Source organism: Klebsiella sp. 2-CIP_Kleb., assembly GCF_050378715.1.
Lineage (GTDB): Bacteria > Pseudomonadota > Gammaproteobacteria > Enterobacterales > Enterobacteriaceae > Klebsiella > Klebsiella quasipneumoniae.
Map to the genome: position 1 here is coordinate 111345 of NZ_JBNRLG010000004.1, position 115343 is coordinate 226687.

General features: G+C 59.1%; 86 protein-coding genes, 1 tRNA gene, 1 other RNA gene and 2 pseudogenes (2 of these 90 cut by a window edge). 53 read left to right on the forward strand and 37 right to left on the reverse strand.

The genetic code is table 11. The features are described from left to right. Positions 1–1461 carry the 5' portion of a PTS mannitol transporter subunit IICBA gene (gene mtlA / locus ACQUTP_RS15730; protein WP_096833886.1) on the reverse strand. Its footprint begins 447 nt before the window's first position, so 1461 of the gene's 1908 nt are visible here — the first part of the coding sequence; it begins with the start codon at positions 1459–1461; its stop codon lies off the left edge, out of view. Between the two features lie 538 nt (positions 1462–1999). Here mtlA and ACQUTP_RS15735 point away from each other — a divergent pair. From ACQUTP_RS15735 to selB, 5 genes are all read left to right on the forward strand, one after another. Further along, positions 2000–2368: a DUF3302 domain-containing protein gene (locus ACQUTP_RS15735; protein WP_004205035.1), complete on the forward strand. Its 369-nt coding sequence runs from the start codon at positions 2000–2002 to the stop codon at positions 2366–2368. A 3-nt stretch (positions 2369–2371) separates the two neighbouring features. Further along, positions 2372–3508 carry an HlyD family secretion protein gene (locus ACQUTP_RS15740; protein WP_096833887.1) on the forward strand — a complete coding sequence of 379 codons (1137 nt, stop codon included), beginning with the start codon at positions 2372–2374 and terminating at the stop codon, positions 3506–3508. 92 nt (positions 3509–3600) lie between these two features. Then, positions 3601–4209: a glutathione S-transferase gene (locus tag ACQUTP_RS15745; protein WP_004205033.1), complete on the forward strand. Its 609-nt coding sequence runs from the start codon at positions 3601–3603 to the stop codon at positions 4207–4209. 105 nt (positions 4210–4314) lie between these two features. Then, the gene (selA, locus tag ACQUTP_RS15750; RefSeq protein WP_004205032.1) at positions 4315–5703 is read left to right on the forward strand and encodes an L-seryl-tRNA(Sec) selenium transferase; all 1389 of its coding nucleotides are present in this window, start codon (positions 4315–4317) and stop codon (positions 5701–5703) included. Then, on the forward strand, positions 5700–7541 hold the full coding sequence (gene selB / locus ACQUTP_RS15755) for a selenocysteine-specific translation elongation factor (protein WP_096833888.1): 1842 nt from the start codon (positions 5700–5702) through the stop codon (positions 7539–7541). Before selA ends, selB begins: the two co-directional genes overlap by 4 nt. 74 nt (positions 7542–7615) lie before the next feature. On the opposite strand, the gene ACQUTP_RS15760 is transcribed toward selB, so the two are convergent. Beyond that, complete coding sequence (locus ACQUTP_RS15760) at positions 7616–9565, reverse strand: glycoside hydrolase family 127 protein (protein WP_049004407.1); 1950 nt, start codon at positions 9563–9565, stop codon at positions 7616–7618. 9 nt (positions 9566–9574) lie between these two features. After that, a complete protein-coding gene (locus tag ACQUTP_RS15765; RefSeq protein ID WP_096833890.1) occupies positions 9575–10975 on the reverse strand; it encodes an MFS transporter in 1401 nt (466 codons plus the stop codon). A 251-nt stretch (positions 10976–11226) separates the two neighbouring features. Here ACQUTP_RS15765 and ACQUTP_RS15770 point away from each other — a divergent pair, with 251 nt between their 5' ends. Together ACQUTP_RS15770 and ACQUTP_RS15775 are read left to right on the forward strand one after the other, a co-directional pair. Continuing rightward, complete coding sequence (locus ACQUTP_RS15770; RefSeq protein ID WP_096833891.1) at positions 11227–12042, forward strand: AraC family transcriptional regulator; 816 nt, start codon at positions 11227–11229, stop codon at positions 12040–12042. Between the two features lie 110 nt (positions 12043–12152). Further along, a complete protein-coding gene (locus ACQUTP_RS15775) occupies positions 12153–12638 on the forward strand; it encodes a 4Fe-4S dicluster domain-containing protein (RefSeq protein ID WP_053809874.1) in 486 nt (161 codons plus the stop codon). Positions 12639–12680: 42 nt separating this feature from the next. On the opposite strand, the gene avtA is transcribed toward ACQUTP_RS15775, so the two are convergent. Together avtA and ACQUTP_RS15785 are read right to left on the reverse strand one after the other, a co-directional pair. After that, complete coding sequence (gene avtA / locus ACQUTP_RS15780; RefSeq protein WP_004205026.1) at positions 12681–13937, reverse strand: valine--pyruvate transaminase; 1257 nt, start codon at positions 13935–13937, stop codon at positions 12681–12683. A gap of 167 nt (positions 13938–14104) precedes the next feature. Beyond that, positions 14105–16138 carry an alpha-amylase gene (locus ACQUTP_RS15785; RefSeq protein ID WP_048326032.1) on the reverse strand — a complete coding sequence of 678 codons (2034 nt, stop codon included), beginning with the start codon at positions 16136–16138 and terminating at the stop codon, positions 14105–14107. 313 nt (positions 16139–16451) lie between these two features. On the opposite strand from ACQUTP_RS15785, the gene ACQUTP_RS15790 reads away from it, so the two are divergent. After that, positions 16452–17270, forward strand: a complete 819-nt coding sequence (locus ACQUTP_RS15790; protein ID WP_017900030.1) for a protein bax — start codon at positions 16452–16454, stop codon at positions 17268–17270. Positions 17271–17331: 61 nt separating this feature from the next. Here the strand turns inward: ACQUTP_RS15790 and xylR are convergent, their stop codons facing one another. The 4 genes from xylR to xylF all read right to left on the reverse strand — a co-directional run bounded on the left by xylR (position 17332) and on the right by xylF (position 22503). After that, positions 17332–18510 (reverse strand): D-xylose utilization transcriptional activator XylR, encoded by a 1179-nt coding sequence (gene xylR, locus ACQUTP_RS15795; RefSeq protein WP_004205023.1) that lies wholly within the window; start codon positions 18508–18510, stop codon positions 17332–17334. Positions 18511–18743: 233 nt separating this feature from the next. Beyond that, positions 18744–19925, reverse strand: coding sequence for a xylose ABC transporter permease XylH (gene xylH, locus ACQUTP_RS15800; protein ID WP_017900029.1), 1182 nt, complete (start codon positions 19923–19925; stop codon positions 18744–18746). Further along, entirely contained in the window at positions 19903–21444 is a 1542-nt protein-coding gene (locus tag ACQUTP_RS15805) for a xylose ABC transporter ATP-binding protein (protein WP_017900028.1), read from the reverse strand. Before ACQUTP_RS15805 ends, xylH begins: the two co-directional genes overlap by 23 nt. A gap of 63 nt (positions 21445–21507) precedes the next feature. Next, positions 21508–22503 carry a D-xylose ABC transporter substrate-binding protein gene (gene xylF, locus ACQUTP_RS15810; protein WP_017900027.1) on the reverse strand — a complete coding sequence of 332 codons (996 nt, stop codon included), beginning with the start codon at positions 22501–22503 and terminating at the stop codon, positions 21508–21510. A 495-nt stretch (positions 22504–22998) separates the two neighbouring features. Between xylF and xylA the strand changes: the two genes are divergently transcribed. From xylA to yiaB, 3 genes are all read left to right on the forward strand, one after another. Then, the gene (xylA, locus tag ACQUTP_RS15815; protein ID WP_004205019.1) at positions 22999–24321 is read left to right on the forward strand and encodes a xylose isomerase; all 1323 of its coding nucleotides are present in this window, start codon (positions 22999–23001) and stop codon (positions 24319–24321) included. Positions 24322–24413: 92 nt separating this feature from the next. Further along, positions 24414–25868, forward strand: coding sequence for a xylulokinase (gene xylB, locus ACQUTP_RS15820; protein WP_065802746.1), 1455 nt, complete (start codon positions 24414–24416; stop codon positions 25866–25868). A 166-nt stretch (positions 25869–26034) separates the two neighbouring features. Then, positions 26035–26406: an inner membrane protein YiaB gene (gene yiaB, locus ACQUTP_RS15825; RefSeq protein ID WP_004205017.1), complete on the forward strand. Its 372-nt coding sequence runs from the start codon at positions 26035–26037 to the stop codon at positions 26404–26406. A 28-nt stretch (positions 26407–26434) separates the two neighbouring features. On the opposite strand, the gene ACQUTP_RS15830 is transcribed toward yiaB, so the two are convergent. Then, on the reverse strand, positions 26435–27430 hold the full coding sequence (locus ACQUTP_RS15830; protein WP_065903773.1) for an acyltransferase: 996 nt from the start codon (positions 27428–27430) through the stop codon (positions 26435–26437). A gap of 179 nt (positions 27431–27609) precedes the next feature. On the opposite strand from ACQUTP_RS15830, the gene ACQUTP_RS15835 reads away from it, so the two are divergent. From ACQUTP_RS15835 to ACQUTP_RS15855, 5 genes are all read left to right on the forward strand, one after another. Continuing rightward, positions 27610–27909 (forward strand): YsaB family lipoprotein, encoded by a 300-nt coding sequence (locus tag ACQUTP_RS15835; protein WP_025999219.1) that lies wholly within the window; start codon positions 27610–27612, stop codon positions 27907–27909. A gap of 127 nt (positions 27910–28036) precedes the next feature. Then, positions 28037–28948 (forward strand): glycine--tRNA ligase subunit alpha, encoded by a 912-nt coding sequence (glyQ, locus tag ACQUTP_RS15840; RefSeq protein ID WP_004205014.1) that lies wholly within the window; start codon positions 28037–28039, stop codon positions 28946–28948. A gap of 9 nt (positions 28949–28957) precedes the next feature. Next, positions 28958–31027, forward strand: coding sequence for a glycine--tRNA ligase subunit beta (glyS, locus tag ACQUTP_RS15845; RefSeq protein WP_096833892.1), 2070 nt, complete (start codon positions 28958–28960; stop codon positions 31025–31027). Positions 31028–31352: 325 nt separating this feature from the next. Further along, positions 31353–31505 (forward strand): type I toxin-antitoxin system toxin HokA, encoded by a 153-nt coding sequence (gene hokA, locus ACQUTP_RS15850; protein WP_004205012.1) that lies wholly within the window; start codon positions 31353–31355, stop codon positions 31503–31505. A 301-nt stretch (positions 31506–31806) separates the two neighbouring features. Next, positions 31807–33426, forward strand: coding sequence for an ATP-binding cassette domain-containing protein (locus ACQUTP_RS15855; protein ID WP_032456721.1), 1620 nt, complete (start codon positions 31807–31809; stop codon positions 33424–33426). Between the two features lie 98 nt (positions 33427–33524). Here the strand turns inward: ACQUTP_RS15855 and cspE are convergent, their stop codons facing one another. From cspE to ACQUTP_RS15870, 3 genes are all read right to left on the reverse strand, one after another. Next, positions 33525–33737, reverse strand: a complete 213-nt coding sequence (gene cspE / locus ACQUTP_RS15860) for a transcription antiterminator/RNA stability regulator CspE (RefSeq protein ID WP_000014594.1) — start codon at positions 33735–33737, stop codon at positions 33525–33527. 251 nt (positions 33738–33988) lie between these two features. Then, positions 33989–34279 (reverse strand): HTH-type transcriptional regulator, encoded by a 291-nt coding sequence (locus tag ACQUTP_RS15865; protein WP_004205010.1) that lies wholly within the window; start codon positions 34277–34279, stop codon positions 33989–33991. Between the two features lie 244 nt (positions 34280–34523). After that, on the reverse strand, positions 34524–35879 hold the full coding sequence (locus tag ACQUTP_RS15870) for an MFS transporter (RefSeq protein ID WP_136084768.1): 1356 nt from the start codon (positions 35877–35879) through the stop codon (positions 34524–34526). A gap of 440 nt (positions 35880–36319) precedes the next feature. Here ACQUTP_RS15870 and ACQUTP_RS15875 point away from each other — a divergent pair, with 440 nt between their 5' ends. Then, positions 36320–37030: a DUF3053 domain-containing protein gene (locus tag ACQUTP_RS15875; RefSeq protein ID WP_002921929.1), complete on the forward strand. Its 711-nt coding sequence runs from the start codon at positions 36320–36322 to the stop codon at positions 37028–37030. 108 nt (positions 37031–37138) lie between these two features. On the opposite strand, the gene ghrB is transcribed toward ACQUTP_RS15875, so the two are convergent. From ghrB to ACQUTP_RS15905, 6 genes are all read right to left on the reverse strand, one after another. After that, positions 37139–38110 carry a glyoxylate/hydroxypyruvate reductase GhrB gene (gene ghrB / locus ACQUTP_RS15880; protein ID WP_017900020.1) on the reverse strand — a complete coding sequence of 324 codons (972 nt, stop codon included), beginning with the start codon at positions 38108–38110 and terminating at the stop codon, positions 37139–37141. A 24-nt stretch (positions 38111–38134) separates the two neighbouring features. Beyond that, complete coding sequence (locus ACQUTP_RS15885; RefSeq protein ID WP_004205006.1) at positions 38135–39415, reverse strand: MFS transporter; 1281 nt, start codon at positions 39413–39415, stop codon at positions 38135–38137. Positions 39416–39519: 104 nt separating this feature from the next. Beyond that, on the reverse strand, positions 39520–40455 hold the full coding sequence (locus ACQUTP_RS15890) for a sugar kinase (protein WP_004205005.1): 936 nt from the start codon (positions 40453–40455) through the stop codon (positions 39520–39522). Positions 40456–40458: 3 nt separating this feature from the next. Continuing rightward, on the reverse strand, positions 40459–41208 hold the full coding sequence (locus ACQUTP_RS15895; protein ID WP_017900019.1) for a sugar phosphate isomerase/epimerase family protein: 750 nt from the start codon (positions 41206–41208) through the stop codon (positions 40459–40461). Positions 41209–41319: 111 nt separating this feature from the next. Then, positions 41320–42336 (reverse strand): LacI family DNA-binding transcriptional regulator, encoded by a 1017-nt coding sequence (locus ACQUTP_RS15900; protein ID WP_004205002.1) that lies wholly within the window; start codon positions 42334–42336, stop codon positions 41320–41322. A gap of 103 nt (positions 42337–42439) precedes the next feature. Further along, a complete protein-coding gene (locus tag ACQUTP_RS15905) occupies positions 42440–43102 on the reverse strand; it encodes an OmpA family lipoprotein (RefSeq protein ID WP_002921917.1) in 663 nt (220 codons plus the stop codon). Between the two features lie 166 nt (positions 43103–43268). On the opposite strand from ACQUTP_RS15905, the gene ACQUTP_RS15910 reads away from it, so the two are divergent. Further along, positions 43269–45599, forward strand: coding sequence for a molybdopterin guanine dinucleotide-containing S/N-oxide reductase (locus ACQUTP_RS15910; protein WP_285756155.1), 2331 nt, complete (start codon positions 43269–43271; stop codon positions 45597–45599). On the opposite strand, the gene ACQUTP_RS15915 is transcribed toward ACQUTP_RS15910, so the two are convergent. Both ACQUTP_RS15915 and tag read right to left on the reverse strand, forming a co-directional pair. Next, entirely contained in the window at positions 45568–46008 is a 441-nt protein-coding gene (locus ACQUTP_RS15915; RefSeq protein WP_004205000.1) for an N-acetyltransferase, read from the reverse strand. The two genes, ACQUTP_RS15910 and ACQUTP_RS15915, sit on opposite strands and share 32 nt — an antisense overlap. Further along, complete coding sequence (tag, locus tag ACQUTP_RS15920) at positions 45986–46567, reverse strand: DNA-3-methyladenine glycosylase I (RefSeq protein WP_049004415.1); 582 nt, start codon at positions 46565–46567, stop codon at positions 45986–45988. The genes ACQUTP_RS15915 and tag overlap by 23 nt, the downstream gene beginning before the upstream one ends. A gap of 206 nt (positions 46568–46773) precedes the next feature. Here tag and ACQUTP_RS15925 point away from each other — a divergent pair, with 206 nt between their 5' ends. The 18 genes and pseudogenes from ACQUTP_RS15925 (at position 46774) to ACQUTP_RS16010 (ending at position 69526) form a co-directional block, all read left to right on the forward strand. Then, positions 46774–47355, forward strand: a complete 582-nt coding sequence (locus ACQUTP_RS15925) for an autotransporter outer membrane beta-barrel domain-containing protein (protein WP_072140522.1) — start codon at positions 46774–46776, stop codon at positions 47353–47355. Positions 47356–47596: 241 nt separating this feature from the next. Further along, on the forward strand, positions 47597–48802 hold the full coding sequence (locus ACQUTP_RS15930; RefSeq protein ID WP_004204995.1) for an L-lactate MFS transporter: 1206 nt from the start codon (positions 47597–47599) through the stop codon (positions 48800–48802). A gap of 242 nt (positions 48803–49044) precedes the next feature. Continuing rightward, the gene (eptB, locus tag ACQUTP_RS15935) at positions 49045–50739 is read left to right on the forward strand and encodes a kdo(2)-lipid A phosphoethanolamine 7''-transferase (RefSeq protein ID WP_017900016.1); all 1695 of its coding nucleotides are present in this window, start codon (positions 49045–49047) and stop codon (positions 50737–50739) included. 91 nt (positions 50740–50830) lie between these two features. Next, a tRNA-Pro gene (locus ACQUTP_RS15940) sits at positions 50831–50907 on the forward strand. Positions 50908–50941: 34 nt separating this feature from the next. After that, positions 50942–51074: non-coding RNA, RtT sRNA (locus tag ACQUTP_RS15945), on the forward strand. Between the two features lie 828 nt (positions 51075–51902). Then, on the forward strand, positions 51903–53510 hold the full coding sequence (dppA, locus tag ACQUTP_RS15950) for a dipeptide ABC transporter periplasmic-binding protein DppA (protein ID WP_049004417.1): 1608 nt from the start codon (positions 51903–51905) through the stop codon (positions 53508–53510). A gap of 134 nt (positions 53511–53644) precedes the next feature. Continuing rightward, positions 53645–54664: a dipeptide ABC transporter permease DppB gene (gene dppB, locus ACQUTP_RS15955; RefSeq protein WP_080936135.1), complete on the forward strand. Its 1020-nt coding sequence runs from the start codon at positions 53645–53647 to the stop codon at positions 54662–54664. Positions 54665–54673: 9 nt separating this feature from the next. Further along, a complete protein-coding gene (dppC, locus tag ACQUTP_RS15960; RefSeq protein WP_004204988.1) occupies positions 54674–55576 on the forward strand; it encodes a dipeptide ABC transporter permease DppC in 903 nt (300 codons plus the stop codon). A gap of 10 nt (positions 55577–55586) precedes the next feature. Then, complete coding sequence (dppD, locus tag ACQUTP_RS15965) at positions 55587–56570, forward strand: dipeptide ABC transporter ATP-binding protein (RefSeq protein WP_043522501.1); 984 nt, start codon at positions 55587–55589, stop codon at positions 56568–56570. Then, entirely contained in the window at positions 56567–57580 is a 1014-nt protein-coding gene (gene dppF / locus ACQUTP_RS15970) for a dipeptide ABC transporter ATP-binding subunit DppF (RefSeq protein ID WP_023291307.1), read from the forward strand. The genes dppD and dppF overlap by 4 nt, the downstream gene beginning before the upstream one ends. Positions 57581–57598: 18 nt before the next feature. After that, positions 57599–57778 (forward strand): annotated as a pseudogene (locus tag ACQUTP_RS15975) (hypothetical protein). Positions 57779–58094: 316 nt separating this feature from the next. After that, positions 58095–58631, forward strand: a complete 537-nt coding sequence (locus tag ACQUTP_RS15980; protein WP_048326010.1) for a cellulose biosynthesis protein BcsO — start codon at positions 58095–58097, stop codon at positions 58629–58631. Between the two features lies 1 nt (position 58632). Beyond that, positions 58633–59425 (forward strand): annotated as a pseudogene (locus ACQUTP_RS15985) (cellulose synthase operon protein YhjQ/BcsQ). Positions 59426–59444: 19 nt separating this feature from the next. Continuing rightward, on the forward strand, positions 59445–61556 hold the full coding sequence (bcsA, locus tag ACQUTP_RS15990) for a UDP-forming cellulose synthase catalytic subunit (RefSeq protein ID WP_004204982.1): 2112 nt from the start codon (positions 59445–59447) through the stop codon (positions 61554–61556). Then, positions 61553–63988 carry a cellulose biosynthesis cyclic di-GMP-binding regulatory protein BcsB gene (gene bcsB, locus ACQUTP_RS15995; RefSeq protein WP_428902438.1) on the forward strand — a complete coding sequence of 812 codons (2436 nt, stop codon included), beginning with the start codon at positions 61553–61555 and terminating at the stop codon, positions 63986–63988. The genes bcsA (ACQUTP_RS15990) and bcsB (ACQUTP_RS15995) overlap by 4 nt, the downstream gene beginning before the upstream one ends. Beyond that, entirely contained in the window at positions 63985–68037 is a 4053-nt protein-coding gene (locus ACQUTP_RS16000; protein ID WP_064183532.1) for a cellulose biosynthesis protein BcsC, read from the forward strand. The genes bcsB (ACQUTP_RS15995) and ACQUTP_RS16000 overlap by 4 nt, the downstream gene beginning before the upstream one ends. Beyond that, positions 68037–68513: a cellulose biosynthesis protein BcsD gene (gene bcsD / locus ACQUTP_RS16005; protein ID WP_004204979.1), complete on the forward strand. Its 477-nt coding sequence runs from the start codon at positions 68037–68039 to the stop codon at positions 68511–68513. Before ACQUTP_RS16000 ends, bcsD begins: the two co-directional genes overlap by 1 nt. An 11-nt stretch (positions 68514–68524) precedes the next feature. Further along, positions 68525–69526, forward strand: coding sequence for a glycosyl hydrolase family 8 (locus ACQUTP_RS16010; protein ID WP_004204978.1), 1002 nt, complete (start codon positions 68525–68527; stop codon positions 69524–69526). A gap of 105 nt (positions 69527–69631) precedes the next feature. On the opposite strand, the gene bcsG is transcribed toward ACQUTP_RS16010, so the two are convergent. Genes bcsG through bcsE form a run of 3 tightly spaced genes read right to left on the reverse strand, consistent with a single transcriptional unit; the run spans position 69632 to position 73055 of the window. Beyond that, the gene (gene bcsG / locus ACQUTP_RS16015; RefSeq protein ID WP_004204977.1) at positions 69632–71308 is read right to left on the reverse strand and encodes a cellulose biosynthesis protein BcsG; all 1677 of its coding nucleotides are present in this window, start codon (positions 71306–71308) and stop codon (positions 69632–69634) included. Beyond that, entirely contained in the window at positions 71305–71502 is a 198-nt protein-coding gene (gene bcsF / locus ACQUTP_RS16020; protein WP_004204976.1) for a cellulose biosynthesis protein BcsF, read from the reverse strand. The genes bcsG and bcsF overlap by 4 nt, the downstream gene beginning before the upstream one ends. Next, the gene (bcsE, locus tag ACQUTP_RS16025) at positions 71502–73055 is read right to left on the reverse strand and encodes a cellulose biosynthesis protein BcsE (protein ID WP_285756477.1); all 1554 of its coding nucleotides are present in this window, start codon (positions 73053–73055) and stop codon (positions 71502–71504) included. The genes bcsF and bcsE overlap by 1 nt, the downstream gene beginning before the upstream one ends. Positions 73056–73224: 169 nt before the next feature. On the opposite strand from bcsE, the gene bcsR reads away from it, so the two are divergent. The 9 genes from bcsR (at position 73225) to ACQUTP_RS16070 (ending at position 89125) form a co-directional block, all read left to right on the forward strand. Further along, positions 73225–73413: a cellulose biosynthesis protein BcsR gene (gene bcsR / locus ACQUTP_RS16030; RefSeq protein WP_002921513.1), complete on the forward strand. Its 189-nt coding sequence runs from the start codon at positions 73225–73227 to the stop codon at positions 73411–73413. 11 nt (positions 73414–73424) lie between these two features. Next, complete coding sequence (gene bcsQ / locus ACQUTP_RS16035) at positions 73425–74156, forward strand: cellulose biosynthesis protein BcsQ (protein ID WP_285756476.1); 732 nt, start codon at positions 73425–73427, stop codon at positions 74154–74156. After that, positions 74153–76771 (forward strand): UDP-forming cellulose synthase catalytic subunit, encoded by a 2619-nt coding sequence (gene bcsA, locus ACQUTP_RS16040; protein WP_004204973.1) that lies wholly within the window; start codon positions 74153–74155, stop codon positions 76769–76771. The genes bcsQ and bcsA (ACQUTP_RS16040) overlap by 4 nt, the downstream gene beginning before the upstream one ends. A 10-nt stretch (positions 76772–76781) precedes the next feature. Then, positions 76782–79127 carry a cellulose biosynthesis cyclic di-GMP-binding regulatory protein BcsB gene (gene bcsB, locus ACQUTP_RS16045; RefSeq protein WP_032426090.1) on the forward strand — a complete coding sequence of 782 codons (2346 nt, stop codon included), beginning with the start codon at positions 76782–76784 and terminating at the stop codon, positions 79125–79127. Positions 79128–79130: 3 nt separating this feature from the next. Next, positions 79131–80240: a cellulose synthase complex periplasmic endoglucanase BcsZ gene (gene bcsZ, locus ACQUTP_RS16050; protein ID WP_017900006.1), complete on the forward strand. Its 1110-nt coding sequence runs from the start codon at positions 79131–79133 to the stop codon at positions 80238–80240. Beyond that, positions 80222–83701, forward strand: coding sequence for a cellulose synthase complex outer membrane protein BcsC (gene bcsC, locus ACQUTP_RS16055; RefSeq protein WP_211773976.1), 3480 nt, complete (start codon positions 80222–80224; stop codon positions 83699–83701). The genes bcsZ and bcsC overlap by 19 nt, the downstream gene beginning before the upstream one ends. Positions 83702–83944: 243 nt before the next feature. Continuing rightward, on the forward strand, positions 83945–85951 hold the full coding sequence (gene hmsP / locus ACQUTP_RS16060) for a biofilm formation regulator HmsP (RefSeq protein ID WP_017900004.1): 2007 nt from the start codon (positions 83945–83947) through the stop codon (positions 85949–85951). Between the two features lie 156 nt (positions 85952–86107). Beyond that, a complete protein-coding gene (locus ACQUTP_RS16065) occupies positions 86108–87394 on the forward strand; it encodes a dicarboxylate/amino acid:cation symporter (RefSeq protein ID WP_004204966.1) in 1287 nt (428 codons plus the stop codon). Between the two features lie 219 nt (positions 87395–87613). After that, positions 87614–89125, forward strand: a complete 1512-nt coding sequence (locus ACQUTP_RS16070) for a M16 family metallopeptidase (RefSeq protein ID WP_004204964.1) — start codon at positions 87614–87616, stop codon at positions 89123–89125. Between the two features lie 54 nt (positions 89126–89179). Here ACQUTP_RS16070 and ACQUTP_RS16075 read toward each other — a convergent pair whose 3' ends face one another. Then, positions 89180–90109, reverse strand: a complete 930-nt coding sequence (locus ACQUTP_RS16075) for a sugar kinase (RefSeq protein ID WP_064794983.1) — start codon at positions 90107–90109, stop codon at positions 89180–89182. Between the two features lie 194 nt (positions 90110–90303). Between ACQUTP_RS16075 and ACQUTP_RS16080 the strand changes: the two genes are divergently transcribed. Next, positions 90304–92355: an AsmA family protein gene (locus tag ACQUTP_RS16080; RefSeq protein WP_285756472.1), complete on the forward strand. Its 2052-nt coding sequence runs from the start codon at positions 90304–90306 to the stop codon at positions 92353–92355. A gap of 37 nt (positions 92356–92392) precedes the next feature. On the opposite strand, the gene ACQUTP_RS16085 is transcribed toward ACQUTP_RS16080, so the two are convergent. The 3 genes from ACQUTP_RS16085 to ACQUTP_RS16095 form a co-directional block, all read right to left on the reverse strand. Beyond that, a complete protein-coding gene (locus tag ACQUTP_RS16085) occupies positions 92393–93715 on the reverse strand; it encodes an MFS transporter (RefSeq protein ID WP_017900001.1) in 1323 nt (440 codons plus the stop codon). 271 nt (positions 93716–93986) lie between these two features. Further along, positions 93987–95018: an inner membrane protein YhjD gene (gene yhjD / locus ACQUTP_RS16090; RefSeq protein ID WP_004204960.1), complete on the reverse strand. Its 1032-nt coding sequence runs from the start codon at positions 95016–95018 to the stop codon at positions 93987–93989. Between the two features lie 106 nt (positions 95019–95124). Continuing rightward, complete coding sequence (locus ACQUTP_RS16095) at positions 95125–96024, reverse strand: LysR family transcriptional regulator (RefSeq protein ID WP_004204959.1); 900 nt, start codon at positions 96022–96024, stop codon at positions 95125–95127. Between the two features lie 119 nt (positions 96025–96143). On the opposite strand from ACQUTP_RS16095, the gene ACQUTP_RS16100 reads away from it, so the two are divergent. Beyond that, positions 96144–96902: an SDR family NAD(P)-dependent oxidoreductase gene (locus tag ACQUTP_RS16100; RefSeq protein WP_205437472.1), complete on the forward strand. Its 759-nt coding sequence runs from the start codon at positions 96144–96146 to the stop codon at positions 96900–96902. A gap of 34 nt (positions 96903–96936) precedes the next feature. Here the strand turns inward: ACQUTP_RS16100 and ACQUTP_RS16105 are convergent, their stop codons facing one another. From ACQUTP_RS16105 to ACQUTP_RS16115, 3 genes are all read right to left on the reverse strand, one after another. Then, the gene (locus tag ACQUTP_RS16105) at positions 96937–97470 is read right to left on the reverse strand and encodes a GNAT family N-acetyltransferase (protein ID WP_017899999.1); all 534 of its coding nucleotides are present in this window, start codon (positions 97468–97470) and stop codon (positions 96937–96939) included. Between the two features lie 66 nt (positions 97471–97536). After that, on the reverse strand, positions 97537–99189 hold the full coding sequence (locus ACQUTP_RS16110; protein ID WP_428902439.1) for an alpha,alpha-trehalase: 1653 nt from the start codon (positions 99187–99189) through the stop codon (positions 97537–97539). 239 nt (positions 99190–99428) lie between these two features. Then, positions 99429–100577: an iron-containing alcohol dehydrogenase gene (locus ACQUTP_RS16115; RefSeq protein ID WP_004204948.1), complete on the reverse strand. Its 1149-nt coding sequence runs from the start codon at positions 100575–100577 to the stop codon at positions 99429–99431. Between the two features lie 126 nt (positions 100578–100703). Between ACQUTP_RS16115 and ACQUTP_RS16120 the strand changes: the two genes are divergently transcribed. Continuing rightward, positions 100704–101327, forward strand: coding sequence for a glutathione S-transferase family protein (locus ACQUTP_RS16120; protein ID WP_023319290.1), 624 nt, complete (start codon positions 100704–100706; stop codon positions 101325–101327). Positions 101328–101380: 53 nt separating this feature from the next. Here ACQUTP_RS16120 and gorA read toward each other — a convergent pair whose 3' ends face one another. Together gorA and ACQUTP_RS16130 are read right to left on the reverse strand one after the other, a co-directional pair. Continuing rightward, positions 101381–102733, reverse strand: coding sequence for a glutathione-disulfide reductase (gene gorA / locus ACQUTP_RS16125; RefSeq protein ID WP_023291278.1), 1353 nt, complete (start codon positions 102731–102733; stop codon positions 101381–101383). A gap of 72 nt (positions 102734–102805) precedes the next feature. After that, on the reverse strand, positions 102806–103648 hold the full coding sequence (locus ACQUTP_RS16130) for a 23S rRNA (adenine(2030)-N(6))-methyltransferase RlmJ (protein WP_004204945.1): 843 nt from the start codon (positions 103646–103648) through the stop codon (positions 102806–102808). Positions 103649–103841: 193 nt separating this feature from the next. On the opposite strand from ACQUTP_RS16130, the gene ACQUTP_RS16135 reads away from it, so the two are divergent. The 3 genes from ACQUTP_RS16135 to rsmJ all read left to right on the forward strand — a co-directional run bounded on the left by ACQUTP_RS16135 (position 103842) and on the right by rsmJ (position 108098). Next, positions 103842–105113 carry an acid phosphatase gene (locus ACQUTP_RS16135; RefSeq protein ID WP_285756468.1) on the forward strand — a complete coding sequence of 424 codons (1272 nt, stop codon included), beginning with the start codon at positions 103842–103844 and terminating at the stop codon, positions 105111–105113. Positions 105114–105295: 182 nt separating this feature from the next. Beyond that, on the forward strand, positions 105296–107338 hold the full coding sequence (prlC, locus tag ACQUTP_RS16140; RefSeq protein WP_004204943.1) for an oligopeptidase A: 2043 nt from the start codon (positions 105296–105298) through the stop codon (positions 107336–107338). Positions 107339–107345: 7 nt separating this feature from the next. Then, complete coding sequence (rsmJ, locus tag ACQUTP_RS16145; protein WP_004204942.1) at positions 107346–108098, forward strand: 16S rRNA (guanine(1516)-N(2))-methyltransferase RsmJ; 753 nt, start codon at positions 107346–107348, stop codon at positions 108096–108098. A 145-nt stretch (positions 108099–108243) separates the two neighbouring features. On the opposite strand, the gene dtpB is transcribed toward rsmJ, so the two are convergent. Then, positions 108244–109716 carry a dipeptide/tripeptide permease DtpB gene (dtpB, locus tag ACQUTP_RS16150; protein WP_004204941.1) on the reverse strand — a complete coding sequence of 491 codons (1473 nt, stop codon included), beginning with the start codon at positions 109714–109716 and terminating at the stop codon, positions 108244–108246. A 255-nt stretch (positions 109717–109971) separates the two neighbouring features. After that, positions 109972–110409 (reverse strand): universal stress protein UspA, encoded by a 438-nt coding sequence (gene uspA, locus ACQUTP_RS16155; RefSeq protein ID WP_004145166.1) that lies wholly within the window; start codon positions 110407–110409, stop codon positions 109972–109974. 382 nt (positions 110410–110791) lie between these two features. Here uspA and uspB point away from each other — a divergent pair, with 382 nt between their 5' ends. Then, on the forward strand, positions 110792–111127 hold the full coding sequence (gene uspB, locus ACQUTP_RS16160) for a universal stress protein UspB (RefSeq protein WP_002921203.1): 336 nt from the start codon (positions 110792–110794) through the stop codon (positions 111125–111127). A gap of 58 nt (positions 111128–111185) precedes the next feature. On the opposite strand, the gene pitA is transcribed toward uspB, so the two are convergent. Beyond that, positions 111186–112682: an inorganic phosphate transporter PitA gene (gene pitA, locus ACQUTP_RS16165; RefSeq protein ID WP_004204940.1), complete on the reverse strand. Its 1497-nt coding sequence runs from the start codon at positions 112680–112682 to the stop codon at positions 111186–111188. A gap of 229 nt (positions 112683–112911) precedes the next feature. On the opposite strand from pitA, the gene ACQUTP_RS16170 reads away from it, so the two are divergent. Then, the gene (locus ACQUTP_RS16170; RefSeq protein WP_004204939.1) at positions 112912–114105 is read left to right on the forward strand and encodes an NAD(P)/FAD-dependent oxidoreductase; all 1194 of its coding nucleotides are present in this window, start codon (positions 112912–112914) and stop codon (positions 114103–114105) included. Positions 114106–114136: 31 nt separating this feature from the next. Here ACQUTP_RS16170 and ACQUTP_RS16175 read toward each other — a convergent pair whose 3' ends face one another. Then, on the reverse strand, positions 114137–115343 hold the 3' portion of the coding sequence (locus ACQUTP_RS16175; RefSeq protein ID WP_004204938.1) for a sigma-54-dependent Fis family transcriptional regulator. Its footprint extends 677 nt past the window's final position; the window shows 1207 of its 1884 coding nt (coding positions 678–1884); its start codon lies off the right edge, out of view — the gene reads right to left on this strand; its stop codon occupies positions 114137–114139.

Here is a 115343-nt window from a genome sequence, read left to right on the forward strand (position 1 = left end):
ATCAAAGCTGTCTTTCAGGCTATCAGTGACTTTGACTTCGTTGTCGATGTGGCGCTGGGCCGCCACCAGACGCTCGGTCAGGCTGGTGTAGAGACCGCTGTCGAGGAAGTTGGTCAGCGAAATATGCTGCGCCTGCGGTACCTGGCGCATGGCGCGCTCGGTCAGGTCGCGGTGGGTGATCACCAGGTCAACATCCGGCGGCAGATTATTGATCGCGCTGTTGGTGACCGAGATGTTGCTCAGGCCGGCATCCTGCACTTTCTTGCGTAGTACCCCGGCGCCCATGGCGCTGGAACCCATCCCGGCGTCGCAAGCGACGATGATTTTCCGCACATGGCTCAGGTCGTTGGTGACATTGCCTGCCGCCAGCGGGTTGGCGCCTTTTGATTGCGCCTTCATGTCATGCATACGACGCGTCGCGGCTTCGATATCGTCTTCTTCTTTGACTTTGCTGGTCTTCAGCAGAACCGCAGAGACCACGAAGGAGACCGCCATCGCGGCGATAATGGCTGCGATGTTCGCGAAGTAGGCTCCTTTCGGCGTCATCGCCAGCACCGCCAGGATAGAGCCCGGGGAAGCCGGAGAGACCAGACCGCCGTTGAGGATGGTCAGGGTGAAGACACCGGTCATCCCGCCGAGGATAACGGCCAGGATCAGACGCGGGTTCATCAGCACGTACGGGAAATAGATTTCATGGATACCACCCAGGAAGTGGATGATAGCCGCCCCGCCTGCAGACTGTTTAGCGCTGCCGCGGCCAAAGAACATGTACGCCAGCAGAACGCCCATCCCCGGACCCGGGTTCGCTTCAATCAGGAAGAAGATGGATTTACCCAGCTCGTGGGACTGCTGAATACCCAGCGGCGAGAAGATACCGTGGTTGATGGCGTTGTTAAGGAACAGGATTTTCGCCGGTTCCACGAAGATAGACGCCAGCGGCAGCATGTCGTGCGCCACCATGAAGTTAACGCCAGCCGCCAGAATTTTCGACAGAACTTCTACCGCCGGGCCGATGCCGAGGAAGGCAAGAATAGCGAGGATCATCCCGATGATGCCGGCGGAGAAGTTATTCACCAGCATTTCAAAACCGGATTTGATCTTACCGTCGACCCAGTTATCGAACTTCTTGATGCAGTAGCCGCCCAGCGGGCCGGCAATCATGGAGCCGAGGAACATCGGCATATCCGCGCCGACGATAACGCCCATGGTGGTGATCGCCCCGACCACGCCGCCACGTTCGCCGCCGACTAATTTACCGCCGGTGTAACCGATCAGCAGCGGCAGCAGGTAGGTGATCATCGGACCGACCAGCTTCGCCAGCGTTTCGTTTGGCAACCACCCTGTCGGAATGAAAAGCGCGGTGATGATACCCCACGCGATAAACGCGCCGATATTCGGCATCACCATATTGCTGAGAAAACGACCAAAGCTTTGCACTTTGATCTTGATATCGGATGACATAAAACACCCCTTCTTCTGTTTTGCGTATCGCGCAGGCTAAAAGCCCGAGGTTTGTTGTTAATGTGGCGGCAGAGGTAGCCGGGCCCTGATTGATAGTGCGAAATCTGGCACTGAATCGTTTAGCTGTCCAGCCAACGCCTTTTTATGTGATGTAGATCACATGAATATAGGGTGCGCGGTGGGTTTTGTAGTGATTGTGATCACATAATTGCTGTGTAAAAAAACAACAGACCGTCGTTTTTGCCGCTAATCTGCGATTTTGTGTGATATTTATCACAATTTTGTTTCGTGTTTTTGTTGTTTGTTTGTGATTTTGATCACAAAGAATTTCGCGGTGGATTTTCGCCGCTGTGATCTCGGCCCGGTTTTGCGGCCAGGGCGAGGTGGCTGTGTAACTAAGCAACCATGTTGGTTAAATAACTTTTTTCCACCGGATGGCAAAAATGAAAGGGGTGAATTATGCTCAAATCAGCGGCCCGGATGTCAGTGGGGCGTGAATAAAATTTATATAAATTATTAGCGTAAAGCCGAGGGAATTATGTTTCTCAATTATTTTGCGCTGGGTGTTCTGATCTTCGTTTTTCTGGTCATTTTTTATGGGATTATCGTTATTCACGATATTCCTTATTTGATTGCCAAAAAACGCAACCACCCCCATTCCGATGCTATTCATGTCGCCGGATGGGTCAGTCTTTTTACTCTCCATGTCATCTGGCCGTTTTTATGGATATGGGCCACGCTGTACCAACCTGAGCGCGGCTGGGGCATGCAGCATAAGGCGAATACGGACCCCGACGAACCTGAAAAAGAAAGCGATATACAACAGCTTCGCCAACGACTGAGCGACCTTGAACATCAGGTGGCGGCCATCCAGCGGCCACAGTCCACCTCTGCGGCGGAGAAATAAACTATGGATCTGTTGATAATTTTGACCTACGTGGCTATCGCCTGGTCGATATTTAAAATTTTCAAAATACCGGTAAATAAATGGACAGTTCCCACCGCGGCGCTGGGGGGCGTATTTATTGTTAGCGCGCTTATTTTATTAATGAACTATAACCACCCTTACACCTTTCTGGCGCAAAAGGCGGTGATATCTATTCCTATCACGCCGCAGGTTACCGGAGTAGTTGACAGCGTCACCGACAAAGCGAATCAGCGCGTCGAAAAGGGCGAGGTGTTATTTACCATTGACCCGGCGCGCTACCAGGCGCGGGTCGATCGCCTGCAGGCCGACCTGGTGACAGCGCTGCACAGTATTAACACCCTCAAGGCGCAGCTCTCTGAAGCCCAGGCCAACACCACCCGCGTGTCGGCGGAACGCGATCGCTTATACAAGGACTATCAGCGCTACCTGAAAGGGAGCCAGGCGCGGGTGAACCCGTTCTCGGAAAGCGACATCGATAACACCCGGCAGAATTATCTGGCTCAGGACGCGCTGGTCAAGGCGTCGGTAGCGGAACAGGCGCAGATCCAGAGCCAGCTGGATAGCATGATCAACGGCGAGCAGTCGCAGGTGGTTAGCCTGCGCGCCCAGCTGGCGGAGGCGAAGTACAATCTCGACCAGACTACCGTGCGGGCGCCCAGCGATGGGTATATCACTCAAGTGTTGATCCGTCCGGGGACCTACGCTGCCTCGCTGCCGCTGCGGCCGGTGATGGTGTTTATCCCTGAGCAAAAAAGGCTGATCGTCGCCCAGTTCAGGCAAAATTCGCTGTTAAGGCTGGAGAAGGGCGACGACGCGGAAGCGGTGTTTAATGCCCTGCCCGGACAGGTATTCCACGGCAAACTGGTGAGCATTTTACCGGTGGTGCCGGGGGGAACCTATCAGGCGCAGGGGGCGTTGCAGTCGCTGACCGTGACGCCGGGCAGCGATGGCGTGCTGGCGACCATTGAGCTCGATCCGAATGCCGAAATCGATGCACTACCCGATGGCATCTATGCGCAGGTGGCGGTCTACTCCGACCATTTCGCCCACGTTTCGGTGATGCGTAAAGTGCTGCTGCGCATGACCAGTTGGATGCACTACCTCTATCTCGACCATTAATGCGATCGGCGGCAGGTTGAGCGGGATGCTCACCTGCCTTTTACCTCGCCCTGAGCCATACTCATATCTTTGTTGGCGATAAGGAGCAGGCTATGAAACTGATCGGCAGCTACACCAGTCCCTTTGTGCGCAAAATATCGGTGATCCTGCTGGAAAAGCGCATCCCTTTTGAATTTGTCAACGAATCCCCCTACAGCGAAAGCAACGGCGTGTCGCGCTATAACCCGCTGGGCAAAGTGCCGGTGCTGGTGACAGATGACGGCGAATGCTGGTTTGACTCTCCGGTTATCGCGCAGTATCTCGAGCTGCTGGGCGTGGCGCCGCCGATGATCCCCGCCGATCCCAGAGCCGCTCTCAGGATGCGCCAGCTTGAAGCGCTGGCAGATGGGGTGATGGAGGCCGCCCAGGCGCTGGTGCGCGAAAAAGCTCGCCCTGCGGCCCAACAGTCAGAGCAAGAGCTGCTCCGCCAGCGGGAGAAAGTGGCGCGCGGCCTCGACAGGCTGGAAGCCTGCGCGGCGGACGGAACGCTACGCGGCGACGAGGTCAATCTGGCGACCATCTCTACGGCCTGCGCCATTGCCTACCTGAACTTTCGCCGGGTGGCGCCGGGCTGGTGCGCCACCCGGCCGCAGTTGGTGAAGTTGGTGGATGCGCTGTTCCAGCGCGCCAGCTTTGCGCGCACCGAACCGCCGCGGACTTGACCCAGGCAGGTAACAGTTTGCGCAAGGAGGCGTTACAATCGCCGCTGATTGTTGACTCCCTCTCCCGTCGGGAGGGGGGAAAATAACTTACCGCTAGGCCCATTCATGACTACCGAAATTCGTGCGCTTTATACCCGGCTTCCGGCCATTGACCGCTTACTCCGCGACCCCGCTTTTTCCTCCCTGCTGGCGCAGCACGGCCATTCGCAGGTGGTGACGCAGCTGCGCCAGATGCTGGACGAGGCGCGGGAACAGATCCGCCAGTGTCAGACACTGCCTGACTGGAGCCATGACTGGCTGAGTGCCTGCGCGCAGCGGCTGACCGCCAGCCGGCAGAGCGCCCTGCGTCCGGTGTTTAATCTCACCGGTACGGTGCTGCACACCAATCTCGGGCGCGCCATCCAGGCTGAGGCGGCGGTGGAGGCGGTCGTCAGCGCGATGCGCGCGCCGGTGACGCTCGAATATGATCTCGACGACGCCGGGCGCGGCCATCGCGATCGCGCTATTGCCGATCTGCTGTGCCAGATCACCGGCGCGGAAGATGCCTGTATCGTGAACAACAACGCGGCGGCCGTGCTGCTGATGCTGGCGGCCACCGCCAGCGGCAGGGAGGTGGTGGTCTCCCGCGGCGAGCTGGTGGAGATCGGCGGGGCGTTCCGCATTCCCGACGTGATGCGTCAGGCAGGTTGTCAGCTGCACGAAGTAGGCACCACCAACCGCACCCACGCCAAAGACTATCGCCAGGCGGTGAATGACAATACCGCCCTGCTGATGAAGGTCCACACCAGCAACTACAGCATTGAAGGCTTTACCAAAGCCGTCGACGAAGCGGAGCTGGCGGTCATCGGCCGCGAGCTGGACGTCCCGGTAGTGGCCGACCTGGGCAGCGGGTCGCTGGTGGATCTCAGTCAGTATGGCCTGCCGAAGGAGCCGATGCCGCAAGAGATGATCGCCGCCGGGGTGAGCCTGGTCAGTTTCTCTGGCGACAAGCTGCTCGGCGGCCCGCAGGCCGGAATTATCGTTGGCAAACGCGCGCTGATTGCCCGCCTGCAGAGCCATCCGCTGAAGCGGGCCCTGCGCGCGGATAAAATGACTCTCGCGGCGCTGGAAGCCACGCTGCGCCTCTATCAGCATCCGGAAGCGCTGCGGGAAACCTTACCGACGCTGCGCCTGCTCACCCGCCCGGCGGACGAGATCCGCCGGCAGGCTGAACGCCTGCAGCCTGCCCTGGCGGCACACTATGCTGATTTTGCCGTCAACGTGGCAGCCTGCCAGTCGCAGATTGGCAGCGGCTCGTTACCCGTCGACCGTCTGCCTGGCGCGGCGTTGACCTTTACCCCCCATGACGGCCGCGGCAGCCGGCTGGAGGCTTTGGCGGCCCGCTGGCGCAGGCTGCCATGCCCGGTGATTGGCCGCATTTATGACGGCCGGCTCTGGCTGGATCTGCGCTGTCTGGAAGATGAAACCCGGTTTATGGAGATGTTGTTACGATGATTATTGCCACCGCTGGACATGTTGACCACGGCAAAACGACGCTGCTGCAGGCGATAACCGGCGTGAATGCCGATCGTCTGCCGGAAGAGAAAGCGCGGGGAATGACGATCGATCTCGGCTATGCCTACTGGCCGCAGCCGGACGGGCGGGTGCTGGGGTTTATTGACGTGCCCGGGCACGAAAAGTTTTTGTCCAACATGCTGGCGGGGGTGGGTGGGATCGACCATGCGCTGCTGGTGGTGGCCTGCGATGACGGGGTGATGGCGCAAACCCGCGAACACCTGGCGATCCTGCAGCTGACCGGAAAGCCGACGCTGACCGTGGCGCTCACCAAGACGGACCGCGTGACGGCCGCCCGGGTGGCGGAGGTTCAGGCGGAGGTCGAGCAGGCCCTGCGCGAACTGAGCTTTGACGCCGCCGCTTTCTTCCCCACCGCGGCGGTGGAAAACCTCGGTATTGCCGAACTGCGCAGCCATCTGCTGCAGCTTGCGGAGCGCCCCCATCCGCAGCAGCGGCGTTTTCGCCTGGCGCTGGATCGCGCCTTTACCGTCAAAGGGGCGGGGCTGGTGGTCACCGGGACGGCGCTCTCCGGCGAAGTACGGGTCGGGGATACCCTGTGGCTTACCGGCGTCAACACGCCGATGCGCGTCCGCGGTCTGCATGCCCAGAATCAAGCGGTTGAGCAGGCGCAAGCCGGGCAGCGTATTGCGCTGAACATTGTCGGCGATGCGCAGAAAGAGGCATTGCACCGCGGCGACTGGCTGCTCTCTTCCCCGCCGCCGGAGCCTGCAGAGCGGGTGATTGTCGAACTGCAGTGCCATACGCCGCTCAGCCAGTGGCAGCCGCTGCATATTCACCACGCTGCCAGCCACATCACCGGCCGGGTGTCGCTCCTTGAGGGCGACCTGGCGGAGCTGGTGCTGGATACCCCGCTGTGGCTGGCGGATAACGACCGGCTGGTACTACGCGATATCTCTGCTCGCTTGACGTTGGCCGGCGCACGAGTGGTGACGCTGGATCCCCCGCGCCGCGGCAAGCGTAAACCGGAGTATTTGCAGTGGTTGCACGCCCTGGCGGCGGTTGGCGCTGACGATGCGCAGGCCCTGGAGCTGCATCTGCAGCGGGACGCCGTCCGGCTTGAGCGCTTCGCCTGGGCTCGGCAGCTGAGTGAAACCGGAATGGCGGCCTTGATCCAGCGGCCTGACTATCTGCAGGCCGGACAGCGCTTGCTTAGCGCGCCGCTTGCCGCCCGCTGGCAGCGAAAATTGTTGGATGCCCTGGCGCGCTACCATGAACAGCATCGCGACGAGCCCGGCCCTGGCCGGGAGCGTCTGCGCCGCATCGCGCTGCCGATGGAAGATGAAGCGCTGGTGCTGCTGCTGATTGAGCAGATGCGCGAGAGCGGCTTAGTCCGCAGCCATCACGGCTGGCTGCATCTGCCCGAGCATAAAGCCGGGTTTACCGACGAGCAGCAGGCGGTCTGGCAGAAGGTGGAGACCCTGTTCGGCGATGATCCCTGGTGGGTGCGCGATCTCGCGCGCGAAGTCCATGTGGAAGAGTCCCTGATGCGCGCGGTGCTGCGCCAGGCGGCGCAGCAGGGGATAATTACCGCGATCGTCAAGGATCGTTACTACCGCAACGATCGCATTGTGCAGTTCGCCCAGCGGGTGCGCGAGCTGGATCAACTGCGCGGGTCAACCTGCGCGGCGGATTTTCGCGATACCTTAAACGTAGGGCGGAAGCTGGCGATCCAGATCCTGGAGTATTTCGATCGGATTGGCTTCACCCGCCGTCGCGGCAACGATCATATCCTGCGCGATAAGGCTTTGTTTCTGTAATCATTAACGCCTGCTCCCCGGCGGACAGCGAACGCTGTGTTGCCGGGGAAGAGGAGGTCGCGCTGTGCCGGGCCTTATTCGGCTTCCCGTACCCAGATACGCATTTCGCCTTCTCCGCGGTTTGCCCAGCTAAACCAGGGAATAAAGGTCAGCGTCTGTGAATGGGGGGTGGCCAGCGGGTGATCGTAGCTCCAGAGATTCTGCGCGTCGGCGTTTTCTGCATGTTTTCTGTAGCCTGGAGCCTGAATCAACATGTTGCGAGCAAACAGCCCCTTTCCTTCAAACACCGTGAACATGGCATCGCGTGGCAGCAGCAGGTTATGCAGCGCTTCGCCGTTATCAGCTTGTTCGAGACAATAGACCAGTGGACCGCGCTGCAGCGCGACCTGGCCTGCCTGGTGACGAACAAGCGGATTGCCATATACCCGGCGAACCGGCATCGGCAAGGTAAGCATCAGGGTGTCACCTTCCTGCCAGAGATGATGGATATGCAGATAGCCCTGGCGAATATCCTGCGTGACCGGCGCGCCGTTCAGGGTGATGTGCGGACCCTCGCACCAGTCAGGTAGACGCAGCGCCAGCGTATGGTTCACTGTTGACGGTGATTCGATGACAATTTTGACCTGTTCCCGCCAGGGATAGTCACCGCTGATACGCAGGCGTAACGTCTTTTCCCCAACCGGGATCTCGACCTGATTGCCGACATAGAGATTGATATACAACGCCTCCTCGCGTGGCGTGTAGATATAATGCCCCAGTGAGGTCAGAAGACGAGCGATATTCGGTGGGCAGCAGGCACAGCCGAACCAACGCTGACGAACAGGCTTAACATGGTCATAAATATGATTGAATTTTAAAGACTTAGGCTGCACTTCCAAGGGGTTGACGTAAAAGAAATGTTTACCGTCCAGCGCCATACCGCCCAGAACGGTATTGTACAGCGCGCGCTCCATTACATCAGCATATTGGCTGTCGGCTTCCAGTTCCAGCATGCGGCGCGCGAACATCATCAGCCCGATAGAGGCGCAGCTTTCCGCATAAACGGTATCATTCGGCAGGTCGTAATCGCTGCTGAAGGCTTCCCCGCTGCTCTGTGAGCCAATGCCGCCCGTAATATACAGCTGACGCTGGACCATGTTTTTCCATAACCGCAGGCAATCCTGGCGTTTGCCTTCGTTCTTGCTCAGGCGCGCAAGGTGCGCTACGCCGGCCATTAAATAAACAAAGCGAACCGCGTGACCCACAGCGGTGGTCTGTTCGGCAAGCGGCAAATGCGCCTGGCTGTAGGGTTTATCCATCACCATCCACGCCGGCCCATAGGTATTCCAGAAGGAAGTTTTGCCGCGTTTTTCATACTCGATGTCATAGAAATGCGGCTGTGTCCCACGCTGTTCAACGAAGTAATTAGCCAGCGCCATATAGCGTGGTTCCTGAGTCACATCGTACAAACGCATTAACGCCAGCTCTATTTCAGGGTGTCCCGGGTAGCCGTGCAACTGATTGTCGTCGGGGCCAAACACGCTGTCGATATGATCGGCGAGGCGACATACCACCTCCAGCAAGCGGCGTTTACTGGTCGCCTGGAAGAATGCCACCCCAGCCTCAATCAGGTGACCGGCACAGTACAATTCATGGCATTCGGCGAGATTGGTCCAGCGTTCCCCGGGCGCTTTCACCGTAAAATAGGTGTTCAGATAACCATCTTCACATTGCGCGGCGGCAATCAGCTCAATCACCTCGTCGGCGGTTTTTTCCAGTTCCGCATCTGGCTTCTGGCACAATGACCAGGCGACGGCCTCCAGCCATTTCGCCACATCGCTATCCTGGAACACCATTCCGTAGAATTCTCCTGCCTGCTGACCTGCGGCGATACGGAAGTTTTCTATCGCATGGCTGGGCTCAGCCTCGGCGATCCGGTCATTTAGGGCCTCCCACTGGTAGGGAATGACGACATCACGCACCAGTTGCTGATACTGACCCAGAAACGGATCGTTAACTTTCAGTTTGTGCAGATCGACTTCCATGATTTCTCCTTAAGACTGAACGTGACGTGCGCGCAGATCGGCTGCAATACGCGACATCATGGGATTGTTGAGCTTGCAGGCGCGGATAGCGAAGGCCAGCAACAGATGGAACAGCGCGGGCAGCAGGGTTTCCATCGCCGTGATCCCCGATAGTGAGGATGGAGTCTGGTTGCTGGCGCCGGGTTGATAAGCGACGTAGATAAATACCAGGCTGATAATGCCCGCACTGGAGGCCCATGCCAGCTTGATAAAGAACAGGTTGAAAGCAAAGTTCATCCCCGACGAACGGACACCCGTCTTCCATTCGCCATAATCATCAGAGAAGGCCATCAACGAAAAATGCAGCGGTAGGGTAAAGCCCAGGATGATGCCATTGCCGAGAATGACCGCCAGCCACAGCGTTTGCCAGGACGGACCGGTGGGCAGGAACCACATTCCGACCGCCAGTAAGGCCAGTACCACATTGGTGTAGTAATAGAGCTTGACGGTATCAACGTGGCGCGACAGCCAATTGACGATCGCGGCGCCCAGAATCGAGGAAAAGGTGACCATGGTGAAAAACAGCGATGTATAGCCAGTAGAGCCGCCGAGTACATAGGTAATGAAGTACATGTAGCCGCCACCGCGAATGTTAAACACGTTGATCAACAGGAATGACATCGCCAGCATGAGTAACAGCTGATCGTTTTTACGCAGACCGGCGATATGTTCGCGCAGGGTGAATTTGCCGAGCATCTCCAGGGAAACACGCTCTCGTACCCAGAAAAAGCAGCACAGAAACATCACCGCCGCGATGGCGCACAGTACGCCGACACCATACTGATAACCCTGGGCGGTATTCCCCTGACCGAGCGCTTTTACCAACCACGGCAGGCCCACGGAGACCAGGAATCCTGCCACACCGCATAGTATAAAGCGCCATGCCTGGCAGGAGATCACCTCGCTATGGCGAGTGGTCATCGTATTAATGAGCGCGCAGTAAGGGACGTTAATCGCGGTATAGCTGACTGAAAGCAGCAGGTAAGTGCCGAAGGCCCAGGCGATTTTTACCCCCATGCCGGCATCCGGCACGGTAAAGGTCAGCACGCCGATCGCTGCAATCGGAACCGCAATCCATAGCTGCCAGGGGCGAAAACGTCCCCATCGGCTTTGGGTCCGATCGGCGAGGGCGCCCATGATCGGATCGGAAATAGCATCAAACACGCGCAGCGCAAGGAACAGAGTACCGACCAGCGCCGGGGTGAGCCCAAAGACGTCAGTATAGAAAAAAGTGAGAAAGTTCATGATCAGGCAGGTGATGACCGTTCCACCGGCGTCGCCCAGACCATAGCCTATTTTTTCACGGAGAGATAATTTGTCGTCCTGCATGTGCTTCGTGAGGTCGCTTGTCGTAATCGGAGCCGTAGTCATAAATAACTCCCGAAGAGAATGTTCAGAATTATTCCGCTGTCTGGCCGGCGGACATTTTTTGTCTTTTGCAAATACATTAATTATTTTGCACCGAATAAACGAGGCAACAAGGGAAGGGAAAAGTATAAAAAGAGAACGATTCCGACTTTGTCATAAAAATGTGATTCCGATCCGGAAAGGCGTTAATTTATGATTAATAATCAGTTGGAAAGAGATGTTTTATCGTTTCGTTAGCGGAAAATTAAATATATATGCTTGAATTATCCATGTCTCTTCCGATTCGCGTACAAAATGGCGGCTTATTTATTTCCCGTGGTGTCGGCAGCCATCCGGCGCGTAAACTGCAATCCTGGGAAATTATTTTTGTCGAAAAGGGAACGTTAACGATTTGCGAAGAGGATGAAATATTTAACGTTAATGCAGGGGAAAGTTTATTGCTGTGGCCAGAACGTTCTCATGTTGGGGTGGGGGAATTTCCCGCCGACCTGAAATTTTATTGGCTGCATTTTGAAGTACTGACGGAGAGTGTCCGGTCTCTGCCGCCAGCGCTGCTTAACGTTCCGCAACATACCCGCGTCAGCGATCCACAATACATTATTTCGCTGTTTCGCCAGTTTCTTCGTGAACAGGAGAACATTCACCGCAGCCTGGCGCTGGAGCTCCTGTTATTGCTGATACTGCAGCAGATTGCTGCGGCGGCAAGCGAAAAACCGGACGACAGTCCCGGTGCTGCGCTGGCCTGGAAAGCGCAGCAGATCATCCATACCCGTTACCACTTGCCTGTTTCAGCCTCGATGCTGGCGAAAGAGCTGCACTGTAATGCGGACTATTTAGGACGCGTGTATCGTCACGTTTTCCGCGTGACGTTGACCGAAGCGATCCATCGTCAGCGGGTCAGAGCGGCGGAAAAGCTGTTGATCAGCGATTCACTGTCGTTGACCGAAGTCGCGGGTCAGTGTGGCTTTAATGACGTCGGTTATTTTCGCAAGATCTTTCGTAAGCACACCAGCCTCACGCCTGCCGCCTGGAAGCGCCGCTACTGTAAGGAGCACATTAATTCAGCGTAATGAAAAATCAGTTGTGCTAGTGACTAAAAACAGCGCTGATTCCATTCAGGATCAAAGCGCGGGCAGGGACTATTCTGGCACCCTGCGGTTTTATCCCCAGGGAGCAGAGGATGAACCGGTTTCTTATTGCTAATGCCCAACAGTGTATTGGCTGTCGTACCTGTGAAGTGGCCTGCGCGGTGGCGCACCAGCAGGCGCAGGATGTGTCCATGCTGTCGACAAGCCATTTCGCGCCGCGGATCCGGGTGGTGAAAAGCGGCGAGATATCAACGGCGACGGCCTGTCGGCAGTGCGAGGATGCCCCCTGCGCCAGCGTCTGCCCGCAGGGGGCGATTCGTCTGGAGGAGGACGTCTGGTGGGTCGATCAGCGCCGCTGCATCGGCTGTAAAAGCTGCATGGTGGCCTGCCCGTACGGCGCGATGACCGTCACGGCGGTGAACCAGCAGGCGCAGGCGCTGAAATGCGATTTATGCCACCACCGCGCCGAGGGGCCGGCCTGCGTAGCCGCCTGCCCGACGCAGGCGCTGCGGGTGATGGCTCCCGCGGAGCTGGAGGCGCTATGCGCGCAAAAACGCCAGCGGCTGGCGCTGGCGTGAGCGGGTCCGCCGACGGACGTTACCCGTCAGCAGCGTCAGGAATTACGCTTCCTGTTCGCGCCAGGCGAATTCAACCTCTTCGGCGAGAATTTTCACCCCGGCCTCGATTTTTTGCGGGTCCGGCACATAGTTCATGCGCATGCACTGGTGGGTATGCGGCCACGGTTTATCGAGTCCCGGGAAGAAGTAATCCCCCGGCACCATCAGCACGCCGCGCTTTTTCAGCCGCTGATACAGCAGCTCGGTGGAGATCGGCAGATCCTTAAACCACAGCCAGAGGAAGATCGCCCCCTCCGGTTTGTGAATAAGGCAGCGCTCCTCCGGCAGATAGCGGCGAATAATGGCGATGGTCTCCTGCACCCGCTGGTAATAGAAGGGTTTGATCACTGTCTCTGACAGGCGCAGCAGATCCTGACGTTTAATCATTTCACACATCATTGCCGGCCCGATACCGCCGGGCGCGAGGCTGATAATGCCGTTCATGTTGCTGATGGCGGTAATGATTTTCTCGTTGGCGATGATAATCCCGCAGCGGCTGCCCGGCAGGCCCAGCTTGGACAGGCTCATACACAGCACGATGTTCGGATTCCACAGCGGTCGGGCGTTGCTGAAGATTATGCCCGGGAACGGCACGCCGTAGGCGTTATCAATCACCAGCGGGACCCCGTGCTGATTCGCCAGCGCATCCAGTTTGATCAGCTCTTCATCAGTGATGACGTTGCCGGTCGGGTTGGTGGGACGCGAGACGCAGATCATCCCGGTCTCCTCCGTCACCTGCAGATGCTCAAAATCAACGTGGTACTTGAACTGGCCTTCCGGCAGCAGTTCGATATTCGGCCGGGTGGCAACGAACAGATCCTCTTCCAGGCCGGCATCGGCATAGCCGATATATTCCGGCGTCAGCGGGAACAGCACCTTGCGGGTGGTGCCATCTGCCCGACGCCCTGCGAACAGATTAAATAAGTAGAAAAATGCGCTCTGACTGCCGTTTGTTAGCGCAATATTCTGTGGTTCTATCTCCCAGCCCAGTTCGTCGCGCAGCATCTTCGCCAGCAGGCTCAGCAGCTCGCTCTTGCCCTGCGGACCATCATAATTACAAAGCGCATCAAGGGCTTTGCCATTATCCAGCATGTCGGAGAGCAACTGCTGGAAGTAGTCATTCATCTCCGGGATCTGAGCGGGGTTGCCGCCGCCCAGCATAATAGCGCCCGGCGTGCGCAGACCGTCATTAAGGTCTTCCATCAGGCGGGTAATGCCTGAATGACGGGTGAATTTGTCGCCGAAAAGGGAAAATGTCATCGCGAATCGTCTGTCGGTGGTTCTGGAAAGTGGCTAACCATAACGCCAGCGCCAGCGTGGTGCAAATCGAAGGGAAGAGGGGTATTTTTGTTTTTATCCTGTGAATCGATATTTTATCAGCGTATTGTTCTGAATGGCTCCCCGCCGGGCAGGGAGCCACTCCTGTATTACTGCTGTTGTCCGGCCCAGATGACCATCACTTTGTCTTCACCGCTCTCGCGCACGAATCCGTAACCCCGCGGCATCGACAGCGTTGTCTGTTTGCCCATGCCGATCGCCGGATGGCGCGCGCGGAACTGGCCGATCTTCTGCCAGTGGGTAACGCTGCGGGCCGCTTTACCGTTGACATCCTGCCAGTTCATCTCTGAACGGGTGCCCTGCAGCGGGTCCGAGCCGGTGGGGCCGAACGGGCGCGACGACTCGTCACCATAGAAGATCTGCACGGCGCCAGGGGCCAGCAGCAGCAGCTCTGCCGCCGTGGTGCCACCTTCGCGGAACAGGCGCGTATCGTGTGAGGAGAGGTAGCTCAGCACGTTAAAGCTCTGCAGCTTGTCCGCCATTTGCTGCCAGGTGAGGTCAATGTTGGCCATGCAGGTCGCCGCTTTCGCCGCCTGGTCCTGATAGTCGAAATTGATCATCGCATCAAAACCGTGGCGATAGTAATCGCTCTCCATCACCCCGTGTCCCCAGGCTTCCCCGGTCATCCAGAACGGCGCCGCATCCAGCGCTTTATCCGGATTGGCTTTTTTCCACTCCGCCAGCGCGGCGGTGGCCTGGGTTTTTAACTGCTGCCAGGCATCCATCTCCACATGTTTAGCGGTATCGACGCGGAAGCCGTCGATGCCGTAGTCGCGCACCCACTGGCTCAGCCAGTGGGTCAGGTAGTCGCGCGGCGTATAGCCCGGGATCGCCTTCGCCGCAGTGTCCGGTTTATGGCTATAGAAGTTCGGCAGGCCCGACGCCTCCTTCGATTCGGTTTTCAGGTCCGGCAGGAAGGCCAGCGACATGGTGAGGTCGTCATAGCCCGGGTTGTCGTAATCGCCGATATCGGTGCGGATCCACTTCTTACCCCACCACTTCTCCCAACCGGCCTTGTCGCTGAAGTTGATATAGTCGTTAAAGCTGTGCCAGGTCTGGCCCGCGCCGGGCTTCCAGTCCGTCCAGCGCTCGCCGAGGGTTTTTTTCAGCTCATCCCCTTGCAGATACAGGGAGCCGAACTGGAACTCCTGCATGTCGGCCAGGGTGGCGTAGCCGGTATGGTTCATCACCACGTCGAACAGAATACGTATTCCGCGCTTATGCGCTTCATCCACCAGCCGGCGGAGATCCGCTTCGGTCCCCATGTTGGCGTCCAGTTTCGACCAGTCCTGAGTGTAATAGCCGTGGTAGGCGTAGTGCGGGAAATCGCCTTTCGTCCCACCGCCGACCCAGCCGTGGATCTGCTCGAGCGGGGAGCTGATCCACAGGGCATTGACCCCCATCTGCTGCAGATAATCCAGCTTGCTGGTTAATCCCTGCAGGTCGCCGCCGTGGAAGGTGCCTATCTCCTGCATGCCGTCTTTATGTCGGCCATAGCTATTGTCGTTGGCCGGGTTACCGTTCACGAAGCGGTCGGTCAGGACGAAGTAGACGGTGGCGTTGTGCCAGTCGAACGGCGCCGGCGCGGCCGTCTCGGCGCGCTCAAGCAGCAGCAGGCCATTGCTGCCGAAGGCGGGCTGCAGAGTGATTTTGCCGCCGCTGACAGTCGCGACATTGCCGCTGTAAAAATCGCGAACCTTACTGCCCTCGGCGAAGGTTTTGCTAACGTCGATGGTCAGAGGTTTTCCATCCCACTTCGGACACTGGCGGATCTGCGGCGCTGCGGCGCTGGCCTCTTTTTCCTCCAGCGAAATCATCATCGTCGGCGTGCCGGAGCGGGTATCCACCTCCAGGGTATACAGGCCCTGGCGGAAGATGCGCCATTGCGGCGGCGTGCCGCGACAGGGTTCCATGGAGAGCATCTGGTTGAGCTTAATGCCGCCGGAAGGCTGCCAGCACTGTTGGTCAAAATTTAGCTGCAGGGGACGTGTACCCTTCTCAACCACTTTCTGGCTGATGAAGCGGCCCGTCCCTTCTTCGGTGAAAGCAGGGAAGTCGGCGGTGGTCCAGGCGGCAAAGGCCATCCCAGGCACGAATAACGTGGCAAGCGCAGCGAGTTTCATTGCGGGATCCTTGAGCGGTTTTTATCTAGTGTGCCTTGTTGCCGCAAGGGTGAACTCCTCCCGGCGGACGTTTTGCCAGGAGGATGAAAAGGGGTGAGTGACACCGCTCAAAAAATAGGCTAAAAATGAGACGAAGCTAGCATTTTCGCGCTGGCGATGCGGCGCAGAAACCGATTTCAGATGACAGCAATTCGGAATTGGACTATTTCTGTTGATGCCCTCAGTGCGTATTTTTGATACTATTAGCGATTCAGCTATCGTTTTTTTGTGAAAAACAAGGTGTTGGAATGCATATATCCGACCAGGAGACCTGATGATATCGAATCCCATACGACGATATGGGGCCGCCATACTTATGTTACTAACCTGCGTCTTTTCAGGTAGTGTGTTGGCAACAACGCACACAGCAACAAAGAGTCATAAAGCCCCAACGGTTAAGAAGATCAGTAGTACTAAGGTAAGCAGTAAACAAGAGTATTCTCGCAATAGTGTAAAGAGCAGTTCACTTCCTGACTTGCGAAAATACCCTTCCGGAACACCAAGGAAAAAAGCGTTTCTCCGGACGGTCATGCCTTATATTACCAAGCAGAATCAGGCGATTACTGCGGATCGTAACTGGCTTGTTTCCAAGCAGTACGATGCTCGCTGGTCGCCGAGCGAAAAGGCGCGCCTGAAAGATATCGCGACGCGTTACAAGGTGAAGTGGTCAGGCAATACGCGTCATGTGCCATGGAACGCGCTGCTTGAGCGTGTCGACATTATTCCGAACAGCATGGTTGCGACCATGGCGGCGGCGGAAAGTGGCTGGGGTACCTCTAAGCTGGCGCGTGAGAACAACAATCTGTTCGGCATGAAGTGCGGCGCTGGTCGCTGCCGCGGCGCGATGAAAGGCTACTCGCAGTTTGAGTCGGTGGAGCAGTCGGTACAGGCTTACGTCACCAACCTGAACACCCACCCGGCCTATTCCTCTTTCCGCAAATCGCGCCTGCAGCTGCGTAAGGCGGATCAGGAAGTAACGGCCAGCACCATGATTCATAAGCTGAAGGGGTATTCGACCAAAGGGTCGAGCTACAACAACTATCTCTTCGCGATGTATCAGGATAACCAGCGGTTAATTGCCGCGCACATGTAATGTGCTTATCTACGTCATTATTAATGCCCGGCGCGCAAGCCCGGGCATTTTTCTTTGCTCTCTACATCATGACTTCACTGTGCCGGTCACGGTACTCTTTCGGCGTCACGTCGTACTCCTTCTTAAACACCGAATAGAAATATTGCAGCGACGGGTAGCCGCACATCTGCGAAATCTCATTGATCGACAGGCTGGTGGACACCAGCAGGCTGCGCGCCTTTTCCAGTTTCTCGCTGTGGATCACCGTGTGGATGGTCTCCCCCACTTCCTCTTTAAAGCGTTTCTCCAGGTTGGAGCGTGAAATGCCGACGGCGTCGAGCACCTGCTCCACCTTGATGCCTTTGCAGGCGTTGTTGCGAATGTAATGCATCGCCTGAATCACGGAGGGGTCGTTTAACGACCGGTAGTCGGTGGAGCGTCGCTCAACGACGCGCATCGGCGGGATCAGCTGGCGCTGCAGCGGGAGCGCCTCGTTATTCAGCAGCCGGTGGAGTAATTTTGCCGCCTGATAACCCATCTGGCGGGTGCCCTGGGCGACGGAGGAGAGGGCGACGCGAGAGAGATAGCGGGTCAGCTCTTCGTTATCGATGCCAATAACGCACAGTTTCTCTGGCACCGGGATATGCAGCAGCTCGCAGGCCTGCAGGACGTGGCGGGCGCGGGCGTCGGTGACGGCGATGATGCCGGTTTGCGGCGGCAGCGTTTGCAACCAGTCGGCGAGCCGGTTTTGCGCGTGCTGCCAGTTTTCCGGCGCCGTCTCCAGCCCCTGGTAGACCACGCCGCGATACTTCTCCTTCGCCACCAACTGGCAGAAGGCGTACTCGCGCTCTACTGCCCAGCGTTTACCGCTGGAGGTGGGGAGTCCGTAAAACGCGAAGCGGTGTACTCCTTTTTCCTTCAGATGAAGAAAGGCGCTTTCCACCAGCGCGGCGTTGTCCGTGGCGATATAGTGGACCGGCGGGTACTGCTCTGGCTGATGATAAGAGCCGCCGACGCCGACGATGGGGACGTTGACATCGGCCAGTAGCTTTTCGATTTCGGGATCGTCATAGTCGGCGATAACGCCATCGCCTAACCACTCTTTGATGTTTTCGATTCGCGCCCGAAAATCCTCTTCAATAAAGATATCCCACTCCAGCTGGGAGGCCTGCAGATACTCGCCGACACCCTCAACCACCTGACGGTCATAAGCTTTGTTGGCGTTGAATAACAGCGTAATACGGTGACGCTTTTCAAACATAGATGATGTTCCTGCTCTAACCCCGGTCATACCCCTTCATTCATGATGTTGCCGATGGCCTGGCTTTCTCATTCACCCCGGCCACGTACGCGATACGCGGCCGGGATGCGCCGTCTGCAACCCGAATGCTGTTGGGTATACACTACCGGCTAATGCCCGAGATATTTCAAGCGCCTTATGGCGAAGTTTGGCGGTAGCGCAAAGAATTCAGACATTCTTCAGAGAGCGCTTCCTTACGCGCGCCGCTTGGTGGCGGAGTCCATCCACACCGCCAGCAGCAAAATGGCGCCTTTGACGATATATTGCCAGAAGGTGGCGACGTCCATCATGCTCATGCCGTTATCCAGGGCCGACATAATAAACGCCCCCATTACCGCCCCGGCGACGCTGCCGATCCCGCCCGCCAGGCTGGTGCCGCCGATAACGCAGGCGGCGATGGCGTCCAGTTCGGCGATGTTGCCCGCCGAGGGCGACCCCGCGCCGAGGCGCGAGCTGAGGATCAGTCCGGCAATGGCGACCATCAGGCCGTTAATGGCAAACACCGCCAGCTTGGTGCGCTCGACGTTAATCCCGGACAGGCGTGCCGCCTCCAGGTTGCCGCCGATGGCGTAGATGCGGCGGCCAAAGGCGGTACGAGTGGCCATGAACAGCCCTGCCAGCAGCAGGGCGGCGAGGATCAGTACCGGCGTCGGCACACCGCGATAGTCATTGAGCAGCCAGATTGCGCCCAGCACAATCACCGCGGTAATGGCCTGGCGGCCAACGGCGGCGGTGGAAGACGCGGTCGCGAGACCTAACGCCTGCCGGCGCATCCGTCCGCGCCACTGCCAGATAATGAACGCCGCCATGCCGACAACGCCGATGCCAAAGCCAATGCCATCTGGCAGGTAGCTTTGGCCGATCTGCGCCATCGCCGGGCTGGTGGGCGAGACGGTGGTCCCGTTGGTGATGCCGATCAGAATGCCGCGAAACGCCAGCATCCCGGCGAGGGTGACGATAAACGAGGGAACCTTACGATAGGCCACCCACCATCCGTTCCACGCGCCGAGCAGCAGGCCCATCACCAGCGTCACCAGAATGGTGAGCGGCAGCGGCCAGCCGAGCCAGACGTCAAAGATCGCTGCCGCGCCGCCGAGAAGCCCCATCATCGAGCCGACGGACAGGTCGATTTCTGCCGAAATAATCACAAACACCATGCCGACGGCGAGGATGCCGGTGATGGCCGTCTGGCGCAGCAGGTTGGAGATATTGCGTGCGCTCAGGTAGGCGCCATCGGTAACCCAGGTGAAAAACAGCATAATGACGACGATCGCGGCGATCATCACGAAGACCTGGAGGTTAAGCCCCTTCAGCGCCGGCAGGGCGGTAGGGGCGGTTGGAGTAAGTTTGATTTCAGACGACGTGTTCTTCGACATGGCGTTCGCTCCTCAGCGCGGCTTCCATCACCTGTTCCTGGGTCAGATGTTGATTAACCAAATTGGCTTTTAGCCTGCCTTCGTGCATGACCAGCACCCGATCGCTAAGACCAAGCACCTCGGGCAGTTCGGATGAAATGACAATGACCGCGATGCCCTGCTGCACCAGCTGGTTAATCAGTTTATAAATTTCATACTTCGCCCCGATATCGATGCCGCGGGTGGGTTCGTCGAGGATCAGAATGCGCGGATTAAGCAGCAGACAGCGGGCCAGAATCGCCTTTTGCTGGTTGCCACCGCTCAGGCGGCCAATCGCCAGCTCCGGCGAGGAGGTTTTAATTTTCAATCGCTGAATGGACTGCTCAATACAGTGCTGCTCGGCGGCGTCGTCCAGGCTGCTCATCGCGCCGGTGAACTGGCTGAGCGCTGCCAGGGTAATGTTCTTACCTACCGCCATTACCGGCACGATACCGTCTTTTTTGCGGTCTTCCGGCACCATGGCGATGCCGTGGCCAATGGCCTGCTGACAGTTAGTGATGCTGACCGGCTGGCCATCAATAAAAATCTCCCCCTGCCAGCGCCCCGGCCAGACGCCGAACAGGCACTGCACCGCCTCGGTCCGTCCGGCGCCGACCAGCCCGGCGATGCCGAGGATTTCCCCGCGACGCAGGGAAAACGAGACGTCGTTGACCCGTTTAATATGACGGTTTACCGGGTGCCAGGCGGTCAAGTGTTCGACCCGCAGGATCTCCTCGCCGTGGGCGTGCGGTTCGCTGGGATAGAGCGCGGTGAGCTCCCGGCCAACCATCATGGTGATGATGTCGTCTTCGCTCATGCCGCTGGCGTCGCGAGTGCCGATGTGCTGGCCGTCGCGGATCACGCAGATTGTATCGGAGATCGCTTTGACCTCATTGAGCTTGTGCGAAATATAGATGCAGGCGATATCGTGGTTTTGCAGATCGCGAACGATCGCCAGCAGCGTCGCGGTCTCTTGTTCGGTTAAGGAGGCGGTCGGTTCGTCGAGGATCAGCAGGCGAACCTGTTTATTCAGCGCCTTGGCGATCTCCACCAGCTGCTGCTGACCGAGGCCGAGGTCGCCGACGCGGGTGTCGGGCGAAATGGGCAGATTGACCTGCGCCAGCAGCTTCTGGCAGCGCAGCGTCATGGTTTCATAATCCAGCAGACCGTGGCGGGAGATCTCGGCGCCGAGGAAAATGTTCTCCAGCACGGTGAGATGTTTCACCAGCGCCAGCTCCTGATGAATAATGGCGATGCCTTTGCGTTCGGTATCGCGAATATGGTTTGCCTGCAGCGTTTCGCCGGCAAAAATAATCTCCCCCTCATAGCTTCCGTGCGGATAGATACCGCACAGCACTTTCATCAGCGTCGATTTTCCCGAACCATTTTCACCGCATAACGAGACCACCTCGCCAGCGTTCAGGCGCAGGCTGACATTATCCACGGCCTTAACGGCGCCGAAGGTTTTGGTGATGTTCTTCATTTCGAGTAGCCAGGCCATAAAGACTCCGAAAAGTGATATCCGGCGGGATGAAAATGACGCCCCGCAGCGGGGCGTCAGCCATTACAGTTCACTCTTTTTATGGAAACCGTCTTTAATCACCGTGGCGTCGATATTCTCTTTATTCACTTCAATTGGCGTTAACAGGCGCGAAGGGACATCTTTTAAACCGTTATTCAGCGTAGTGTCAGACTTCGGCTGCTTATCGTTGCCCAGCTCAACGGCGATTTCGGCGGCGTTGGTGGCCAGGGTGGTAATCGGTTTATAGACGGTCATCGTCTGGGTACCGGAAATAATGCGCTTCACGCCCGCCAGGTCAGCATCCTGACCGGAGATCGCCACTTTGCCGGCCAGCCCCTGGGCGGTTAAGGCCTGGATGGCGCCGCCGGCGGTGGCGTCATTGGAGGCAACCACGGCGTCGATTTTGTTATTATTCGCCGTCAACGCGTTTTCCATTATTTTCAGCGCGTTTTCCGGCAGCCAGCCGTCAACCCACTGATCGCCGACAATCTTAATTTTGCCCTCATCGACATACGGCTTGAGGACCTTCATCTGCCCGGCGCGGAACAGTTTGGCATTATTATCCACCGGCGAACCGCCCATCAGGAAATAATTACCCTGCGGCACTTTGTCGACCAGGCTTTGCGCCTGCATTTCGCCGACTTTTTCATTGTCGAAAGAAATATAAAAATCAATATCAGCATTATTAATCATGCGATCATAGGCCAGGACTTTAATACCTTCCTGTTTGGCCTCTTTAATAACGTTGCTGAGCACCTGACCGTTATAAGGAATAATGACTAAGACATCGACGCCGCGGTTGATCATGTTTTCAATTTGCGACATTTGCGTTTCTTCATTGCCATTGGCGGACTGAACAAAAACTTTGGCGCCTAAGGATTCCGCTTTATTGACGAAAATATCGCGGTCTTTCTGCCAGCGCTCCAGACGCAGATCGTCGATGGCCATGCCAATCTTCACTTCTTTCGCCATCCCCGCCATGCTGGCGAGCAGGAGGGAGCTGGCGCAAAGCGTAAGGCAAAGGTTCTTTATCTTCATAATAACGATACCTTTTTTGTAAGGGTAGGTAAGACGAACGGAAAATAATGTTTGATACATGAGGTTGCGGATACGTTACAGATTCTTAACGCGGAAAGCAGGGCTGGCAATTACCGGTTTTTATTTTGCGGTTATGAAATTTCGTTTAATGCGTAAATTATGACGGCGATCGTATTTTATTCATGCACACTCTTATTATTGCACTGGACTTCTCTGACAGGACGGCAGAAGAACGAGCAGATATTATTTTTTGCGAGCTAGCGCACGTTTGTGGATTCTCTCAATGGCGGTGTGAAATAACGTAATTGAGGAAAATGAAAGCGAAATTCTATATTGGCTTAAACCCGTCATACTTCAAGTTGTAGGTGTGTTGGTGACATTCGTTGCTTCGCCCCCTGGTTATCGGGGACTCGCGCTCCTGCCGCCTTCCTGCAACTCGAATTATTTAGGGTACCTGATTGGTTATTCGCCGCATCTCTGAATATGGAGTTCTCTATGCAGACCTATTTCGATCAACTCGATCGCGTTCGTTACGAAGGCCCGAAATCCACTAACCCGCTGGCTTTCCGTCATTACAACCCGGATGAACTGGTGCTGGGCAAACGGATGGAAGATCATCTGCGTTTTGCGGCCTGTTACTGGCACACTTTCTGCTGGAATGGCGCCGATATGTTTGGCGTGGGCTCCTTCGATCGCCCATGGCAGCAGCCTGGCGACGCCCTGGAGATGGCCAAACGCAAAGCCGATGTGGCGTTCGAATTTTTCCATAAACTCAACGTGCCTTACTACTGCTTCCACGACGTTGACGTCTCGCCGGAAGGGAGTTCGCTCAAGGAGTACAGCAATAACTTCGCCCGGATGGTCGAGGTACTGGCGGAGAAGCAGCAGCAGAGCGGCGTCAAGCTTCTGTGGGGGACCGCAAACTGCTTCACCAACCCGCGCTACGGCGCTGGTGCGGCCACCAACCCGGACCCGGAAGTGTTCAGCTGGGCGGCCACCCAGGTGGTCACCGCCATGAATGCCACCCATCAGCTGGGCGGCGAAAACTATGTTCTGTGGGGCGGTCGCGAGGGCTATGAAACCCTGCTGAATACCGACCTGCGCCAGGAGCGTGAACAGATTGGCCGCTTTATGCAGCTGGTGGTGGAGCATAAGCACAAAATCGGCTTTAAAGGCACGCTGCTGATCGAGCCCAAACCGCAGGAGCCTACCAAGCATCAGTATGATTATGATGCCTCTACCGTTTACGGCTTCCTCAAGCAGTTTGGCCTGGAAAAAGAGATTAAACTGAACATTGAAGCCAACCATGCGACCCTCGCCGGCCACTCTTTCCATCATGAGATCGCGACGGCCATCGCGCTGGGGCTGTTCGGTTCCGTCGACGCCAACCGCGGCGATCCGCAGCTGGGCTGGGATACCGACCAGTTCCCGAACAGCGTCGAAGAGAACGCGCTGGTGATGTATGAAATTCTCAAAGCGGGCGGCTTCACCACCGGCGGCCTCAATTTTGATGCGAAAGTGCGCCGTCAGAGCACCGACAAATATGATCTGTTCTACGGCCATATCGGCGCGATGGATACCATGGCGCTGTCGTTGAAGGTCGCGGCGCGGATGATCGAGGACGGTGAACTGGATAAACGCGTGGCCAAACGCTACGCCGGCTGGAACGGCGAGCTGGGGCAGCAGATCCTGAACGGGCAGATGACCCTCAGCGACATTGCCCAGTATGCCGTTCAGCATCAGCTGGCGCCGCAGCATCGCAGCGGCCAGCAGGAACAACTGGAAAACCTGGTCAACCATTATCTGTTTGACAAGTAATCATGCGGCGGCGCCCGGCGTGACCGGGGTCGCCACCAGGATGCTCTGTTCGCGCCACGCTCAGCCGTGGCGCGCGTTTAAGGAGAGGGAGTATGTATATCGGCATCGATCTGGGGACATCGGGCGTCAAAGCCATTCTGCTCAATGAGCAGGGTGATGTGGTGGCATCGCATACCGAAAAGCTTACAGTCTCGCGTCCGCATCCGCTGTGGTCGGAACAAGATCCCGAGCAGTGGTGGCAGGCTACGGACACGGCGATGAAAGCCCTGGGCGCGCAGCATAGTCTGCGCGACGTGAAGGCGCTGGGGATCGCCGGGCAGATGCACGGCGCCACCCTGCTGGATAAATCGTTACAGGTGCTGCGTCCTGCCATTTTATGGAATGACGGCCGCTGCGGCGAAGAGTGCCAGCTGCTGGAGGAAAAAGTCAGCGCTTCCCGGCAGATCACCGGCAACCTGATGATGCCGGGCTTTACGGCGCCGAAGCTCTTGTGGGTGCAGCGCCACGAGGCGGCGGTGTTCAGCCAGGTCGATAAAGTGCTGCTGCCGAAGGATTATCTGCGTCTGCGGATGACCGGCGAGCTTGCCAGCGATATGTCTGACGCCGCCGGTACCCTGTGGATGGACGTCGCCCGACGCGACTGGAGCGATGAGATGCTCGCCGCCTGCGATCTCAACCGGGACGCGATGCCGGCCCTGTTTGAAGGCAGCGACGTCACCGGGCAGCTGCGCCCGGAGGTGGCGCAGGCGTGGAATATGCCACAGGCGCTGGTGGTGGGGGGCGGCGGCGACAACGCCGCCGGCGCGGTCGGGGTTGGCATGGCCGATGCCGGTCAGGCGATGCTGTCGCTGGGCACTTCAGGTGTGTATTTCGCGGTCAGCGAAGGATTCCTCAGCAAGCCTGAAAGCGCGGTGCATAGCTTTTGTCATGCGCTACCGGGCCGCTGGCATTTGATGTCGGTGATGCTCAGCGCGGCCTCCTGTCTGGACTGGGCGGCGAAATTAACCGGTCTCGCCAGCGTGCCGGCGCTGATTGCGGCGGCACAGTCAGCCGACGAGAGCGCCGGTCCGGTGTGGTTCCTGCCCTATCTGTCGGGCGAACGCACGCCGCACAACAACCCGCAGGCCAAGGGCGTCTTCTTCGGCCTGACGCATCAGCATGGGCCGGCAGAGCTGGCGCGGGCAGTACTGGAGGGGGTGGGCTATGCGCTGGCGGACGGTATGGACGTGGTACACGCCTGCGGCATCAAGCCGCAGAGCATCACCCTTATCGGCGGCGGGGCGCGTAGCGCTTACTGGCGACAAATGCTGGCGGATATCAGCGGCCAGCAGCTCGATTACCGTACCGGGGGCGACGTCGGCCCGGCGCTGGGGGCGGCCAGGCTGGCGCAGCTGGCGGTGCACGGCGAAGCCGACCGCGCCGGGCTGTTGACGCCGCTGCCGCTTGAGCAAGCGCATCGCCCGGACGATCGCCGAGTGGCCCACTATGCGCCGCAGCGGGAAACCTTCCGCCAGATTTATCAGCAGCTGAAACCGCTGATGTCATAGCCTCAGTCCGTCCGGCAGCGCCGGGCGGATTACTCCCCTGAATGTCCAGTCTGCATTCATCCAAAACACGTATTTATTAATTCCGAAATGTCAGCTTTGCTGCACCTGGCCTGCGCCATCGCCGGGCGGTTCGGTCATAATCAGCGCGTGTCGACAGGGAGGAGCGATGAATATAAAACGCAGTATTGCCAGAGGGATGATGGCAGCAGGGTCGCTGGTTTATCTGCTGGGTATCTGGCGGACCTGCCCGCTGTTTAGCGGTAAAGGTTATTTTCTTGGCGTACTGGTGATGGGGATGTTTGCCGTCCTCGCCCATCAGCGCGCCAGACGGTGGCAGGGGCAGGACGACGGATTTATCGCGTTATGCCGGCTGGTGTTGCTGCTGTCGGCGGGCCTGCTGCTGGTGGGCGCCTGGCATGTGCCGGCAGACTGGTATGAAAAAGCCGTCTATATCGCGGCGTGGTTTGTCTGCTTATACGGCGCATCTGCGACCCCCGAACGGGCCCGCGTCGCCCGCGCGGTGCAAAAAACGGAATAGGCGCCCGGTTGTCCGGTGCGCCGGGCCGTTAGCTGACCAGCCGGCGGCGATCAACCCGCTGCACCAGGCCGGACAGCAGCAGACTGCCGAGCAGGGCGGCGCTGAAAATCCACACAATATCCAGCAGCGGCCAGCGGCTCAGTTCCAGATGGCTGGCGCGCAGCGCATGTACAATCAGGGCATGGAAGCCGTAAATCCCCAGAGAATGACGCGCAATACATTCGATACCGGGCAGGGGACGCGCGTTAAGCCAGTTTTTGGCGAGCGTCAGCAGGGTGACCGCGCAAACGAACACCGCCGGTCCGCAGTAGAGATACCAGGTGTCGCCGAAGTCCCCGCGCCAGCGCAGCTCATGCAGCGTGCCGCGGGAGATGACCCACACGGCGGCGAGGAACAGCGCGGCGCAGAGCGGGGTCAGCCATTTTTTATCCGTGTTCAGGGTGCCAATGGCCCTGCCCAGCACGCCGTAGAGCACGTAATAAAAGGTGTCGCCATTGATATAGAGGTTGACCGGCAACCACTCAATCCCGGCGGCTTTGACGCCGACCATATTGGGGTTGGCCAGAATGCCGAGGATCGCCATCAGCGTCAGCAGCATTTTGCCGCTGACGGACTTAACCTGAATAAGCGGCGAGAGCAGGTAGATAACGGTGATAGCAAAGAAAAACCACAGGTGGTAGAAGACAGGCTTCTGCAGCACATTCTTTAACGACAGCTCGACGTTGATATGGGTAAACAGCGCGATATACAGCAGAGAAAGCGCGCTATAGAACGCAATGCACAGGCCAATCCGCCAGAAGTGGCGCGGCTGGGCGCTGCGTTCCCCAAAAAAGAGGTAGCCCGAGATCATAAAAAACAGCGGCACGCTGACGCGGGAGGTGGAATTGAGCAGATTGGCGATATCCCATTGCAGCAGCGTAATCGCATGCGGATGAGTGATATACCAGCTGGTACTGTGGATCATCACCACCATCATGCAGGCAATGCCGCGCAGGTTGGTGATCCAGTGAATCTTTTCTTGCATCCGTCCCTCAAAGTCTACTGGCGAAATAAGGTCTGACCCGCCTTATGCCCCGGTGTCGCACGAGATTAGTCTGAGTTTTTGGTCACAGACTTGTCGCTGTTTCATGATATTCGCAAAATACCTGTAATACTGAATATTTACGATAACAACTTGCTAACAAGGCGGTGGAGGAGAACGTGGTGAAAGGTGTCGTTTCCATAATGCTGGTGCTGCTCCTTGCGGGCTGCAGCGAGACCGTTTCCCCGCCGGCGCAAAAAGCGCAGCGCGCGCGTATTACCCCGCAAACCACGCTCAATATGGCGCAGCTTTGCAAGGACCAGGCCGCTATCCGCTATAACACGCAAACGCAGTTAGTTGACGTGAACCATTTTGAACAATTCCAGGCAAGCTATGAGCTGTCGGGCCGTACCGGCAAGAATGAACGTTTCATCTGTTCCTTTGACCCGGACGGCCAGTTTATGCATCTTTCGATGCGCTGAATCGACCCCACCTGGCGTAAATTTCGTCCGTTTTCCTGAAACTACGCCGTTTCGTACTGTATATCTCGCAGCCAGCGGGTATACTGACTCCTTCCTTTAAATCCACACGTATCCAGCACGAAATCATATGCAAAAGTTTGATACCAGGACCTTCCAGGGCCTGATCCTGACCTTACAGGATTACTGGGCTCGTCAGGGCTGCACCATTGTTCAACCACTGGACATGGAAGTCGGCGCCGGCACCTCTCACCCGATGACCTGCCTGCGCGCGCTAGGGCCGGAGCCGATGGCGACCGCCTACGTACAGCCTTCCCGTCGTCCAACCGATGGCCGCTATGGCGAAAACCCGAACCGTTTACAGCATTACTATCAGTTTCAGGTGGTGATTAAGCCTTCTCCGGACAACATCCAGGAGCTGTACCTCGGGTCGCTGAAAGAGCTGGGTATGGACCCGACCATTCACGACATTCGCTTCGTCGAAGACAACTGGGAAAACCCGACGCTGGGCGCCTGGGGTCTGGGTTGGGAAGTGTGGCTCAACGGCATGGAAGTGACGCAGTTCACCTACTTCCAGCAGGTGGGCGGCCTGGAGTGTAAGCCGGTGACCGGCGAGATCACCTACGGTCTGGAGCGTCTGGCGATGTACATCCAGGGCGTCGACAGCGTCTACGACCTGGTCTGGAGCGACGGCCCGCTGGGGAAAACCACCTACGGCGACGTGTTCCACCAGAACGAAGTGGAGCAGTCCACCTATAACTTCGAATACGCCGACGTCGATTTCCTCTTCTCCTGCTTCGAGCAGTATGAGAAAGAGGCCCAGCAGCTGCTGGCGCTGGAGACCCCGCTGCCGCTGCCGGCCTACGAGCGTATTCTGAAAGCGGCTCACAGCTTCAACCTGCTGGATGCGCGTAAAGCCATCTCCGTCACCGAGCGTCAGCGCTATATCCTGCGCATTCGCACCCTGACGAAAGCAGTGGCGGAAGCGTACTACGCTTCCCGTGAAGCGCTCGGCTTCCCGATGTGCAACAAGAATAAATAAGAGGCGGCCATGTCTGAGAATACTTTTCTGGTGGAAATCGGCACTGAAGAGCTGCCACCAAAAGCGCTGCGCAGCCTGGCGGAATCTTTTGCTGCGAACGTGACCGCAGAGCTGGATAACGCCGGCCTCGCGCACGGTAAAGTGGAATGGTTTGCCGCTCCGCGTCGTCTGGCGCTGAAGGTAGCCAACCTGGCGGCGGCGCAGGCCGATCGCGAAGTGGAAAAACGCGGCCCGGCCGTTGCCCAGGCGTTCGATGCCGAAGGCAAGCCAAGCAAAGCGGCCGAAGGCTGGGCGCGCGGCTGCGGTATCACCGTCGATCAGGCCGAACGTCTGACCACGGACAAAGGCGAGTGGCTGCTGTATCGCGCCCATGTGAAGGGCGAAAGCACTGAAGCCCTGCTGCCGAACATGATTGCCAGCTCGCTGGCGAAGCTGCCGATCCCGAAACTGATGCGCTGGGGCGCGTCTGACGTCCACTTCGTGCGCCCGGTTCACACCGTCACGCTGCTGCTGGGTGACAAAGTGATCCCGGCTACTATCCTCGGTATTCCGTCCGATCGCGTGATCCGCGGCCATCGCTTTATGGGCAAGCCGGAATTCACCATCGACCATGCCGACCAGTATCCGCAGATCCTGCTGGAGCGCGGTAAAGTCATCGCCGATTACGAACAGCGTAAAGCCAAAATCAAAGCCGATGCGGAAGAGGCGGCGCGTAAGATTGGCGGTAAAGCCGATCTGAGCGAAAGCCTGCTGGAAGAAGTCACCTCGCTGGTGGAATGGCCGGTGGTGCTGACGGCGAAGTTCGAAGAAAAATTCCTCGCGGTGCCGTCTGAAGCGCTGGTTTACACCATGAAGGGCGACCAGAAGTACTTCCCGGTCTACGACAACGCCGGTAAGCTGCTGCCGAACTTTATCTTCGTCGCTAACATCGAGTCGAAAGATCCGCAGCAGATCATCTCCGGTAACGAGAAGGTAGTCCGTCCGCGTCTGGCCGATGCCGAGTTCTTCTTCAACACCGACCGTAAAAAACGTCTGGAAGACAACCTGCCGCGTCTGGAAACCGTGCTGTTCCAGCAGCAGCTGGGGACGTTGCGCGACAAGACCGATCGCATTCAGGCGCTGGCGGGCTGGATTGCCGAGCAGATTGGCGCTGACGTGAACCACGCGACCCGCGCGGGCCTGCTGTCCAAGTGCGACCTGATGACCAACATGGTCTTCGAGTTCACCGACACCCAGGGCGTGATGGGGATGCACTACGCGCGCCATGATGGCGAAGCGGAAGATGTGGCCGTGGCGCTGAACGAACAGTATCAGCCGCGCTTTGCCGGCGACGCGCTGCCGTCTAACCCGGTGGCCTGCGCGGTGGCGATTGCCGATAAGATGGACACCCTGGCGGGTATCTTCGGTATCGGCCAGCACCCGAAAGGCGATAAAGACCCGTTTGCGCTGCGCCGCGCCGCGCTGGGCGTCCTGCGTATTATCGTCGAGAAGAACCTGAATCTCGATCTGCAAACGCTGACTGAAGAAGCGGTGCGTCTGTACGGTGAGAAGCTGACCAACGCCAACGTGGTCGATGACGTGATCGACTTTATGCTGGGCCGTTTCCGCGCCTGGTATCAGGACGAAGGCTACGGTGTCGACACTATCCAGGCGGTACTGGCGCGTCGTCCAACCCGCCCGGCGGATTTCGATGCGCGTATGAAGGCGGTATCGCACTTCCGTACTCTGGAAGAGTCCTCCGCGCTGGCGGCGGCGAACAAGCGTGTCTCCAACATCCTGGCGAAATCCGACGAAACGCTGAACGACATCGTTCACGCTTCGGTGCTGAAAGAAGCGGCGGAAATTAAGCTGGCGGGCAATCTGGTGGTGCTGCGCGACAAGCTGCAGCCGTACTTCGCCGCAGGCCGCTATCAGGATGCGCTGATTGAGCTGGCCGCCCTGCGCGAGCCGGTGGATGAGTTCTTCGAGAACGTGATGGTTAACGCTGAAGACAAAGATGTTCGCATCAACCGTCTGACGCTGCTGTCCAAACTGCGCGAGCTGTTCCTGCAGGTAGCGGATATTTCTCTGCTGCAGTAAGCGTATCGGAAATAATAAAAGACCTGCCTCAGGGCAGGTTTTTTTATACGTGAAATATAAATAGGTGAACCGCTAATAATTCTGTCATTGATATCTTCATTATTTTCATTCATCGATAAGAAATGTTTAGGAATATATAAACATAATTCCGCGAGGTATTTACGCTAGAATGGCGGCGGGTGCTTGAGACTGTGTGTCTCAGGTATTCAGCGGGAGACAGACAGAGAAAAGCCCCACCTGATAGTAATCAATGTGAGGCTCCCCTATGCATGAACACCATAAGAGTAGCCTCTTACTTGTTGAAAATCAACACGGGAGGCGAGGAATGCCGCAAAAGTATCTGTTGTTTGGCTTAGTAGTGATTTGCTTCACTATTTTATTATTGACCTGGATGGTTCGTGATTCGCTATGTGAATTACAGATCAGGCAGGGAAATATTGAGCTGGTGGCATTCTTAGCCTGTGATATTAAACAGTAAGAGCATCTGGTGGGGATCTATCCCCACCACGCTTGCGGTGTCAGGTATTCTCAATGCACCCTTTCATTGTTCACCAAATAAATCCTTTGCCTCATGATATCAGGAGGCCTTTTTATTTTTACACGGCCGTTGAATTAAACGGGCTTGAAATTCATAGCGGAGTGTGGCTATCCTATGCCCCGACGAATCCCTCGTCTCACTGGAGCGCGCCCCACAAATGAACAAACACGACTGATGAATTTCACGCCTTACCTCGCAGATGTTGCGGGTAGGGGAGTATTGATTTCATTCAGGAGTGCTTATGGCTCATTGCGCCCACATCCCCGCTTTTGTTTTACATCAGGTCACCTGTCAGTTTGCGACGGGACAGACCCTGTTTGGTCCGCTAAATTTATCGCTGGAACCGACCCTTTGCGGTCTGGTCGGCCGGAACGGCGTCGGTAAGACGCGCCTGCTGCGCCTGCTGGCGGGCCTTGATTCTCCTGCCGGCGGCCATATCGAGCGCGCCGCCGCCGTGGCCTGGGTGGCGCAGCAGCCGACGCTCACGCCGGAGACCACCCTCGCCGCGCTTCTCGGCTATGCGCCGGTATTTGACGCCTTGTTCCGCCTGGAACAGGGTAATGGACTGGCCGACGATTTCGAGCTATTGGATGGCCACTGGGATCTCACCGATCGCCTGAGTTTAGCTTTCCGTGAAGCCGATCTCCCGCCGTTCTCTGCCGATCGCCCCGCTTTTTCACTCAGCGGCGGCGAGCGGATGAAGGCTCTGCTGTGCGGCGCCTTTGTCTCCGGCGCCGATTATCTGCTGCTGGATGAGCCTACCAACCATCTGGACCGCCAGGGGCGGGAGTGGCTCTATCACCAGCTGGAAAGCTGGCAGGGCGGGGCGCTGATCGCCAGCCACGACCGCGAGCTGCTGACGCGGATGCCGAGGATTATTGAGCTGACGCCGACGGCGCTGCGCAGCTACGGCGGCAACTATGCTGAATATCAGCGGCAGCGTGAGGCGGAGCAGCAGGCCGCACGCGCGGCGCTGGACCATGCGACGACCGAGCGGCGACGCACCCGCGCGCGAATGCAAAAGGAGCATGACGCCGCCCAGCGGCGCTCGGCGCAGACATTGCGTACTATTGATACCCTGAATATCGCCTCTTTTGAACGTGTGAAGTACAAAGGCGCGGCAAAAGAGCGTCCGGGAACGCTGCGCCGTCAGCATCGTGAACAGAACAGCAGTCTGAATGGCGCCGTGCAGCAGGCGCGAGAGCGGGTGGAAGAGGATACGCCGGTGATGTTCACCCTGCCAGGCAGCGAAGTGGCCGCCGGCAAGCAGGTGCTGGTGGTGGAAGCATTGCAGCTCGACCATGCACCGGCTGCGCCGCTGGACTGGCGCGTGGATGGTCCAATGCGCATCGCGCTAAAGGGGCCGAACGGCTGTGGCAAAACCACTTTGCTGAAAACGCTGCTGGGGCTGGAGCAGGCCGCCTCAGGCGATGTCCGGCTGTCGGTGAGCGCCGCTTACCTCGATCAACATCTGACGCAGCTGGATCTGTCGTTATCGGTCATGGCGCACCTGAGCCTGGAAGATACCCCGCTGGATGAGGGCCTCCTGCGCACCCGCCTGGCGCAGCTGCAGCTGGGCGCGGATAAGGTCACTCTGCCGCTGTCGGCGCTCAGCGGCGGCGAACGCCTGAAAGCGGCCCTGGCCTGCGTACTCTGGCGACGCGATCCGGCCCAGCTGCTGTTGTTGGATGAGCCGACCAACCATCTCGATTTAGCATCGACGCAGGCTATTGAAAGCGCGCTGGCGGCGTTTCCCGGCGCGATGCTGGTGGTGTCGCATGATGAGGCGTTTTTACAAGGTCTGAGGCTGACCCATAGTCTGGCATGGGAGGAAACGGGCTGGCGCTATACCCGGCTCTGAATGCCCAACAGCCGCCATCGTAAGCTGGCGGCTGTTGGCGACAGATAAAAAAAATCCCCGCCATCAGGCAGGGATTCTTGATTCTTAGCGGCTTGAACTTACAGAGAAGTTACGTTGCCAGCTGCCGGGCCTTTAGCGCCGCTTTCGATGGTGAAGGAGACTTTCTGACCTTCATCCAGGGATTTGTAGCCATCGTTCTGGATAGCAGAGAAGTGTACGAACACGTCTTTAGAGCCATCGTCAGGAGTGATGAAGCCGAAGCCTTTGTCAGCGTTGAACCATTTTACGATACCAGTCATTTTACCGGACATAGTGAATTACCTTTAAAAAAATAAGTGAGCCTTGCGGCGTAGCGGTCTGGACTACAGATTTAAAGCGATAAAGGGAAAGTTCACTACGGGGGTATCTTTGGATAACCTTAGAAGGACTGCTCTATTCGACTGCTCTGTGGTCTGTACATCAAACCTGCGAGCATTAACGCACGTTCAGCACCTGATAGCAAACTTTTTTTACGGTGCAGCGGTAAAAGCTCCCTTGCTGGCCCTTACCGCTGCGCTCGGGATTAATCGAGTAACTGCCTTGAAAGCTGGGGGTTGGCCTGAATCAGGCGCATTAATTTTAGCTCAGTGGGGGACGGTCTTACCCGTCTCGATTCCCACTCTCTTACCATAGCGACGCTCACGCCCATGGCGTTGGCGAAGTCGTCAATCTTAAGTCCAGTGCCTTTACGCAGCTGTTCAAATTCACTAAACACAGTGGACTTACGGTTTGAGGTAAGTGTCTGATTATCGTCCTTAAAAACGATGTGTTCCAGGCTGCTCAGCAGTTCAAACACGGGATCTTTATATTCCATTGAGAACTCCTTTTATCACACAGCGGAAGAGATTTTTCTAAAGCTCTTTAAGAATAGTCAGAAAAAAGCATCAAGGATGGTAACGCCCGTGATTATTTGCCAGCAGGTTATCGAATCAGCCCCAATAGCCGAACGGCAGCGGTGCCTAAGAGCATGATTACTAATACGATGGCGTGGCTTCGAAAATTTTTGTAAACGGATAAGAAAAAAGCGGCAAAGCCGGCGCGGGACGCCGGCTTGTCGATCAGGCTTTCTGCAGACCTCTCGCGTCCTCTGTCGCCGCCGGCACTGATTTACTGACCCGATATTTAATCAGCAGCGCGATGGCTGACAGGAATGCCGGGATAGCCAGCAGGGTGAAAATGGTCTCAAACGAGAGCTGGGCTTGCATCAGGAAGGCGCCGCTGAACGCGCCAAGGATCCCGCCGAAGCGGCCAATGCCCAGCATCCAGGCCACGCCGGTGGCGCGCCCTTGCGTTGGATAGAAGCCTGCCGCCAGCGCCGGCATCGACGACTGCGCGCCGTTCATAATACTGCCGGCGATGAACACCATCACCCCCATCAGCGCCAGGCTGCTGGTAGAGAAGCCCACCAGACAGACGAAAACGCCGGTCAGCAGCCAGCCGACGGCCACCACCTTATTGGGATTGATCTTGTCCATCAGAGCACCGAGGATCAGCACGCCAATTCCACCGCCGAGTGGGAACAGGGCGGTGATAATAGAGGCCTGACTCATCGATGCGCCGGTTTCACGGATCAGCAGCGGCAGCCAGCTGGTCAGGAGATAGAAGATCAGCAGACCCATAAAGTAGGTCAGGCACAGCATCACAGTGCCCACCGCGTAGCGTGGGGAGAAAATGACGCCGATGGCCGACTTCTCTTTCACCTGGCCTGCTTCGTGCAGCTCAAACTCCACCGTCTCCGGCAGCGGCGCGATACGCCGCAGGATGGCGGCAATGCGCTGCGCCGGCTGACGCTTCACCACCAGATAGCGGGCGGACTCCGGCAGCAGGAAAATTAATGCTACCGCCAGCAGGAGAGGCATCACGCCGCCCAGCACCAGCACGCTCTGCCAGCCATAGTGCGGGATCATCCAGGCGGATAAAAAGCCGCCCAGCGACGAGCCCATCGGAAAGCCGACAAACATCAGGTTCACCAGCAGCGCCCGACGGCGCTCCGGCGCATATTCGCTCATTAGCGTCGCGGCATTGGGCATCGCCGCGCCGAGGCCCAGGCCGGTCAGGAAGCGCAGCAGCGTCAGCTGGTTAAGGCTGGTGGCAAAGGCGGTGAGCAGGCTGAATCCTCCGAACACCACGATCGACATAATCAGCACTTTCTTGCGGCCGATACGGTCAGCCAGTGGTCCCGCGGTTAACGCGCCGACCGCCAGGCCAACCAGCGCGGCGCTCATCACCGGGCCGAGGGCTGATTTTTCCACGCCCCATTCCTGGACCAGGTCGGAGGCGATGAATCCGATGATCGCGGTGTCGAACCCGTCCATCGCGACGGTGATGAAGCAGAGCGCGAGGATCATCCACTGGTAGCGGGTGAAGGGGTGCTCGTTGATAAAGGCCTGAATGTCGATGGTTGTCTTAGTCATACGGCTTTCCTGGCAGACTGAGCGAGGGACAGAGGTTTGTTATTATCGTCGCCTTCGCGTCGTTGAGATTGATTTGTGCGATAATCGAACGCATCGCCGTTAATCGCTCATTCATCAAATCATTGAAGCGCTGACCAGGCAATCCGGGTGGGCGCCAAAGCGTGCGATTATCGTCCGCTTCAGGGCGCGGCGTTGGGCAGTGGATTATAAATTTCAAAAATATCAATCAGTTAATTGATATTCATCGGTCTAATTTGAAGCGCATATTTGTGATGCGCATAACAGACGCGCCAGGCGACGGCAGCGGCGTGCGGAATGGCGTTTTTCCTGCGTAAGATTAGCAGTAAAGGGTATCCTGCGAGGCCGAGCTGGACTATCCTTGTCAGCGTCTGGCACGTGTGTGTCTTTGTGCGCTTTTTTTGGCTGAAAGGAGTAAAAAAATGGCGACAGGAAAGTCCTGCTCTCGCTGGTTTGCGGCTATGGCGGCCTTATTAATGGTGGTTAGCCTGAGTGGGTGTTTTGATAAAGAAGGCGATCAGCGCAAAGCGTTTATCGACTTCCTGCAGAATACGGCGATGCGTAGCGGTGAACGACTGCCGACGCTGACCGCCGATCAGAAAAAACAGTTTGGGCCGTTTGTCTCTGACTACGCGGTGATCTACGGCTACTCGCAGCAGGTGAGCCAGGCGATGGACGCTGGTCTGCGCCCGGTAGTGGACAGCGTCAATGCGATCCGCGTTCCGCAGGACTATATGACCCAGCGCGAGCCGCTGCGTCAGGCGAACGGCGCGCTGGGCGTGCTCAGCCAGCAGCTGCAGAATGCCAAAATGCAGGCCGATGCCGCGCATGGCGCGCTGAAGCAGGCGGACGATCTCAAGCCGGTCTTCGATCAGGTTTACGCCAAGGTGGTGACGGCGCCAGCCGACGCGCTGCAGCCGCTGATCCCGGCCGCGCAGATCTTTACCCAGCAGCTGGTTCAGGTGGGGGATTTTGTCGCCCAGCAGGGAACCCAGGTGAGCTTTGTGGCCAACGGCATTCAATTCCCGACTTCCCAGCAGGCTAGTCAGTACAATGCGCTGATTGGGCCGCTGGCGGCGCAGCATCAGGCGTTTAATCAGGCATGGACGGCGGCGGTGAACGCGACCCGCTAATGCCCTGTCTGGCTGACGTGAGCTGCGGCGAACGGGCTGGATAACGGACAGAATGCAAAAAGAACCCGGGGAGGGCGATTGCCGCCGCTACCCGGGTTTTTTTATGGCTTATTTTACCTGCGGATTGACGCAGTTTTTTTCGACCTTGCCGTTCAGGGCGTCGATCAGGTTATCCACCGCGCAGGCCGCCATGTTGTAGCGCGTCTCATGGGTGGCGGAGCCGATATGCGGCAGCGCGACGACGTTCGGCAGGCTCAGCAGCGGCGAATCTTTAGCCAGCGGCTCGTGCTCGAAGACATCAAGGCCGGCAGCGTGAATGTCACCCGCCTGCAGGGCGGCGATCAGCGCCTGCTCATCGACCACCGGGCCGCGCCCGGCGTTAATAAAGATGGCGGAAGATTTCATTTTGGCGAACTGCGCCTGGCCGAACAGATGATGGGTCTCTTCGCTCAGGGGCAGGATCAGGCAGACAAAATCGGCTTCCTGCAGCAGGGTATCAAGATCGCAATAGCGTGCGTTGAAACGTTCCTCCGCCTGCGGATGCTGGCGGCGCGCGTTATACAGGATCGGCATGCCGAACCCGAAGTGGGCGCGCTGCGCCAGCGCCATGCCGATGCGGCCCATGCCGACGATACCTAAGGTTTTATGGTGTACGTCGGTACCGAACCAGTCTGGCCCAATGCTCTTCGTCCATTCGCCCGCTTTAACGCGCTCCGCCACTTCCACCACCCGGCGGGCGGTGCTCAGCACCAGCGCCATGATCGTGTCGGCGACGGTCTCGGTCAGCACGGTCGGGGTATGCATCAGCAGCACCCGGCGGGCGTTCAACGCCTCCACGTCGAAGTTGTCATAACCAACGGACACGGTGGAGGTCGCACGCAGCTTCGGCATCTTCTCCAGCAGCGCGGCGTCAACCTTTTCGCTGGAGCCCAGCAGGCCTTCAGCCTGGGCAAAGGCCTCAGCGTGCTGCGAAACGGTCTCCGGCCGCAGGTTTTTCACCTGAGTGACGGAAAAGTGCTCCTCCAGACGCTGTAGCAGGTCGTCGGGAAGCGTTTTATAGAGAATGACAGACGGCTTCATGCGAATCTCCGTAGTGTGAGTCGTTCAGGCGTGATGAGCGCCAAGTGGAAGGTTTTGATTATTAGCAGGCTTAACAATCAAAGTCAGCCATACTGAGGCGAAAAGCGCCACCCCCATAAAAATATAGGAAGCTGCTGGGCTGCCGGTGGCACCGTTCAGGTAGCCAACAAACCACGAGCCGCAGAAGGAGCCCAGGGCGCCCATGCTGTTGATCAGCGCCATGGCGCCACCGGCGACGTTGCGTGGCAGCATTTCCGGAATAATGGCGAAGAAGGGGCCGTAAGGCGCATACATTGCCGCACCAGCCACTACCAGCAAGGTGTAAGAGACCCAGAAGTGGTTGGCGCCGACCGCCCAGGAGCCGATGAAGGCCAGTCCGCCAATCAGCAGCAGCGGCCAGACGAACAGCTTACGGTTCTGCATTTTATCGGAGGCCCAGGAGACCACGATCATGGCGATAGTCGCCGCCAGGTATGGGACCGAGGAGAGCCAGCCCACTTCCACCATCCCCATATTTTCGCCGCCGCTGCGGATAATCGACGGCAGCCACAGTACAAAGCCGTACACGCCGATGCTCCAGGCAAAGTACTGGGCGCAGAGCAGGATCACGTTGCGGGAGCGGAAGGCCTCGCCATAGTTACGCACCGCTTTGATGCCCTGCTGCTCACGATCCAATTGTTCCTGCAGCGCGGCTTTTTCACTCTCCGCCAGCCAGGATACCTGCGACGGTTTATCTTTCACCAGCACCCACCAGCAGAAGGCCCAGATCACCGCCGGCACCCCTTCGATGATAAACATTTCCCGCCAGCCGAAGGCCTGAATCAGGTAGCCGGAGACCACCGACATCCACAGGACCGTCACCGGGTTGCCGAGGATCAGGAAGGTATTGGCCCGCGAGCGCTCGGATTTGGTGAACCAGTTGCTGATATAGATCAGCATCGCCGGCATCACCGCCGCTTCGACGACGCCGAGAATAAAGCGAATGGCCGCCAGCGCCGGGATATTATGCACAATCCCGGTCAGGGAGGCGCAGCCGCCCCACAGGATCAGGCAGATAAAGATCAGTTTGCGAACGCTGCGGCGCTCTGCATAAATAGCGCCGGGGATCTGAAAGAAGAAGTAGCCAAGGAAGAACAGCGCCCCCAGCAGGGAAGAGATCCCTTTGGTGATGCCCAGGTCTTCGGTAATGCCTGCCGCGGAGGCGAAGCTGAAGTTGGCGCGGTCGAGGTACGCCAGGCTATACGTGATAAACACGATAGGCATGATGTACCACCAGCGTTTCGTTGCATTTGTTGAGCTATTCATAGGCTTGCCTCTGTCAATGAGGTGACATACGTCCGTCGAAACGGACGCTGCTGTGCCGCGCTGCAGGTAGGGTACAGGACGGCTGTTATTGTTGCGTATAAATGTTATTCGCCCAGCGCGTCGCGGGTGGGCAGCCCCTCGCTGTCGCCCTGGACCTGAATCGCCAGCGAACCGATTTTATTGCCGCGGTTCACCGCCTGAAGCAGGGTTTTGCCTTCCAGCAGGGCGCTAATCACCCCAACGGCAAAGCCGTCGCCGGCGCCGACGGTATCGACGACGTTTTCGACTTTAATGGCATCAACCGTTCCCTGTTCGCCGTTGGCGCTCTTGAACCAGGCGCCGTCGCAGCCGGTTTTAATGACCACCGCCTTGACGCCGCGCGAGAGATAGAAATCGGCTATCCCCTCCGGAGTCTGCTGGCCGGTGAGGATGACGCCCTCTTTTAAGCCTGGCAAAACCCAGTCAGCCTGGAAGGCGAGACGGTTGAGTTTCTCCACCATCTCGGCTTCGCTTTTCCACAGCACCGGACGCAGATTGGGATCGAAAGAGAGGGTTTTGCCCTCGGCTTTCATGACCTTCGCCGCATGCTCCAGCAGTGCATATGAGCTTTCAGAGAGCGCGGCGGCCACGCCGCTCAGGTGCAAATGACGGGCGCTGGTGAAGTAGTCGGCGCGAAAATCGTCAGGCGACAGATGGCTGGCGGCAGAACCTTTGCGGAAATACTCCACAATGGGATCGGTTCCATTTTCGACTTTCGATTTCATCTGGAAACCGGTAGCGAAGCGGTTATCAATGGCGACAGCATGACTATCGATCCCCTCTTTCGCCAGCGATTGCAGTACGAAGCGGCCAAAGCTATCGTTACCGACGCGGCTGACCCAGCCGACCTTCAGACCCAGGCGCGCCAGACCGGTGGCGACGTTCAGCTCGGCGCCGGCGACACGTTTCATAAAATGCTCCACCTCGGCCAGATCGCCGGTTTCGGTGGCGACAAACATGGCCATAGCTTCGCCGATGGTGATGACATCTAAATTTTCCACGGCTTATTCCTCGCGTAACAGGTTGACGTAGCGGCGGGTCACGGCCGTCAGGTCATGGCCAGTCAGCGGAAACTCGATTCCACGCGGTGCGTCGGCGGGAAGATTATCGAGCAGGGCCAGCCAGCGGTCGGCGGCCTGATCCGGCGGCACAGCGCGGAATTTCTCCTGATGTGGCTCCGCCGCTTTCACATGAATATAGCTGACCGCCGGCGCAAGATGGCGGGCTGCCTCTTCCGGCGAATCGCCGACCCACAGCCAGTTGCCCATATCAAACGTTAAGGTGATCGGCAGCTGATGGACCCGGCAGGCGGCTTTGAAGCGCTGCATCGGCGCCAGCTGGCCGCAGTCGGTCTGATCATTCTCCACCACCAGCGCCATGCCGCTGTCGCTGAGGATATGGCGCAGCTCGTCGAGCTGCTGGTTGTGGCGGAAATGGCCAAGGGAGAGCTTCAGCCACAGGGCGTTAAGGGTCTGCGCTTCCGCGAGCAGCGTCGGGAGATGCGGGTTAAGCTCGCCGTTGTCGGCGAACAGCGCCTGGGGCGCGGAGTAGCAAGCCAGCAGGCCGTGGCGCTCGATGGCGGCTGCCAGCGCCGGCAGGGCGTTGAGCTCTTCGGCGCTGAACAGCTCGCGGCGGATTTCGACGCCGTCCGCGCCGGCGTCGGCGATAAACGGCAGGACGGCGGCCTGGCCGCCTAAGGATTTAACATGGTCATTACCATAGGCAGCGGTAACGACAATAATTTTTCTGGCCATCGCGCTCTTACTCCCGGCGTTTGTTGCTTAATCTCCTTATTACGCTAGATGGTATCGGTTCCATAAGAAAGGGCGAGATGTTTAATTTATGATCGGCATCACGAAGGATCGTTAACGGGAGGTTGATCCGCGGACGATAAGCTCGCCGGAAAAGACCCGCTCGCAGATGGGGTCGTTAGTGCCGGCAATGCGTCGAATCACCTGTTCCACCGCCGCGTAGCCGATCTGCCACGTCGGTTGTTTGAGGGTGGTGATGCCGACGCCGGCCAGCTCCGCCCACTCCAGTTCGTCGAAGCCCAGCAGGCCGATATCGCTGCCCCAGATCAGGCCGACGCGCTTCAGGGCGCGGGCCACCTGCAGCGTCAGCGCGCCGTTGGCGGAGATCACCGCTTTGCGCATCCCGCGGTGGCGGGCGTGGAACTGGCGCAGGACGTTGTCCATCATCGCGCCGTCGTTGAGCTGTACTTCGGCGTTTTCGGCCACCACGCCGTGGTGGCGGGCGAGCGTGGCGCGAAAGGCGCTCAGGCGCTCGCGGCGGGTATTGACCGAGCCCAGCGGTTCGCTGAGAAACAGGATGGCCTCAAAGCCTTTCTCCACCAGGTGTTCGGTGGCGGTGGTGGCGGCCTGAGCGTTATCAAGCCCGACCACATCGCAGGCGAAATCGGGGATTTTACGGTCAATCAGCACCATCGGCAGGGCCGACTGCTGCAGGCGGTTCAGGCCATCCTCCCGCATGCCGACCGCGTTGACGACGATGCCTTCCACCTGATAGCTGCGCAGCAGGTCGAGATAGTGCAGCTCCTGGTCAAGCTCGTTATTGGTGTTACACACCAGCAGGGTAAAGCCCTTTTCCCGGCAGGCCGCTTCAATGCCGCTCATGACATTGACCGAATAGGGGTTGGTGATATCGGCGATGATCAGGCCGATGAGGCGGGTGCGGCCGTGCTTGAGGCCGCGGGCCATCAGGCTGGGGCGGTAGTCGAGTTCGGCAATGGCTTTTTCAATACGTGATAACAGATCGTCGGAAAGCAGGTGCTTCTCGCCGTTAAGATACCGTGAAATGCTGGTTTTGCCGGTCTTTGCGGCTTTCGCCACATCGCTAATGGTTGCACGCGCCGCTTTCGCCATGATGGCTTCCTTTGCTGAAAATCTGCCAACACCTTAGCGCGAAAAATAGCGATATCAAGCATTTTGCCCGGCAGAGCGGCTGCCGGGCGACATGAGGTTGCGCTTACTGCAGCGGGCTGAGGGTAATTTCTACGCGACGGTTCTGCGCTTTGCCTTCCGCCGTGCTGTTGCTGGCGATCGGGTTTGCCGGGCCCATGCCGGTGGTGCGAATGCGATTGGCCGCCACGCCCTGGGTGATCAGTGCGCTGGCGACGCTGTCCGCACGCTGCTGCGACAGACGCATATTCAGATCCTTGCTGCCGGTGCTGTCGGTGTAGCCGACGACGTTAACGGCGGTTTTCTCATACTCTTTCAGCACCATGGCCACGCCGGTCAGGGTGTTGGCGCCGGCCGGTTTCAGGTTGGCGCTGTTGCTGTCGAAAGTGACGTTATTCGGCATGTTCAGCACGATATTGTCACCATTTCGCGTCACGCTGACCCCGGTTCCCTGCATTTTGTCGCGCAGCTTCGCTTCCTGCACGTCCATGTAGTAGCCTATGCCGCCGCCCAGCGCCGCGCCTGCCGCTGCGCCAATCAGCGCGCCTTTGCCGCGGTCATGTTTGGAAGAGGAGAGCGCGCCGACGCCAGCGCCCACTAAGGAGCCAATACCTGCGCCAATACCGGATTTACCTGCTTCACGCTCACCGGTATAGGGGTTGGTGGTGCAGCCAGAAATCGCCAGGGTGCCGCTGACCAGCGCCGCAATCATAAGTACGCGTTTTTTCATTTAATGTCCTTAATCCTTTTTATTCTTTGTCACAGCGAACGTGACGGTTGATTATGACGCGCGAATACGTAGAAAATTCCCCAAACACCATCTCATTTTGTAAATAACATTGAACGGCGCCGATCGCACCGTCACCACACCTGCTTTCGCTGACCAGGAGCTGCCCTTGCCAACCTCATCTGCAACCAAAACCATTTTAACCGCCGCCCATTGGGGACCGATGCTGGTGGAAACGGACGGGGAAAACGTCCTTTCCTCCCGCGGCGCGCTGGCGACACCGTTTGCCAACTCGCTGCAAACGGCGGTGCGCGACCAGGTGCACAGTAAAACCCGCGTGCGCTACCCGATGGTGCGCAAAGGTTTCCTTGCCTCTCCGGACAAGCCCCAGGGGGTCCGCGGTCAGGATGAATTTGTGCGGGTGAGCTGGGAGCAGGCGCTGGATCTGATCGATGCCCAGCATCGTCGGATCCGCGAAAGCTACGGACCGGCCTCTATTTTTGCCGGCTCCTACGGCTGGCGTTCTAACGGCGTCTTGCATAAGGCGGCCACCCTGCTGCAGCGCTATATGAGCCTGGCGGGCGGCTACACCGGCCATCTCGGGGATTACTCCACCGGCGCGGCGCAGGCGATCATGCCTTACGTCGTGGGCGGCAATGAGGTGTATCAGCAGCAGACCAGCTGGCCGCTGGTGCTGGAATACAGCGAGGTAGTGGTGCTGTGGAGCGCCAACCCGCTGAATACGCTGAAAATTGCCTGGAACGCCTCCGACGAGCAGGGTATCCCGTGGTTCGACCGGCTGCGCCAGAGCGGAAAACGCCTGATCTGCATCGATCCGATGCGATCGGAAACTGTCGATTTCTTTGGCGATTCGATGGAGTGGATCGCGCCGCATATGGGCACCGACGTCGCGCTGATGCTGGGTATCGCCCATACGCTGATGGAGAATGGCTGGCAGGACGACGAGTTTCTTGCCCGCAGCGCCAGCGGCTACGAGATTTTTGCCCGCTATCTGACCGGCGAAAGCGACGGCGTGGCGAAAACCGCCGACTGGGCGGCGGCTATCTGCGGCGTCGCAGCGGATAAGATCCGCGAACTGGCGAAACTTTTCCACGAAAACACCACTATGTTGATGTCTGGCTGGGGCATGCAGCGCCAGCAGTATGGCGAGCAGAAACACTGGATGCTGGTCACCCTGGCTGCGATGCTGGGGCAGATTGGCACCCCGGGGGGCGGGTTTGGTCTTTCCTACCATTTCGCCAACGGCGGCAATCCGACCCGCCGCGCGGCGGTGCTGGGCTCGATGCAGGGGAGCGTGGCCGGAGGCGTGGACGCCGTGGAGAAGATCCCGGTCGCGCGGATTGTCGAGGCGCTGGAGAACCCGGGGGCGGAGTATCAGCACAACGGCATGGCGCGGCGCTTCCCCGATATTCGCTTTATCTGGTGGGCCGGCGGCGCCAACTTTACCCATCATCAGGATACCAACCGCCTGATTCAGGCCTGGCAGAAACCAGAGCTTATCGTCATCTCCGAATGCTTCTGGACCGCCGCCGCGCGTCATGCCGATATCGTCCTGCCGGCGACCACCTCGTTTGAGCGCAACGATCTGACGATGACCGGGGACTACAGCAATCAGCATCTGGTGCCGATGAAGCAGGTGGTCGCCCCGCAGGGTGAAGCGCGCGATGATTTCGCGGTCTTTGCCGACCTCAGCGAACGCTGGGAGGCGGGCGGCCGCGAGCGCTTTACCGAAGGGAAGAGCGATCTGCAGTGGCTGGAGACCTTCTATCAGATGGCCGCCCGGCGCGGCGCCCAGCAGCAGGTGACGCTGCCGCCGTTTGCCGAATTCTGGCAGGCTAACCAGCTGATTGAGATGCCGGAGGAGCCGGAGAATGCCCGTTTCATCCGCTTTGCCGCCTTCCGCGACGATCCCCAGGCCAACCCGCTGAAAACGGCGAGCGGTAAAATTGAGATCCACTCGCCGACCATCGCCGCCTTTGGCTACACCGACTGCCCGCCGCACCCAATGTGGCTGGAGCCCGACGAATGGCATGGCAACGCCGAGGCGGGGCAGCTGCAGCTGCTGTCGGCCCATCCGGCCCACCGGCTGCACAGTCAACTGAACTACTCCGCGCTGCGCGAACGCTATGCCGTTGCCGGACGCGAACCGTTGACTATTCATCCGCAGGATGCCCGGGCGCGGGGGATTGCCGATGGCGATCTGGTGCGGGTGTGGAACGCCCGCGGTCAGGTGCTGGCCGGCGCGGTGGTGACGGAGGGGATCCGCCCGGGGGTGATATGCCTGCATGAAGGGGCGTGGCCCGACCTGGATCCGGTGGCGGGCATCTGCAAAAACGGGGCGGTGAACGTCTTAACTAAAGATATCCCAACATCCCGCCTGGGCAACGGCTGTGCCGGTAACACCGCCCTGGCGTGGCTGGAGAAATATACCGGCCCGGCGCTGCCGCTTACGGCATTTGATCCGCCGGCCAACGCATAATCCAGGTGGGGTGCTGAGTATCGTCCTGCCATGCGCAATCTTCAATGCGGAAGCCTTGCGCATGGTAGAAACTGACCGCTGATTCGTTTTTCTGATAAACCTCAAGGCTAAGCCAGGCGTAGTGCTGCTTGACTTCATCCAGCAGCGCCCGGCCAATGCCCTGGCGAATAGCGTCGGGCGCGACGAACAGCGCGCCGACGAAACGGGACTCCAGCACGCTGACAAAGCCTTTTAGCTCCCCGTCGCGCTCCCAGACCCAGGTGCTGGCGGCGGGAAGATAGACATCCCGTACCACCGCGACGCTGTCGCGCCAGTAGCTTTCGCTGATAAAGGGATGGGCATGAATCGTGCTTTCCAGCCACAGGTCCAGCAGCGGCAGGTTATCTTTAGCGTCCCATTTGCGGATCATCCTGACCTCCCGGGTGACAGAAGCAGCCGGTGACATGGTCGTTGACCAGCCCGCAGGCCTGCATAAAAGAGTAACAGATTGTCGAACCGACAAACTTAAAACCGCGTTTTTTCAAGGCCTTAGACAGCGCATCTGAGGCCGGCGTCGTGGTCGGGATCTCCGCCAGCGTCGCCGCGCGGGTGACCTGGGGCGCATTGTCGACGAAGGACCAGACAAAATCAGTGAACGACTCGCCATTTTCCTCCATCGCCAGATACGCCCGGGCGTTGCCGATGATGGCCTGGATTTTTCCCCGATGGCGGATAATCCCGGCATCCTGCAGCAGTCGCTCGACATCTTCATCCCCCATCGCCGCCACCCGCACCGGATCGAACTGGTGAAAAGCCTGGCGATAGTTTTGCCGTTTTTTTAACACCGTGATCCATGATAACCCGGCCTGCTGACCCTCAAGGCAGATCATTTCAAACAGCCGCTGGGATGCTTTTTGCGCGACACCCCATTCGGTATCGTGATACTCGATATATAACGGATCCTGACTCACCCATCCGCAACGCTGCATAGCTATTTCTCCCTCTGCGCTAAAAAAGTGGACGCCCCGGCTTGACGACTGAAAGATAAAGATAATAGTTAATACAGGGAAATCGTATCCCCCAAAAAAACACAGCAATAATGCCGATTCGGCTCTTTTCTGGAGTCGCATTAATGATAATAAAGAAATGCAATGGCCTCCGGGGGTTCTTGTTCCCGGTGTGCGTATCCGTCTGGGTGTCGTGTGTCTCTGGAGCGAATGCCTGGCAACAGGAATATATCGCTATCGATACAAAAAGTAATACGTCGGAACGCTATACATGGGATAGCGATCACCAACCACGCTATGAAGATATCCTCGCCGAGCGGATGAAGTCGTCTGAAACGCCGGGCGGACTGGCGTTAAACCAGGGGTTGGCGCCGCCGGACAGCAGCCGTGGGATGAGCGTCGGCTGGAATTATCTGCTGGCAAACGGCATGACCTCCGGGCCGGTGGCCAGCCTGCGCAGCGACTACACCGCGCCGGCGACGAAAAGCGTGGGCGAGACGGGATATGTCAACACGCTCGGCTGGCGTATGGATTATCAGTCGCTGTGGGGCGTGCACCCTTGGGCGCAGGTGAGCTATAACCAGTCGCTCGCCAGCGATGCCTGGTCGCCGACCACCCGCGCCAGAGAGGGCGGCTGGAGTGATGTCACCCTGGGCGCCGATATGCCGCTGGGATCGCATGTGGCGGCATGGGCCACGCTGTCACAGGCGGACAACGTCCCATCGGGGGAAAATACGCTCTATCTGATGGGGGTCAGCGCCAACTTTTGACCCGCGATTGTTACGCATTTGAAACGATGTGGTTATTGTTAAATCTCAGTAATGGCGCATTTCTGTGAGATAGCGCACACTAACTTTTTCCCTGAAATTCGCGGAATGAATGTCATGCAATGTCATTCATTCCGCCATTAATGCATTTCATTCCCTGCTGATGGCAGTTCATGCCTTTTTCCCCCACTGGATGAGGGGCCTTCGCTATTGTGGCGGCAGTTAATTTATCAGGACAACTGCTATGAACGCTGCAAACCGTCAATCGACCCGCTGGCTTACGCTTATCGGCACCATCATCACCCAATTCGCTCTCGGTTCGGTTTATACCTGGAGCCTGTTTAACAGTTCACTGTCTGACAAACTGGGCGAGCCGGTCAGCCAGGTCGCCTTCTCCTTTGGCCTGCTGAGCCTCGGGCTGGCGCTCTCTTCGTCGGTCGCCGGCAAGCTGCAGGAGCGTTTTGGCGTGAAGCGCGTCACCATGGCCTCTGGGATCCTGCTTGGTCTGGGCTTCTTTCTGACCGCCCACTCCAGCAGCCTGATGATGCTGTGGCTGAGCGCTGGCGTGCTGGTGGGGCTGGCGGACGGCGCCGGTTATCTGCTGACCCTGTCGAACTGCGTCAAGTGGTTCCCGGAACGCAAAGGGCTGATCTCCGCCTTCTCCATCGGTTCCTATGGCCTCGGCAGCCTGGGGTTCAAATTCATTGATACTCATCTGCTGGCCACCGTTGGTCTGGAAAAAACCTTCGTTATCTGGGGCGCTATCGTGCTGGTGATGATCGTCTTTGGCGCGACCTTGATGAAAGATGCGCCAAATCATACGGCGACCACCACGGCCAACGGCGTCGTGGAAAACGACTTCACTCTCGCCGAATCGATGCGTAAACCGCAGTACTGGATGCTGGCGGTGATGTTCCTGACGGCCTGCATGAGCGGTCTGTATGTGATTGGCGTGGCGAAAGATATCGCGCAGGGAATGGTCCACCTGGATGTCGCCACGGCGGCCAATGCGGTAACGGTTATCTCAATCGCTAACCTTAGCGGTCGCCTGGTGTTAGGTATCCTGTCCGATAAAATCTCCCGCATTCGCGTGATCACCATCGGTCAGGTGGTGTCGCTGGTGGGGATGGCCGCGCTGCTGTTCGCTCCGCTGAATGCCATGACCTTTTTCGCCGCCATCGCCTGCGTTGCTTTTAACTTCGGCGGAACCATCACCGTCTTCCCATCGCTGGTCAGTGAATTCTTCGGTCTGAACAACCTGGCGAAAAACTATGGTGTGATTTATCTGGGTTTTGGTATCGGCAGCATCTGCGGTTCCCTCATCGCTTCGCTGTTCGGGGGCTTCTACGTCACCTTCTGCGTGATATTCGCCCTGCTGATTATTTCGCTGGCGCTTTCCACCACCATTCGTCAGCCGAAAGGCAGTGTCTATAGCGAGGCGCATGCCTGAAACCTGCAGCGTGAAACGTGCCCCTGATTAATACCCTAAGCAAATAGTGCCAATCCAGCCAAATATTTTGTAAATGTTTGGCTGGATCACATTCCCTCCTGATACTTTTCCCGTTCCCTGTGGTCTACTTATCGCGCTTTGTAGAGGTTTCTGATAACCAACCCTAACGCACCCTATTAGCCTACTGACTCATGCCACAGCGTCAGGCGGTGTTTTATTCTTCTTTTTCCAGGTTTGCTTGCATGAAATATATTAGAACGATGACGCAGCAGAAGCTTAGTTTTTGGCTGGCGCTGTACATCGGCTGGTTTATGAACGTCGCCGTTTTTTTTCGGCGTTTCGATGGTTATGCTCAAGAGTTCACTGTCTGGAAAGGGCTTTCCGGTGTCGTTGAACTGGTGGCCACGGTCTTTGTCACCTTCTTCCTGTTACGTCTTCTGTCGCTGTTCGGTCGCCGTATCTGGCGCATTCTGGCGACGCTGATTGTTCTGTTTTCCGCCGCCGCCAGTTACTACATGACGTTCCTTAACGTGGTGATTGGCTACGGGATTATCGCCTCGGTGATGACCACCGATATCGACCTGTCGAAAGAGGTCATCGGCTGGCATCTGATCCTCTGGCTGGCGGCAGTGAGCGCGCCGCCACTGCTGTTTATCTGGAGCAACCGCTGCCGCCATACGCTGCTGCGCCAACTGCGTACCCCGGGCCAGCGGGTTAAAAACGTGCTGATCGTGGTGTTGGCCGGCCTCATCGTCTGGGGACCTATCCGCCTGCTTGAGCTGCGCCAACACGATGTCGAGCGCCATTCGGAAGTGGATATGCCGAGCTACGGCGGGGTGATCGCCAACTCCTACCTGCCGTCGAACTGGCTGTCGGCGCTGGGGCTGTACGCCTGGGCGCAGGTGGATGAATCCTCAGATAACAAATCGCTGATTAACCCGGCGAAGAAATTTACCTACGTCGCCCCGGAAGGGCTCGATGACACCTACGTGGTGTTTATCATTGGCGAAACCACCCGCTGGGATCATATGGGCATCCTTGGCTATAGCCGTAACACCACGCCAGAGCTGGCGAAAGAGAAGAATCTGGTCGCTTTCCGCGGCTACTCGTGCGATACCGCCACCAAGCTGTCGTTACGCTGCATGTTTGTGCGTCAGGGCGGGGCAGAGGATAACCCGCAGCGGACCCTCAAAGAGCAGAACGTCTTTGCGGTGCTTCATCAGCTGGGCTTCAGCGGCAATCTGTACGCCATGCAGAGTGAGATGTGGTTCTACAGCAACACGATGGCCAACAATATCGCCTATCGCGAGCAGATTGGCGCCGAGCCGCGCAACCGCGGCAAGAGCGTTGACGATATGCTGCTGGTGGATGAGATGAAGCGCGGTATGGAGCAGGGCAACGCCTCTGGTAAGCACCTAATCATCCTCCACACGAAAGGCTCGCACTTTAACTACACCCAACGCTATCCGCGCAGCTTCGCCCAGTGGAAGCCGGAGTGCGTCGGTGTTGATAACAAGTGCTCGAAAGCGGAGCTGATCAACTCCTACGACAACAGCGTGACCTATGTCGATCACTTTATCGTCAGCGTCCTCGACCAGCTGCGGGATAAGAAAGCGATTGTGTTCTATGCCGCCGACCATGGCGAGTCGATTAACGAGCGTGAACATCTGCACGGTACGCCGCGCAAGATGGCGCCGCCGGAACAGTTCCGTGTGCCGATGATGGTCTGGATGTCGGATAAATACCTGGAGAATCCGGATCATGCCGCTGCGTTTGCCCATCTGCAGCAGCAGGCCGCGATGAAGGTGCCGCGACGCCACGTCGAGCTGTACGACACAATTATGGGCTGCCTCGGCTATACCTCGCCGGATGGTGGGATCAACGAGAACAACAACTGGTGTCGCGTGCCGGCTTCGAAGAAAGCGGCGAAGGAATAGCAATAGTGGCGAGATTCTCGCCGCTTGATTGATTTTTTGCTAATAAGGCATTGACGGGGGTGCATCCCAGCAGTAAGATGCGCCCCGCATTCGGTGATTGGCGCAGCCTGGTAGCGCACTTCGTTCGGGACGAAGGGGTCGGAGGTTCGAATCCTCTATCACCGACCAAATTCGAAAAGCCTGCTCAATGAGCAGGCTTTTTTGCATCTGCGGCCAGTGAGGATGAGAACCTCCGGGGGCAGGAGGTTCGACTCGAGCGAAGCGAGAGAACGTTGCGTCAGCAACGGCCCGCAGGGCGAGCCACAAAGTGGCGAGTCATCCTCTATCACCGACCAAATTCGAAAAGCCTGCTCAACGAGCAGGCTTTTTTGCATCTGCGGCCAGTGAGGATGAGAACCCCGAAGGTTCGCTTCGGATCCCGTAGGCCCGCGCAAGCGCAGCGCCGCCGGGCACCTTCTGCAGTCTCCCGGCCCAAAACCGCATCAAAATCACAAAAAACATCTTTACCCCCGTTTCCAGCCAGCTGTTCGCTATTTTGTGACATCTTCCATTGCATTTTTTTATCGATGAACAGATCTTTTTTCGCGAAGCTTATGGCTGAATACAGCATTTTCCGCTGTGCGTTTTAACGTTCACGCTATTAATCGCTCACATATTGGTCACATAGCAAGAAATTTTTCTCATTTACTGGCATTGTTTCCCACTGGGTGTCGCAAATTAATAAGGTCTTTATTCTGCATATTCGCCAGTAGCATAAATTTCTCTGCTGAAAATAGCGTCTTGAAGTTTTTTTAATCTTTGCCTGTCGTTTCTCACGCTGGATGTAAAACCCGGCTGGCTGTATTGACGTTTCCCCATTCTGTTGACAGATTGTAGGGCATGAGGGGCATTTCATGGAGAATCCGTACTGCAACTCAGTCGTTTTTGCGAAAGGAATCCCCATCTCTCTCAACGCCTTCGGGCACCACCGACTGGACCGGGTATATTCTAAATAGTTCGAATTGCGGCAAGGCGGCAAGCTTGAGCATCCCCAGGAGCATAGATGGCTATGTGACTGGCTTATTGAGCACAGCCAACGCATCCATCATTCGAATATGACGAATAAAAATAAATAAAGGTCCGGCGGATATATGCAAACAACATCACAGTTTTGGAGCAGAATAATGAGTATTTCCTTGAAGAAATCAGGGATGCTGAAGCTTGGTCTGAGCCTTGTCGCCATGACCGTCGCTGCCAGCGTGCAAGCGAAAACCCTGGTTTATTGTTCAGAAGGCTCGCCGGAAGGCTTTAACCCACAGCTCTTCACCTCTGGCACCACCTATGACGCCAGTTCCGTACCGATCTACAATCGCCTGGTCGAATTCAAAACCGGTACGACGGAAGTTATTCCTGGACTGGCTGAAAAATGGGAAGTTAGCCCGGATGGTAAAACCTATACTTTCCACCTGCGTCAGGGCGTGAAATGGCAGGATAATAAAGACTTTAAACCAACCCGTGACCTGAACGCCGATGACGTGGTGTTCTCCTTCGATCGTCAGAAGAATACCAATAACCCGTACCATAAAGTTTCTGGCGGCAGCTATGAATACTTTGAAGGGATGGGGTTACCCGACCTGATTAGCGAAGTGAAGAAAGTGGACGATAAAACCGTCCAGTTCGTCCTGACCCGCCCGGAAGCGCCGTTCCTCGCTGACCTGGCCATGGACTTCGCCTCTATTCTCTCTAAAGAGTATGCCGACAACATGCTGAAAGCCGGCACGCCGGAAAAAGTAGACCTCAATCCTATCGGTACCGGTCCATTCCAGCTGCTGCAGTATCAGAAAGATTCCCGCATTCTGTATAAAGCCTTCCCGGGCTACTGGGGCACCAAGCCGAAGATCGATCGTCTGGTCTTCTCCATCACCCCGGATGCCTCCGTGCGCTATGCCAAGCTGCAGAAAAATGAGTGCCAGGTGATGCCGTATCCGAACCCGGCGGACATCGCGCGCATGAAGGAAGATAAGAGCATTACCCTGCTGGAACAGCCGGGCCTGAACGTCGGTTATCTCTCCTTCAACACCGAGAAGAAACCGCTGGACGACGTGAAAGTTCGTCAGGCGCTGACCTACGCGGTTAACAAAGAAGCGATCATCAAAGCCGTTTACCAGGGCGCAGGCCAGGCGGCGAAGAACCTGATCCCGCCGACCATGTGGGGCTATAACGACGACGTTAAAGACTACACCTACGATCCGGAGAAGGCGAAGCAGCTGCTGAAAGAAGCGGGCCTGGAAAAAGGCTTCACTATCGATCTGTGGGCGATGCCGGTACAGCGTCCGTATAACCCGAACGCCCGCCGTATGGCGGAAATGATTCAGGCCGACTGGGCCAAGATTGGCGTCCAGGCCAAAATCGTCACCTACGAGTGGGGCGAGTATCTGAAACGCGCGAAAGCGGGCGAGCACCAGACCGTCATGATGGGCTGGACCGGCGACAACGGGGATCCGGATAACTTCTTCGCCACCCTGTTCAGCTGCGCCGCGGCGAAAGACGGCTCCAACTACTCGCGCTGGTGCTATAAGCCGTTTGAAGATCTGATTCAGCCGGCCCGCGCCACCGACGACCACAACAAGCGTATTGAACTGTACAAACAGGCTCAGGTAGTGATGCATGACCAGGCTCCGGCGCTGATCATCGCTCACTCCACCGTTTACGAGCCAGTGCGTAAAGAAGTCAAAGGCTATGTGGTGGATCCGCTGGGTAAACACCACTTCGATAACGTCTCTGTCGAATAATAAGCACGATGCCTGACCCCCTCTCTCCGCGTGGGAGAGGTGGGGGGCGTATTCCCGCTATTCCGGGGAATGCTTTTGTGAGCAATACAGACGCCCTGTCGCCAGGCGGGGCGTCACTAGAGAGAATCCGGGTTATGTTGCAGTTTATTCTCCGACGTCTGGGACTTGTCATCCCGACATTTATCGGTATCACCCTTCTCACCTTTGCCTTCGTCCATATGATCCCCGGCGATCCGGTGATGATTATGGCGGGCGAACGTGGTATTTCCCCCGAACGTCACGCGCAGCTGCTGGCCGAAATGGGCCTTGATAAGCCGCTGTGGCAGCAATATGCCCACTATATCTGGGGCGTGCTGCACGGCGATTTAGGCATCTCGCTGAAAAGCCGCATTCCCGTGTGGCAGGAGTTTGTCCCACGCTTTAAAGCCACCCTTGAGCTGGGCGTCTGCGCGATGATCTTCGCCGTCGCCGTCGGCATTCCGGTGGGCGTGCTGGCTGCGGTAAAACGCGGCTCCATCTTTGACCACACCGCGGTAGGCCTGGCGCTGACCGGCTACTCGATGCCTATCTTCTGGTGGGGCATGATGTTGATTATGCTGGTTTCGGTGCAGCTGAACCTGACGCCGGTCTCCGGGCGTATCAGCGATACGGTCTTCCTTGACGATACCTTGCCGCTGACCGGCTTTATGCTGATCGACACCGCCATCTGGGGCGAGCAGGGCGACTTTATTGACGCCTTAATCCATATGATCCTGCCCGCCATCGTGCTGGGCACCATTCCGCTGGCGGTGATCGTGCGTATGACCCGATCGTCGATGCTGGAAGTGCTCGGCGAAGACTACATCCGCACCGCGCGCGCCAAAGGCCTGACCCGGATGCGGGTGATTGTGATCCACGCGCTGCGTAACGCGATGCTGCCGGTGGTCACGGTGATTGGCCTGCAGGTGGGCACGCTGCTGGCGGGCGCCATCCTGACGGAAACCATTTTCTCATGGCCTGGTTTAGGCCGCTGGCTGATCGACGCGTTGCAGCGTCGCGATTATCCGGTGGTGCAGGGCGGGGTGCTGCTGGTGGCGACGATGATTATCCTCGTCAACCTGCTGGTCGACCTGCTGTACGGCGTGGTGAACCCGCGTATCCGGCATAAGAAGTAAGGGGTCATCATGTCACAAGTTACTGAAAATAAAGTTATCACTGCGCCGGTGCCCATGACCCCGCTGCAGGAGTTCTGGCACTATTTCAAACGCAATAAAGGGGCGGTGGTCGGTCTGGTGTACGTGGCGGTGATGATCGTAATCGCCGTGTTCGCCAACTTTCTCGCCCCGTATAACCCGGCGGATCAGTTCCGTGATTCGCTGCTGGCGCCGCCGTTCTGGCAGGAGGGCGGCAGCCTGGCGCATCTGCTCGGCACCGACGACGTGGGCCGCGATATTCTGTCTCGCCTGATGTATGGCGCGCGCCTGTCGCTGCTGGTGGGCTGCCTGGTGGTGGTCCTGTCGCTGATCCTCGGCGTGGTGCTCGGCCTGGTGGCGGGCTATTTCGGCGGAGTGGTGGACTCAATCATCATGCGCGTCGTCGATATTATGCTGGCGCTGCCGAGTCTGCTTCTGGCGCTGGTGCTGGTGGCTATCTTCGGACCCTCCATCGTCAACGCCTCGCTGGCGCTGACCTTCGTGGCGCTCCCGCACTATGTGCGTCTGACGCGCGCGGCGGTGCTGGTGGAGGTCAACCGCGACTACGTGACCGCCTCCCGGGTGGCGGGCGCCGGGGCGATGCGCCAGATGTTCGTCAATATTCTGCCTAACTGTCTCGCGCCGCTGATCGTTCAGGCGTCGCTGGGCTTTTCTAACGCCATTCTCGACATGGCCGCGCTGGGGTTCCTCGGCATGGGCGCGCAGCCGCCGACGCCGGAGTGGGGCACCATGCTCTCCGACGTATTGCAGTTCGCGCAGAGCGCCTGGTGGGTGGTGACCTTCCCGGGCGTGGCGATCCTGCTGACGGTGCTGGCATTTAACCTGATGGGTGACGGTCTGCGTGACGCGCTCGATCCCAAACTGAAGCAGTAAGAGGTTCGAGATGGCGTTATTGAATGTAGATAAATTATCGGTGCATTTCGGCGATGAAAACGCGCCGTTCCGCGCCGTGGACCGCATCAGCTATAGCGTGAAGCAGGGCGAAGTGGTCGGCATCGTCGGGGAGTCTGGATCCGGTAAATCCGTCAGCTCGTTGGCGATTATGGGTCTGATTGATTACCCCGGCCGGGTCATGGCGGACAAACTGGAGTTTAACGGCCGCGACCTGCAGCGCATCTCTGAAAAAGAGCGGCGCCAGCTGGTGGGGGCGGAGGTGGCGATGATCTTCCAGGATCCGATGACCAGCCTCAATCCCTGCTTTACCGTCGGCTTCCAGATTATGGAAGCGATAAAAGTCCATCAGGGCGGCAACAAGCAAACCCGCCGCCAGCGGGCCATCGACCTGCTGAACCAGGTCGGCATTCCCGATCCGGCGTCGCGGCTGGACGTCTACCCGCATCAGCTTTCCGGCGGGATGAGCCAGCGCGTCATGATCGCGATGGCGATTGCCTGTCGGCCAAAATTGCTGATTGCCGATGAACCGACCACCGCGCTGGACGTGACCATTCAGGCGCAGATCATCGAGCTGCTGCTGGAACTGCAGCAGCAGGAGAATATGGCGCTAGTGTTGATCACCCACGACCTGGCGCTGGTGGCCGAGGCCGCGCATAAAATTATCGTTATGTATGCCGGTCAGGTGGTGGAGACTGGTGATGCGAAGGATATTTTCCGCGCGCCGCGCCATCCATACACCCAGGCGCTGCTGCGCGCGCTGCCGGAGTTCGCCCAGGATAAAGCGCGTCTGGCGTCGCTGCCGGGCGTAGTGCCGGGGAAATATGACCGTCCCAACGGCTGCCTGCTGAACCCGCGCTGCCCCTATGCTACGGATAAATGCCGTAGCGAAGAGCCGGCGCTCGCGGATCTCAATGGCGGTCGCCAGTCTAAATGTCACTACCCACTCGATGATGCCGGGAGGCCTGGATTATGAGTACGCAAAAGGCCGCCACGCCACAACCGCTGTTGCAGGCCATTGATCTGAAAAAACACTACCCGGTGAAGAAGGGGTTATTCGCCCCGGAACGGCTGGTGAAGGCGCTGGACGGCGTCTCCTTTACTCTTGAGCGCGGTAAAACGCTGGCGGTGGTGGGAGAGTCGGGCTGCGGTAAATCGACCCTCGGTCGTCTGCTGACGATGATTGAAATTCCCACCGGCGGCGAGCTCTATTATCAGGGGCAGGATCTGCTTAAGCACGACCCACAGGCGCAGAAGCTGCGGCGGCAAAAAATCCAGATTGTGTTCCAGAACCCCTACGGTTCTCTGAACCCGCGTAAAAAAGTGGGGCAGATTCTGGAAGAGCCGCTGCTGATTAACAGTAGCCTGAGCAAAGAGCAGCGCCGCGAAAAAGCGCTGGCGATGATGGCGAAAGTGGGCCTGAAAACAGAGCATTACGATCGCTACCCGCATATGTTCTCCGGCGGTCAGCGCCAGCGTATCGCCATTGCCCGCGGTCTGATGCTGGATCCGGACGTGGTGATCGCCGATGAGCCGGTCTCCGCGCTGGACGTTTCGGTACGCGCTCAGGTGCTGAACCTGATGATGGATCTGCAGCAGGATTTAGGTCTGTCCTACGTGTTTATCTCCCACGATCTGTCGGTCGTCGAGCATATCGCTGATGAAGTGATGGTGATGTATCTCGGCCGCTGCGTGGAGAAGGGCACCAAGGAGCAGATCTTTAACAATCCGCGTCATCCGTACACCCAGGCGCTGTTGTCGGCGACGCCGCGTCTGAACCCGGACGACCGTCGCGAGCGGATTAAGCTGACCGGCGAGCTGCCGAGCCCGCTGAATCCGCCGCCGGGCTGCGCCTTCAACGCGCGCTGCCGCCGGCGCTTCGGCCCTTGCACCCAGCTTCAGCCGCAGCTGAAGGATTACGGCGGCCAGCTGGTGGCCTGCTTTGCCGTCGACCAGGATGAGAATCCGCAAAAGCCCCACGCCTGACGGCACGCTCCCGGTCCGATAACCGGGGGCTTCTCTCCCGCCGGGGATAAAACCCGGCGATATCGCCTTTTATCGCAGTGAATGCCACGTCCTCGGCGCATTCTTCGTCGATTATCCGAAAAAATAAGACTTTCAGTCCATTTTTATAGAATTAAAGAGAAATTAAAATGGTTCAGGTTTATTCTTTCGCTGATCTGACGCTATGATTCTATCATTACCTAATACATTTATATAAAAACGGACGGGAAGCGCGGTGGAAGCGTGGTTTAAGGATGGACGCATACCTAAAAAATGGGGCTATCCTTCTGAAAAGAAAATGTTAGTGTAGCGATACTTCTGCCGTGGAATCACACCGGAAATCAAATTCTAAACTATTATAACCCTGTCAACCGTATGTATTGGTACGTCTCCAACGGCGCGTTTTCTGCCATACCAGAGACGCAACGATATTTTAAATATACTTAGAAAATAACAACAAACTTAATATGAAATTTTTAAAATCATGAGGTTATCAATGAACCATTATGATGATCTGCAGCGCTTTCAGGAAAAAACGCGGACGCAAAACCTCAAGTTTCAGGATCTTTCATCGCAAGCCGCCACGCGCGAGCATGGAGACTGGGCGATCCTCAATCAGCTAAATCCCGGCGCAGAGAAACCCTCTTCCCTGGCGCTGGGAGGCTCGGTTTCCGCGCCCCTGCCGCAGTCAGTGCCCGCGGATCTGTTCCACCAGATAGAAGCGGCCGTAGCGGCGGCGCCAGCCTCCGCTTCCGTTGTGCCTGCCGCTCCGGCCGCGCCAGCGGCCCCGCAGCCGGCCGTGGAGACCGCCACCGCCGCGCCGGAGCCAGTCAGGCAGGAGCCTGCGGTGACCCCTGCGCCTTCAATCCCGGCGCCTGAACCGGCAATGGCGCCGCCGAGAATGGCTCCTCGACCCGCGCCCACCGCCGAGAACTATGCCCACCTGTTCGCGGCGAAAAGCGCAGAGCCGGTGGCGAAAAATAAAGACCAGCCTTTGAAATCACTTCTGGAAAGGATCGCAACATGCCGTTGATTTGCGTCTGTTCACCGAAAGGTGGCGTAGGGAAAACGACCCTGGCGGCCAATTTAGCCTATTCGCTGGCGCGGACCGGCAGCAAAGTGCTGGCGCTGGATTTTGATGTCCAGAACGCGCTGCGTTTGCATTTTGGCGTGCCGCTGAACGATGAGCGCGGCTATGTGGCGAAGGCGCTGGAGCTGCACGACTGGAGCCAGTGCGTGCTGAGCGCCGGCAGCAACATTTTCGTCCTGCCGTATGGCGAAGTGAGCGAAGCGCAGCGTCAGGCGTTTGATGAGCAGCTGACCCACAACGACCATTTTCTCCAGCGCGGACTGTCCGCACTGCTGAATTATCCCGGACTTATCACCATCGCTGATATGCCGCCAGGGCCTTCGCCGGCGCTAAAGGCGCTGACGGGGCTGGCGGACCTGCATCTGATCCCGCTGCTGGCTGATACTGCCTCGATGTCGACCCTGGCGCACGTGGAAAAACAGCGCCTGACCGGCGCGGCGCTGAATCACAAGCATGGGCACTATTTCGTCATTAACCAAAGCGATAGCCGTCGCCAGGTCAGCCGGGACGTCACCAGCCTGATGGAAGAGAAGCTGGGCGAGCGACTGCTTGGCATCGTCCATCGTGATGAAAGCGTGGTGGAGGCCAATGCGTCGCAGAAGTCGATTCTGGACTTTAACGCTTCCTCGGCAGCGGCCTTCGATATTGAAATTATTGCTAAAAAAATATCTTCGCTGTTGGGTATCCATATTGGCGATGGCACGGTGCACAGCCAGCCACGCATGTCAGGGCTTTAACTTATTGCAGGGCTGCTGAATGAAAAAATCTCTTTTTTGGTTGCTGGCGCTGGTGCTGTCACCCGTCGCCGTGCTGGTGGTGATCACGCCGATGGACAGCCAGAAGCAGTATATTTTTGGTCTGCTGAGCATCGGTATTCTCTTTCTGATGGGGTTCAGCAAGCGCCGCAGCGTATCGGTCATTATGGTCGTCACGTCGCTGCTGATGTCTACCCGTTACATGTATTTTCGCCTCACGCAGACCCTGCACTTCAACTCAGCTATTGAAACTATCCTCGGCATGGGGCTCTTTCTGGCGGAAGTCTATATCTGGGTGATGCTGCTGCTTAACTATCTGCAGACCGTGTGGCCGCTGAAGCGCGGTATTGTTCCGCTGCCGGATGATATGAGCAAGTGGCCGACGGTGGATATCTATATTCCGAGCTATAACGAACCGCTTGAGGTGGTGCGTGACACCGTCCTCGCGGCACAATGTATTGATTATCCAAAAGATAAAATGAAAATCTATCTTCTGGATGATGGTAAGCGCAGCGAGTTTGCCGTCTTCGCCGCCGACGTCGGGGTGGGTTATATCACCCGCAACGATAACAAACACGCTAAAGCGGGAAACCTCAACCACGCCCTAACCCTGACCCAGGGGGAGCTTATCTGTGTTTTCGACTGCGACCACGTTGCCACGCGCGTGTTTCTGCAGGCCACTGTCGGCGGCTTCCTGAAAGATCCGATGCTGGCTCTGGTGCAGACGCCGCACTACTTCTATTCCCCGGATCCGTTCGAGCGCAACCTCTCCGTCGGACGCAACATCCCGAACGAAGGGATGCTGTTCTATGGCCCGATTCAGCAGGGCAACGATAACTGGAACGCCACCTTTTTCTGCGGCTCCTGCGCGGTGATCCGCCGCGAGGCGCTGGCGCAGATCGGCGGTTTCGCCGTGGAAACGGTGACCGAAGATGCCCATACGGCGCTCAAGTTCCAGCGCCTTGGTTGGAAGTCGGCCTTTCTCGATATCCCGCTGGCGGCTGGTCTCGCCACCGAGCGCCTGGTGGTGCACGTTATCCAGCGTACCCGCTGGGCGCGCGGGATGACGCAGATTTTTCGCGTCGATAACCCGCTGTTTGGCCGCGGGCTGACCTTCCAGCAGCGCTTGTGCTACCTCAGCGCCATGCTCTACTACCAGTTTGCGCTCCCGAGGGTAGTGTTTGTCACCGCCCCGCTGGCTTATCTGCTGTTTAACCTCAATATCATTTACTCGTCAGCGAGCCTGATCGTCTCCTATGCGCTGCCGCACCTGTTTCTCGCCATCTACGTCGGTTCGCGAATGAACGGCCGCTATCGCTACAGCTTCTGGGGGGAAATCTACGACATTGTGCTGGCTTTCCACCTGGTGCTGCCGACCCTGGTGACGATGATTTTCCCCAAACGCGGCAAATTCAACGTCACCGATAAGGGCGGCCTGCTGGACGTCGGCTACTTCGATTTCACCGTGGTGCGTCCGCACCTGGTGGTGGCCTGTCTGCTGGCGCTGGGGGTGATCGTCGGCATCGTCCGGGCGATTGGCCATGACTACTTTGGCTCGGACCCCAACGTTATCGCTCTGAACGTCGGGTGGGGTATCTACAGCCTGATCTTCCTGCTGGCGGCGATTGCCGTCGCGCGTGAAACGCGGCAGGTGCGGAAAACCATTCGTATCGATGTCGATATCCCGGTAGTGATCCATTACGCCAGCGGCATTGTGTCCCGCAGCCACACCGAGGATCTGTCGATGGGCGGTTGCCGCGTAGTGGCGCCGGATAAGCGCCATCTGGAGGATGATATCGAAGAGGTTGAGCTGATCCTGCAGTCCGGGGCTATCTCCATCCCGGCCCAGTTGGTCACCTCTGACGAGCGCTTCCTGCGCCTCAAGTTTGATGAAGATATTCCGCTTTCGCGCCGCCGTGAGCTGGTGCGCGTGGTGCTGGCCCGCGCGGATGCGTGGATTAATCCGCCGCGCCCGCAGGATAACCCGTTTCGCTCCTTCTTCACCATTTTACGCTGCGTGTTCGAACTGTTCTGGCTGACGTGGAAAACCCGTCGCAGCCAGCGCAATCGGGCAACAGTGGCGAAAACGGCGCAGGAGGATGGCACGTTATGAAGCGATTAACGACGCTGGCGCTGCTGGCAGGGATGCTCTCTGCGCCTGCGCTGCACAGTGAAGAACCGGGCTCCGGCGCCGCCGCGCCGCTGAGCTTTCCGCAGCTCAATGGCGCGGCGGACAGCGAGCCAGGCGACGAAGCCCCGGCCGCCTCGCCGGAGGAGAGCGCCTCCCCGACAGCCCCCTCCACCGCCGGCGATGCGACGGCGACGGCCCCTGCGCCGGATATGCCGGACTTGCCCCCGCCGGTGAGCGGGTCGGCCGCGCCGGAGGTCATTCCTGTCGCCCCGGTCTGGGGAGGCGATCTGAATCTGGCGCAGATGGGGATGCCGGACGGCATTATTCTCAGCGGCGGTCAGCGGCAGGGGGGCGTCAGCTTTACCCTGCCTTCCGATCAGGTGGTGATCCATTCGCAGCTTAGCCTTGCCGTTCGCGTATCGCCGGAAATGGCGAGCCGCAACGCCACCCTGCAGCTGATGCTCAACGGTCAACCGCTCGGCACCCTGCCGTTGGGCGCCGATGGCGAGGATGTCTCCCATTATCAACTGGATATCCCGCCCGCGCTGATGGTTTCCAGTAATAACCTGAGCGTGAAGATCAACGATGGCGATACCCTGCAGTGCCAGCGTGACATTCATGATTCGTCGCGGGTGACGGTGCTGCCCACGTCGCATTTCAGCTGGGAAAGCCAGCAGTTGAACATCAGCGACGATCTGAGCCACTTCCCGCGTCCATTCTTCGACAGCATGCAGATGACGCCGGCGGACATCGCCGTTTCCTATGGAGCGAAGCCGTCGGCCGACGTCTTCAGCGCCGCGGCGCTGGTCTCTTCCTGGCTGGGTATCCAGGCGGACTATCGCGGCATCGCCTTCAGCGCGCTGCGCGACCGCCTGCCGGAACGCCACGGTATCGTGATTGGCCACCCGGGCGAGCAGGTGGGCGGCATGACGCTGCCGGAAACCGATAAGCCACTGCTGCGCATCATCGCCAACCCCGCCAATCCAGCCTACAAGCTGCTGTTGATTGTCGGCAAAAACGATACCGCGCTGCGCATGGCCGCCTGGCGCCTGACCCGCGGCAACTTCGCGCCGCAAACCGCGACGCTGGATGTTGAACCACAGACCATCCCGGTTGGCAAAGCGTACGATGCGCCGCGCTGGATCCCCACCGATCGTCCAGTCAGACTCAGCGAACTGCTGCGTAAGGATCAAAGCCCGACCGTCAGCGGCGTCTGGCACGAACCTTTACGTATCGCCTTCCGCGCCGCGCCGGACCTCTATCTGTGGGATGGCGAGACGATCCCGCTGCAGGTTGGCTACCGCTTCCCGTCGGAGAGTTGGATCAATGAAGACAAGTCCCTGCTGAGCGTCACGCTCAACGGCACCTTCCTCAACAACCTGCCGATGAACAAGCAGGGGCCGCTGGAGAAAGTCTGGCGCTACCTCGGGGGCGATGCGCGCCAGGAGCGCTTTACCATCCCGCTGGCACCCTACCTGATCTATGGCGATAACCAGCTGTCGATGTACTTCAATGTGGTGCCGAAGGACGATGTTCCGTGCTCGGTTCTGCTGAATAACAATATCAAGAGCCGCATCACTGACGACTCATGGATTGATTTGAGCAAAACGCGACACTTCTCGCTGCTGCCAAACCTCTCCTATTTCGTCGGCGCCTCTTTCCCTTTCTCGCGGCTGGCGGACTATTCGCAAACGACGCTCCTGCTGCCGGCGGAACCGTCTGAGACCCAGGTGGCAACCCTGCTGAATCTGGCGGCGCGCTCCGGGAATGCGACCGGCACCGCGCTGGCGAATAACCGCGTCGTGCTTGGGATGCCCACCGGCGGCGGGGATTTGCAGTCGCTGCGCGAACGTGATGTGCTGGCGGTCACCGCTCTCGATCAGCAGGCCTTCAACCAGAGCCTGCTGGCCGACTCACCCTACCGCCCGGTGGATAATGTGCTGAGCGTCCGCGAGCCCGACCTGTGGCAAAAAGCGCAGCGCCGACTCACCGGCGACTGGACCTCCGCCAGCCTCGATGCCGATCGCTACTTCTCATCCAGCAGCGCCTGGCGCGGGTTTATCAGCTATCGTTCGCCGTGGAACCCCGCCCGCCTGGTGGTGGTGGCGATGGCCAGCAATGATGACCAGCTGGCGCGACTGAAAAACGATCTGGACTCACCGCGCATCAATGCCGGGATCCGTGGCGATACCGCGGTGATCACCAGCGATAACGGGGTGCGTAGTTTCCAGGTGAGTACGCCGTTCCCCAGCGGTCAGATGCCGTGGTACATGATGGCGGTCTGGTATGCCAGCCAGCACTCCGGTTTCCTCGCTCTGCTGGGGCTGATTGCCACCTCGATAATGGGACTGGCGCTGACCGCGATGTTTAAACGTCACGCCCGTAAGCGTCTGGGTTCGGGGGATAACCAATGAAAAGAAAGATAACGATAACGATGAAAAGCTCCCGGCGGCTCACCACATTCTGCCTCACCGGCGCCCTGGCTCTCGGCGCTTCTGGCGGCGCGCTGGCGGCGGGTAACGATGCGGCGCTGCAGGCGCTGTTCGCCCAGGCCAACTACTGGCATGAGAAATCCCATGACGAGCTGGCGATGGAGTCCCTGCAGAAGGTGCTCTCGGTGGATGCCAACAACACCCAGGCGCTGTATCTGATGGCGCTCTGGTCGCAGCAGGGCGGCGATATGCAGGCGGCGGCGCAGTGGCGCGCGCGGCTGGCGAAAGCGGCGCCGGACAGCCCGGGGCTGCAGGATCTGGACAACGCCAAAAAAATGTCGCAGGTGCCGCAGGGCCAGCTCAGCCTGGCTCGCCAGCAGGCGCGCGGCGGCAATATCCCCGGCGCGCTGGCGACCTGGCGCAGCATGTTCAATGGCAATACGCCGCCTGCCGGGCTGGCGGCGGAATATTACCTGACCATGGCCAGCGACAAATCGCTCTATCCGCAGGCCATTAGCGAACTGCGGCAGTACGTGGCGCAGCATCCCCAGGAGAACGCCCCGCGGGTAGCGTTGGGCAAAGCGTTAACCTGGCGGGAAGATACCCGTCGGGAAGGGATCGCCCTGCTCGAGCCGATGGCCAGCGGCAATAAAGAGGCGGACAGTGGCTTGCGTCAGGCCTTGCTCTGGCTGGGTCCGCAGGCCGGGGATGAGCAGTATTACGACACCTGGATGCAGCGTCATCCGCAGGATAGCGAAGTTCAGAACTACTTTCGTGAACGGCGCAGCGGCCAGGCGCGCGGCCAGGGCTACGCCAATCTTAACAGCGGCAATACCGCTGCCGCGAAGCAGCAGTTTGAAGAGGTATTGCAGACCAACCCGCAGGATGCCGATGCGTTGGCGGGCATGGGCTATATCGCGCAGCGCAGCGGCGACTACCAGGCCGCATCGCAATATCTGAGCCGGGCGGCGGACCTCGGCGGCGACGCCTCGGCGACCCGCCGTCAGCAGGCGGCTGATGCCCTGTTCTACGGCCAGCTGGCGCAGGCTCAGCAGGCCTATAAGCAGGGCAATATCAGCCAGGCGCTGGCGCTCTCCGCGCCGCTTGCGCAGCAGAGCGGGGCGCGGGGCGCCTCGGCGAAGCTGTTTCGTGCCGATGTGCTGCGACATAACAAAGATTTACCCCAGGCCGAGCAAACGCTGCGCTCACTGTTAAACGACGACCCGCAGAATGCGGCGGCGCGGGAAAACCTCTACTACGTGCTGCGCGAGCAGAATAAATCCGCCGAGGCGCAGGCGATGCTGCAGACGCTGCCGCAGAGCCTACAGCAAAAACTGCAGCCGCGAGTGGTGGCCGGCATGCCAGGCGACGCCCTGCGTCGTCAGGCCCAGGCGCAGGTCAGCAGCGGTAACCCAGCCGGCGCAATAGCCACCCTGCGCGAAGGCGTTGCCCGCTATCCGGACGATCCCTGGCTGCGTCTCGATCTGGCCCGACTGCTGCAAAAATCGGGTAACGCCAGCGAGGCCTCTTCGCTGATGTCGGCGGCCTATCGCCCCGGCGCCAGCAACAGCGCGCTGTATGCCGCCGCGCTGTTCGCCAGCGAAAACGGCGCCTGGCAACAGGCGCAGACGCTGCTGGCGCGCATTCCCGGCGGCAGCCAGACCAGCGACATGCGCGATTTACGCCAGCGGGTGAACTACAACCTGCAGCTGGTGACCGCCGAAAACTACCTGGCGCAGGGCAATACCATCGCCGCCAGCAATACCCTGCGGGCGATGGCCTCCACGCCGCCGAAAGCCCCGGCGGACGCCGGCAAGCTGGCGCGGCTGCTGGCCGAGAGCGGCGACCTGACCACCGCGGTATCGCTGGTGCGCAACAATATCAGCGGCGGGGTGTCCGGCAACGCCGGGGATTACGCCGATCAGATCGCCGTCCTGAACCAGGCCGGGCTGACCGGCGAGGCGCAGAACCTGATCAGCAATCCGCAGCTGCAGGCCAGCAGTACGCCGACGCAGCTGGCGAGCATTCGCAATGGCTATGTGATCAACGAGGCCGACCGCCTGCGCGAGCAGGGCAATTATGCCGCGGCGTATGACAAGCTGATCCGTGCCATGCAGAGCGATCCGCAGAATACCGATCTGATGTTCGCCATGGCGCGGCTGTACCAGAGCGGCAAAATGAACAAAGAGGCCGGTGTGGTCTATGACTACCTGATGACGCGCGATACGCCGAACCAGGATGCGCGCGCCGGGGCTATCGACGTCGCGCTGTCGGCGGGGAACAACGATCGCGCGGAACAGCTGGCCGTCGGCTTGCGTCAGGATAACTCCCCGGATCGCCTGCTGCTGCTGGCGAGAGTGGCGGAGGCCCAGGGTCATCATCAGCAGGCGATGACCTACCTGCGCAGCGCCCGCGGCAAACTGCTGGGCATGCAAAGCACCAACAGCAGCGAAACGCCGACCGTCGGCGGGGTGCTGGCGGCGGATAACCCCTTCATCGGCGTGTCGCAAACGTCGGCGCCGACGCGGACGGCCTCCGCCTACGGGCAGTATATGCCGTGGCAGGTTGCCCAGTCGGCCGCCGCGCCCGGCTCCTCACTGCCGGGGATCCAGCGCACCGATCTGCCGGTGGACACCGCCCAGACGCGGATGCTGCGTCAGGTGGACACCATGATGGAGTCGCTGCAGGAGAAAACCGGCAGCTGGCTGCAGGGGGGAATGGACGTGCGCGGACGCGACGGCGAATCGGGCACCAGCAAGCTGACGGAGCTCAGAACGCCGCTGACCTGGTCCTCCTCGCCGTTTGGCGACTCGCGCTTTGACTTTACCGTCACCCCGGTGTCGTTAAACGCCGGGACCGCCAGCGGCGACGCCTGGCGTCGCTACGGCGCCAACCCGCTGGCCAACGCGGTCTCCAATATGGTGAGTACCGCCACCAGCGAGCAGGCGGCGATCGCCTCGATGACCGAGGCGGAGCGGACGGCCTATTTTGCCAGCAATCCGGGGGCAGAGGCGTTAAGCGGCCTGGGCACCCTGAACGCGGCGGACTTCAATCCGACCACCAGCAGCGGGATGGAAAACCTGGCGAAGCTCGGGAGCTATGATTCGGGGCAGGTGGCCAGCTATCTTTCCTCGTCCAGCCGTAAGCCGAACGTTGACCAGACCAGCGGCTCGACCGATTCGCAGAAGGCCAACGGCGTCGAACTGGCGCTGGCGCTAAGCGGTGACGATTACCGGGTCGATATCGGCAGCACGCCGCTGGGCCAGGATCTGAATACCGTTGTCGGCGGGGTGAAATGGTCGCCCAAGCTGACCAACTATCTGTCGCTGATCCTCACCGGCGAACGCCGCTCGCTCACCGACAGCCTGCTTTCGTATGTCGGTCTGAAGGATGCCTATTCCGGTAAAACCTGGGGGCAGGTGACGAAAAACGGCGGCACCCTGCAGCTGAGTTATGACGACGGTGACGCGGGCTTCTACGTTGGCGGCGGCGGTTACAGCTACCTGGGGCAGAACGTCGCCAGCAACACCAGCATCAACGCCAATGCCGGGGTCTATCTGCGGCCCTATCATGACGAATACCGCCAGCTGCAGGCCGGGTTGAGCATGAGCTATATGGATTACTCCAAAAACCTCAGCTACTTCACCTATGGCCAGGGGGGCTACTTTAGTCCGCAAAACTACGTCAGCGTGTCGCTGCCGGTCAGTCTGACGGAAAAATATGATAACTGGACCATGAAGCTCGGCGGCTCGGTGGGCTACCAGTCTTACAGCCAGGATAAGAGCGCCTATTTCCCGACCAATTCGGAGTGGCAGCAGACCCTGGAGACGGCGGTGAGCAATGGGTTTGCCAAGGAAGCCTACTATTCTGCGACCTCGAAGAGCGGCATCGGCTATACCCTGCGCGCCGGGGCGGATTACAAGGTCAACAAACAGATGACGCTGGGGGGCCAGATTGGCTATGACACCTTCGGGGATTATAACGAAAGCACCGCCGGGCTCTATATTCGCTATATGTTAGGAGATCATTGATGATGACGGAGAACAATAACCCGGTGGTGATGACCTGGTTTCAGCAGCAGCAAACGCCTGCCGGATGGTTCGATCTGTTGATTATTATGGTCGAAGGTATGTTAAATAATGCCGGCGAGCTGGAAAGTCAGCCCTTCCTGCGTCAGATGGGCGCCTCGTTGGCGGAGACCCATCCGTTGCCGGCGTCGGAGACCGTAGGGGAGCTGGAGGCGAATATCAACCGGCTGCTGACCCATTTCCACTGGGGGGTGGTGACCATCGACGTCGGTGAGGATGGCCTGCGCTTGCGCCATCAGGCGTTGCCGGTCAGCCGCGACGATGCGGGGCGCGTGCGCTGGTGCAACGCGTTCTGTGCCATACTCGAGGGGTTATATTCTCGCTGGCTGCAGAGTCAGGGAGGCAGCGCTCACGTAATATTGCAGCGTGAGCGGGTGTTCTCTGTCTCTGACGTTCAGTTTCTTTACTACCATCCATAATGAGTGAATTTATGCCCCTGCGTGCTTTAGTGGCGGTGATAGTGACAACGGCAGTAATGCTGGTGCCCCGGGCGTGGGCGGATACGGCCTGGGAGCGTTATAAGGCCCGTTTTATGATGCCGGACGGCCGTATCATTGATACCGCCAATGGCAATGTGTCGCATACGGAAGGCCAGGGCTTCGCCATGCTCCTGGCGGTGGCGAATAACGATCGCCCGGCGTTCGACAAGCTGTGGCAGTGGACGGACAGCACCCTGCGCGACAAGTCTAACGGGCTGTTTTACTGGCGCTATAACCCGGTGGCACCGGACCCGATCGCCGATAAAAACAACGCCACCGATGGCGATACCCTGATCGCCTGGGCGCTGCTGCGCGCGCAAAAGCAGTGGCAGGACAAGCGCTACGCCACGGCCTCCGATGCCATCACCGCCTCCCTGCTGAAATATACGGTGGTGACTTTCGCCGGTCGCCAGGTGATGCTCCCGGGCGTGAAGGGGTTTAACCGCAACGACCACCTGAACCTTAACCCCTCCTATTTCATCTTCCCGGCCTGGCGGGCCTTTGCGGAGCGGACGCACCTGACCGCCTGGCGGACATTGCAGAGTGACGGGCAGGCGCTGCTGGGGCAGATGGGCTGGGGGAAATCGCATCTGCCCAGCGACTGGGTGGCGCTGCGGGCGGATGGCAAGATGCTGCCGGCCAAAGAGTGGCCGCCGCGGATGAGTTTCGATGCGATCCGTATCCCGCTGTATATCTCGTGGGTCGATCCGCACAGCGCCTTGCTCGCACCGTGGAAAGCCTGGATGCAGAGTTACCCGCGCCTGCAAACTCCGGCGTGGATCAACGTTAGCACCAACGAGGTCGCCCCGTGGAATATGGCCGGCGGCCTGCTGGCGGTGCGTGATTTAACGCTTGGCGAACCGCTGGAAGCGCCGCAGATTGACGACAAGGATGATTATTACTCCGCCAGCCTCAAGCTGCTGGTCTGGCTGGCGAAACAGGATCAGCGCTAGCGCTGTGATGGCTTTGCAGGTTTCTCAGCCCGTATCCTGCGGGCTGAGAGAAAAGAGCAGGAACGTCTCACGATGTAAGGCCGCCAGAATAGGCGGCCTTGTCGCTTATTGCGGATAAGGCACCCAACTGCCGCCATTCAGCTGGACATAAGGCTTGCCCTGATACTGGATAACGATGGCGTTGGCGTTTTCGGACACCGCCGCGCTCTGCGGCAGGTTGGCGACATACTGCTGCCAGTTGACGCTGTCTTCGCTGAACATTTTGCCGTCGAGGGCGCGCACCACCAGCTCCGACACCGCCAGGTAGCTGCTGGGCTGATCGATGATAATTGGCGCGCCTTCATGCGGCGCCTTCATGCCGAAGAATTTCACCGCCGTCGGGACGTTAGTGATCGACGGGCTCGGGATATCCCGCAGGCCAGACACCTGCATCTTATCGCCCTTCAGCGCGCCGCCGTGTTCCGGCACCACTACCACCATCACCTTACGCCCCGATTTTTCCAGTTCGGTGAAGAAGTTATCCAGGTCGTCAAACAGCTTCTGCGCTCGCACTTTGTAGTCCGCGGTTTTGCTTTGTCCCGGGAAGTGATTGCCGTCATGCAGCGGCAGGGTGTTATAGAACGTGGCGCTCCGCGGATTGCTGCTGGCCTCTTCGGTCTTCAGCCAGCGGTTGAGAACCGCGAGATCCTCATACACTGGCGAGCCATCAAATGCCTGCAGGCTGACCGGCAGACCGCTCTGGTCCATCAGCGGGCTCTGCATGCCGCCCAGCGAACGCAGCTCTTTTAGGAAGTCGCCGAACAGGCCGTTGTGGCCGAGCATCAACTGCTGGTTGAAGCCGAGTTTCGCCAGGTTTTCAAACAGGTAGCAATCGGCGCCGGATGGCTGATACAGGTTGGTATGCGACAGCTGGCCGCAGCTGGCGCGCAGCAGACGCACCGCCGCAGGTCCGCTGTAGGAGGTCGCTGAGTTAAAGTTTTTGAAGACGATATCGAAATGCTTCCACAGCGGGTGGTCCATCAGCCCGGCGGCTTCAATATCCGACCAGGAGAGCGAGCAGATATTGATCACCAGCAGGTCAAACGGCTGCGCATCCGCCGGCAGCTGGTCCGGGAACGGTGTCTTGCGCTTCTGCTCGGCGGCATAGAAACCGTTCAGCCAGTTGGTGAGGTTGGCCGAGGTCGGCGGTTCGGTCTGCGGCGGAATATCGCTGCTGGCCGGGCTGGACGCGGCGCCAGCGGCAGCGTTGGTCCCGACGTTGGCCGGCGCGGTGGCGGCGGCAGTGGTGGGCTGACCGGCAGGCCAAATGGTAAAGGCCGGCAGCAGCGGACTGACCGCCTGCCAGACGACCATCGCGGAGACAAACACGGTAACGCGCAGCCACTGGCTGATAAACAGCCACAGCACCAGTAAAACAAAGAAGGCGCCGACCATGCTCCAGTTGATAAAGCGGACAATCAGATCCCAGATATAGCTGGCGCTGAAGCCGGCGATTTGCGATCCCTGGCTAAAAATCGACTCTGGCCCGGGCAGCCAGGTATCGTGCCAGAACAGCGCGAATCCCAGCGGAATGGCGATCCAGTGGCGGATGCGGTGCAGCTTTTCGCGCGGGATTGGCACCAGCAGAAAGGCGAGAAACACCAGGTTAAGCATCGGGTGAAAATTGAGATACCCGGCCCACAGCAGGGCAAACTTGACCAGAAAGTAGAAGTTCCAGCCGCCAAGGCCGCGCCAGTACTGCCAGAGCGGAAGCGGTGCCGCGGTCGTTTTTTTATTTGTCATTTGTTCGCTTTGCCTTGCTTAACCGTTGTTCCCCGGCGTAATACCCCTGCCGGTTTCACGTAACGGGGTTTAAAGAACATCAGTCTTAACGTCGTGCGGATCCGGCGCTGATAGTGGCGCGTCAGGTAGCCCAGCGGAAAAAACAGCAGGGCGCAGAGCACCACCAGTTGCAGAATATCGGCGATAGACATCATCAGGCTTGCTCCTCACGGGTGGTTAACCGGTGTGGTTCGGGGTAGCGTCGCCAGTGGCGTCCATCATGGGTGGCGTTGATGGTCTCGTTTTTACCGACCGTGAGAGGCAGCGGCGTATTCCAGCGCGCCGGCTCGATGCCGCGCATGATCACAATTTCCGAGAGAATCTGTTTGTCTTCAAACCACACCATGCGGTTAGAAAAAATATCGCCGGTCGGCAGCGGGAAAATGTGGTTTAGCGCGGTATCGAGGTCATTGATCCGGCAAAACGACAAGAACAGCACCAGCCGGTTATTGCCGATGGTCATGATGTCGCCCATCCGGTTGGGTTTGCATAACGTCAGCGCCTGCTCAACGCGCAGCCCCGGCGCCGGGCGCAGGGCCACCATCACGCCTTTGCTGTCGGCCGGCAGCAGGGTATTGGTCATCACGTTGTGCACCGCTTCGCAAAAGGCGTCCCATTTCTGATAGCCGCGCAGTTTTAACGGCTGGCTCCAGGTGAGCAGGGTGGCAAAATCTTCCGGGATATGGCGGGAGAACTTTTGGTTCTGAACGCTTTCGATTAGCGTCAGGCAGCGGGAGAGCGATGCGCTGCTGGGGATCACCAGGCTGGCGCCGCTGCTGAGCAGCAGCCGCTCATCAGTCGCGCGCAGGCTGGGGGTTTGTTCGCGGACAATAATTTTCAGCGCCGTGCCGCGCTGACGGCGCAGGGTATGAATATAGCGTCCCAGCTGTTCAATTTGCGTGTTCTGGGTAATGGAGAAGAGGATCGTCGCCGCCTGCGCAGTGCGCCCGGCGTTGAAGACCTCGTCATTGGTATCGAACAGGGTCCAGTATTCCGACAGCGGGGGAGCGCCTTCCAGCACGCGCACATGGCTGAGGATCGCTTTTTCATCGCTGCGCGGCTGCACGCTGGTTTCAGCGTCCTGCGCTAATCGCCAGCCGGCGTCATCATGTTGCACCATCAGCTGCTGCTGGGCGCTGATACCCTTATCGCTTCCCCACCAGGCAATATCAAAGATATGCCGGTCGCCCTGGTAACGAATACTTGCCAGTCCGGAAAGGGAGCGGTACTCACGTAATAAGGGAGTCAGCTGCCGATCAATATCCTGCGCGGAATTGATCGCTAAGAATGCGCAGCGATGATATTGCGCCCAGCGGCTGGTCTTTTCCACCCAGGCGCATAACTTTTCGTTATTTATATTTTGCCAGGCATTTTCAGCACATAGCAGAATAAATAAATAATTGCCAGGTTCGAGGGAGCAGACCAAGTCGCGATGTATTTCTTCCAGCGCCTCCGGACGATTCGGCAGGGTAAACAGTGCAATATTATCCGGGCCGTGAATGTGTTCTAATGAAATGATATCATTTGGTTTATTCCCCATCACCAGCGCGGCAACCTTGCTGTTTTTCGCCTGCGTGGCCAGCGTCTGATTAAATAGACTGACGGCATCGGCATAACGGTCAACGTTGAGCCACCATACCCCGCCGACCGGCATATGGCACACTTCATCCCATAATGATGAAATACCCAAAGTAAATACACTATCCACGGCATCCCTCGTGCGCCCTGATTCACACTGGATAAGTTTACTAGCGAAACTGACAGAGTAAACCTAACATTGAAATTAAAGGTCATCAGTTTTAGCATGTACACCTGCTTTTTAAGGATGCGCTGTATACGTCCTCTGGTTTAATAATAAATTTCGAACGGACAGAGATATGCCAGCAAAAGATCCTGCGGTACCCACGGACGCCACGCTGGGGTACACCTTTCAAAATGATTTTCTGGCGCTTAGCCGGGCATTTTCCCTGCCGGATATTGATTATCATGATATTTCCAGGCGCGAACAGCTGAACGCGGCGCTGAAGCGCTGGCCGCTGCTGGCAGAGTTTGCAGAAAAAAAATAAGGAAGCCGGAGATGGCTATTCTGGGATTACAGGGCGTGCGAGGGGGGACTGGCGTCACGTCCATTACGGCTGCACTCGCCTGGGCGCTGCAATTGCTCGGTGAAACGGTGCTGGCGATCGACGCCAGCCCGGATAATATGCTGCGTTTTTTCTTCAATACCGACATCCATCATCAGGACGGCTGGGCGCGGGCGCTGCTCGATGGCCGGGACTGGCGCGACGCGGGTCTGCGCTATACGCAGCATATCGATCTGCTGCCGTTTGGCCAGCTCAGCGCGGGCGAAAGAGAAAACGTCGACCAGCTGCAGCCCACCCTGGGGGCGATGACGGAGGCTGTACAGCAGCTGCAGGGGCAGTACCGCTGGCTACTGCTGGATCTGCCGGCGGGCTATTCGCCGTTGACCCGCGAGCTGCTGACGCTCTGCGACCGCTCGCTGGTGGTGGTCCATCCCGACGCCAACAGCCATATCCGTTTGCACCAGCAGCCCTTTCCGGCCAACAGCGATATTCTGATTAACGATCTGCGGGTCGGCAGCCAGCTGCAGGAAGATCTCTACCAGCTGTGGCTCGAGAACCAGCCGCGCATCCTGCCGGTGACCATTCATCGCGACGAGGCGATGGCCGAGTGCCTGGCGGCGAAGCAGCCCCTTGGGGAGTATCGCCAGGACTCTCTGGCGGCGGAAGAGGTACTGACCCTGGCGAACTGGTGTCTGATCCACTATGCCGGCGGGAGGCCGGCATGATCCGCCTCAGCACGCTGCTGCTGGCCCCGCCGGTGGGGGAACGGCTGCGCGCGCGCTATGACGACTACCGGCAGCATGGCGCCTCATGGCTGTCGGCGTCGCTTGGCTGCCTGTGGGCATCGCTGGTCTGGGCGCTAATGCCGCTGGAGACGCCGCGCTGGCAGGCGATTCTGGCGCACCATGACACCTATTTCCCCCATATTAATCCGCATCGGCCACGTCCGCTGGATCCGCTGCGCTACCTGCTGCAATCCCTGTGGTTACTGACAACGCGCGTGCCGGAGCCGGAGAAAAAGGTCAACTGGCGTTCGCTGGCGGCGCTGGAAGGGGTGCACGGTCGCTATACGCAGTGGCTGGAAAAATTGCCTGAGCAGGTCAACGCCCGCACCGGTCATCTGGATAAACAGAAAGAGCTGGCGCACCTCAATCCCAAACTGCGCCGGGCGATCCTTGGGGGGGTGACCTGCTGCTCGCTGGTGCTGGCGCTGATGTGTATTACGCAGCCTTTTAACCCGCTGTCGCAGTTTATCTTCCTGATGCTGCTGTGGGGCGTGGCGCTGCTGGTGCGGCGCATCCCCGGCCGCTTCTCGGCGCTGATGCTGATCGTGCTGTCGCTGACGGTCTCGTGCCGCTATATCTGGTGGCGCTATACCTCGACGCTGAACTGGAACGACCCGGTAAGCCTGGTGTGCGGGATTATTTTGCTGTTCGCTGAGACCTACGCCTGGGTGGTGCTGGTGCTGGGCTACTTCCAGGTGGTCTGGCCGTTGAACCGCCAACCGGTGCCGCTGCCGGAGGACATGGATCTGTGGCCGACGGTGGACATCTTCGTCCCCACCTACAACGAAGATCTCAACGTGGTGAAAAACACCATCTACGCCTCGCAGGGCATCGACTGGCCGAAGGACAAGCTTAACATCTGGATCCTCGACGACGGCGGACGGGAAGCGTTTCGCCAGTTTGCCAAAGATGTCGGGGTGCACTATATCGCCCGTACCAGCCATGAGCACGCCAAAGCCGGCAACATCAACAATGCGCTGAAATACGCCAAAGGGGAGTTCGTCTCGATCTTTGACTGCGACCATGTGCCGACGCGCTCGTTTCTGCAGATGACCATGGGCTGGTTCCTGAAAGAGAAAGAGCTGGCGATGATGCAGACCCCGCACCACTTCTTCTCGCCCGATCCCTTCGAGCGCAACCTTGGTCGTTTTCGCAAAACGCCGAACGAAGGGACGCTATTCTACGGCCTGGTGCAGGACGGGAACGACATGTGGGACGCCACCTTCTTCTGCGGCTCCTGCGCCGTGATTCGCCGTGGCCCGCTGGATGAGATCGGCGGAATCGCCGTCGAAACGGTGACCGAAGATGCCCACACCTCGCTGCGCCTGCACCGGCGGGGTTACACCTCCGCCTATATGCGTATTCCGCAGGCGGCGGGGCTGGCGACGGAGAGTTTATCCGCGCATATCGGCCAGCGCATCCGCTGGGCGCGCGGGATGGTGCAGATATTCCGCCTCGATAATCCGCTGTTTGGCAAAGGCCTGAAGCTGGTACAGCGCGTCTGCTACGCCAACGCCATGCTTCACTTTCTCTCCGGTATTCCGCGCCTCATCTTCCTCACGGCGCCGCTGGCCTTTTTGCTGCTCCATGCCTATATCATTTATGCGCCAGCGCTGATGATCGCGCTATTCGTGTTGCCGCATATGATCCACGCCAGCCTGACCAACTCGAAGATTCAGGGCAAATATCGCCATTCGTTCTGGAGTGAAATCTACGAGACGGTGCTCGCCTGGTATATCGCGCCGCCCACCTTTGTGGCGCTGATTAATCCGCATAAAGGCAAATTCAACGTCACCGCGAAGGGCGGACTGGTGGAAGAGGAGTATGTCGACTGGGTGATCTCCCGGCCCTATATCTACCTCGTGCTGCTCAACCTGGTCGGCGTCGCGGTGGGGATCTGGCGCTTTATGTACGGCCCGGAAAACGAAATTCTCACCGTCTGGGTGAGTATTGTCTGGGTGTTCTACAACCTGATTATTCTTGGCGGCGCGGTGGCGGTCTCGGTCGAAAGCAAGCAGGTCCGCCGGTCGCATCGTGTCGAAATGAGCATGCCGGCGGCAATTGCCCGCGAAGATGGCCATCTGTTCTCCTGCACCGTTCACGACTATTCCGACGGTGGGCTGGGGATCAAAATTCACGGCGACGCTCAGGTGTTGGAGGGGCAGAACGCCAGGCTGCTGCTCAAACGGGGACAGCAGGAGTATGCCTTCCCGGTGCGGGTCGCGCGGGTCAACGGCAGCGAAGTGGGATTGCAGCTGCTGCCGTTGACCAACCAGCAGCATATCGATTTTGTGCAGTGTACGTTTGCCCGCGCCGATACGTGGGCGCTTTGGCAGGATAGCTTCCCGGAAGACAAGCCGATGGAAAGCCTGCTGGATATCCTCAAGCTGGGGTTCCGTGGCTATCGTCACCTGGCGGAGTTTTCGCCGCCGTCGGTGAAGGTGGTTTTCCGCGCGCTCACCTCGCTGGTGGCATGGATAGTGTCGTTTGTACCCCGACGCCCTGAACGCGCCGCGCCGACGCTCTCCGCAGACCCGGCAATGGCTCAACAATGATGATAATGCGATGAAAAGAAAACTTTCCTGGATGTGTGCAGTAGCGGTGGGCATGTGCAGCTGGTATCCGCTGGCCTCTTACGCGGCGCCGGCCACCGTGGTGAATCCGGCCCCTGGCGTTCAGCCGCAGGCGGCCTCCCCGCTCGCGCCGGTGACGACAGGCGAGCCGACGGCAACCCTCGCCGAACCGACCGCTCCGGCGGTGGTCGCCGAGAACGTCCCGCAGCGGGAGGTGAAGCTGACCTTTGCCACCATCGCGCCGCCTCCGGGCAGCATTGTGCTGCGCGGCTCACGGCCTGACGCCTCGGTTGAATTCGGCATGCGCAGCGATGAGCTGGTCGCCAACGCGCTGCTCAATCTGGAATACACCCCGTCGCCCTCGCTGCTGCCCGTGCAGTCGCAACTGAAAGTCTATCTCAACGATGAGCTGATGGGCGTCCTGCCCGTCACCAAAGAGCAGCTGGGGAAAAAGATCCGCGCGCAGCTGCCGATTGACCCGCTGTATATCACTGACTTCAACCGTATACGGCTGGAGTTTGTCGGCCACTACCGCGATGTCTGCGAAAACCCGGCCAGCAGCACGCTATGGCTGGACGTCGGGCGCGAAAGCTATCTGGATCTCACCTACCAGTCGCTGAAGGTGCATAACGATCTGTCGCACTTCCCGGTACCGTTCTACGATCCGCGCGACAACCGCCCGCTGACGCTGCCGATGATTTTCCCGGGCTCGCCGGCGGTGGCCCAGCAGCAGGCGGCGGCGATTATCGCTTCATGGTTCGGCAGCAAGGCCGGCTGGCGCGGCCAGCAGTTCCCGGTCTATTTCAACGAACTGCCGGATCGTAACGCCATTGTCTTCGCCACCAACGACAAGCGTCCGGATTTCCTGCGCGATCATCCGCCGGTCAACGCGCCGACCATCGAAATGATCGACAACCCGAACGATCCTTACGTCAAGCTGCTGGTTATTTTCGGCCGCGATGATAAAGACCTGCTGCTGGCGGCGAAGGGGATTGCCCAGGGCAATATTCTGTTCCGCGGCAGCAGCGTCACCGTGGACGGCATCAAAACCCTGCAGCCGCGGCAGCCATACGATGCGCCAAACTGGGTGCGCACCGACCGCTCGGTCACCTTTGCTGAGCTGAAAACCTATGAGCAACAGCTGCAGTCCAGCGGGCTGGTGCCGGATGCCATCACCGTGGCGCTTAACCTGCCGCCGGATCTCTATCTGCTGCGGGCCAACGGCATCGATATGGATCTGAAATATCGCTATACCATGCCGCCGGTGAAGGATAGCTCGCGGATGGATATCAGCCTTAACGACCAGTTCCTGCAGTCGTTCAGCCTTAACAGCTCGCAGGACGTGAACAAACTGATCCTGCGCCTGCCGGTGCTGCAGGGGCTGCTGGACGGCAAATCGGAGGTTACCATACCTGCGCTGCGTCTTGGGGCGGTGAACCAGCTGCGCTTTGACTTCCAGTACATGAACCCGATGCCCGGCGGCTCTATCGACAACTGTATTACCTTCCAGCCGGTGCAGAACCATGTGGTGATCGGCGACGATTCGACCATCGACTTCTCGAAGTATTATCACTTTATTGCTCTACCGGACCTGCGCGTCTTCGCCAATGCTGGCTTCCCTTACAGCCGTATGGCGGACCTCGCCGACACCCTGGTGGTGGTGCCGAAGGCGCCGACCCAGGGCCAGGTGGCGACGCTGCTGCAGGCGCTGGGCGGCATCGGTTCGCAGACCGGCCTGGCGGCGATTAATCTGCAAATGACTGACGATGGCAACCAGATCAAGAATAAAGATGCGGATCTGCTGCTGATCGGCGCGATCCCCTCGTCCCTCAAGGACGATACCAAAATCAACCTGCTGGTCGAGGCGACCAAAAGCTGGGTGAAAATGCCGATGCGTCATTACGACCTGGCGAGCATTTATCCCGATGACGAGGCCCGCACGCCCAACACCCGCACCGACATCACTTCTTCCGGACCGATGGCGGCGGTGATTGGCTTCCAGTCGCCCTACAACGATCAACGCAGCGTGGTGGCCCTGCTGGCCGACAGCCCGCGCGGTAATGAACTGCTAACCAACGCCCTCAACGACAGCGGTAAGCGGGCGGCGATGTTTGGCTCGGTGGCGGTGATCCGCGAATCCGGCGTCAACAGCCTGCGGGTGGGCGATGTTTACTATGTCGGCCATCTGCCCTGGTTCGAGCGCATCTGGTTCGCGCTCTCTAACCACCCGATACTGCTGGCGATCTTCGCCGCGGTCAGTATCGTGCTGCTGGCGTGGGTGCTGTGGCGCATGCTGCGCATTATCAGCCGCCGCCGCCTTAGCCTGGATGATGAGTAAACCATGATGAAAGTACTTTGCGGCGCGGTGCTCTCCGCGCTGGTGCTGGCGGCGGGCCAGGCGAGCGCCGCCTGCCAGTGGCCCGCCTGGGAGCAGTTTAAGCAAGCCTACGTCAGCCCCGAGGGGCGGGTGATCGACCCCAGCGATGCGCGCAAAATTTCCACTTCCGAAGGACAGAGCTATGGCCTGTTCTTTGCCCTGGCGGCCAACGATCGCGCGGGGTTCGACAAGCTGCTGACCTGGACACAGAACAACCTGGCGGAGGGCGACCTGCGGCAGCATCTGCCGGGCTGGCTGTGGGGGAAAAAGGACGACGAGCAGTGGACGCTGCTGGACAGCAATTCGGCATCCGACTCAGATCTGTGGATAGCCTGGGCGCTGCTGGAGGCGGGGCGCCTGTGGCAGCAGCCGCAGTACACCGAGACCGGGAAAGCGCTGCTGGCGCGGATTGTCGATGAAGAGACGGTGGCGGTGCCGGGCCTTGGCACGATGCTGCTGCCGGGAAAAGTCGGTTTTGCCGATGACAGCGGCTGGCGGTTTAACCCCAGCTATCTTCCACCGCAGCTGGCCACCTATTTTGTGCGTTTTGGCGCGCCGTGGCCTGCCCTGCGCGATACTAACCTGCGTCTGCTGCTGGAGACCGCACCGAAAGGCTTTACCCCGGACTGGGTGCGCTATGAGAAAGGGAAAGGCTGGCAGCTGAAAACGGAGAAGCCGCCGATCGGCAGCTATGACGCGATTCGCGTCTACCTGTGGGTGGGCATGCTTCATGACGGCGATAAGCAGAAAGCGCGTCTGCTGGCCCGCTTTGCGCCGATGGCGGCGCAGACCGCGGAGCAGGGGGTACCGCCGGAGAAAGTGAATATCGCCACCGGCAAAACCAGCGGCCAGGGGCCGGTGGGCTTTTCCGCGGTGATGCTGCCGTTTTTACAGAACGACGAGGCCCGGTCGGTGCAACGGCAGCGCGTCGCCGATAACTATCCCGGCGCGGATGCCTACTACAGCGCGGTCCTGACGCTGTTTGGCCAGGGTTGGGATCAACACCGTTTTCGTTTCACTGCGGGTGGCGAATTACAACCTGACTGGAACCAGGAATGCGCAAGCTCTCACTAAGTTTACTCACGCTGTCCCTCGGCGTTGCGCTGCTGCCGTTAGCGCAGGCGACGACGACGCCCGCCCAGGAACATCTGCTGGAGCAGGTGCGCCTCGGCGAGGCCAGCAATCGTGAAGACCTGGTGCGCCAGTCGCTGTACCGTCTGGAGCTGATTGACCCCAACAACCCGGACCTGATTGCCGCGCGGATGCGCTATCTGCTGCGCCAGGGGGATGCCGCCGGGGCGCAAAAAGAGCTGGAGCGACTGACGAAGCTGGCGCCGGACTCCCCGGAGCTGAAGGCGTCGCGCAATGAGATGAAAAGCAACACCGGCGAGGGTCGTCAGGCGCTGCAGCAGGCGCGACTGCTGGGCGTGGCCGGGAAGGTCGATGAAGCCATCGCCGCCTACGAAAAGCTGTTCGGCGGCGTGCCGGATGATGTTGATGCCGCTATTGAATACTGGACGCTGGTGGCGCGCCTGCCGGCCCGTCATAGCGAAGGCGTCAGCCAGCTGAAAAAACTGAACGCCAGCGCGCCGGGCAACGTCAGCCTGCTCACGGCGCTGGCGAAGCAGATGTTTGCCGATAACAAACCGCAGGAAGGGTTCGCCTATCTGGCGGAAATGGCCCGCTCGGCCTCAGGACGCGGTATCGCCGCCGATATGTGGTACAGCGAGGTGAAAAGCATGCCGGTGAGCAAGGCCAGCGTGCAGGCGTTGCAGCAATTCCTGCTGCAGTTTCCTACCGGCTCGGTGGCGGCGAACGCCCGCGTCCTGCTCGACCAGCAGCAGGCGCAGCTGCAGGATCCGACGTTCCGCGCCCGCTCGGAAGGGCTGGCGGCGGTCAAATCCGGAAATACCTCGCAGGCGGTGGCGGATCTGCAGAAAGCCGTTCAGGCCGACAGCCGCGACAGCGATGCGGTGGGCGCCCTCGGCCAGGCCTATTCCCAGCGCGGCGACCGCGCGCGGGCGGTGGCCCAGCTCAATAAAGCGATCGCCATGGATCCCGACAGCCCGAATCGCGGCAAATGGGACAGCCTGCTGCAAACCAACCGCTACTGGCTGCTGATCAAGCAGGGGGATAACGCCCTGAAGGCCGGTCAGCTTGCGCAGGCGCAGAATTATTATGCCCAGGCGCAGCGGGTCGATCGGACCGACAGCTATGCCGTGCTGGGGCTGGGCGACGTCGCGGCGGCGCGCAAAGAGTCGGCGGCGGCGGAGCGCTATTATCAGCAGGCGTTGCGCCTGGATCGCGGCAATAACCTGGCGGTGCGCGGCCTGGCCAACCTCTATCGCGCCGAATCGCCCGAGAAAGCCAGCGCCTGGATCGCCGGCCTTCCTGCTGCCCAGCGGCGCAGTATTGATGATATCGAGCGCAGCCTGACCAACGACCGGCTGGAGAAACAGGCGCAGGCCCTGGAGAGCCAGGGCAACTGGGCGCAGGCGGCGGAAGTCCAGCGTCGGCGCCTGGCGCTCGATCCGGACAGCGTGTGGATCACCTATCGTCTGGCGCGGGATCTGGTCAGCGCCGGCGAACGCCAGCAAGCCGATGCGCTGATGCGGGCGATGGTCAACCGCCGGCCGCAGGATGCTGAACGGATATACGCCTCGGGGCTGTACCTGTCGGGGAACGACCAGGACGATCTGGCGCTGGCGCAAATCGCCACCCTGCCGCGCAGCGCGTGGACGGATAACATCCGTGAACTGGAGGCGCGTCTGCAAAGCGACCGGGTGCTGCGCCAGGCGAACCAATTGCGCGACAGCGGCGAGGAAGCGCAGGCGATCGCCCTCATCAAACAGCAGCCGGCCTCGGTACGCTATAACCTGACGCTGGCCGACTGGGCGCAGCAGCGCGGCGACAACCAGACGGCGATTGCCGACTATCAGCGGGTGCTGCGTCAGGAAGCCGACAACGGCGATGCGCGCCTCGGCCTTGCGGAAGTCTACCTGGCCGAGGGGGATAAACCGGCCGCCCGGGCGCAGGTCATGCAGCTGAAAGGCGCAGAGGCCGAATCCATGAATATGCAGCGGCGGGTCGCCCTGGCGCGAGCTGGCCTTGGCGATACCGCTGACGCCCAACGGATTTTTAACCAGATTGTGCCGCAGGCGAAGGCGCAGCCGCCCTCGATGGAGAGCGCGCTGGTGCTGCGCGATGCCGCCCGCTTTGCCACCCGGAACGGGGAGCCGCAGCAGGCGCTGACCCACTACCGGGAGGCGATGGTGGCCTCCGGCATCACCCCCGCGCAGCCGCAGGATAACGATACCTTTACCCGGCTGACGCGCAACGACAGCCGGGATGACTGGCTGAAGCGCGGGATCCGCAGCGATGCCGCCGATCTTTATCGCCAGCAGGATCTGAACGTCACCCTGGAACATGACTTCTGGGGATCCAGCGGCACCGGCGGCTATTCCGATCTGAAGGCGCATACCACCATGCTGCAGGTGGATGCCCCGCTAGCGGATGGCCGGATGTTCTTCCGCACCGACCTGGTCAATATGGATGCCGGCAGCTTTTCCACCCACAGCGACGGGAGCTACTCGCCCAGCTGGGGCACCTGCGGGGAGATCGCCTGCACCAGCGGTAGTAAAAATCAGACCGACAGCGGGGCCAGCGTGGCGGTCGGCTGGCAGAACGACACCTGGAGCGGGGATATCGGCACCACGCCGATGGGCTTCAATGTCGTCGATGTGGTCGGCGGCCTGAGCTACAGCAGCGACGTCGGGCCAGTGGGGTACACGGTCAACGTCCACCGGCGGCCCATCTCCAGCTCGCTGCTCTCCTTCGGCGGGCAGAAAGACAGCAACAGCCATACCGGCACCACCTGGGGCGGTGTTCGCGCCGACGGCGGCGGTGTGAGCCTCAGCTATGACCGGGGCGAAGCGCACGGGATCTGGTCCTCGCTGGGGGCCGACTCGCTGACCGGTAAAAACGTGGCGGATAACTGGCGCGTGCGCTGGATGACCGGCTACTACTACAAGGTGATTAACGAGAATAATCGTCGCGTCACCGTCGGCCTCAACAATATGATCTGGCACTACGACAAAGATCTCAGCGGCTACACCCTCGGCCAGGGCGGCTATTACAGCCCGCAGGAGTACCTCTCTTTCGCCGTGCCGGTGACCTGGCGTCAGCGCACGGAGAACTGGTCCTGGGAACTCGGCGGGTCGGTGTCATGGTCCCATTCGCGTACCCAAACGCAGGCCCGCTATCCGCTGCTGAACCTGATCCCGTCCGACTACCGGCAGCGCGCCAGCGAACTGACGGAGCAGGGCAGCAGCAGCCAGGGATTCGGTTACACCGCCAGAGCGCTGGTGGAGCGGCGGGTGACCAGCAACTGGTTCGTTGGCGCCGCGGTCGATATTCAGCAGGCGAAGGATTATACCCCAAGCCATGCGCTGCTTTACGTCCGCTACTCGGCGGCAGGCTGGCAGGGGGATCTGGATATGCCGCCCCAGCCGCTGGTGCCTTACGCCGACTGGTAGCAGAATAGGCTGAATTACGTCACAGAGCGCCACTCCACGGCGCGCTTCGCGTATACTCGTGAGGCGTTGCCCACCGTCGGCCGCCGGGGAGGTCTCTCCGGCGTCTGCGTCACCGCGCGGAAATATCCCGTCACTTCATCCCTCGCGGGCGTGGGCGAAGGATTTGAGTATATAATCAGCCTGAAACGACCGGGATTGAAGGATTGATACCGGGTATGCATTCAGTATCAGTGGAGAACACCGTTGCGCGTCAGCCGTTCACTTACAATCAAACAGATGGCGATGGTCGCGAGCGTGTCCATGGCCTTTGTATTGGTTTTTTGCACTATTTTGCTGTTTCACTTTGTGCAACAGAGTCGCTTTACCACGGCCACGCAGTTAGAAAGTATCGCGCGATCCGTTCGCGAACCGCTGTCGGCGGCTATTCTGAAAGCCGATATTCCGGAAGCGGAAGCTATTTTAAGCCGTATCCAGCCTGCTGGCATCGTCAGCCGGGCGGATGTGGTCTTGCCCAACCAGTTCCAGGCGTTACGGATGCGGTTTATCCCCGAGCGGTCGGTGCCGGTGACCATCACCCGGCTATTTGAGCTGCCGGTGCAGATTTCGCTGCCCATTTATTCGCTGGAGCGGCCGGCCAACCCGCAGCCGCTGGCCTATCTGGTGCTGCAGGCCGATTCCTATCGCATGTATAAATTCGTCATGAGCGCCCTTGCCACGTTAGTGACTGCTTACTTACTTCTGGTGCTGATGTTGACGGTGGCGCTCACCTGGTGCATCAACCGGCTGATGGTTCGCCCTCTGCGGCGTATCGCCCGCGAGCTGAACGATCTCTCCCAGCAGGAGCGTCTTGGGCATCAGCTGACCCTCCCGCGCCTGCACCATGACGACGAGATCGGCATGCTGGTGCGCAGCTATAACCGCAACCAGCAGAGCCTGGTGCGCCAGCATGATGAGCTGTCCATCCAGTCGACCCGCTTCCCGGTCTCCGAGCTGCCGAATAAAGCCTTTTTGCTGGCGATGCTGGAGCAGACGGTGGCCCGCCCGCAGAGCGCCGCGCTGATCGTCGTCGCCTGTGAAACCCTGCAGGACGCCGCCGGCGTGCTCAAGGAGAGCCAGCGCGAAATGCTGCTCCTGACGCTGGTGGAGAAGCTGCGCGCCGCGATCCCGCCGCAGATGGTGCTGGCTCAGGTGAGCGGCTATGACTTCGCCATTCTCGCCGATGGCCTCGCCGAATCCTGGCAGGCGGTGACGTTAAGTAAGCAAGTGCTCACTATTATTAATGAACGTTTGCCGCTGCATGGTCTGCAGCTGCGACCCTACGCCAGCGTCGGGATCGCCATGTTCCACCCCGGCCTCAGCGCCGAACAGTTTTACCGGCGCGCGGTGTCGGCCGCCGTCACCGCGAGACGCAAAGGTAAAAACCAGATTGAGTTCTTCGATCCCGAGCAGATGGAAAAGGCCCAGCGTCGGCTGATGGAAGAGCACGATATTATGACCGCCCTCGACAACCAGCAGTTCGCTATCTGGCTGCAACCGCAGGTGGCCTGCGCCAGCGGCGAGATCTGCGGCGCCGAGGTGCTGCTGCGTCAGCGGCAGGCGGATGGCAGCTGGTCGCTACCGCCGGCGCTGATTGAACGCATTGAGTCCTGCGGGCTGATTATCCCGGTCGGCTACTGGGTGATGGAAGAGGCCTGCCGCCAGCTGGCTGCCTGGCAAAGCCAGGGGATTATGCTGCCGCTGTCGGTCAATGTTTCGCTGCTTCAGCTGCTGGAGCACGATCGCGGCGAGGAGATGCTGAAGCTGATCGCCCGCTACCGCATCGCGCCGGGTACTTTAATCCTCGAGGTGACGGAGAGCTGCCGGATGGACGATCCGCAGGACGTGATGGCGCGGTTGCGGCCTCTGCGCGAGGCCGGGGTACGTATTGCGCTGGATGATTTTGGCATGGGTTACGCCGGGTTGCACCAGCTGCAGCAGATGAAGGCCCTGCCGGTGGATATCCTGAAAATCGATAAGGTATTCATCGATATGCTGCCGGAGGATGTCAGCATGGTGCCGGCGATGATCCAGCTCGCGCGCGGCCTGTCGCTACGTATCGTGGCGGAAGGGGTGGAGAACGAGGCCCAGTACCGCTGGTTGCAAGCCGCCGGCGTCGAGGTGCTCCAGGGCCATCTGTTCGGTTGCGCTTTACCGCAGGAGGCGTTCAGCGCGCGCTATCTCTCCCCGGTCCGGGAGGATGCAAATTTGTAAATGTTTTGTTGACTTGTGCGAGTCAGCTCAAAGATTTTAACAATTGCGTTGCACTTTCGGCGTTAGTTATTTCTGAAATGTTTCCAGGGTGTTATTTTTAAGCCACAGACGTCAAATATCCCTTCTTGCTCTGTGGTTATTCCCAAAGGACACCCTATGAAAACCTCTATCTTTAAAAGCCTCTATGTCCAGGTTCTGACGGCCATAGCGATCGGTATTCTGCTGGGCCATTTTTACCCGGAACTGGGCGCGCAAATGAAACCCTTCGGCGACGCCTTCGTTAAGCTGATTAAAATGGTGATTGCTCCGGTTATCTTCTGTACCGTCGTGACGGGGATCGCCGGGATGGAGAGCATGAAAGCCGTTGGCCGTACCGGGGCGGTAGCGCTACTCTATTTCGAAGTGGTCAGCACCATCGCGCTGATTATCGGTCTGATTATCGTCAACGTGGTGCAGCCGGGGGCCGGGATGAACGTCGACCCGTCGACGCTCGATGCGAAAGCGGTGGCGGTGTACGCTGAGCAGGCGAAAGACCAGGGGGTGGTGGCCTTTTTACTGGATGTGATCCCGGGCAGCGTCATTGGCGCCTTCGCCAGCGGCAACATCCTGCAGGTTCTGCTGTTCGCCGTTCTGTTTGGCTTTGCCCTGCATCGTCTGGGCAGCAAGGGCCAGCTGATTTTCAACGTCATTGAAAGTTTCTCGCAGGTCATCTTCGGCATCATCAATATGATCATGCGCCTGGCGCCGATCGGCGCCTTCGGGGCCATGGCCTTCACCATCGGTAAATATGGCGTCGGCACCCTGGTGCAGCTGGGGCAGCTGATCATCTGCTTCTATATCACCTGTATCCTGTTCGTGGTGCTGGTGCTGGGGAGCATCGCCCGGGCCACCGGCTTCAGCATCTTTAAATTTATCCGCTATATCCGTGAAGAGCTGCTGATCGTGCTGGGGACCTCCTCATCCGAATCGGCGCTGCCGCGCATGCTCGACAAGATGGAGAAGCTCGGCTGTCGTAAGTCGGTGGTGGGCCTGGTGATCCCGACCGGCTATTCGTTTAACCTCGACGGCACCTCTATCTATCTGACGATGGCGGCGGTGTTTATCGCCCAGGCGACCAACAGCCATATGGATATTTTCCATCAAATCACCCTGCTGGTGGTGCTGCTGCTCTCCTCGAAAGGGGCGGCGGGAGTGACCGGCAGCGGCTTCATCGTGCTGGCGGCGACCATCTCGGCGGTTGGGCATTTACCGGTCGCTGGCCTGGCGCTGATCCTCGGTATCGACCGCTTTATGTCCGAAGCCCGCGCTTTGACTAACCTGGTCGGTAACGGCGTCGCCACGGTGGTGGTGGCAAAATGGGTGAAAGAACTCGATGCCAAACAGATGGATGATGTGCTGAATAACCGTGTTCCCGCGAACAAAACGCACGAATTATCCTCTTAAATCCTCCTCTTAGGCCCGTACTCCCTTGCTGGAGTACGGGCTCCTGCGCATAATTAGAGGTCATTTCCGCCCGGCGGGAATGACACGAAATGATTATTTTACGTTGTCATGCGACATTTTCGTCTCCGTGTGGTCTAACCGACGTATTTCACTCTCACTTTTTTCGGCAGCCCGTCAGTGGGATGCTGTTGTAACCAGGAATGTTCATCAGGGGTTCACATGCAGGGCACAACAATTAAACTCTTAACGGGCGGTTTGCTGATGGTAGCGGCGGCCGGTTATGTGCAGGCAGAAGCGCTCCAGCCTGATCCGGCCTGGCAACAAGGGACCTTAGCGAATGGGTTGTCGTGGCAGGTGCTGGCCACGCCGCAGCGTCCCAGCGACCGTATCGAAGTCCGTCTGTCCGTGAATATTGGCTCGCTGAGCGAAAGCACTCAGCAGAGCGGTTTCAGCCGTTTTATTCCCCGTCTGGCGTTGACGCAAAGCGGCAGCCTGCCGACGATGCAGGCGCGCTCGCTGTGGCAGCAGAGTATTGACCCGAAGCGTCCTCTGCCGCCGGCCATCGTCTCCTACGATTACACGATGTTTAATCTCAGCCTGCCGAATAACCGCAACGATCTGCTGAAAGAGGCGCTGAGCTGGCTGGCGGACGCCAGCGGTAAACTGACCATTACGCCTGAATCGATCAATCACGCGCTGCAGGGCAGCGACATGGTGGCGACCTGGCCGCTGGATACCAAAGAGGGCTGGTGGCGCTATCGCCTGAAGGGCTCCACCATGCTGGGCCACGATCCCGCCGCGCCGCTGAAGCAGCCGATCGACGTGGCGCAGCTGAAAGACTTTTATCAAAAATGGTACACCCCTGACGCCATGACGCTGATCGTGGTGGGTAACGTCGACAGCCGCAGCGTCGCTGAGCAAATCAGCAAGACCTTTGGCGATCTGAAGGGGAAGCGGGAAACGCCGGCGGCGGTGCCGACCTTATCGCCGCTGCCCACCGTGCCGGTCAGCATCATGACCAGCGCCGTGCGCCAGGACAAACTGTCCATCATGTGGGACGCCCCCTGGCAGCCGATCCGCGATTCCGCAGCGCTGCAGCGCTACTGGCGCGACGACCTCGCCCGCGAAGCGCTGTTCTGGCACGTGCAGCAGAGCCTGAGCAAAAATAACGTCAAGGATATTGGGCTTGGTTTCGACTGCCGGGTGCTCTATCAGCGCGCGCAGTGCGCCATCAATATCGAATCGCCGGGCGAGCGCCTGAATAACAATCTGAGCGTGGTTTCGCGCGAATTGGCGAAAGTGCGCGACAACGGCCTGCCGCAGGAGGAGTTTGACGCGCTTATCGCCCAGAAAAGCCTCGAGCTGCAGAAGCTGTTTGCCACCTATGCGCGCACCGATACCGACATTCTGATGAGCCAGCGCATGCGCTCCCTGCAAAATCAGGTGGTGGATATCGCGCCGGAGCAGTACCAGAAGCTGCGTCAGGAGTTCCTCAACTCCCTGACGGTGGACATGCTGAACCAGTACCTGCGTCAGCAACTCTCTCAGGATATGGCGCTGGTGTTACAGCAGCCGAAAGGCGAACCGGAATACAACATGAAGGAGCTGCAGGCCACGTGGGAAAAACTGATGGCGCCGAGTCCGGCGAGTCCGGCGGCCGCAGCGACCAGCGGCAGCGCCGATACGGTTGACGCCCACAGCGAGGCCAGCGACATCCCGTCGGGGCAGTAACCTGACGCCTCTCCGGCGCGCCAGCGGCGGCCGGAGAGCGCTTACAGGTGAGGATTATTGCGGCATCGCTTCCCGCGGGATGATCGCCCCGCGATACTGGATCACCGTGCTGGCGGTCAGATGTCCGCGTCTGGCGGCGGATTCAGCATCGCCGCCGGTCAGGCGAACGGCCAGATAGCCGGCGCTGAAGGAGTCGCCGGCGGCGGTGGTATCCACCACCTTCTCTTTGGCCAGCTTGACGGCCGGCACTTCCCGCAGCGGTTGCCCGCTAACCGAGACCAGGCAGGCATCCGCTCCGCGCTTCACCACCACCTCTTCCACGCCGGCGGCGTGGGTGCGGGCGATCACCTCGGCGACCGGTTTTTCCCCCCACAGCGCGTCTTCATCGTCGAGGGTCAGAAACGCGATATCGGTGCAGGCGAGCATCTCCTGATAAACCTGCTGCGTCTCCGCCTGGCTGACCCACAGGCGCGGGCGATAGTTGTTGTCGAAGATCACCTTGCCGCCGTTGGCGCGGCACTCACGCAGCAGCGTGAACAACGTTGCACGACTGACCGGGCTGAGAATGGCGAGGCTGATACCGCTCAGATAGAGATAGTCGAAAGTGGCCAGCTCTTCGCAAATCGCCGCTGCGCGATCGCTCTCCAGCCAGAATTTTGCCGCCGCCTCGTTGCGCCAGTAGTAGAAGGTGCGCTCGCCGGCGTCATCGGTTTCAATGTAATACAGCCCCGGCAGGCGGTCGGCCATCCGCTGGATAAGATCGATGTTGACGTTTTCCTGCTGCCAGCTGTCGAGCATCTGCTGGCTGAACGCATCGGTTCCCAGCGCGGTGACGTAGTGGACGCTCAGCGCGCTGGCATCTGTCTGCCGCGCGATATAGACCGAAGTGTTTAAGGTATCGCCGCCAAAGCCGCGGTTAACGGCCCCGTTCTTCTCTGACAGCTCAATCATGCATTCGCCAATGACGGCAATTTTTTTAGACATAGCCAGAACCTGCAATGGAATCGATATAAGCGCTAGTGTGCGCTGCGCTGTTTTGCTGGTCAATCATATTAAAACATCGTTCCATTATTTTTTTGACCTGACGCGCGTAATGTGACGAAAAGCGCATTTCCAGGAGAAACGCCGCTTTTTGACTATATTCAGGACTGACGTGATGCAAAAGGAGCGGAGTAGGGATGAGCAGAACCCGTAAAACGTTGGTAATCATCACAGGAACGATACTGTTGCTGATCGTTCTCTTCTTTATCGTGCTGGCCACCTTTGACTGGAACCGGCTGAAGCCGACGATCAATCAGAAAGTGTCTGCCGAGCTGAACCGCCCGTTCGCCATCCGCGGCGATCTCGGCGTGGTCTGGGAGCGTCAGCCGGAGGAGCGCGGCTGGCGCAGCTGGATCCCGTGGCCCCATGTGCACGCGGAGGATATCGTGCTGGGCAATCCGCCGGCCATTCCCCAGGTGACCATGATCCACCTGCCGCGGGTGGAGGCGACCCTCGCCCCGCTGGCGCTGCTGAGCAAAACGGTGTATCTGCCGTGGATCAAGCTGGAACGGCCCGACGTGCGGCTGATCCGCCTGGCGGAAGACAACAATAACTGGACCTTTCAGCTGGCTGGCGATCGGCGTGCCGCGGGGGACAGCGCCCCCGTCAGCTGGTCTTTCCGCCTTGATAATATTCTTTTCGACCGCGGGACTATCGCTATCGATGACAAGATCACCCGCAGCGATATTACCATCCTCGTCGATCCCCTAGGCAAACCGCTACCGTTCAGCGAAGTCACCGGCACGAAGGATCGGCAGAGCGCGGCGAAACCAGGCGACTACGTCTTTGGCCTGTCGCTGAAGGGCCGCTACAAGGGCCAGCCGGTTAGCGGCAACGGTAAAATCGGCGGTATGCTGGCCCTGCGCAGCGCAAGCACGCCTTTCCCGCTGCAGGGCGACTTCCGCTCCGGCAATACGCGGGTGGCGTTTAGCGGTACGGTCAGCGACCCGCTCAACGTCGGTGGCATTGACCTGCGGCTGAAATTCGCCGGCGATTCGCTGCGCGACCTCTACGACCTGACCGGCGTGCTGCTGCCGGAGACGCCGTCGTTCTCCACCGACGGCCACCTGCGCGCCGACTTTAAGCAGAAAAACCGCATGCGCTTTGACTATCAGGATTTTAACGGCCGGATCGGCGATAGCGACATTCATGGCTCCCTGACCTATACCACTGGCAAACCGCGACCGAAGCTCAGCGGCGACATGGAGTCGAAGCAGCTGCGGCTGGCGGATCTCGGGCCGTTAATCGGCGTCGACTCCGGCAAAGGGACGAAGAAAAGCGCTGCGCGCCAGGCGGGCGACCGACCGCAGCCGGCGGGTAAAGTGTTGCCAGCGGACCGCTTTGAAACCGATAAATGGCAGGTGATGGATGCCGATGTGCGCTTTAAGGGCCGGAGAATTGAGCACGGCGGCACGCTGCCGATCAGCGATCTGGCGACCCACGTGATCCTGGAGGATGGCGACCTGCGCCTGCAGCCGGTGCGTTTTGGCCTGGCCAACGGGTCGATTGCCGGCAGCGTGCACCTGCAGGGCGATAAAAAGCCGCTGCAGGGTGAGGCTAATCTGCAGGCGCGGCGCCTGAAGCTGAAGGCGCTGATGCCGAACGTCGAGATGATGCAGAAAACCCTCGGCGAGATGAATGGCGACGTTCAGCTGCGCGGCAGCGGCAACTCGGTGGCGGCCCTGCTCGGCAACAGCAACGGCAACCTGAAGCTGCTGATGAACGACGGCCTGATCAGTCGCAACCTGATGGAAATTCTCGGCCTTAACGTCGGCAACTACCTGATCGGCCAGATTTTTGGCGATGAGGAGGTTCGGGTGAACTGCGCGGCGGCCAATATTGACGTGACCAACGGCGTCGCCCGGCCGCAGATTTTTGCCTTCGATACGGAAAACGCGCTGATCAATGTGACCGGGACCGCCAGCTTCGCCTCCGAGCAGCTGGACCTGACCATCGATCCGGAAAGCAAAGGCTTCCGGGTGATCACCCTGCGTTCCCCGCTGTATGTTCGCGGCACCTTTAAATCGCCGCAGGCGGGGGTGAAGGCCGGGCCGCTGATTGTCCGCGGCGCGGTAGCGGCGGCGCTGGCCACCCTGGTGACCCCGGCTGCCGCGCTGCTGGCGCTGGTTTCTCCGGCGGAGGGCGATAGCAACCAGTGCCGGACCATTTTGTCGCAGATGAAAAAGTAGGAGAGCGCCCTGACGCCAGCGGCGTCAGGGCGAAGGATCACAACGACTGGTGGCGGGTCTCGTGGGTCAGCAGCAGGGCGATCAGCGTCAGCGCCGCCATCGCCGCCAGATAGGTGCCGACCGCCGCGAGGCCATAGTTGCCCTGCAGCCAGGCGGCAATGTACGGCGCCACCGAGGCGCCGAGGATCGACGACACGTTATAGGAGAACGATGCCCCGGTGTAGCGCACTTCGGTCGGGAACAGCTCCGGCAGCAGCGCGCCCATCGGGCCAAAGGTCAGTCCCATCAGGCTTAAGCCCAGCAGCAGGAAGGCGAAGACCAGCAGCGGATTGCCGGAGCCCAGCAGCGGTTTAAAGGCGAACAGGGCGAACAAAATAATCATCGTGGTGATGATAATCATGCTCTTACGACGACCAAAGGCATCCGCCAGCAGGCCGGCGATCGGCACCATCACGCCAAAGCCAATCACCGCCATCATCAGCATCCACAGCACTTCGTTACGCGGCAGGCCCAGGCCATTCGGCGCCGCGCCGGTGCTGAAGGTCATCGAGTAGACGGTCATGATGTAGAACAGGGTATAGGTTGCCAGCATGATGAAGGTGCCCAGCACCGTCACGCGAACGTGTTTGGTCAACAGGGTACCCAGCGGGATTTTGACCTGTTTTTTCGCCGCCGCCACTTTGGCGAAGACCGGGGTCTCATGCAGCGAAACGCGAACATAAAGACCGATGATCACCAGCACCGCGGAGAAGATAAACGGCACACGCCAGCCCCACTCCATAAACTGCTGATCGGTTAACAGCCAGGAAAGCAGCAGGAAGGTGCCGTTGGCGAAGAAGAAGCCGATCGGCGCGCCCAGCTGCGGGAAGGAGCCGTACAGGGCGCGCTTGCGCGCCGGGGCGTTTTCCGTAGCCAGCAGCGCCGCGCCGCCCCATTCCCCTCCGAGGCCAAGTCCCTGACCGAAGCGCGCCAGCGCCAGCAGCATCGGCGCGACAATGCCAATGCTTTCATAGCCGGGCAGCAGGCCGATCACCACGGTGGAGATCCCCATGGTTAACAGCGAAGCCACCAGGGTAACCTTGCGGCCGACGCGATCGCCGAAGTGGCCAAACAGCGCGGAGCCGATTGGCCGGGCGACGAAGGCGATGGCGAAGGTGGCCAGCGATTGCAGGGTGGCCGCGGCGGCATCGCCCTGCGGGAAGAAGATATGCGGGAAGACGATGACCGCGGCAGTGGCATAAATGTAGAAGTCGAAAAACTCAATGGCGGTGCCAATGAGCGAGGCGACAACGACTTTATTGCGTGAGTTGACCGGGGCGGTTTCCTGCGTGTTTTCGAGTGTGGTGGCTGTGGCTTGCATAGATCTTTCTTATTTTTGCGCGAACGAAAAGCCATATAGCCACAGCCACAGGGACATTTCAATCTGTAACAAACGAGGAGAATGAGCAAAAAAGCGGCAAAAAGCGGATAATTTTTACGCCAGAAAAAATAGTTCTATGAAATGCTTCACACAATTAAAAGGATAGAGAATAAAACCAGTTTTTCGTTAAATAAAAGTTACGCGCTGGATTTATCTGCTGAAATCAAGCGCGAGGATGAATTTTGCCTCTTTTATTCATCCTCGCAATACGTCAGCGGTGGGTTTTGCCCGGCATCCGTCGGTCGTCTTTATACTCCGCGGTGGCGATCCACGCGGCGCAGAACAGCGTCAGGCGGGCAAAGAAATAGAAAAAGGCCATCAGCCCGAGCACCGATCCGAACGCCGCCCCGGAGGGGGATTTCACCAGCGCCGGCAGCGTCCAGGTCATGACGATTTTGATGATTTCAAAGCCAATCGCCGCGATAAGCGTGCCGCGAAACAGGGCCTTGCGCCGCGGACGATGGCGCGGCAGCCGCCAGAAGATCCAGAAAAAGAGCAGATAGTTGGCAAAAATAGAGATGGCGAGACCGATCAGCCGCCAGGCGGGTTTCAGCCATTCAATATTGTCCAGATACAGCGCGGAGATAATCAACTGCTGGGCGGAACCGGCGACAGAGGTGATCGACAGCGTAATAATCAGCGCCACCAGCAGACCGATCAGCGAGATAAGATCGCGGAAGTATTTTATCCAGATTTTCTCCTCGTCCTGCGGCCGGCGCTCCCAGACGTCGCGTGACTGAGCGCGGATCGCTTCGCGCAGGTTGCCCATCCAGTTAATACCGGAATAGAGCGCCACCAGCAGGCCGACCACACCGACGGCGGTGCGCTGCTGCACCGCGGTGTTGATGGTGTTTTTCAGCGTCGCCGCCAGCGTCGGGTCGCTGACGTTTTGCAGAATTTTGTCGAAAATGTCCTGCAGCAGGGTCGGATGCCAGGCCAGAACGAAGCCGGCGGCGGCAAATGAGACCATCAGGATCGGGATCATCGACAGGAACGAGAAATAGGTGATGGCCGCGCCGAACTGATTTCCCAGCCGGTCGTTGAAGCGCTCTGCGGCGCGTAGCAGGTGGGCGATCACCGGGTTGCGCTGCACTTTAGCCGCCGTTCCGGTGACGGTCTTCAGCGCCTGGCTGGCTTTTTGGCCGACGGCCGTGTCATTGAGGGCGTCGAGGGGGCTTTTGCTTTTCTCCGGCTGCGTGTCCGGTTCCTGTGGTGGGCGTCGATCGTCGTTTTCCGGCGTCATACGTAATTTCTTCCTTTTTTACCGCGAGATTCAGCAAAAAGTATACCTTAAATGCCGTATCCTGCAGGAACGCATCTGCCCGCCCCCCGTTCACCCTCCGCGCGGATCAATCGACGTAATCTTTCATCAGCCCGCCCAGCCACTCCATAAACAGATGCACGCGGCGGGAGAGATTGCGCCGGTGCGGGTAGATAAGCGAGACCGGCAGCGGCTCAGCGCGGTACTGGGGCAGGATCTCGATCAGTTCGCCGGCGCGTAACGCCTCGCGCACGCCGGTGCGCGGCACCTGAATAATTCCCAGCCCGGCGATACAGGCCGCCTGATAGGTTTCCGTGCTGTTGACCGTCAATATGCCGCCGCTTTTTACCCAGCGCACGGCGCCGTCGATCACCACCTCGAAGCCGGAAGGACGGACCCCGAGAGTGCTGGCGTAGTGGATCAGGGCATGATCCGCCAGATCCTCCAGGGATTGCGGGTAGCCAAAACGGGCCAGGTAGTCCGGGCTGGCGCAGTTAATTTGCGTCAGCTTGCCCAGTGGGCGGGCGATAAGCCCGGAGTCTTTGAGCGCGCCGACGCGCACCACGCAGTCAAACCCCTCGCGGATCACGTCCACCAGCCGGTCGCTGCTGCTCAGCTCCAGTTCGATGCCCGGATACTGCTGCAAAAAAGTCGGCAGATGCGGGATAACCAGCTTTTTGGCAAAACCGACCGGCATATCCACCCGCAGCCGGCCGCTGATGCTCGCCGGATCGTGCTGGAACATCCCGTCCAGTTCGTCGAGGTTGCTCAGCAGATCCTTCGCCCGCTCGTAGTAGACCATCCCATCCTGGGTGAGCTGAACCCGACGGGTGGTACGGTGCAGGAGCCGCACGCCAAGATGGCTTTCCAGGGCCTGAATCTGCCGCGAGACGCTGCCTTTCGGCAGCGCCAGGGTCTCGGCGGCGCGGGAGAAGCTCTCCAGATCCGCTACGCGAATGAATAACTGCATTGCATGAATTTTATCCATGCCGATGGCCTATTGTTGTTGAGAATGAAACAGTAAAACGTAATGTAGCGTATTTATTGTTTTACTGGCAGTTAATAAGCTAGAACACAATCACAACGCAACCTGAAAGGGGTCTTCTGATGACACAACGTATCGCTTTAGTGACCGGCGGCAGCCGTGGCCTGGGTAAAAACGCCGCGTTGAAGCTGGCGGCGAAGGGAACCGACATTCTTCTGACCTATCACAGCAACCGCCAGGCGGCTCTCGATGTGGTGGCGGAGATTGAGCAAAAAGGGGTCAAGGCGGCAGCATTGGCGCTGAACGTCGGCGATTCCTCAACATTCGACGCCTTTGCCAGCGAGGTGGCGCAGGTGCTGGCGCAGAAGTGGGGACGCACTACCTTTGATTATTTACTGAACAACGCTGGGATCGGCCTCAACGTCCCCTTCGCCGAGACCAGTGAAGCGCAGTTTGACGAGCTGATGAACATCCAGTTCAAAGGGCCGTTTTTTCTGACCCAGCGGCTGCTGCCCCTCCTGCAGGACGGGGGGCGGATCCTTAATGTCTCCAGCGGCCTGGCGCGCTTTGCCCTGCCGGGCTATGCGGCCTACGCCGCGATGAAGGGGGCGATGGAGGTCCTGACCCGCTATCAGGCGAAAGAGCTGGGCGGACGGGAGATATCGGTGAACATCATCGCGCCGGGGGCCATTGAGACCGATTTTGGCGGCGGGGAGGTGCGTGATAACGCCGAGGTGAATCGGCATATCGCCGCCCAGACCGCGCTGGGGCGCGTCGGGCTACCGGATGATATCGGCGACGCCATCGCCGCCCTGCTCAGCGATGAGCTGGCGTGGATGAACGCGCAGCGTGTGGAAGTCTCGGGAGGGATGTTCCTCTGAACCCCGCTGTCATCAGACCGTGAGCGGCGGCGCGCTAGGGCGCATCGCCCTCCGCGCGCAGCCGACCGAACAGCCAGTCGTTGTGCCAGCGTCCGTTGAGCCAGTAGTTCTCCCGCAGCTCCCCCTCCAGCCGGAACCCGGCTTTGAGCAGTAACTGCTTAGACGCCTCGTTGCCGGCGGTGACGGTGGCGGTCAGGCGGCGGACGCCGCCGGTGGTGAAGGCGTAGTCGCACAGCGCGCGCAGCGATTCGTAGCCGTAGCCCCGGCCCTGCGCCGCCGGGGCGAAGAGAAAGCCGACCTCGGCTATGTCGCGCTGATGATGTAGGTAACCGGTGAGGCCGAGCGGGGTATGGGTCAGCCTGTCGCGCACCACCAGGCACAGCCAGTGTGCATCCCCGGGCGTCCACGGCGGCAGCCGCGAATCGAACGCCTCGCGGATGGCCGCCTGCGGCCGGGGGTCGGCCACATAGAGCATGACCTGCGGATCCTGCTGCAGGGAAAGAAAAAACGACCAGTCGTCCAGCTGCAGCGGTGAGCAGCGCAGGCGCGGCGTCAGAAGTTCAGGCATAAGCGTCATTCCGGGCAGGGCGAATCCCCTGAACATAGCAGGAGAAGGCCGCCGGGAACAGCCCGACTAGGTTGGCTCACCGTACAGGCCAATCAGCCGGCGCACCACGCCGTTGGTCCAGCCGAAGCCATCCTGCAGGGGATACTCCCCGCCGCCGCCCTCATGCGGCACGCCGGTGGCGATGTGGTATTTCTCAATCAGCTTGTGGTGCTGCTTGTAGAAGTGGTTGACCGTCTGCAGCCAGCTCCAGGCGATCTCATCTCCCAACGGATCCTGACCGTAGCGTTTAAATCCCTGCACCGCCATCCACTGCAGCGGCGCCCAGCCGTTGGGTTTATCCCACTGCTCGCCGCTTTCGTATTCGGTGGCCATGATCCCTCCGGGGGTGAGCAGGCGGGCCCGCACCGCATCGGCAAGGCGTTCCGCCTGTTCGTGGGTCGCCAGGCCGACGTAAAGGGTGACAATGCTGGCGGCGGAAAACAGCGCCAGCTGTTCGCGGCGCCAGTCATAATCGCGAAAACAGCCGTTCTCATCGTCCCACAGGTAGCGGTTAACCGCCGCCCGCCGATCCTGAGCCTTCTGGCGGAAGGCTGCTTCCGTCTCGCGATCGCCCTTCAGCCCGGAGAGGTTGGCGATGGTCGTCTCCAGCTTGAACAGGAAGGCGTTCAGGTCGATGGGGATAAACTGCGTGGTACGGATACTGGCCAGCCGCGTGATATCCCGCAGCCAGCGGCTGGAGTAGTCCCAGCCGGACGCGGCGCCCGCCCGCAGATCGCGGTAGACTTCATTAGCCGGCCGTCCCGAGTGGCGGGCGGTCTCCACGTCCTCGCGCCACGATTCATCCCGCGGCGTGTCCCGATCGTCCCAGTAGCGATTGAGCAAGGAGCCATCCGGCATGCGCACCACGTGCCGATACGCCTGATGCGGGATCAGCGACTCGGCGCCGTCCATCCAGAAGGCGTGCTCCATCTTCAGATGATCCAGATAGCGCTTCGCGCCGCGCACGCCGTCCTCTTCAAAAAGTTCGACCATCAGGGCGAACACCGGTGGCTGCGAGCGGCTGAGGTAGTAGGTGCGGTTGCCGTTCGGAATATGACCGTAGGTTTCAATCAGCCAGGCGAAGTTATCGGCCATGCATTTCAGCAGATCTTCCCGGCCGCTCTCCGCCAGCCCCAGCATGGTGAAATAAGAGTCCCAGTAATAGGTTTCGCTAAAGCGGCCGCCGGGGACGATATAGGCCTGCGGCAGCGCCAGCAGCGACGACCAGGGGATATGATCCTGAGGCTCGCGGGTCAGCACCGGCCACAGCTTATCGATGTGCTCTTTCAGCGTCAGGTTGGGGTCGGAGGTGTAAACGTCGGTCTGGCTCTCCGGCAGCCAGAAGTTGTCCTCAACGAACTGTCGTAGATCGAAATCGGGCTGACGTTTGACCTTCCGGTAGTTCCGCAGGATGTCCAGCGGGTCGTGCTTCGGCGCGCAGTCGGGAAACGTTTTGCTGTCGGCAAAAATGCGTGTTTTCTGCACGTTGGTAAACAGCTCAAGATAGCGATCCGCCGGGGTGAGGGCGTCAGACGCCGGAAGCCCCTCGATCACCTCAGGCTCCGGTTCAGCGTCAATCATCTCATCCAGCTTTAATTCGTACGGATCGGCTTCGTAGCAGGGATCGATGTCGATCCTTAACTCGTCGTCTTCAACGTGGCGTAATTTCTGGCTGAACATAGCGATACGGACCTCCGGATAGCGTGAGTTCGCGGCCGGGCGTACCCGGCCTTGTCTTTTAAGCGTAGACAGTCGCTTCGGTGAGTGTGAAGCAAACTGTGCGTTAGATCACGCTTTTCCGCCTGAAGGGGACGCCGTGATTTTTAAGTAACGCCTTGATAAATCATTAATAAGTCCGCGCTTGGGCGAAGATAAAATTCGGAGCATTCATTATGCAACAAAATTTTATCCCGGGGCGCTCACTCCCACGCCGCCTCCAGCATCTCCAGCAGCTGTTCGCTGCTCAGGCTGACCGGATTGGCCTTCATGGATGAGGAGGTGCTGGCGGCCAGCGCCGCCGGCTCCAGCGCGTCGCGCGCCACGCCGAGGTCGCGCAGGGTGCCGAGACCGGCGTGAAGGCTCCATTCCCGCAGACTGTCCCAGACCCGATCCGCCGGGACCTCCAGCCCGTCGGCCAGCCAGCGGCGAACGTCGTTGAAGCGCTGGCGCAGGGCGGGGTCGTTTATCTGCGACTCATTCAGCGCCAGCCCAAACGGCAGCAGGCTGCCGCACAGGGCACCGTGCGAGGCGCGGCTCAGGCCGCCCAGCGGGCCGGCGAGGCCGTGGATCACCCCCAGCCCGGCGTTCGCCAGCGCCAGTCCGCCGCACAGGCTGACCCAGGCCATCTCGTCGCGGCTGGCCGGGCACTCTTTTTCCATCAGAACCTTCAGCGCGCGGATACCCCGCGGGATCGCCTGTTGACAGAGGGCGTCGGTGAAAGGGGTGGCCCGGCTGCAGAGCCACGGCTCTATCACCTGGGTCAGGGCGTCAAGGCCGGAGCTCAGGGTGATACTCCGCGGCGCGTTGTCGGTTAGCGCCGGGTCGACAATCGCCAGGTCAGGCAGCATCCGGTCGTCGCGCAGGCTCACCTTCCGCTGCTGTTCCGGAACGTTGATCACCGCATTTTTGGTAACCTCCGCGCCCGTCCCGGCGGTGGTGGGGATCGCCACGAACGGCAGGGGACTGGCTTCCAGCTGACGGCCCGTTCCCACCACCTCCAGATAGTCGATCACCGGGCCGGTGGCGGGGACCAGCGCCGCAATCGCCTTACCGGCGTCAATCACCGCGCCGCCGCCGAGGCTGACCACCGCCCTGATCCCTTTCTCACGCGCCAGCTGGACGCCCTGCTCAATATCGCTAAGCCAGGGTTCGCGACTTATCGCCAGCGTCGTGACCGCAAGCTGCAGCGCCTCCAGCTGCTGGCGGAGAAACGCCGCCCGCTGCGGGCTGGCACCATGCACCAGCAGAATGGGACCACCCTGCTGCGCCAGCCAGGGGGCGGCGCTCTGGGCCTGACCGCGGCCAAAACGAATATTGGCGGGCATCAAAACGGTAAAAGGGGTCAACATGTCGGGTTCCTTTTCGGCAAACAGGCTGGAATCAACTATACACATTATCCAGCGCTCTGCCTTGTTGCTGGCTGGCAATAGAGTAGAGTGAATGAACTGTCTTTTATGGCTGAGGAATCGCTGACGATGCTAACAATTCTGGGCAAACGCTCTTCAATCAATGTACGGAAAGTGCTGTGGACCTGCGAGGAGATCGGGCTGGCGTACCAGCAGGAGGATTACGGCAGCGGGTTTAAGCCCCTGGACACCCCTGAATTTCAGCGCCTGAATCCTAACAGCCTGGTGCCGGTGCTGCTGGACGATGACTTTGTGCTCTGGGAGTCGAACAGCATCTGCCGCTATCTGGCGCGGAAAGCGGAGCGCTGGGATCTGCTGCCCGCTGAGCCGCAGCCCGCCGCCGAGGTGGAGCACTGGATGGACTGGCAGGCGACCGAGTTCAATAATGCCTGGCGCCATGCCTTTATGGGGCTGGTGCGTAAAGATCCTCGCTTTCAGGATCCGGCGGCGATTAAAGAGAGCATTGCCACCTGGACCCACTGTGTGCGCATTGTCGAGGCGCAGTTGCAGCGTACCGGGGCGTGGATAGCCGGCGAGCGCTTCACCCTGGCCGATATCGTGCTGGGGCTGTCGGTGCATCGCTGGAAGATGACGCCCTTTGCGCATCCGGAAATGCCGGCCGTGGAGCGCTGGTATATGGCGCTCAATCAGCGCCCGGCGTTTATGCGCCATGGCAATAACGGCGTGGCCTGAGCATAAAAAAAGAAGCCCCTCAGGGCTTCTTTTTATCATCCGGCGCTCGCGTGTTAGCGCATGGTGACGAACTCTTCTGCCGCCGTCGGGTGAATAGCGACGGTATTGTCGAAGTCTTTTTTGGTAGCGCCCATCTTCAACGCCACCGCAAAGCCCTGCAGCATCTCATCCATTCCGAAGCCGATGCCGTGGATGCCGACAATCTTCTCTTCCGGGCCAACGCACACCAGCTTCATGCGGCACGGCTGGCGGTGCGAGGTGACGGCGGTGTACATCGCGGTGAAGGAGGATTTGTAGACCTTCACCGCGTCGTCGCCATACTGCTCGCGCGCCTGCGGCTCGGTTAAGCCGACGGTGCCGATAGGCGGGTGGCTGAAGACCACGGTCGGAATATTGTTGTAGTCCAGATGCTCTTCTGGCTTGTTGTTAAACAAGCGTTCGGAGAGGCGACGGCCTGCGGCCACGGCCACCGGGGTCAGTTCGACGGCGCCAGTGTTATCGCCCACGGCGTAGATGCCCGGCACGCTGGTGTTCTGGAACTTATCGACGACGATGTAGCCTTTATCGTCGGTTTTCACGCCGGTAGCCGCCAGGTTGAAGTTATCGGTCGCCGGTTCGCGGCCAATCGCCCAGATCAGGCAGTCAACGGTCTGGCTGCGGCCATCTTCCAGCTCAAGGGTCAGGCTACCGTCGGCATGCTTCACCACCGCTTTCGGGATGGCGTTGGTATGCAGCTGCGGACCTTCGGCGTTCATCACTTCCACCAGCGTTTCGACGATCAGCGGATCGAAGCTGCGCAGCGGCGCGTGCTTACGCACGAACAGGTGGGTCTCAGCGCCGAGGCCGTTAATCACCCCCGCCAGTTCAACGGCGATGTAGCCCGCGCCGACCACCGCCACGCGCTTCGGCAGCGCCGGCAGTTCGAAGAAACCGTCGGAATCAATACCGTATTCCACGCCCGGAATGTTCGGGTGGCTCGGACGGCCGCCGGTGGCGATCAGGATATGATCGGCGGTAATGGTCTCGCCGTTCACTTCCACGGTGTGGGCATCGACAAAACGCGCAAACCCTTTGATCACGTCGACGTTATTCTTACCCAGCACGTTGTCGTAGGAGGTATGAATGCGGTCGATATAGGCGCTGCGGCTGGCGACCAGCTTCTCCCAGTCGAAATGGTTGATGGTGGTATCGAAACCGTAGTCCGGGCCGTAAAGATGAATGGCTTCGCGGATCTGCGCCGCATGCCACATCACTTTTTTCGGCACGCAGCCGACGTTGACGCAGGTGCCGCCCAGCGCTTTGGCTTCAATCAGCGCGCACTTCTGGCCGTACATGGCCGCACGGTTAATCGAGGCGATACCGCCGCTACCGCCGCCGATGGCGAGGTAATCATAATGTTTGCTCATGCCCATATGTCCTTAATCGTTGATTGCCGCGATTGTAGCGCGAGGCGTAAAAGGTTCCACCGATGGTTGCGATTACTCCGGCACGATCCAGCTGACGGTCGTGTGACCGGTACCGGCCGGCACCAGCTTGCTGTGTAGCCACGGCAGCACATTGTTCATCTGCTGCTCCAGCTTCCACGGCGGGTTGATGACGATCATCCCGGAGGCGGTCATGCCGCGCTGGTCGCTGTCCGGACGCACCGCCAGCTCGATTTGCAGAATTTTGCGGATACCTGTGGCTTCTAAATCTTTGATCATGCGTTTTATTTGCGCGCGCAGCACCACCGGATACCACAGCGCGTAGGTGCCGGTGGCGAAGCGTTTATAGCCTTCGTTAATCCCGGTCACCACCGCCTGATAGTCGGTTTTAATTTCGTACGGCGGGTCGATCAGAATCAGACCGCGGCGCGAGACCGGCGGCAGCTTAGCTTTCAGCTGCTGGTAGCCATCGGCTTTATCGACGCGCGCGCGGCTGTCTTTCTGGAACTCGGCGCGCAGCAGCGGGAAGTCGCTCGGGTGCAGCTCGGTCATCTGCAGGCTGTCCTGCTCGCGGAGCAGCTGGCGGGCGATCAGCGGGGAGCCCGGGTAGTAGCGCAGCTGGCCGTTACGGTTGAAGTGTTCGACCACCGAAATATAGGGCTCAAGCTCTGCCGGCAGGTCGTCCTGCTGCCAGATTCGGGCGATGCCTTCAAGATACTCGCCGGTACGCTCGGCGTGCTCGCCGCTCAGCTGATAGCGGCCCGCGCCGGCGTGGGTGTCCAGGTAGAGAAACGGTTTTTCTTTCTCTTTCAGCGCTTCGATGATCAGGCTCTGAACGGTGTGTTTGAGGACGTCGGCGTGGTTGCCTGCGTGAAAGCTGTGGCGATAACTGAGCATGGATGCAGAGATTCCGGGAAATAAACAAGTTAACCGATAGTTTACCGCAGATCGGCCGAGATTACCGCTGCGCCGCCGCGCTGTTTCATTTCTGCCAAAAGCGTTGCAAAACATAACGCTGTCATAAAAGCGTCAAACGGCCGCGCTAGCGTCGGATACAGGCAAGGTAATTGTTTGAATAAAAGGAAAAATAATGAAAAATCAACTCTCGCTGCTGGCCGTGGCGCTGCTGCTGGCGCAACCGGTTCTGGCTAAAGACATCCCGCTGAACAGGGCGGCGGCCCTCGCCAATAGCGTGACGCCGGCTGCCTCCAGCCAGGCGTATGGCGATCTTGAGCAACAGGCGCTGGCGCAGCTGCGCCACGCTCTGCAGGGGGATGCCGCCGCGCTGACACGCGATCGGCTGGCGCACGCGAAACAAAACAAAACCCAGGCCGATACCGCCTGGCTGAAGGCCAGCGGCTATGACTTCCAGACCCGGGCCAATCAGCAGGCGGGCATTGCGCTGCTGTCGGCGTTCAGCAGCCTGCCGGAGACCGTCGTGCAGCAGAATCTGGCGATGGTGACCGCCATTAACCGCGACGCCGTACAGACCACCCGCCGTCAGGCGCTGGCAGATGCGGAAGGGATTAGCTACCTCTACTTCCTCAGCGACGCGCTGGGGCCGCGGCTGGGCAACGCGTTTCTGACCGCCTATGACCAGGGCGCGCTGGGGAAAGCGGCGGCGCTGATCAAAGCCTCGGAGGTCAGCACCGGCGAGGCGAAAAAGCACTACAACAATCCGCGGCCGTTTCTGGTGCAGGGCAACACCATTCACCTGGTGCCGGACGACGTGGTGGTGAAGGATAACCAGCCCTATACCGCCGACGGCGGCTCGTTCCCCAGCGGTCACACCAACACTGGCTATACTGATGCGCTGCTGCTGGCGGCGATGATCCCGGAGCGCTACGACGCGCTGGTGGCGCGCGGCGCACGCTATGGCTATTCGCGCATCGTGCTGGGTGTCCACTATCCCCTGGATGTGATCGGCTCGCGGATGGTGGCCGAGCGCAACGTGGCCCATTATCTTAACGATCCGCGCTACCGGGTATTATTTAACGAAGCCCGCGATCAGCTGCGCGCCGCGCTGGCGAAAGCCTGCGGCACATCGCTTGCCGAGTGCGCGAAGAGCAGCGTGAAAGACGATCCCTGGCGCGATCCGGCGATGCGTGATTTCACTCGTTTCACCATGACCTACGACCTGCCGCGGCAGACGGGGCCGCAGCCGCGCCTGCAGGTGCCGAAGGGGGCGGAAGTGCTGCTGGAGGCTGCCCTGCCGCAGCTGTCTGCGGCCCAGCGTCGGGCGCTGATGGTCAATACCGCGCTGCCGGCGGGCTACCCGCTGTCCGGCACCACCCCCGAGCAGCAGTTCTGGCAGCGGGTAAATCTGTCGGCGGCCTGGGAAATGGCGCAAAAAGGGCATTAATGCGGTTTCCGGCACGCTGCACCGCGTGCCGCGTTTTTCCGGCAACGGGCGGACTTATCGCAGCAATACCCAGGCTGACGCACCGCCCGTCATTGAAATTCCCCCAACTATCCCCCATTCTAGATCTCATGCATAAGCGCCGGACGCGCGCTTCACTCACCCTTTTCAACAGGACAGCGCATATGACCAATCCATTACTGACGCCTTTTTCCCTGCCGCCTTTTTCTGCGATCAAACCAGAGCACGTGGTCCCCGCGGTCACCAAAGCGCTGGAGGATTGCCGGGCCGCAGTGGAAAGCGCGGTGGCGCACGGCGCGCCGTATAGCTGGGAAAATCTTTGCCAGCCGCTGGCGGAAGTGGACGATGTGCTGGGACGCATCTTCTCGCCTGTCAGCCATCTCAATTCGGTAAAAAACAGCCCGGAACTGCGCGAGGCCTACGAACAGACGCTGCCGCTGCTCTCCGAGTACAGCACCTGGGTCGGCCAGCATGAAGGCCTGTATAAAGCCTACCGCGACCTGCGCGATGGCGATAACTACGCCACGCTGAATACCGCGCAGAAAAAAGCGGTTGATAACGCGCTGCGCGATTTCGAATTATCCGGTATTGGCCTGCCGCCGGAGGCACAGAAACGCTACGGTGAAATCGCCGCGCGCCTCTCTGAGCTGGGCAACCAGTACAGCAACAACGTTCTTGACGCCACCATGGGCTGGAACAAGCTGGTGACCGACGTCGCCGATCTGGCCGGTATGCCGGAAAGCGCGCTGGCCGCCGCTCAGGCGCAGGCCCAGGCCAAAGAGCAGGAAGGGTATCTGCTGACGCTGGATATCCCGAGCTACCTGCCGGTGATGACCTACTGCGACAATCAGGCGCTGCGCGAAGAGATGTACCGCGCCTATTCCACCCGCGCCTCCGATCAGGGGCCGAACGCCGGGAAATGGGATAACAGCCCGGTGATGGCGGAGATCCTCGCTCTGCGCCACGAGCTGGCGCAGCTGCTGGGCTTTGACAGCTACGCCTTTAAATCCCTCGCCACCAAAATGGCGGAGGATCCGCAGCAGGTGCTCGACTTCCTCACCGACCTGGCAAAACGCGCCCGTCCACAGGGCGAAAAAGAGCTGGCCCAGCTGCGCGCTTTCGCTAAAACCGAGTTCGGCGTCGAAGAGCTGCAGCCGTGGGACATCGCTTACTACAGCGAAAAACAGAAACAGCATCTCTACAGCATCAGCGATGAGCAGCTGCGCCCCTATTTCCCGGAAAACAAAGCCGTTAACGGTCTGTTCGAAGTGGTGAAGCGCATTTACGGTATTACCGCCAAAGAGCGTACCGATGTTGATGTGTGGCATCCGGAAGTGCGCTTCTTCGAGCTGTATGACGAACACAACGAGCTGCGCGGCAGCTTCTATCTCGACCTGTATGCCCGCGAGCACAAGCGCGGCGGGGCGTGGATGGACGACTGCGTCGGCCAGATGCGTAAGCTGGATGGCTCCCTGCAGAAACCGGTCGCCTACCTGACCTGTAACTTCAACCGTCCGGTCAACGGCAAACCGGCGCTGTTCACCCACGACGAAGTGATCACCCTGTTCCACGAGTTCGGCCACGGTCTGCACCACATGCTGACCCGCATCGATACCGCCGGGGTTTCCGGCATCAGCGGGGTGCCGTGGGACGCGGTCGAGCTGCCGAGCCAGTTTATGGAAAACTGGTGCTGGGAGCCGGAAGCGCTGGCCTTTATCTCCGGTCATTATGAAACCGGTGAACCGCTGCCGCAGGCGCTGCTGGAGAAAATGCTGGCGGCGAAAAACTACCAGGCGGCGATGTTTATTCTGCGCCAGCTGGAGTTCGGCCTGTTCGATTTCCGCCTGCATGCGGAGTACAAACCGGAGCAGGGAGCGAAAATCCTTGAGACCCTGGCCGAGATTAAAAAGCAGGTCGCCGTGGTGCCGGGGCCGACCTGGGGCCGCTTCCCGCACGCCTTCAGCCACATCTTCGCTGGCGGCTATGCGGCAGGTTACTACAGCTACCTGTGGGCCGACGTGCTGGCGGCAGACGCCTTCTCACGCTTCGAAGAAGAGGGGATTTTCAACCGTGAAACCGGTCAGTCGTTCCTCGACAATATCCTGAGCCGCGGCGGTTCCGAAGAGCCGATGGAGCTGTTCAAACGCTTCCGCGGGCGCGAGCCGCAGCTGGATGCGATGCTTGAGCATTACGGGATCAAAGGCTGATTGCTACGTGAAGATCTGCTTAATTGATGAAACGGGCGCCGGAGACGGCGCCTTATCTGTTTTAGCCGCCCGCTGGGGGCTGGAGCAGGATGACGATAACCTAATGGCGCTGGTGTTGACCGCTGAGCATCTGGAGCTGCGTAAGCGCGATGAGCCTAAGCTTGGCGGTATCTTCGTCGATTTCGTCGGCGGGGCGATGGCCCACCGGCGCAAGTTTGGCGGCGGCCGCGGTGAAGCGGTAGCCAAAGCGGTGGGCATTAAAGGCGATTATCTGCCGGATGTGGTTGACGCCACCGCCGGCCTGGGGCGCGATGCCTTCGTGCTGGCGTCGGTCGGCTGCCGCGTGCGGATGCTGGAGCGCAATCCGGTGGTCGCCGCGCTGCTCGACGATGGTCTGGCCCGCGGCTATGCCGATGCGGAAATCGGCGGCTGGCTGCAGGAGCGGCTGCAGCTGATCCACGCCTCCAGCCTGACGGCGCTGACCGATATCACCCCGCGTCCGCAGGTGGTCTACCTCGACCCGATGTTCCCGCATAAGCAGAAAAGCGCGCTGGTGAAGAAAGAGATGCGCGTTTTTCAGTCGCTGGTGGGGCCTGACTTAGACGCCGATGGCCTGCTGGCCCCGGCGCGCCAGCTGGCGACCAAACGGGTGGTGGTAAAGCGCCCGGATTACGCGCCGCCGCTGGCGGAAGTCGCCACGCCGAACGCGGTGGTGACCAAAGGGCATCGGTTTGATATTTACGCCGGCACGCCGGAGTAATATTACGCCGTGGTGGTATCTCCCGGATAGCGGCGCAACGCGCCTTATCCGGGCTACCGCATTGTAGCCCGGCTCAGCGTAGCGCAAGCCGGGAACCGTAATATTTAAACAAACGGCGCCAGTGCGGATCGGCCATCTTAAACGGTTACTCGGCGCTGGCCGGGGTATTAATCATCCGGTTCAGCCACGGCACCATCAGCGCCATCACCACCGTGACCCCCAGGGTCACCAGGCCAATTTTACTGAACACGCTGGTGTAAACCGGCAGCGTCTGCAGCGGGTCGGTGATATTTTCCGGCACCGCGGTGAAGGTCGCCACATAGCCGCCAAGCAGGAACGCGGCGGCCTGGGTCAGGAACCACATCCCCAGAATAAAGCCCATCAGATGCTGCGGCACCAGCGCGGCGACCATCGCCAGCCCCAGGGCGCTGATCAGCAGCTCGCCCAGGCTCTGGAACAGATAAACCAGCACAATAAACCACGGCGAGGTTAATCCCTGGGCGTCGGCGAACCACATCCCGGCGGCCGCGGCGGTCAGGAAGCCCAGCGCGCAGAGGAACATCCCGAGGGTAAATTTCACCGGCATGGTCAGGTCTTTACCCTTATGACCGAGATGGGTGTAAATCGCCGCCAGCACCGGGCTGGCCACCACCACCCAGAAGGGGTTCAGCGCCTGGAAGCTGACCGGGTTGATGGTAAAACCCAGGATCTGATGATGGACGTTGTTGATGGCGAAGAAGTTCAGCGAGGTCGGCATCTGGGCGTAGAGAATGTAAAACAGCACCGCCTCGATCATCAGGATAAAGGCGACGAACATTTTGTTGCGCCCGGTTTTATCAAGGCGAAACGCCTCGCGGAAAAAGAACGCAATGACCACGACCGACAGGACAATCAGCACCAGGTTGGCGATCATCACGTTATGCATCAGCCAGGCGCAGAGAAAAATCATTACCACCGTACCGGCCAGCACCAGCGCCAGATTGCGCAGGCTGAGGGGGCGGTGATCGGGCTCGGAGCCAATATCTTTTACCATCCCGCGGCAGGCGAAGTAGACCAGCAGCGCGATAATCAGCCCCGCGCCGCACAGATTATAGGTCACCGCGTAGCCAAACTTTTCCGCGATCACCGGCGCCAGCGACAGCGACAGCAGCGAACCGATGTTTATCGACATATAAAACAGGGTAAACGCCCCGTCGAGACGGGCATCCTTCGGCGGATAGCATTTTGACAGCAGGCTCGCCGGGTTGGCTTTAAACAAACCGTTGCCGACGGCGATGGTGCCGAGGGCGATAAAAATCAGCTGCGGTTTCAGCAGCGACATCCCGGTCATAAAGTAGCCGATAGCCAGCACAACCGCGCCGAGCACCAGGGTACGTTTGGTCCCCAGCAGATGGTCGCCCACGTAGCCGCCGATCGAGATCAGCCCGTAAACCAGCGCCGCGAAGGCGCCGAAGGTGATAAAGGCCTGTTCCTGAGAGAAGCCCAACTGTTTAACAAAGAAGACCGCCAGGATCCCCTGAACGCCGTAATAGCCAAAACGTTCCCAGAGCTCCACAAAGAAGATCATGAAGAACGGACGAGGTTGCTGCAGCAAACCCGTAGGTGCAGTTGTATTCATATTCCTTCGCCTTGTATTACTTTCCCAAAAAGTATGAACGCGTATGCCAGAACGCGCCGAAAATGTCTGATAACTCGCCATGCTGCGGTTATTGGCTTAATGAGTAGATTATTATATAGATGTTTTAGTGAATAACTGGCTGATCACACTAATGGAATGGCTTTTTTATGGATTTAAGCTCTGTTGTCTGGCGGGGCGGAAGCGAAAATAAAAACGCCCGCAGCGGCGGGCGTCTGGCATGACACAACGGGAGGGTTATTCGTCTTCTTCGTCGCGCAGCGGGACGATCAGCATGTCGACATGGACGGTGTTGATCAGCTGACGGGCAGAGGACATCAGCTTGCTCCAGAAGTCCTGATGGTGGCCGCAGACCACCAGGTCCATATCATATTTTTTAATCGCATCGACCAGCACCTGACCGAGGTCGCCGCTGCCGCTCAGGGTCTCGGTGATCGGGTAGCCGGCGTTGGTCGAGAGCTCGGTCAGCGCGTGATGGGTCTCTTCGGAGATGCGTTTTTGCATATCGCCGAGGTTCACGTCAATCAGCCCGGTGTAGAGGTCGGAGTAATTGACATCCACGTGGATCAGGGAGACTTTCGCGTTATAAGGGCGGGCCATAGAAACGGCTTTTTCAACCAGTACTTTACTCTCCGGGGACAGGTCTACTGCAATCAGAATATGTTTGTAAGCCATAGTGTTACTCCTTCCATAAGTTTGTCGATGACCATTGGACCTGACAGCTGGCGCTGCCGTTTCGCCCGCGTCCTGCGTGCTACATTCGCGGGAGGGTAGCCTTTAAGGACTTCATTGTAGAAGATATTTCTTACCTTATAGCGCCCCCCGCACTCCGTCAATGCACTGGGTTCACCTAAAAGCTAAACAAATTTATCCGTCTTACGTATTGATAACGAATAACCTTGTGGTAAAAAAATTAATGGATCTCCTACACTATTTAATGAGCCGGTCGGAAAAATAAATGTGATCGGAATCGCACTCTTTACGGTATTGTCGTCGGTTATTTGGGGAGCGGTAGCCGCGGAGGATTTCTCCGTGGGCGGGTCGCCGGGGAGGAGGTATGATCAGCACTATTGCGCTGTTTTGGGCCCTGTGTGTCGTTTGTGTGGTGAATATGGCACGCTACTTCTCATCGTTGCGTGCATTATTGGTTGTGCTACGTGGTTGCGATCCCTTGCTCTATCAGTACGTCGATGGCGGCGGCTTTTTTACCTCGCACGGGCAGCCCAGCAAACAGATGCGGCTGGTCTGGTATATCTATGCCCAGCGCTACCGTGACCATCATGACGATGAATTTATTCGTCGCTGCGAACGTGTTCGTCGCCAGTTTATTCTGACCAGCGCCCTGTGCGGCCTGGTGGTGGTGAGCCTGATTGCGCTGATGATCTGGCACTAACGATATTTTCAGAATAAAAAACGGGCCAGCAAGCTGGCCCGTTTTGAACGAATAACGCTTAAATCAGCTTCAGGGAGAGCCAGTAAAGGACGCCTGAAAGGATAATCGCTGCCGGCAGGGTCAGTACCCAGGCCATCAGAATGCTGGTTACCGTCTTTTTCTGCAGACCACCGCCATCCACCAGCATCGTCCCCGCTACCGAGGAGGAGAGCACGTGGGTGGTGGAAACTGGCATCCCGGTGTAGCTCGCCAGACCGATTGAGACCGCTGCGGTCATCTGCGCCGACATCCCCTGGGCGTAGGTCATACCCTTCTTACCGATCTTCTCACCGATGGTGGTCGCCACGCGGCGCCAGCCGATCATGGTACCAATACCCAGCGCCAGCGCGACCGCCATGATAATCCAGATTGGCGCGTACTCGATGGTGCTCAGCATATCGGTTTTCAGTTTCTTCAGCAGACGCTGGTCGTCAGCGCTCACGTCCGGCAGTTTCGCCACTTTGTCGGTAGTGTCGGAGATGCAGAGCATGATGCGACGCAGCTGGCCGCGCTGTTCCGGTTTTAGCGACTCGTAGTTCTCAACGCCGGTCAGCATGGTCTTCACGCGGTCAAGGGCGTTGATGGTGTTCGCCGGATGGCAATGAAACTCGCCGTTGGCCGCGGTATTGGTGTCCGGAGAGGGAACCAGCTGGTCAACGCCGGTGGCTTTCTTCAGCAGGTCAGGGCGCTGCTGGAAGAAGGTTTCCACGTTGTTGACCGCATCGCGGGTACGGGTGATTTCGTAACCGGAGGCGTTCATATTCACCACGAATCCCGCCGGGGCGACGCCGATCAGGACCAGCATCACCAGACCAATGCCTTTCTGTCCATCGTTAGCGCCGTGAGAGAACGACACGCCGATAGCGGACAGGATCAGGGCGATACGGGTCCAGAACGGCGGCTTTTTCTTGCCGTCTTTCTTTTCACGCTCCGCCGGGGTCAGGTGGATACGCGCCCGTTTTTTGGTGCCGCTCCAGTAGCGGCGCAGCAGGAAAATCAGGCCGCCCGCAATCACCAGACCAACGATAGGCGAGATGATAAGCGAACCAAAAATGCCGATGACTTTCGGGATATTCAACGCATCAACCACGGAGGTGCCTGTCATCAGCGCATTGGTTAAACCAATACCGATGATGGCGCCGATCAGGGTATGAGAACTGGATGCCGGAAGACCGAAGTACCAGGTCCCGAGGTTCCAGATGATCGCCGCCAGCAGCATAGAGAACACCATGGCGAGGCCATGCGCGGAACCCATGTTAAGCAGCAGATCGGTCGGCAGCATATGCACGATGGCATAGGCTACGCTGAGACCGCCCAGCAGAACGCCGAAGAAGTTGAAGAGCGCCGCCATCGCCACAGCGAGCTGTGAGCGCATAGCGCGAGTGTAGATAACCGTAGCCACCGCGTTTGCGGTATCATGGAAACCGTTAATCGCTTCGTAAAACAGTACAAAAGCTAAAGCAAGCAATAATAATAGTCCGGTATGTAAATCCAGACCGGCAAATAAATGTAGCATAGGACGTTACGCCATTTTGAGGACATGAACGCGGCGCATTATCAGTGACTTTAGCGGCGCGGGCAAAGTGAAATATAGACTTTTTTTGATTTTCTTCCTGTTTAGGTTTTACCCTGTTGGGAGTAATCCTATATCTTTCAATGATGTATCTAATGCGGGATTTTTCCCGCTGGTGTGACCAGAGTGAAATATTTACAAAACCCGACAATTGGGGAACGAGGAATGCGGTGTGGAAAGGTTTGATGCCATTGTCGTTGGCGCCGGAGCGGCGGGAATGTTTTGCGCAGCGCAGGCGGGGCAGCTCGGCTGTCGCGTCCTGCTGCTCGACAACGGCAAAAAGCCGGGGCGAAAAATTCTGATGTCTGGCGGCGGCCGCTGCAACTTTACCAATATGTATGTCGAGCCGGCTGCCTATTTGAGCCAAAACCCGCATTTTTGCAAATCTGCCCTGGCGCGCTACACCCAGTGGGACTTTATCGAGCTGGTCGGCAAATATGGCATCGCCTGGCATGAGAAAACCCTCGGTCAGCTGTTTTGCGATGATTCGGCGGAACAGATCGTCACTCTGTTGCTGGCGGAATGCGAAAAGGGCGGCGTGCAGATCCGCCTGCGCAGCGAAATTCTCAGCGTGGAGCGCGACGAGCAAGGCTATCGGCTTCAGGTGAACGGCGAAACGCTGGCGACCAAAAAGCTGGTGATCGCCTCCGGCGGCTTGTCGATGCCGGGCCTCGGCGCCTCGCCGTTTGGCTATAAAATCGCCGAACAGTTCGGCCTGAAGGTGCTGCCGACCCGTGCGGGTCTGGTGCCGTTTACCCTGCACAAGCCGCTGCTTGAGCAGCTCCAGGTTCTCTCCGGCGTCTCGGTGCCGTCGACCATCACCGCCGAGAACGGCACCCTGTTCCGCGAAAATCTGCTGTTCACCCATCGCGGCCTTTCCGGACCGGCGGTGCTGCAAATTTCCAGCTACTGGCAGCCCGGCGAGTTCGTCACCGTGAATCTGCTGCCGGACTGCAATCTTGAGGAATTCCTTAACGAGCAGCGCGGCGCGCATCCCAACCAGAGCCTGAAAAACACCCTCGCGATGCAGTTGCCGAAGCGGCTGGTGGAGTGTCTGCAGCAGCTGGGGCAAATTCCTGATGTCACGCTGAAGCAGCTGAACGTTCGAGATCAGCAAGCGCTGGTGGAGACGCTGACCGCCTGGCGCGTGCAGCCGAACGGCACCGAAGGCTACCGGACGGCGGAAGTGACCCTCGGCGGCGTGGACACCAATGAGCTCTCGTCGCGTACCATGGAGGCGCGTAAGGCGCCGGGCCTCTACTTTATCGGCGAAGTGATGGACGTCACCGGCTGGCTCGGCGGCTATAACTTCCAGTGGGCGTGGTCAAGCGCCTGGGCCTGCGCGCAGGCGCTGGTGGAAGGGTAACGGCGGTTTTATTCCGGCGGACAGGTTCGGTTTATCCGCTGATGTTATGTTGCTTCAGTTTACGCCACAGGGTGGTAGGACTGATGCCGAGGATGGCCGAGGCTTTGGTTCTGTCGCCATCCGTTTTTTCAATCACGCTCGCGATCAGCTGTTTCTCCTGTTTTTTTAGCAGATCGCTCTCATCCGCGACCACCGCGAGGTCAGTCACAAGAGACACGCCCTGGTGACAGGGCGATGAGAGTTGACTGATCTGCTGCAATACCGCTTTATCCACCGTATCACCCTCCAGCAAGACGATGAGGCGATAAATGACCGCCTGCAGCTCACGGATATTGCCTGGCCAGTCATAGTTCTGTAAGCAGTTCACGGCATCCGGGGTAAAGGTGAGGTGCTTGTTCTGTTGCTGCAGAAGATGGTGAATCAGCACCATAATATCTTCAGGTCTTTCGCGTAATGGCGGGAGCTGCAGTTCAAGGATATTGATTCGGTAATAGAGATCCTGGCGGAACTCCCCGCTGGCGATGAGCTGCCCCAGATCTTTATTGCTGGCGGTGATCAGGCGAAAATCGGCTGAGAGCAGGCTGTCGCCACCAAGACGGGAAAATTGCTTCTCCTGCAATACGCGCAGTAGCTTCACCTGGACCGACAGCGGGGCCTCACTGATCTCATCGATAAATACCGTTCCGTTAGTGGCCATTTCAAAGACCCCGGGTTTGCCTCCCTTCCGCGCATTGGTAAATGCGCCTTCGGCATAACCGAAAAGTTCACTTTCCAGCAGGCTCTCCGGAATAGCCGCGCAGTTGATGGCGATAAAAGGACCATGGCTGCGGGCGCTGACGTGATGAATACTCTGAGCAAACAGTTCCTTCCCCGTGCCGGTATCCCCTAAGAGATGGACCGGAAGATCATGCTGAGCGCACAGCCTGGCTTTTTGTATCACCTGATGCATGATCGGCGATTGCGTAATAATATTGTCAAAAGAATAGCTGGTGGCATAGCCGCGTAATTTACTTTTTTTACTGTTAGTCTGCTGCCAGAGTGTGCTTTCCTGGCTTAAGCCAGTGATAATGGCATAGGTGTTTTGGCGATTGGAAAAATGACGGACTGAGATACAAACAAGTGTGCCATTAATTTCGATAGTTTGCTCTTTGATGTTGGACTCATTAATCATGCTGGCATAGATATCTTTAAAAGCTTCTTTTTTAAAGATTTTGTCACCCACCTGACATTGAAATAAG

What these genes read in the sequence shown, in the direction of transcription:
- dppA (WP_049004417.1), top strand. Translation starts at nt 51,903, where the DNA reads ATGAGTATTTCCTTGAAGAAATCAGGGATGCTGAAGCTTGGTCTGAGC.
- ACQUTP_RS16085 (WP_017900001.1), bottom strand. Translation starts at nt 93,715, where the DNA reads ATGCAAGCCACAGCCACCACACTCGAAAACACGCAGGAAACCGCCCCG.
- ACQUTP_RS15775 (WP_053809874.1), top strand. Translation starts at nt 12,153, where the DNA reads ATGAACCGGTTTCTTATTGCTAATGCCCAACAGTGTATTGGCTGTCGT.
- bcsA (WP_004204982.1), top strand. Translation starts at nt 59,445, where the DNA reads ATGAAAAAATCTCTTTTTTGGTTGCTGGCGCTGGTGCTGTCACCCGTC.
- ACQUTP_RS15830 (WP_065903773.1), bottom strand. Translation starts at nt 27,430, where the DNA reads ATGCAAGAAAAGATTCACTGGATCACCAACCTGCGCGGCATTGCCTGC.
- ACQUTP_RS16105 (WP_017899999.1), bottom strand. Translation starts at nt 97,470, where the DNA reads ATGCCTGAACTTCTGACGCCGCGCCTGCGCTGCTCACCGCTGCAGCTG.
- eptB (WP_017900016.1), top strand. Translation starts at nt 49,045, where the DNA reads ATGAAATATATTAGAACGATGACGCAGCAGAAGCTTAGTTTTTGGCTG.
- ACQUTP_RS16065 (WP_004204966.1), top strand. Translation starts at nt 86,108, where the DNA reads ATGAAAACCTCTATCTTTAAAAGCCTCTATGTCCAGGTTCTGACGGCC.
- ACQUTP_RS16110 (WP_428902439.1), bottom strand. Translation starts at nt 99,189, where the DNA reads ATGTTCAGCCAGAAATTACGCCACGTTGAAGACGACGAGTTAAGGATC.
- ACQUTP_RS15735 (WP_004205035.1), top strand. Translation starts at nt 2,000, where the DNA reads ATGTTTCTCAATTATTTTGCGCTGGGTGTTCTGATCTTCGTTTTTCTG.
- ACQUTP_RS15805 (WP_017900028.1), bottom strand. Translation starts at nt 21,444, where the DNA reads ATGGCCTGGCTACTCGAAATGAAGAACATCACCAAAACCTTCGGCGCC.
- ACQUTP_RS15870 (WP_136084768.1), bottom strand. Translation starts at nt 35,879, where the DNA reads ATGACTAAGACAACCATCGACATTCAGGCCTTTATCAACGAGCACCCC.
- ACQUTP_RS15770 (WP_096833891.1), top strand. Translation starts at nt 11,227, where the DNA reads ATGCTTGAATTATCCATGTCTCTTCCGATTCGCGTACAAAATGGCGGC.
- ACQUTP_RS16115 (WP_004204948.1), bottom strand. Translation starts at nt 100,577, where the DNA reads ATGTTGACCCCTTTTACCGTTTTGATGCCCGCCAATATTCGTTTTGGC.
- ACQUTP_RS15865 (WP_004205010.1), bottom strand. Translation starts at nt 34,279, where the DNA reads ATGGAATATAAAGATCCCGTGTTTGAACTGCTGAGCAGCCTGGAACAC.
- bcsF (WP_004204976.1), bottom strand. Translation starts at nt 71,502, where the DNA reads ATGATGTCTATCGCCGATATTCTGCAACTGGTGGTGCTCTGCGCCCTG.
- glyS (WP_096833892.1), top strand. Translation starts at nt 28,958, where the DNA reads ATGTCTGAGAATACTTTTCTGGTGGAAATCGGCACTGAAGAGCTGCCA.
- ACQUTP_RS15980 (WP_048326010.1), top strand. Translation starts at nt 58,095, where the DNA reads ATGAACCATTATGATGATCTGCAGCGCTTTCAGGAAAAAACGCGGACG.
- xylB (WP_065802746.1), top strand. Translation starts at nt 24,414, where the DNA reads ATGTATATCGGCATCGATCTGGGGACATCGGGCGTCAAAGCCATTCTG.
- ACQUTP_RS16000 (WP_064183532.1), top strand. Translation starts at nt 63,985, where the DNA reads ATGAAAAGAAAGATAACGATAACGATGAAAAGCTCCCGGCGGCTCACC.
- ACQUTP_RS15905 (WP_002921917.1), bottom strand. Translation starts at nt 43,102, where the DNA reads ATGAAAAAACGCGTACTTATGATTGCGGCGCTGGTCAGCGGCACCCTG.
- bcsB (WP_032426090.1), top strand. Translation starts at nt 76,782, where the DNA reads ATGAAAAGAAAACTTTCCTGGATGTGTGCAGTAGCGGTGGGCATGTGC.
- uspA (WP_004145166.1), bottom strand. Translation starts at nt 110,409, where the DNA reads ATGGCTTACAAACATATTCTGATTGCAGTAGACCTGTCCCCGGAGAGT.
- dtpB (WP_004204941.1), bottom strand. Translation starts at nt 109,716, where the DNA reads ATGAATACAACTGCACCTACGGGTTTGCTGCAGCAACCTCGTCCGTTC.
- ACQUTP_RS16070 (WP_004204964.1), top strand. Translation starts at nt 87,614, where the DNA reads ATGCAGGGCACAACAATTAAACTCTTAACGGGCGGTTTGCTGATGGTA.
- bcsD (WP_004204979.1), top strand. Translation starts at nt 68,037, where the DNA reads ATGATGACGGAGAACAATAACCCGGTGGTGATGACCTGGTTTCAGCAG.
- bcsA (WP_004204973.1), top strand. Translation starts at nt 74,153, where the DNA reads ATGATCCGCCTCAGCACGCTGCTGCTGGCCCCGCCGGTGGGGGAACGG.
- bcsG (WP_004204977.1), bottom strand. Translation starts at nt 71,308, where the DNA reads ATGACAAATAAAAAAACGACCGCGGCACCGCTTCCGCTCTGGCAGTAC.
- ACQUTP_RS16100 (WP_205437472.1), top strand. Translation starts at nt 96,144, where the DNA reads ATGACACAACGTATCGCTTTAGTGACCGGCGGCAGCCGTGGCCTGGGT.
- bcsZ (WP_017900006.1), top strand. Translation starts at nt 79,131, where the DNA reads ATGATGAAAGTACTTTGCGGCGCGGTGCTCTCCGCGCTGGTGCTGGCG.
- ghrB (WP_017900020.1), bottom strand. Translation starts at nt 38,110, where the DNA reads ATGAAGCCGTCTGTCATTCTCTATAAAACGCTTCCCGACGACCTGCTA.
- cspE (WP_000014594.1), bottom strand. Translation starts at nt 33,737, where the DNA reads ATGTCCGGTAAAATGACTGGTATCGTAAAATGGTTCAACGCTGACAAA.
- ACQUTP_RS16135 (WP_285756468.1), top strand. Translation starts at nt 103,842, where the DNA reads ATGAAAAATCAACTCTCGCTGCTGGCCGTGGCGCTGCTGCTGGCGCAA.
- ACQUTP_RS15885 (WP_004205006.1), bottom strand. Translation starts at nt 39,415, where the DNA reads ATGAATAGCTCAACAAATGCAACGAAACGCTGGTGGTACATCATGCCT.
- ACQUTP_RS15765 (WP_096833890.1), bottom strand. Translation starts at nt 10,975, where the DNA reads ATGACTACGGCTCCGATTACGACAAGCGACCTCACGAAGCACATGCAG.
- bcsB (WP_428902438.1), top strand. Translation starts at nt 61,553, where the DNA reads ATGAAGCGATTAACGACGCTGGCGCTGCTGGCAGGGATGCTCTCTGCG.
- ACQUTP_RS15900 (WP_004205002.1), bottom strand. Translation starts at nt 42,336, where the DNA reads ATGGCGAAAGCGGCGCGTGCAACCATTAGCGATGTGGCGAAAGCCGCA.
- glyQ (WP_004205014.1), top strand. Translation starts at nt 28,037, where the DNA reads ATGCAAAAGTTTGATACCAGGACCTTCCAGGGCCTGATCCTGACCTTA.
- ACQUTP_RS16080 (WP_285756472.1), top strand. Translation starts at nt 90,304, where the DNA reads ATGAGCAGAACCCGTAAAACGTTGGTAATCATCACAGGAACGATACTG.
- xylR (WP_004205023.1), bottom strand. Translation starts at nt 18,510, where the DNA reads ATGTTTGAAAAGCGTCACCGTATTACGCTGTTATTCAACGCCAACAAA.
- yiaB (WP_004205017.1), top strand. Translation starts at nt 26,035, where the DNA reads ATGAATATAAAACGCAGTATTGCCAGAGGGATGATGGCAGCAGGGTCG.
- ACQUTP_RS15875 (WP_002921929.1), top strand. Translation starts at nt 36,320, where the DNA reads ATGGCGACAGGAAAGTCCTGCTCTCGCTGGTTTGCGGCTATGGCGGCC.
- ACQUTP_RS15895 (WP_017900019.1), bottom strand. Translation starts at nt 41,208, where the DNA reads ATGGCCAGAAAAATTATTGTCGTTACCGCTGCCTATGGTAATGACCAT.
- bcsR (WP_002921513.1), top strand. Translation starts at nt 73,225, where the DNA reads ATGCCAGCAAAAGATCCTGCGGTACCCACGGACGCCACGCTGGGGTAC.
- hokA (WP_004205012.1), top strand. Translation starts at nt 31,353, where the DNA reads ATGCCGCAAAAGTATCTGTTGTTTGGCTTAGTAGTGATTTGCTTCACT.
- ACQUTP_RS15740 (WP_096833887.1), top strand. Translation starts at nt 2,372, where the DNA reads ATGGATCTGTTGATAATTTTGACCTACGTGGCTATCGCCTGGTCGATA.
- yhjD (WP_004204960.1), bottom strand. Translation starts at nt 95,018, where the DNA reads ATGACGCCGGAAAACGACGATCGACGCCCACCACAGGAACCGGACACG.
- xylH (WP_017900029.1), bottom strand. Translation starts at nt 19,925, where the DNA reads ATGTCGAAGAACACGTCGTCTGAAATCAAACTTACTCCAACCGCCCCT.
- uspB (WP_002921203.1), top strand. Translation starts at nt 110,792, where the DNA reads ATGATCAGCACTATTGCGCTGTTTTGGGCCCTGTGTGTCGTTTGTGTG.
- bcsC (WP_211773976.1), top strand. Translation starts at nt 80,222, where the DNA reads ATGCGCAAGCTCTCACTAAGTTTACTCACGCTGTCCCTCGGCGTTGCG.
- dppB (WP_080936135.1), top strand. Translation starts at nt 53,645, where the DNA reads ATGTTGCAGTTTATTCTCCGACGTCTGGGACTTGTCATCCCGACATTT.
- ACQUTP_RS15785 (WP_048326032.1), bottom strand. Translation starts at nt 16,138, where the DNA reads ATGAAACTCGCTGCGCTTGCCACGTTATTCGTGCCTGGGATGGCCTTT.
- tag (WP_049004415.1), bottom strand. Translation starts at nt 46,567, where the DNA reads ATGCAGCGTTGCGGATGGGTGAGTCAGGATCCGTTATATATCGAGTAT.
- avtA (WP_004205026.1), bottom strand. Translation starts at nt 13,937, where the DNA reads ATGACATTTTCCCTTTTCGGCGACAAATTCACCCGTCATTCAGGCATT.
- xylA (WP_004205019.1), top strand. Translation starts at nt 22,999, where the DNA reads ATGCAGACCTATTTCGATCAACTCGATCGCGTTCGTTACGAAGGCCCG.
- ACQUTP_RS15915 (WP_004205000.1), bottom strand. Translation starts at nt 46,008, where the DNA reads ATGATCCGCAAATGGGACGCTAAAGATAACCTGCCGCTGCTGGACCTG.
- ACQUTP_RS15745 (WP_004205033.1), top strand. Translation starts at nt 3,601, where the DNA reads ATGAAACTGATCGGCAGCTACACCAGTCCCTTTGTGCGCAAAATATCG.
- ACQUTP_RS15790 (WP_017900030.1), top strand. Translation starts at nt 16,452, where the DNA reads ATGATATCGAATCCCATACGACGATATGGGGCCGCCATACTTATGTTA.
- ACQUTP_RS15930 (WP_004204995.1), top strand. Translation starts at nt 47,597, where the DNA reads ATGAACGCTGCAAACCGTCAATCGACCCGCTGGCTTACGCTTATCGGC.
- dppD (WP_043522501.1), top strand. Translation starts at nt 55,587, where the DNA reads ATGGCGTTATTGAATGTAGATAAATTATCGGTGCATTTCGGCGATGAA.
- ACQUTP_RS15760 (WP_049004407.1), bottom strand. Translation starts at nt 9,565, where the DNA reads ATGGAAGTCGATCTGCACAAACTGAAAGTTAACGATCCGTTTCTGGGT.
- dppC (WP_004204988.1), top strand. Translation starts at nt 54,674, where the DNA reads ATGTCACAAGTTACTGAAAATAAAGTTATCACTGCGCCGGTGCCCATG.
- ACQUTP_RS16010 (WP_004204978.1), top strand. Translation starts at nt 68,525, where the DNA reads ATGCCCCTGCGTGCTTTAGTGGCGGTGATAGTGACAACGGCAGTAATG.
- dppF (WP_023291307.1), top strand. Translation starts at nt 56,567, where the DNA reads ATGAGTACGCAAAAGGCCGCCACGCCACAACCGCTGTTGCAGGCCATT.
- ACQUTP_RS16095 (WP_004204959.1), bottom strand. Translation starts at nt 96,024, where the DNA reads ATGGATAAAATTCATGCAATGCAGTTATTCATTCGCGTAGCGGATCTG.
- bcsQ (WP_285756476.1), top strand. Translation starts at nt 73,425, where the DNA reads ATGGCTATTCTGGGATTACAGGGCGTGCGAGGGGGGACTGGCGTCACG.
- pitA (WP_004204940.1), bottom strand. Translation starts at nt 112,682, where the DNA reads ATGCTACATTTATTTGCCGGTCTGGATTTACATACCGGACTATTATTA.
- gorA (WP_023291278.1), bottom strand. Translation starts at nt 102,733, where the DNA reads ATGAGCAAACATTATGATTACCTCGCCATCGGCGGCGGTAGCGGCGGT.
- ACQUTP_RS16130 (WP_004204945.1), bottom strand. Translation starts at nt 103,648, where the DNA reads ATGCTCAGTTATCGCCACAGCTTTCACGCAGGCAACCACGCCGACGTC.
- selA (WP_004205032.1), top strand. Translation starts at nt 4,315, where the DNA reads ATGACTACCGAAATTCGTGCGCTTTATACCCGGCTTCCGGCCATTGAC.
- prlC (WP_004204943.1), top strand. Translation starts at nt 105,296, where the DNA reads ATGACCAATCCATTACTGACGCCTTTTTCCCTGCCGCCTTTTTCTGCG.
- selB (WP_096833888.1), top strand. Translation starts at nt 5,700, where the DNA reads ATGATTATTGCCACCGCTGGACATGTTGACCACGGCAAAACGACGCTG.
- xylF (WP_017900027.1), bottom strand. Translation starts at nt 22,503, where the DNA reads ATGAAGATAAAGAACCTTTGCCTTACGCTTTGCGCCAGCTCCCTCCTG.
- ACQUTP_RS15855 (WP_032456721.1), top strand. Translation starts at nt 31,807, where the DNA reads ATGGCTCATTGCGCCCACATCCCCGCTTTTGTTTTACATCAGGTCACC.
- ACQUTP_RS16075 (WP_064794983.1), bottom strand. Translation starts at nt 90,109, where the DNA reads ATGTCTAAAAAAATTGCCGTCATTGGCGAATGCATGATTGAGCTGTCA.
- ACQUTP_RS16120 (WP_023319290.1), top strand. Translation starts at nt 100,704, where the DNA reads ATGCTAACAATTCTGGGCAAACGCTCTTCAATCAATGTACGGAAAGTG.